105 protein-coding genes (2 of these 105 running past the window's edge) are annotated in these 111,541 nt (G+C 72.5%); 57 read left to right on the forward strand and 48 right to left on the reverse strand.

The genetic code is table 11. The annotated features are described in order from the left end of the window. The 4 genes from ABCQ75_RS07900 to ABCQ75_RS07915 form a co-directional block, all read left to right on the forward strand. Positions 1-667 carry the 3' portion of a LysR substrate-binding domain-containing protein gene (locus tag ABCQ75_RS07900; RefSeq protein WP_345884499.1) on the forward strand. 281 nt of this gene lie to the left of the window's left edge, so 667 of the gene's 948 nt are visible here — the last part of the coding sequence; the start codon falls outside the window, past its left edge; it ends in the stop codon at positions 665-667. Between the two features lie 86 nt (positions 668-753). After that, a complete protein-coding gene (locus ABCQ75_RS07905; protein WP_345884500.1) occupies positions 754-1,854 on the forward strand; it encodes a mandelate racemase/muconate lactonizing enzyme family protein in 1,101 nt (366 codons plus the stop codon). Between the two features lie 43 nt (positions 1,855-1,897). After that, positions 1,898-2,176, forward strand: a complete 279-nt coding sequence (catC, locus tag ABCQ75_RS07910) for a muconolactone Delta-isomerase (RefSeq protein WP_345884503.1) — start codon at positions 1,898-1,900, stop codon at positions 2,174-2,176. Between the two features lie 185 nt (positions 2,177-2,361). Continuing rightward, positions 2,362-2,526, forward strand: coding sequence for a hypothetical protein (locus ABCQ75_RS07915; protein WP_345884505.1), 165 nt, complete (start codon positions 2,362-2,364; stop codon positions 2,524-2,526). Between the two features lie 265 nt (positions 2,527-2,791). Here ABCQ75_RS07915 and ABCQ75_RS07920 read toward each other — a convergent pair whose 3' ends face one another. After that, on the reverse strand, positions 2,792-3,382 hold the full coding sequence (locus ABCQ75_RS07920; protein WP_345884507.1) for a hypothetical protein: 591 nt from the start codon (positions 3,380-3,382) through the stop codon (positions 2,792-2,794). 226 nt (positions 3,383-3,608) lie between these two features. Further along, positions 3,609-5,639, reverse strand: coding sequence for a restriction endonuclease (locus ABCQ75_RS07925; protein ID WP_345884509.1), 2,031 nt, complete (start codon positions 5,637-5,639; stop codon positions 3,609-3,611). A gap of 284 nt (positions 5,640-5,923) precedes the next feature. On the opposite strand from ABCQ75_RS07925, the gene ABCQ75_RS07930 reads away from it, so the two are divergent. The 3 genes from ABCQ75_RS07930 to ABCQ75_RS07940 are packed head-to-tail and all read left to right on the forward strand — an operon-like array spanning position 5,924 to position 6,442. Next, positions 5,924-6,088 (forward strand): 4-hydroxyphenylacetate 3-hydroxylase C-terminal domain-containing protein, encoded by a 165-nt coding sequence (locus ABCQ75_RS07930; RefSeq protein ID WP_345884511.1) that lies wholly within the window; start codon positions 5,924-5,926, stop codon positions 6,086-6,088. Positions 6,089-6,093: 5 nt separating this feature from the next. Further along, positions 6,094-6,192, forward strand: a complete 99-nt coding sequence (locus tag ABCQ75_RS07935) for a 4-hydroxyphenylacetate 3-hydroxylase C-terminal domain-containing protein (RefSeq protein ID WP_345884512.1) — start codon at positions 6,094-6,096, stop codon at positions 6,190-6,192. A gap of 46 nt (positions 6,193-6,238) precedes the next feature. Continuing rightward, positions 6,239-6,442, forward strand: coding sequence for a hypothetical protein (locus ABCQ75_RS07940; protein ID WP_345884513.1), 204 nt, complete (start codon positions 6,239-6,241; stop codon positions 6,440-6,442). 7 nt (positions 6,443-6,449) lie between these two features. On the opposite strand, the gene ABCQ75_RS07945 is transcribed toward ABCQ75_RS07940, so the two are convergent. After that, a complete protein-coding gene (locus ABCQ75_RS07945) occupies positions 6,450-6,890 on the reverse strand; it encodes a hypothetical protein (RefSeq protein ID WP_345884515.1) in 441 nt (146 codons plus the stop codon). Positions 6,891-7,090: 200 nt separating this feature from the next. On the opposite strand from ABCQ75_RS07945, the gene ABCQ75_RS07950 reads away from it, so the two are divergent. Then, entirely contained in the window at positions 7,091-8,038 is a 948-nt protein-coding gene (locus ABCQ75_RS07950) for a helix-turn-helix transcriptional regulator (protein ID WP_345884516.1), read from the forward strand. Between the two features lie 66 nt (positions 8,039-8,104). Here ABCQ75_RS07950 and ABCQ75_RS07955 read toward each other — a convergent pair whose 3' ends face one another. Further along, a complete protein-coding gene (locus ABCQ75_RS07955) occupies positions 8,105-8,242 on the reverse strand; it encodes a hypothetical protein (protein WP_345884518.1) in 138 nt (45 codons plus the stop codon). Positions 8,243-8,398: 156 nt separating this feature from the next. Further along, positions 8,399-8,890: a 2'-5' RNA ligase family protein gene (locus ABCQ75_RS07960; RefSeq protein ID WP_345884520.1), complete on the reverse strand. Its 492-nt coding sequence runs from the start codon at positions 8,888-8,890 to the stop codon at positions 8,399-8,401. A 75-nt stretch (positions 8,891-8,965) separates the two neighbouring features. Between ABCQ75_RS07960 and ABCQ75_RS07965 the strand changes: the two genes are divergently transcribed. The 3 genes from ABCQ75_RS07965 (at position 8,966) to ABCQ75_RS07975 (ending at position 11,519) form a co-directional block, all read left to right on the forward strand. Then, the gene (locus tag ABCQ75_RS07965) at positions 8,966-9,901 is read left to right on the forward strand and encodes an NAD(P)-dependent oxidoreductase (protein ID WP_345884522.1); all 936 of its coding nucleotides are present in this window, start codon (positions 8,966-8,968) and stop codon (positions 9,899-9,901) included. Between the two features lie 91 nt (positions 9,902-9,992). Continuing rightward, positions 9,993-10,550 (forward strand): DUF3817 domain-containing protein, encoded by a 558-nt coding sequence (locus tag ABCQ75_RS07970; RefSeq protein ID WP_345884523.1) that lies wholly within the window; start codon positions 9,993-9,995, stop codon positions 10,548-10,550. Positions 10,551-10,694: 144 nt separating this feature from the next. Then, on the forward strand, positions 10,695-11,519 hold the full coding sequence (locus ABCQ75_RS07975) for an NUDIX hydrolase (RefSeq protein WP_345884524.1): 825 nt from the start codon (positions 10,695-10,697) through the stop codon (positions 11,517-11,519). 84 nt (positions 11,520-11,603) lie between these two features. On the opposite strand, the gene ABCQ75_RS07980 is transcribed toward ABCQ75_RS07975, so the two are convergent. From ABCQ75_RS07980 to ABCQ75_RS07990, 3 genes are all read right to left on the reverse strand, one after another. After that, the gene (locus ABCQ75_RS07980) at positions 11,604-12,911 is read right to left on the reverse strand and encodes an aminotransferase-like domain-containing protein (protein WP_427916065.1); all 1,308 of its coding nucleotides are present in this window, start codon (positions 12,909-12,911) and stop codon (positions 11,604-11,606) included. Positions 12,912-13,121: 210 nt separating this feature from the next. Beyond that, entirely contained in the window at positions 13,122-13,388 is a 267-nt protein-coding gene (locus ABCQ75_RS07985) for a GlsB/YeaQ/YmgE family stress response membrane protein (RefSeq protein ID WP_345884527.1), read from the reverse strand. An 86-nt stretch (positions 13,389-13,474) separates the two neighbouring features. Next, the gene (locus ABCQ75_RS07990) at positions 13,475-13,660 is read right to left on the reverse strand and encodes a CsbD family protein (protein WP_345884528.1); all 186 of its coding nucleotides are present in this window, start codon (positions 13,658-13,660) and stop codon (positions 13,475-13,477) included. Positions 13,661-14,385: 725 nt separating this feature from the next. Between ABCQ75_RS07990 and ABCQ75_RS07995 the strand changes: the two genes are divergently transcribed. Then, on the forward strand, positions 14,386-14,625 hold the full coding sequence (locus ABCQ75_RS07995; protein WP_345884530.1) for a hypothetical protein: 240 nt from the start codon (positions 14,386-14,388) through the stop codon (positions 14,623-14,625). Positions 14,626-14,894: 269 nt separating this feature from the next. After that, a complete protein-coding gene (locus ABCQ75_RS08000; RefSeq protein WP_345884531.1) occupies positions 14,895-16,352 on the forward strand; it encodes an FAD-binding oxidoreductase in 1,458 nt (485 codons plus the stop codon). A 130-nt stretch (positions 16,353-16,482) separates the two neighbouring features. On the opposite strand, the gene ABCQ75_RS08005 is transcribed toward ABCQ75_RS08000, so the two are convergent. The 3 genes from ABCQ75_RS08005 to ABCQ75_RS08015 form a co-directional block, all read right to left on the reverse strand. Next, the gene (locus tag ABCQ75_RS08005) at positions 16,483-18,951 is read right to left on the reverse strand and encodes a glycoside hydrolase family 65 protein (RefSeq protein ID WP_345884533.1); all 2,469 of its coding nucleotides are present in this window, start codon (positions 18,949-18,951) and stop codon (positions 16,483-16,485) included. Between the two features lie 144 nt (positions 18,952-19,095). Beyond that, positions 19,096-19,887, reverse strand: a complete 792-nt coding sequence (locus ABCQ75_RS08010) for an HAD family hydrolase (protein ID WP_345884535.1) — start codon at positions 19,885-19,887, stop codon at positions 19,096-19,098. 16 nt (positions 19,888-19,903) lie between these two features. Beyond that, positions 19,904-20,935 carry a LacI family DNA-binding transcriptional regulator gene (locus ABCQ75_RS08015; RefSeq protein ID WP_345884537.1) on the reverse strand — a complete coding sequence of 344 codons (1,032 nt, stop codon included), beginning with the start codon at positions 20,933-20,935 and terminating at the stop codon, positions 19,904-19,906. A 256-nt stretch (positions 20,936-21,191) separates the two neighbouring features. Between ABCQ75_RS08015 and ABCQ75_RS08020 the strand changes: the two genes are divergently transcribed. The 7 genes from ABCQ75_RS08020 to ABCQ75_RS08050 all read left to right on the forward strand — a co-directional run bounded on the left by ABCQ75_RS08020 (position 21,192) and on the right by ABCQ75_RS08050 (position 25,085). Next, the gene (locus tag ABCQ75_RS08020; RefSeq protein ID WP_345884538.1) at positions 21,192-21,605 is read left to right on the forward strand and encodes a CBS domain-containing protein; all 414 of its coding nucleotides are present in this window, start codon (positions 21,192-21,194) and stop codon (positions 21,603-21,605) included. Positions 21,606-21,720: 115 nt separating this feature from the next. Then, entirely contained in the window at positions 21,721-22,152 is a 432-nt protein-coding gene (locus ABCQ75_RS08025) for a hypothetical protein (RefSeq protein ID WP_345884539.1), read from the forward strand. After that, positions 22,149-23,375, forward strand: a complete 1,227-nt coding sequence (locus tag ABCQ75_RS08030; protein ID WP_345884541.1) for an NRAMP family divalent metal transporter — start codon at positions 22,149-22,151, stop codon at positions 23,373-23,375. Before ABCQ75_RS08025 ends, ABCQ75_RS08030 begins: the two co-directional genes overlap by 4 nt. A gap of 28 nt (positions 23,376-23,403) precedes the next feature. Beyond that, positions 23,404-23,862, forward strand: coding sequence for a hypothetical protein (locus ABCQ75_RS08035; RefSeq protein ID WP_345884543.1), 459 nt, complete (start codon positions 23,404-23,406; stop codon positions 23,860-23,862). Continuing rightward, positions 23,849-24,232 (forward strand): PRC-barrel domain-containing protein, encoded by a 384-nt coding sequence (locus ABCQ75_RS08040; protein WP_345884544.1) that lies wholly within the window; start codon positions 23,849-23,851, stop codon positions 24,230-24,232. The genes ABCQ75_RS08035 and ABCQ75_RS08040 overlap by 14 nt, the downstream gene beginning before the upstream one ends. Before the next feature lie 75 nt (positions 24,233-24,307). Beyond that, the gene (locus ABCQ75_RS08045) at positions 24,308-24,466 is read left to right on the forward strand and encodes a hypothetical protein (RefSeq protein ID WP_345884545.1); all 159 of its coding nucleotides are present in this window, start codon (positions 24,308-24,310) and stop codon (positions 24,464-24,466) included. Positions 24,467-24,620: 154 nt separating this feature from the next. Then, entirely contained in the window at positions 24,621-25,085 is a 465-nt protein-coding gene (locus ABCQ75_RS08050; protein ID WP_345884546.1) for an SRPBCC family protein, read from the forward strand. Positions 25,086-25,108: 23 nt separating this feature from the next. Here ABCQ75_RS08050 and ABCQ75_RS08055 read toward each other — a convergent pair whose 3' ends face one another. Continuing rightward, positions 25,109-25,672, reverse strand: coding sequence for an MOSC domain-containing protein (locus ABCQ75_RS08055; protein WP_345884548.1), 564 nt, complete (start codon positions 25,670-25,672; stop codon positions 25,109-25,111). A gap of 105 nt (positions 25,673-25,777) precedes the next feature. Between ABCQ75_RS08055 and ABCQ75_RS08060 the strand changes: the two genes are divergently transcribed. Then, entirely contained in the window at positions 25,778-28,579 is a 2,802-nt protein-coding gene (locus ABCQ75_RS08060) for an AMP-binding protein (protein ID WP_345884550.1), read from the forward strand. 67 nt (positions 28,580-28,646) lie between these two features. Here the strand turns inward: ABCQ75_RS08060 and ABCQ75_RS08065 are convergent, their stop codons facing one another. The 6 genes from ABCQ75_RS08065 to ald form a co-directional block, all read right to left on the reverse strand. After that, positions 28,647-29,972, reverse strand: a complete 1,326-nt coding sequence (locus ABCQ75_RS08065; RefSeq protein ID WP_345884552.1) for a TrkH family potassium uptake protein — start codon at positions 29,970-29,972, stop codon at positions 28,647-28,649. Positions 29,973-30,134: 162 nt separating this feature from the next. After that, complete coding sequence (locus ABCQ75_RS08070; protein ID WP_345884554.1) at positions 30,135-30,266, reverse strand: hypothetical protein; 132 nt, start codon at positions 30,264-30,266, stop codon at positions 30,135-30,137. Between the two features lie 128 nt (positions 30,267-30,394). Beyond that, entirely contained in the window at positions 30,395-31,162 is a 768-nt protein-coding gene (locus ABCQ75_RS08075) for a hypothetical protein (protein ID WP_345884556.1), read from the reverse strand. Between the two features lie 235 nt (positions 31,163-31,397). Continuing rightward, the gene (locus ABCQ75_RS08080) at positions 31,398-32,798 is read right to left on the reverse strand and encodes an MBL fold metallo-hydrolase RNA specificity domain-containing protein (protein WP_345884558.1); all 1,401 of its coding nucleotides are present in this window, start codon (positions 32,796-32,798) and stop codon (positions 31,398-31,400) included. 182 nt (positions 32,799-32,980) lie between these two features. Further along, a complete protein-coding gene (locus ABCQ75_RS08085) occupies positions 32,981-33,550 on the reverse strand; it encodes an NAD(P)H-dependent oxidoreductase (protein WP_345884560.1) in 570 nt (189 codons plus the stop codon). 141 nt (positions 33,551-33,691) lie between these two features. Next, the gene (ald, locus tag ABCQ75_RS08090) at positions 33,692-34,810 is read right to left on the reverse strand and encodes an alanine dehydrogenase (protein ID WP_345884562.1); all 1,119 of its coding nucleotides are present in this window, start codon (positions 34,808-34,810) and stop codon (positions 33,692-33,694) included. Positions 34,811-35,043: 233 nt separating this feature from the next. Between ald and ABCQ75_RS08095 the strand changes: the two genes are divergently transcribed. Continuing rightward, positions 35,044-36,240, forward strand: coding sequence for a PucR family transcriptional regulator (locus tag ABCQ75_RS08095; protein ID WP_345884564.1), 1,197 nt, complete (start codon positions 35,044-35,046; stop codon positions 36,238-36,240). A gap of 32 nt (positions 36,241-36,272) precedes the next feature. Here ABCQ75_RS08095 and ABCQ75_RS08100 read toward each other — a convergent pair whose 3' ends face one another. After that, on the reverse strand, positions 36,273-36,653 hold the full coding sequence (locus ABCQ75_RS08100) for an excisionase family DNA-binding protein (RefSeq protein WP_345884565.1): 381 nt from the start codon (positions 36,651-36,653) through the stop codon (positions 36,273-36,275). Between the two features lie 133 nt (positions 36,654-36,786). Beyond that, complete coding sequence (locus ABCQ75_RS08105) at positions 36,787-38,265, reverse strand: amino acid permease (RefSeq protein WP_345884566.1); 1,479 nt, start codon at positions 38,263-38,265, stop codon at positions 36,787-36,789. A gap of 239 nt (positions 38,266-38,504) precedes the next feature. Between ABCQ75_RS08105 and ABCQ75_RS08110 the strand changes: the two genes are divergently transcribed. The 5 genes from ABCQ75_RS08110 (at position 38,505) to ABCQ75_RS08130 (ending at position 43,408) form a co-directional block, all read left to right on the forward strand. Then, positions 38,505-38,723, forward strand: coding sequence for a hypothetical protein (locus ABCQ75_RS08110; protein ID WP_345884568.1), 219 nt, complete (start codon positions 38,505-38,507; stop codon positions 38,721-38,723). Between the two features lie 405 nt (positions 38,724-39,128). After that, positions 39,129-41,288: a heavy metal translocating P-type ATPase gene (locus ABCQ75_RS08115; protein WP_427916068.1), complete on the forward strand. Its 2,160-nt coding sequence runs from the start codon at positions 39,129-39,131 to the stop codon at positions 41,286-41,288. Positions 41,289-41,298: 10 nt separating this feature from the next. Continuing rightward, positions 41,299-41,802 (forward strand): hypothetical protein, encoded by a 504-nt coding sequence (locus tag ABCQ75_RS08120; RefSeq protein WP_345884570.1) that lies wholly within the window; start codon positions 41,299-41,301, stop codon positions 41,800-41,802. A gap of 56 nt (positions 41,803-41,858) precedes the next feature. Then, positions 41,859-42,500 carry a DUF305 domain-containing protein gene (locus tag ABCQ75_RS08125; RefSeq protein ID WP_345884572.1) on the forward strand — a complete coding sequence of 214 codons (642 nt, stop codon included), beginning with the start codon at positions 41,859-41,861 and terminating at the stop codon, positions 42,498-42,500. Continuing rightward, on the forward strand, positions 42,497-43,408 hold the full coding sequence (locus ABCQ75_RS08130; RefSeq protein WP_345884573.1) for a F510_1955 family glycosylhydrolase: 912 nt from the start codon (positions 42,497-42,499) through the stop codon (positions 43,406-43,408). The genes ABCQ75_RS08125 and ABCQ75_RS08130 overlap by 4 nt, the downstream gene beginning before the upstream one ends. Positions 43,409-43,497: 89 nt before the next feature. On the opposite strand, the gene ABCQ75_RS08135 is transcribed toward ABCQ75_RS08130, so the two are convergent. The 4 genes from ABCQ75_RS08135 to ABCQ75_RS08150 all read right to left on the reverse strand — a co-directional run bounded on the left by ABCQ75_RS08135 (position 43,498) and on the right by ABCQ75_RS08150 (position 48,388). Then, a complete protein-coding gene (locus tag ABCQ75_RS08135; protein ID WP_345884575.1) occupies positions 43,498-44,166 on the reverse strand; it encodes a GntR family transcriptional regulator in 669 nt (222 codons plus the stop codon). 10 nt (positions 44,167-44,176) lie between these two features. Then, complete coding sequence (locus tag ABCQ75_RS08140; protein ID WP_345884577.1) at positions 44,177-45,607, reverse strand: MFS transporter; 1,431 nt, start codon at positions 45,605-45,607, stop codon at positions 44,177-44,179. Next, positions 45,579-46,910: an amidohydrolase family protein gene (locus ABCQ75_RS08145; protein ID WP_345884579.1), complete on the reverse strand. Its 1,332-nt coding sequence runs from the start codon at positions 46,908-46,910 to the stop codon at positions 45,579-45,581. Before ABCQ75_RS08145 ends, ABCQ75_RS08140 begins: the two co-directional genes overlap by 29 nt. Before the next feature lie 86 nt (positions 46,911-46,996). Next, positions 46,997-48,388 (reverse strand): DUF3100 domain-containing protein, encoded by a 1,392-nt coding sequence (locus ABCQ75_RS08150; RefSeq protein ID WP_345884581.1) that lies wholly within the window; start codon positions 48,386-48,388, stop codon positions 46,997-46,999. 213 nt (positions 48,389-48,601) lie between these two features. Here ABCQ75_RS08150 and ABCQ75_RS08155 point away from each other — a divergent pair, with 213 nt between their 5' ends. Beyond that, positions 48,602-50,062: a chlorohydrolase family protein gene (locus tag ABCQ75_RS08155; protein WP_345884583.1), complete on the forward strand. Its 1,461-nt coding sequence runs from the start codon at positions 48,602-48,604 to the stop codon at positions 50,060-50,062. A gap of 118 nt (positions 50,063-50,180) precedes the next feature. Continuing rightward, on the forward strand, positions 50,181-51,467 hold the full coding sequence (locus tag ABCQ75_RS08160) for an MFS transporter (protein WP_345884584.1): 1,287 nt from the start codon (positions 50,181-50,183) through the stop codon (positions 51,465-51,467). A gap of 63 nt (positions 51,468-51,530) precedes the next feature. On the opposite strand, the gene ABCQ75_RS08165 is transcribed toward ABCQ75_RS08160, so the two are convergent. Both ABCQ75_RS08165 and ABCQ75_RS08170 read right to left on the reverse strand, forming a co-directional pair. Continuing rightward, a complete protein-coding gene (locus tag ABCQ75_RS08165) occupies positions 51,531-52,139 on the reverse strand; it encodes a TetR/AcrR family transcriptional regulator (RefSeq protein WP_345884587.1) in 609 nt (202 codons plus the stop codon). Positions 52,140-52,305: 166 nt separating this feature from the next. Next, complete coding sequence (locus ABCQ75_RS08170; RefSeq protein WP_345884588.1) at positions 52,306-53,457, reverse strand: ROK family protein; 1,152 nt, start codon at positions 53,455-53,457, stop codon at positions 52,306-52,308. Between the two features lie 150 nt (positions 53,458-53,607). Here ABCQ75_RS08170 and ABCQ75_RS08175 point away from each other — a divergent pair, with 150 nt between their 5' ends. The 8 genes from ABCQ75_RS08175 to ABCQ75_RS08210 all read left to right on the forward strand — a co-directional run bounded on the left by ABCQ75_RS08175 (position 53,608) and on the right by ABCQ75_RS08210 (position 62,732). Continuing rightward, positions 53,608-54,978: an ABC transporter substrate-binding protein gene (locus ABCQ75_RS08175; RefSeq protein ID WP_345884590.1), complete on the forward strand. Its 1,371-nt coding sequence runs from the start codon at positions 53,608-53,610 to the stop codon at positions 54,976-54,978. Then, positions 54,978-55,913 carry a carbohydrate ABC transporter permease gene (locus tag ABCQ75_RS08180; RefSeq protein ID WP_345884592.1) on the forward strand — a complete coding sequence of 312 codons (936 nt, stop codon included), beginning with the start codon at positions 54,978-54,980 and terminating at the stop codon, positions 55,911-55,913. Before ABCQ75_RS08175 ends, ABCQ75_RS08180 begins: the two co-directional genes overlap by 1 nt. Then, positions 55,910-56,797 carry a carbohydrate ABC transporter permease gene (locus ABCQ75_RS08185; protein WP_345884595.1) on the forward strand — a complete coding sequence of 296 codons (888 nt, stop codon included), beginning with the start codon at positions 55,910-55,912 and terminating at the stop codon, positions 56,795-56,797. Before ABCQ75_RS08180 ends, ABCQ75_RS08185 begins: the two co-directional genes overlap by 4 nt. Positions 56,798-56,817: 20 nt before the next feature. Continuing rightward, complete coding sequence (locus ABCQ75_RS08190) at positions 56,818-57,915, forward strand: ABC transporter ATP-binding protein (RefSeq protein ID WP_345884597.1); 1,098 nt, start codon at positions 56,818-56,820, stop codon at positions 57,913-57,915. Further along, a complete protein-coding gene (gene ggh / locus ABCQ75_RS08195) occupies positions 57,912-59,273 on the forward strand; it encodes a glucosylglycerate hydrolase (RefSeq protein WP_345884598.1) in 1,362 nt (453 codons plus the stop codon). Before ABCQ75_RS08190 ends, ggh begins: the two co-directional genes overlap by 4 nt. Then, a complete protein-coding gene (locus tag ABCQ75_RS08200; RefSeq protein WP_345884600.1) occupies positions 59,270-60,604 on the forward strand; it encodes a Gfo/Idh/MocA family protein in 1,335 nt (444 codons plus the stop codon). The genes ggh and ABCQ75_RS08200 overlap by 4 nt, the downstream gene beginning before the upstream one ends. 277 nt (positions 60,605-60,881) lie before the next feature. Continuing rightward, positions 60,882-62,120 carry an NAD(P)-dependent malic enzyme gene (locus tag ABCQ75_RS08205; RefSeq protein ID WP_427916066.1) on the forward strand — a complete coding sequence of 413 codons (1,239 nt, stop codon included), beginning with the start codon at positions 60,882-60,884 and terminating at the stop codon, positions 62,118-62,120. Positions 62,121-62,228: 108 nt separating this feature from the next. Beyond that, a complete protein-coding gene (locus tag ABCQ75_RS08210) occupies positions 62,229-62,732 on the forward strand; it encodes a DUF456 domain-containing protein (protein WP_345884601.1) in 504 nt (167 codons plus the stop codon). Positions 62,733-62,735: 3 nt separating this feature from the next. Here the strand turns inward: ABCQ75_RS08210 and ABCQ75_RS08215 are convergent, their stop codons facing one another. Beyond that, the gene (locus ABCQ75_RS08215; protein WP_345884603.1) at positions 62,736-63,950 is read right to left on the reverse strand and encodes a cytochrome P450; all 1,215 of its coding nucleotides are present in this window, start codon (positions 63,948-63,950) and stop codon (positions 62,736-62,738) included. 114 nt (positions 63,951-64,064) lie between these two features. On the opposite strand from ABCQ75_RS08215, the gene ABCQ75_RS08220 reads away from it, so the two are divergent. From ABCQ75_RS08220 to ABCQ75_RS08235, 4 genes are read left to right on the forward strand one after another with little or no spacing between them, the layout of a single operon-like run. Beyond that, positions 64,065-64,856, forward strand: a complete 792-nt coding sequence (locus tag ABCQ75_RS08220) for an IclR family transcriptional regulator (RefSeq protein ID WP_345884605.1) — start codon at positions 64,065-64,067, stop codon at positions 64,854-64,856. After that, a complete protein-coding gene (locus ABCQ75_RS08225) occupies positions 64,853-66,682 on the forward strand; it encodes an HAL/PAL/TAL family ammonia-lyase (RefSeq protein WP_345884607.1) in 1,830 nt (609 codons plus the stop codon). The genes ABCQ75_RS08220 and ABCQ75_RS08225 overlap by 4 nt, the downstream gene beginning before the upstream one ends. Then, a complete protein-coding gene (locus tag ABCQ75_RS08230; RefSeq protein WP_345884609.1) occupies positions 66,679-67,662 on the forward strand; it encodes a PDR/VanB family oxidoreductase in 984 nt (327 codons plus the stop codon). Before ABCQ75_RS08225 ends, ABCQ75_RS08230 begins: the two co-directional genes overlap by 4 nt. A 21-nt stretch (positions 67,663-67,683) precedes the next feature. Further along, positions 67,684-68,631, forward strand: a complete 948-nt coding sequence (locus tag ABCQ75_RS08235) for a tetratricopeptide repeat protein (protein WP_345884610.1) — start codon at positions 67,684-67,686, stop codon at positions 68,629-68,631. A 15-nt stretch (positions 68,632-68,646) separates the two neighbouring features. Here the strand turns inward: ABCQ75_RS08235 and ABCQ75_RS08240 are convergent, their stop codons facing one another. The 3 genes from ABCQ75_RS08240 to ABCQ75_RS08250 form a co-directional block, all read right to left on the reverse strand. Continuing rightward, positions 68,647-69,117, reverse strand: a complete 471-nt coding sequence (locus ABCQ75_RS08240) for an Lrp/AsnC family transcriptional regulator (RefSeq protein ID WP_345884611.1) — start codon at positions 69,115-69,117, stop codon at positions 68,647-68,649. A 329-nt stretch (positions 69,118-69,446) separates the two neighbouring features. After that, the gene (locus ABCQ75_RS08245) at positions 69,447-69,731 is read right to left on the reverse strand and encodes a WXG100 family type VII secretion target (RefSeq protein ID WP_345884613.1); all 285 of its coding nucleotides are present in this window, start codon (positions 69,729-69,731) and stop codon (positions 69,447-69,449) included. Between the two features lie 122 nt (positions 69,732-69,853). Further along, positions 69,854-70,450, reverse strand: a complete 597-nt coding sequence (locus tag ABCQ75_RS08250; RefSeq protein ID WP_345884614.1) for a hypothetical protein — start codon at positions 70,448-70,450, stop codon at positions 69,854-69,856. Positions 70,451-70,700: 250 nt separating this feature from the next. Between ABCQ75_RS08250 and ABCQ75_RS08255 the strand changes: the two genes are divergently transcribed. Continuing rightward, positions 70,701-71,786, forward strand: a complete 1,086-nt coding sequence (locus ABCQ75_RS08255; protein ID WP_345884616.1) for an LLM class flavin-dependent oxidoreductase — start codon at positions 70,701-70,703, stop codon at positions 71,784-71,786. Between the two features lie 195 nt (positions 71,787-71,981). Here the strand turns inward: ABCQ75_RS08255 and ABCQ75_RS08260 are convergent, their stop codons facing one another. Genes ABCQ75_RS08260 through ABCQ75_RS08295 form a run of 8 tightly spaced genes read right to left on the reverse strand, consistent with a single transcriptional unit; the run spans position 71,982 to position 79,857 of the window. Beyond that, positions 71,982-72,968, reverse strand: a complete 987-nt coding sequence (locus ABCQ75_RS08260) for an HAD family hydrolase (RefSeq protein ID WP_345884618.1) — start codon at positions 72,966-72,968, stop codon at positions 71,982-71,984. Continuing rightward, positions 72,961-75,969, reverse strand: coding sequence for a phosphoribosyltransferase domain-containing protein (locus tag ABCQ75_RS08265; RefSeq protein ID WP_345884620.1), 3,009 nt, complete (start codon positions 75,967-75,969; stop codon positions 72,961-72,963). Before ABCQ75_RS08265 ends, ABCQ75_RS08260 begins: the two co-directional genes overlap by 8 nt. Further along, entirely contained in the window at positions 75,966-77,207 is a 1,242-nt protein-coding gene (locus ABCQ75_RS08270; RefSeq protein ID WP_345884621.1) for an HpcH/HpaI aldolase/citrate lyase family protein, read from the reverse strand. The genes ABCQ75_RS08265 and ABCQ75_RS08270 overlap by 4 nt, the downstream gene beginning before the upstream one ends. Before the next feature lie 55 nt (positions 77,208-77,262). Next, entirely contained in the window at positions 77,263-78,006 is a 744-nt protein-coding gene (locus ABCQ75_RS08275) for a hypothetical protein (protein ID WP_345884622.1), read from the reverse strand. 11 nt (positions 78,007-78,017) lie between these two features. Next, positions 78,018-78,581 (reverse strand): TerD family protein, encoded by a 564-nt coding sequence (locus ABCQ75_RS08280; RefSeq protein WP_345884624.1) that lies wholly within the window; start codon positions 78,579-78,581, stop codon positions 78,018-78,020. Further along, positions 78,581-79,171 carry a hypothetical protein gene (locus ABCQ75_RS08285; RefSeq protein ID WP_345884626.1) on the reverse strand — a complete coding sequence of 197 codons (591 nt, stop codon included), beginning with the start codon at positions 79,169-79,171 and terminating at the stop codon, positions 78,581-78,583. Before ABCQ75_RS08285 ends, ABCQ75_RS08280 begins: the two co-directional genes overlap by 1 nt. A gap of 9 nt (positions 79,172-79,180) precedes the next feature. Continuing rightward, positions 79,181-79,624 carry a type II toxin-antitoxin system VapC family toxin gene (locus tag ABCQ75_RS08290; RefSeq protein WP_345884628.1) on the reverse strand — a complete coding sequence of 148 codons (444 nt, stop codon included), beginning with the start codon at positions 79,622-79,624 and terminating at the stop codon, positions 79,181-79,183. Beyond that, positions 79,621-79,857: a FitA-like ribbon-helix-helix domain-containing protein gene (locus ABCQ75_RS08295; protein WP_345884630.1), complete on the reverse strand. Its 237-nt coding sequence runs from the start codon at positions 79,855-79,857 to the stop codon at positions 79,621-79,623. The genes ABCQ75_RS08290 and ABCQ75_RS08295 overlap by 4 nt, the downstream gene beginning before the upstream one ends. A 106-nt stretch (positions 79,858-79,963) precedes the next feature. Between ABCQ75_RS08295 and ABCQ75_RS08300 the strand changes: the two genes are divergently transcribed. After that, entirely contained in the window at positions 79,964-81,160 is a 1,197-nt protein-coding gene (locus tag ABCQ75_RS08300; RefSeq protein WP_345884631.1) for a hypothetical protein, read from the forward strand. A 4-nt stretch (positions 81,161-81,164) separates the two neighbouring features. Here ABCQ75_RS08300 and ABCQ75_RS08305 read toward each other — a convergent pair whose 3' ends face one another. The 8 genes from ABCQ75_RS08305 to ABCQ75_RS08340 form a co-directional block, all read right to left on the reverse strand. Further along, positions 81,165-82,364, reverse strand: a complete 1,200-nt coding sequence (locus ABCQ75_RS08305) for a toxic anion resistance protein (protein WP_345884633.1) — start codon at positions 82,362-82,364, stop codon at positions 81,165-81,167. A 39-nt stretch (positions 82,365-82,403) separates the two neighbouring features. Continuing rightward, positions 82,404-82,985 carry a TerD family protein gene (locus ABCQ75_RS08310; protein ID WP_345884635.1) on the reverse strand — a complete coding sequence of 194 codons (582 nt, stop codon included), beginning with the start codon at positions 82,983-82,985 and terminating at the stop codon, positions 82,404-82,406. A gap of 31 nt (positions 82,986-83,016) precedes the next feature. After that, complete coding sequence (locus ABCQ75_RS08315; RefSeq protein WP_345884636.1) at positions 83,017-83,598, reverse strand: TerD family protein; 582 nt, start codon at positions 83,596-83,598, stop codon at positions 83,017-83,019. A gap of 22 nt (positions 83,599-83,620) precedes the next feature. Beyond that, positions 83,621-84,223: a TerD family protein gene (locus ABCQ75_RS08320; RefSeq protein WP_345884638.1), complete on the reverse strand. Its 603-nt coding sequence runs from the start codon at positions 84,221-84,223 to the stop codon at positions 83,621-83,623. A gap of 59 nt (positions 84,224-84,282) precedes the next feature. Beyond that, positions 84,283-85,392 carry a DUF475 domain-containing protein gene (locus tag ABCQ75_RS08325; RefSeq protein WP_345884639.1) on the reverse strand — a complete coding sequence of 370 codons (1,110 nt, stop codon included), beginning with the start codon at positions 85,390-85,392 and terminating at the stop codon, positions 84,283-84,285. A gap of 272 nt (positions 85,393-85,664) precedes the next feature. After that, positions 85,665-86,543 (reverse strand): metal ABC transporter permease, encoded by an 879-nt coding sequence (locus ABCQ75_RS08330; protein WP_345884641.1) that lies wholly within the window; start codon positions 86,541-86,543, stop codon positions 85,665-85,667. After that, complete coding sequence (locus ABCQ75_RS08335; RefSeq protein ID WP_345884643.1) at positions 86,543-87,298, reverse strand: metal ABC transporter ATP-binding protein; 756 nt, start codon at positions 87,296-87,298, stop codon at positions 86,543-86,545. Before ABCQ75_RS08335 ends, ABCQ75_RS08330 begins: the two co-directional genes overlap by 1 nt. 10 nt (positions 87,299-87,308) lie before the next feature. Then, entirely contained in the window at positions 87,309-88,262 is a 954-nt protein-coding gene (locus tag ABCQ75_RS08340) for a metal ABC transporter substrate-binding protein (protein ID WP_345884644.1), read from the reverse strand. Between the two features lie 310 nt (positions 88,263-88,572). On the opposite strand from ABCQ75_RS08340, the gene ABCQ75_RS08345 reads away from it, so the two are divergent. From ABCQ75_RS08345 to ABCQ75_RS08360, 4 genes are all read left to right on the forward strand, one after another. After that, positions 88,573-89,691 carry a hypothetical protein gene (locus tag ABCQ75_RS08345; RefSeq protein WP_345884646.1) on the forward strand — a complete coding sequence of 373 codons (1,119 nt, stop codon included), beginning with the start codon at positions 88,573-88,575 and terminating at the stop codon, positions 89,689-89,691. Between the two features lie 594 nt (positions 89,692-90,285). Then, positions 90,286-91,782 (forward strand): DUF3375 family protein, encoded by a 1,497-nt coding sequence (locus ABCQ75_RS08350; RefSeq protein ID WP_345884688.1) that lies wholly within the window; start codon positions 90,286-90,288, stop codon positions 91,780-91,782. Positions 91,783-91,911: 129 nt separating this feature from the next. Then, positions 91,912-92,781, forward strand: coding sequence for a DUF4194 domain-containing protein (locus ABCQ75_RS08355; RefSeq protein ID WP_345884690.1), 870 nt, complete (start codon positions 91,912-91,914; stop codon positions 92,779-92,781). Then, positions 92,778-96,392, forward strand: coding sequence for an ATP-binding protein (locus ABCQ75_RS08360; RefSeq protein ID WP_345884647.1), 3,615 nt, complete (start codon positions 92,778-92,780; stop codon positions 96,390-96,392). Before ABCQ75_RS08355 ends, ABCQ75_RS08360 begins: the two co-directional genes overlap by 4 nt. Before the next feature lie 97 nt (positions 96,393-96,489). Here the strand turns inward: ABCQ75_RS08360 and ABCQ75_RS08365 are convergent, their stop codons facing one another. Beyond that, positions 96,490-98,694: an elongation factor G-like protein EF-G2 gene (locus tag ABCQ75_RS08365; protein WP_345884649.1), complete on the reverse strand. Its 2,205-nt coding sequence runs from the start codon at positions 98,692-98,694 to the stop codon at positions 96,490-96,492. 252 nt (positions 98,695-98,946) lie between these two features. Between ABCQ75_RS08365 and ABCQ75_RS08370 the strand changes: the two genes are divergently transcribed. The 9 genes from ABCQ75_RS08370 (at position 98,947) to ABCQ75_RS08410 (ending at position 109,450) form a co-directional block, all read left to right on the forward strand. Next, positions 98,947-100,008: an iron-siderophore ABC transporter substrate-binding protein gene (locus tag ABCQ75_RS08370; protein ID WP_345884650.1), complete on the forward strand. Its 1,062-nt coding sequence runs from the start codon at positions 98,947-98,949 to the stop codon at positions 100,006-100,008. Next, complete coding sequence (locus ABCQ75_RS08375) at positions 99,989-101,002, forward strand: FecCD family ABC transporter permease (protein WP_427916069.1); 1,014 nt, start codon at positions 99,989-99,991, stop codon at positions 101,000-101,002. The genes ABCQ75_RS08370 and ABCQ75_RS08375 overlap by 20 nt, the downstream gene beginning before the upstream one ends. Beyond that, positions 100,999-102,192, forward strand: coding sequence for a FecCD family ABC transporter permease (locus tag ABCQ75_RS08380; protein WP_345884653.1), 1,194 nt, complete (start codon positions 100,999-101,001; stop codon positions 102,190-102,192). The genes ABCQ75_RS08375 and ABCQ75_RS08380 overlap by 4 nt, the downstream gene beginning before the upstream one ends. A 2-nt stretch (positions 102,193-102,194) precedes the next feature. Then, positions 102,195-103,208: an ABC transporter ATP-binding protein gene (locus ABCQ75_RS08385; RefSeq protein WP_345884655.1), complete on the forward strand. Its 1,014-nt coding sequence runs from the start codon at positions 102,195-102,197 to the stop codon at positions 103,206-103,208. Between the two features lie 63 nt (positions 103,209-103,271). Next, positions 103,272-104,354, forward strand: a complete 1,083-nt coding sequence (locus tag ABCQ75_RS08390; protein ID WP_345884657.1) for a siderophore-interacting protein — start codon at positions 103,272-103,274, stop codon at positions 104,352-104,354. Positions 104,355-104,573: 219 nt separating this feature from the next. Continuing rightward, positions 104,574-105,428, forward strand: a complete 855-nt coding sequence (locus tag ABCQ75_RS08395; protein ID WP_345884659.1) for an SGNH/GDSL hydrolase family protein — start codon at positions 104,574-104,576, stop codon at positions 105,426-105,428. Positions 105,429-105,544: 116 nt separating this feature from the next. Then, complete coding sequence (locus tag ABCQ75_RS08400) at positions 105,545-106,738, forward strand: multidrug effflux MFS transporter (protein ID WP_345884661.1); 1,194 nt, start codon at positions 105,545-105,547, stop codon at positions 106,736-106,738. A 182-nt stretch (positions 106,739-106,920) separates the two neighbouring features. Continuing rightward, entirely contained in the window at positions 106,921-108,321 is a 1,401-nt protein-coding gene (locus ABCQ75_RS08405; RefSeq protein ID WP_345884663.1) for an ATP-binding protein, read from the forward strand. A 55-nt stretch (positions 108,322-108,376) separates the two neighbouring features. After that, positions 108,377-109,450, forward strand: coding sequence for an App1 family protein (locus ABCQ75_RS08410; protein ID WP_345884664.1), 1,074 nt, complete (start codon positions 108,377-108,379; stop codon positions 109,448-109,450). Positions 109,451-109,485: 35 nt separating this feature from the next. Here ABCQ75_RS08410 and ABCQ75_RS08415 read toward each other — a convergent pair whose 3' ends face one another. Further along, complete coding sequence (locus ABCQ75_RS08415) at positions 109,486-110,223, reverse strand: ANTAR domain-containing protein (RefSeq protein ID WP_345884666.1); 738 nt, start codon at positions 110,221-110,223, stop codon at positions 109,486-109,488. Between the two features lie 222 nt (positions 110,224-110,445). Here ABCQ75_RS08415 and ABCQ75_RS08420 point away from each other — a divergent pair, with 222 nt between their 5' ends. Continuing rightward, positions 110,446-111,541: the 5' portion of a type III polyketide synthase gene (locus ABCQ75_RS08420; protein ID WP_345884667.1), read on the forward strand. It continues 98 nt past the right edge of the window; the window shows 1,096 of its 1,194 coding nt (coding positions 1-1,096); its start codon is at positions 110,446-110,448; its stop codon lies beyond the right edge, outside the window.

A 111,541-nucleotide genomic window follows, 5' to 3' on the forward strand; every position in this document is an offset into this window, starting at 1 on the left:
CCTGGGGCTCTCCGGCACGGCCACGTACCGCCTGCTCCCGCAGCTCGTGCAGCGGGCGCGCCGCGAGCTGCCCGGCCTGCGCCTGACCGTGCGCGGTGAGCTGCTCACGCCCCGCATGGTCTCCGAGCTCGAGGAGGGCACGCTCGACGTCGCGATCCTCCGCCCGCCGGTGCACTCGCCGGAGATCGGGCTCGCCTACCTCGAGCAGGACCTCCTCGTCGCGGCGCTCCCCGAGGCGTCCCCGTGGGCCGGGCAGGACGAGCTCGACCTCGCCGACCTCGCGGGCGAGCCCTTCGTGGGGTTCCCTGCCCAGTCGGTCGTGACCAGGACGCTGCACGAGGCGTGCCGCCGGGCCGGCTTCATCCCGCGGGTGGTCCAGGAGGCCGCCGAGACCTCGACCCTGCTCTCGCTCGTCGCCGCCGGCACCGGGATAGCCCTCGTGCCCATGACCTCCCAGACCTTCACGTTCCAGGGGATCGTGTTCCGTCCCGTCCGCGATGCCCCGGCCGTGGACCTCGCCGTCGCGTGGCGGCTCGGGACCGAGACCCCGCTCGTCCGGCGCTTCCTGGGGCTCTTCGACACCGTGAGCACCCCGGCGCTGGGCGCGGGAGGCACTGGGCGGCCCACGCCGTCGTCCGTCCCGCCCGCCATCGCCAAGCCCGCCTGAGCCCCGCCGAGCCGACTCCCGCCGAGCCGGACCTGCCCGCTGCCCCGCCAGCCCTGCTGTGCATCCCGGCCGACCCCGAGGAACCCATGAAGATCGAGCGCATCGAAGCGATCCCCTACGCCATCCCGTACACGCACCCGCTCAGGTTCGCGAGCGGCGAGGTGCACACCGCGAGCCACGTGCTCATCAGGGTCCACACCGACGACGGTCTCGTGGGCACCGCGGACACGCCGCCCCGGCCGTACACGTACGGCGAGACGCAGAAGTCCATCATCACCGTGGTCGACGAGATCTTCGCGCCCCAGCTGGCCGGCCTCGACCCGTTCGACCGCGAGAAGGCGCAGCGCGTCATGGCGCGCACCGTGCACAACGACACTGCGAAGGGCGCGGTGGACATTGCGCTCTGGGACCTCATCGGGCAGGCCGTGGGCACACCGGTGCACAAGCTCCTCGGCGGGTACACGGACTCGATGCGCGTCTCCCACATGCTCGGCTTCCGCCCCGCGGCGGAGCTCCTCGAGGAGGCGCAGCGCTTCCGCGAGCAGTACGGGGTGACCACGTTCAAGCTCAAGACCGGCCGGCGGCCGCTCGACCTGGACGTCGAGGCCGTGCGGGTCCTCCGCGAGGGGCTGGGCGACGACGTGGAGATCTACCTCGACGCCAACCGGGGCTGGACCGCGAACGAGGCGATGGAGGTCCTCCGGCGCACCGACGGGCTCGGCCTGACCGCGCTCGAGGAGCCGTGCGACGCGTCCGAGGCCATGAGCCGGCGGCGCCTCGTGGAGCACTCGTCCATCCCGATCGTGGGCGACGAGTCCGTCCCGACGCCGGGCGACGTCTCCCGCGAGCTGCTCTCGGGCGGCTGCAACGCCGTCTGCATCAAGACCGCCCGCAGCGGCTTCACGCAGGCTACCGAGATCCTCGGGCTGTGCACGGGCCTGGGGGTCGACGTGACGATGGGCAACCAGATCGACACCCAGATCGGCTCCCTCGCGACCGTCACGTTCGGAGCAGCGCACGAGGCGAGCCAGCGCCGCGCCGGGGAGCTCTCGAACTTCCTCGACATGTCCGACGACCTCCTCGCCGAGCCCCTCGAGATCATCTCCGGGCGCATCCACGTCCGCGACGTCCCCGGTGTGGGGATCGCGATCGACGAGGAGAAGCTCGCCCGGTACCGCCAGGACTAGCCCGCAGCCCCGGACCCCCGAACCGAAGCCTGAGGAGGCCGCCATGATGTTCCTCGCCCGCATGGACGTCGAGTTCCCGCCCCACCTGACCCCCGAGCAGATCGCCGACTTCCAGGCCCGCGAGAAGGAGTACTCCGGCTCGCTCCAGCGCTCGGGGGAGATGGCCGGGATCTGGCGGATCGTCGGCGAGTACGCCAACCACTCGCTGTTCGACGTCGAGTCCAACGACGAGCTCCACGCGATCCTCAGCGGCTTCCCGATGTACCCGTACCTGAAGATCAGGATCACCCCGCTCGCGCGGCATCCGAACTCGATCCGGTGACGGCGCGCGCCCGCCCACGGCGCCGACCCTCCGCCCCGCTCTCCCTCCCGCTGGGCGGAAGGAGCATCTGTCCCCGCGGACCGCGCGGGGACTACGGTGGACGTATCCAGTGATCTGGACCACATTCTCTTCGAGCAGTCCCGAGAGGCGACGACGGCGTCGCCCTCGGCCGGAAAGGACTCGGCATGCTTCCCTTCCTTGCCTTCATGACCGTCTCGGCCGCTGACAGCGGTTCGGAGGTCCCCTCCGGCGGCGATGCGGACCGTCTCCACGCGGCGGTGGTCCGCCAGCACGAGCACGGACTCGAAGCCGCCGCCTGGGCGGGCTGGTGGTGCACGGGCTGCTCCTGACGCGGGGCCGGGCGCATCCGAGACAGCAATGGGCGAGACTGAATCGCCCGCGCCTTGAGGTTCTCGACCGACAGGATCGGTTACCGCGCGGGTTGAGCCCCTTGGCTTGTCCGAGACGGCGCGATGGACTCGGGAGGGGGCGTGGGGTCGCTTCGACGGGCGGGGCTCAAGCGGAAGAAGACACTGAGGCGCCCGGCCCGCAGCCTCCATGTCAGATAGCAGCCCTAGAATCCAAGCAACGGAGTGCACCCTGGCACCCGGTCGGCTAGCTACTGGGGAAATGGGTTTTCTCGTCGACGGCCGGGCAGCGGTCGACCTCGGTACCGTCCACGGCCAGAGTCCCTGACCACCCGAAGGTATCTCCAAGGCCTGCGAGCTTGGACAGCGGGTATCGAGTGCTGACCTGCTTGTCGGCGGCCACGGCTCCGTTGGTGATGTTTTCCTGTTTGGACGTCGTGAGGTTGTACACGAAGTTGGCGATTTCCCGGCCGTTCTGGAACTTAGCACCGATTTGGTAACCAATTTCTCCGCCCGGGCTCCAAGCGGTCACGGAGTACAGGACGGTCCCAGTAGTGGGAACGTTGGCCGTGGTGGTGAAAGTCATGAACATGAGGCTGCCGTCGCTCAGGAGCCGCACCTGGTCAAGGTCGACCGTCTTGGATTTTGAGTCCCCGGCGGCGTCCTTGCAGATTGATTCTCCGATATTGGCCTTGACCGTAGCCGTTGCTGACGTGGTGCCCGGTGCTGTAGCCGGTGCCGGGCTGGTTTGAGTCTGTCCCTGCTTTGTGTCCACGGAGTTCCCGCAACCCGTCAATGCCAATGCGGCAACGGCCAATATCCCCCAGATTTTCCCCATGGGCCTTATTTAACCATGAGCTATTGGACGGGGCGAAGCATTCGGCTTGAGCCGCGTGGCCGGTCGACATTATTGTGGGCACATTCATAGTGAGAGTGGAGCTGAACGATCGTGATTCAGCTAGAACCAGTCACGAGTATTGGCCTACCGACGCTGCGGCCAAGAAGGCCTCCCGGTCTTCCCTAGGCCTCGAGCGGCTCAACGGGAAGGGTGTTTCCGTCGGGTCTCAGCCACTGCTGGGGAGGACAGGACGATCTCCTACTGTACGCACCACAGCGCCAAGAGACTTCAGTCGCAGCCCGCTCGTCATCGGCAACTCCCGAAGGGAGTAGCGACTCTTGTCCTCAATCGCGATAGCCACGAAGGGCGATACCAGGAAGTCCAGCACTCCCTGAAGTTCCTCCGGGCTCGGCCTTGGATGGATCTGATCGCGAAGATCGCGGTAGATGCTTATCAAGTCCAGTGCCGAGCCGAGGAGCGGGTCGTTCTCTTCCGCTTCTCGGGCGAGAGACTGGACCACGAGCTTGATCAGCTGGTTCCGTCGGTCCAGTTCTGACCACCTTTGTTCGAGTGCATCCCAGCCGTCGGGCACCTCGAAGAGCCTTACGAGTTCCTGTGGTGAAAGCGGAGTAATCGCCTGCCTCTGCAGCAATGTTACGAGGCGTTCAACCGGCAGCAGGACGACTCGTTCCTCTATTGCCCACTGTTGGAGGCGACCATCTGGAAATGCGGGCCCTACCACCGCAGCGTACTTGGCCGCGTTCTTCGCACGGTGCTCGCGGAGCGCTTGGAAGCTGATCGACTTCTCGCCCACGCCCCCGGATGCGGACGACTTGGCATCGACGATGGCCTTGCCATGAAAGAACGACCCGTAACCGACCTCCACAAGGACATCGGTATCCCCCGATCCGCCAATGTGCTCGGCAGTGAGCCCGAGCTGGGAGAAGGCTTCCTTCACGGCTTGTTCGAAACGATGTGGGGCTGCCGAGTCGACTGAGGCAGTACGCAGCTCATCCGAGAGAGCGGCCAGCTGGTCGAGTTCGTTGCCCGCTGACGAGACTTCAAGGTCTTGCACCAGCAGGTCGTGCTCACGCTTCCTCTTCGGAGCTGCCAGTGGCAGCTCTCGCGTCAGCAGCTTCCCGGTGGGCGATGCGATGTATTGCGCGTACCCGGTCTCTTGAAGCAGGCCAGCACCACGAAGAATCTGCATCGTCCTGGCAGTGGACTGCGGATTCGACCCTTCAAGTGCGTACTCGGTCATGGCGAATTTGTGTAGATCCGCAGCCCGATTGAAATCGTCAACGTGCGCCAGCAGTTCGCCCACGAATCGGATGTTGGCGTGCAGGATTCGTACCAGATCCAGGTCTTCATTGCTCTCCAGCCACTCTCTGGCGGCATCTGAAGCCGTGAGCTTGTTTCGTCCTGCTGGCTGGTAGAGGCCTATGGCTCGAAGGGTGCTGAGAGCCGATCGTGAAGAGCTTGGCTTAAGGGCGAAGTGCTCTCGACAAGTCGCCTCAAAATCGTCGACTGTGACTTCGGGAACTGCTAGCGAGGTCAAGAATCGGAGAGTGTCCAGAAGCGAGTCTGACCCGCGGCTGGGCACGTACGAAACGCCCTGCTTGCGGGCCTGGTGCTGGGTCTCGTCCGCGGCCAGAGCATCCAGCAATCCTTGAACTACGGGGCCAGCGGCAGTTAGTTCAGCGGGTGCAGTGGCGCTGTCATCTGAGGGCCAAAGAGTGTTTGGATCCTGGACCGCGAGTTGTTCGAGGAGTCTCTGTCCCTCTGCGGTCAGGCTGAAGCTGTTGGTGCGGTCGTAGACTTCCTGAACCAATCTGAGGTTGCTGAGCCACTTCACCCGCCGACGTACCGGGTCGAGTCCCTGCCACCCCAGTCGGAAATGCTCATTGGCGGACGTGTGAAGTTCCCGGATTGTCCGCGGGCCCGCAGCGAGATCGTGCATGAGCTCACCTATGTACCTGACGTGCCTGTGAAAGACCATCGCCAGGATGGTGTCGGCATCCTCGGACCGGAGCCAAGCTAATGCGTACTGTGTTGGCTGAATGCCCAGTCCGCCAGCGCGCTCCAACAGCCCCGAGGGGGCGAGTTGGTTCGCATACCAGGCCAGACTCTGCGGCTTGCCTCCGCCTTCACCTGGGACAAGGGTCTGGGGGTCGTTGTAGGACCCGGGCTGGAGGACGTGAAGAGCTGAGCGGAGGGTTTCAACCCACCGTTCACCGGAGCCAGGCATTGTGGGCATCGCTCCCGCACGCAAGGCCCAGGCCAGAGGCTGCATTTCTGGCGTTTCCAAGGTCGTTTCGTCCGTGAGGGGCATTCCTGACTAATATCACGTGCCGCTCAGGGCACGCGGCCGCCGCCTGATGGCGGGCTGCACCGGAAACGGCCGTTACCGGCGCGTTCACCACAACGCGCCCGGCAACTGGCGCCAGATGTTCTACGCGCTCGCCGGCGCCATGGCGCTCAACCCCCGTCCGGGGCCCCACGGGACCGTGCTGCCCAAGCGACTACGCGATGGCGTACCGCATGTTCATGTCCGTCGGCTATCCGCGTGTCAAGGAGATCGTCGAGCAGGACGTCGCCTCCGGCGTCATCTACCTCAACTTAAGCGCACTGCGCTTCAACACCCCCGAGATCCGCCCGTACCTGGACACAAGTACATCCGCGGCTCGGAAAGCGCGCAGGCCGTAGACCGGGTGAAGCTCGTGATGCTCCTGTGGGACGCGATCGGCAGCCAGTTCGGCGGCGGGCACGAGCTCTACGAGGGCAACTACGCGGGCAACCACGAGGCGTGATGCTCGAGACCCTCGTGGTGGTCGAGGCCAAGGGAACGGTCGCTCGATGAATGTCATCGTCGAAGCGTTCATGGTCGAATACGATTTCGACGGCCGGACCGTGCCAGACCTCATCAACAACGGCGTGAGCGTCTTCCTCAAGAACCACGGCAGCTGGCGCGGTACATCGAAGGCACCCACGCCGCGACCGGGGCGCAGGCCACCGGGCCCCGGCGTCAGGGCGGAATCGCCAGGGCACGCTCAGGGCTAGAGCGCCGTCACCAGAGCCGGGGTCCCTGCAGGAGCAGCTCGCGCCGTACCTCCTCCCGCCGCCGTTCCAGCTCGGCGTCCCCCTCTGCGGTGCGGTGGGCGTCACCTCGGAGGGCGCGCACGACGCCGGCCCGTGCGTTCGCCAGGACGCTCCCGTTCCCCAGGATCCCGGCATCGCGGGCATACGCCTCGCCGGAGGCCTCTGCCGTCCCCGCCCCTGCCGCCGCGGCCAGCTGCGCCGCGACGACATCGTCGATGGTGCGGTCCACGGCCTCCTCGAGCTCATCCGCCTCCGCGGCGGTGAGGCGCAGCCCCGGCACGACGAGCACGGGGGCGGGTGACGGCGTCGTCCGCCCTGCCGCACCCGCCGTCAGCTCCGCCCCGACGCCGCGCTCGCCGGCGTCCCGGACCGCCTGCCCTGCCACCACTGCTGCCGATGATGCCGCCACTGCCGGCCCCTTCCTGGGATGGACCCCCCAACCCACGTCCCTCAACCTAGCCGCGGCGGCCGGGTGCCATCTCGCCGCGCCATTGCGCCTGTGGACAACTCCGTGGTCCATGCCGATCCCTCCTCGCTCGCCTGCCTTCCCTCCCACTGTCCCGCGCGATGCGGACAGGAACGGTCCGCATGGGCGGGCATCATGGACGCATGGGCGATACCACGCAGCGGGTGCTGAGCCTGCTCAGCCTCCTCCAGTCGCGCCCGGTCTGGACGGGGCCCGAGCTCGCGGAACGGCTCGGGGTCACGACGCGCAGCATCCGCCGCGACGTCGAGCGGCTCCGCGACCTCGGCTACCCGGTCCGCGCGGCCCACGGCGCCGGCGGCGGGTACCAGCTGGGCGCGGGCATGGCGCTGCCGCCGCTGCTGCTCGACGACGAGGAGGCGGTGGCGGTCGCGGTGAGCCTGCGCCTCGCGGCCGGCGGCTCGGTTGCGGGGCTCGGGGAGGCGGCGGTCCGGTCCCTCGCGAAGCTCGACCAGGTCCTGCCCGCCCGGCTTCGGGCCGAGGTGAAGGGCGTGATCGACGCGACCGTGAGCCTCGACGGCCCGGTCGCCCCCGTTGACGCGGACGTCCTCGTCGCCCTGGCCCGCGCGATCCGCACCCCCGAACGGGCCTCGTTCGACTACACGAAGCCGGACGGCGCGCGCTCGGAGCGCAGGGTCGAGCCGTACCGCCTCGTGGCGGCGGGCCAGCGTTGGTACCTCATGGCCTGGGACCTGGACCGCGAGGACTGGCGGACCTTCCGGCTGGACCGGATGGCCGCGGCGCGCGGCACGGGCTGGCGGTTCGCGCCGCGGGAGGCGCCCGACGCCGTCGCGTACGTCCACGCGTCCATCACCCAGGCGCCGTACCAGTTCACGGCGAGGGTGCGCGTGCACGCGGCGGCTCACGAGGTGGCCGCGCGCGTGCCCCCGTCGATGGCGGTCGTGGAGCCCGAGGGCGAGGCCACTCTCCTCACGGCCGGCGCCGACGATCTCGACTACATCGCCTACCATGTGGCGCGGCTCGGCTGGCCGTTCACGGTGGTCGACCCGCCCGAGCTCCGGGCGGCCGTGCAGGAGATGGGCGAGCGGCTCTCGGCGGCAGCGCGCGGATAGCGCACTGCCGGGGGGACTGCCCCGCCTCTGGGAAGGCGGTGTGCGGTGGACGCCGCGGACGGCGTGTCAGGTGCGGGCCGGCCTGCCGTCCCGGGCGTCCGCGCTGCCTGCGCGGGAGCGCCCCTCGTGGACGTGGAGGTCGTCTCCGGGATCCTCCTGGAGCCATTCGAGCATGTGCTCGTGGACCAGGTCTCGCCGCTTCACGGTCGCTGTCCTTCCGCCGGGCCGGCCGGGTGGCCGGCTGTGCATGGGTCTAACCTTTCCCCGCCGGGGAGGGTTCAACCCGGGACCGGGACCTGGCAGGGCACGCCACGGGGGGCCGGGTCCGAATGCCGAACCCCTGTGCGTCAGACCCGTGCCTCAGGCCAGCGCGAGGCCCGCGACTGCGACGACCTCTGGACGGCCCGGCCCGGGACCGGGCGCCATGTCGACGAGTGCGAGCTGTCCGAGCGCGAGCCCCTGTCCCGGCACGGCACGGCCGCGGTTGGTCGCGGTCACGTGCGGGCTGAACCCCGCCCCGGCGAAGTGCGGGTTCTCGTATCCGAACCGCCCGGCGAACTCGGCCGCGAGCCGCTTGGAGAGCCATGCGTGCAGCTCCCTGAGGCCCTGATGCGGCTCGATCAGCGTCACCGGGGTGTCGTGCCGCGCCCCGAACAGCGCCTCCGCCCCGGCAGTGCAGGCCAGCGCCGGATGGTCCCGGGCCGCATCGCCGAGCACGTGCGCGAGGACGGACGTGCCCGCCGTCGTGCGGAACACCGGCGCCACGGTGACGTGCAGCGGCCAGTCGCGCACGGAGTACCGCTCGCCCACGGCCATGGGCGCGAGCGGGAGGACGATGGCGAAGCGGCGCACCCTGCGATCCTAGCCAGCCCGCGGCCTCAGCCAGGCGCGGTCCCATCTGGACCCCGGTCTCAGTAGGCTGTGCCCATGACGAGCTCAGAGGCCCGGCAACTCCGCGTCGCGATCCACGGCGAACCCCTGCCCTACCTCACGGGCGCGGTCGAAGCGGGAGGAGGTCTCGTCGTCGGCCTCCACGAGGAGCCCGAGGCACTCGTCCTGGACCACGCCAACGACCGTGCCGAGCTGAGCGGCGTGCTCGACACGACGCCGTCCGTGCGCTGGGTGCAGCTGCCCGCAGCGGGCATCGAGGCGTATGCCGATGCGCTCGCGGGGCACCCGGACAAGGTATGGACGAGCGCGAAGGGCGCGTACGCGAAGCCCGTCGCCGAGCACGCGCTCGCCCTCACGCTCGCGCTCCTGCGCGAGCTGCCCACCCGCGTGCGCGCCCGCTCGTGGGCCCCCGGCACGGGGACATCGCTGCACGGGCTGCGCGCGGTCGTGGTCGGTGCGGGCGGGGTGGGCCTCGAGATCGTGCGGCTGCTGCGGGTGTTCGACGTCGAGGTCGACGTGGTGCGCAGGACCTCCGCGCCTGTCCCCGGCGCGCGGAGCACGACGACGGCCGCCGGGCTCGGCGCGCTCCTTCCCGAGGCGGATGTCGTGGTGCTCGCGGCCGCGCTCACGCCGGGGACGTCCAAACTCATCGGCACGGCCGAGCTGGCCGCGATGAAGCGGAGCGCGGTTCTCGTGAACATCGCCCGGGGCGGCCTCGTGGACACCGACGCAGTCACCGCGGCCCTCGCCGAGGGGCGCATCGCGGGCGCCGGGCTGGACGTGACCGACCCCGAGCCGCTGCCGGACGGCCACCCCCTGTGGGACGAGCCCCGCGTCATCATCACACCGCACGCCGCCGACACGATCGACATGATCCGGCCGCTCCTGGGCGACCGCGTCACCGCCAACGTGCGCCGGTTCGCACGGGGCGAGGAGCTCGAGGGGCTCGTGGACGCTGCTGCCGGATACTGAGCCCGGCTCAGGCGCGCCGGCGGGGCTTACCGGGTCCCGGATCAAGCGGACGGTTGACGCCGGCGGCCCGCAGGCTTGGGAGGATGGTGGGGTGACGAAGCACGAGAACCCGAGCCATACCGCAGATCCCACCCCCGGGGCGCCCGCCCAGACGGCATACGGGGCACCCACCCGGGGCATGACCCCGCGTTCCCTGTACCGGGCGCTCGCGCTCGCGGAGATGGCCACGTGGACCCTGCTCATCCTCGGGATGGTGCTCAAGTACGCCGTCAAGGTGGGCGACTGGCCTGTCCAGGCGGCCGGCATGGCCCACGGGACCGTGTTCGTCTCCTACGCCGTGACGGCCGCGCTCGTCGGGGTGAACCAGCACTGGCCCGTGGCGCGCATCGCCGCCGCGGTGGCCAGCGCCATCGTGCCCTACGCGACCTACCCGTTCGACCGGTGGCTCGAGCGGCGCGGCCACCTCGAGGGCGGCTGGCGGCGCGAGAAGACCGAGGACCCGCGCGACAACACCTGGGTCAGCGCCGTGCTGCGCGCGGTCCTCACCCACCCGGTGCTGCTCGGCCTCGGGCTGGCCGTGCTCGTCGCCGCCATCGTCTCCACGCTGCTCTTCCTCGGGCCGCCCACCCAGTGGGGTGAGCGGGCGTAGCGTGCCGCCTTTTAGGGTCCGCGGTCCCCAACTGCACAACTCAGGGCGGATTTCCCGACCGGACGCAGGCTTTGGCCGCTGAGTTGTGCAGTTGGGGACGCGCTCGGGCGAAGGGCGTGCGCCCCGCGGGCTAGATTGGGGCCTATGGCTGCTGAGGAGACACCCGAATCGCCGATCGTCGGGGAGGCCGCGACGGTCGTCGTGCTGCGGGACGGCCCGGGAGGCGTGGAGGTGCTCATGCTCAAGCGCCCGCACTCCGGCACGTTCGCGGGCGCGTGGGTCTTCCCGGGCGGGCGAGTGGACCCTGAGGACGCGCAGGCCCACCGGGGTGCGCAGCAGCCGGGGGAGGGGGCGGATGAGGCCGACTGGTCGGCCCGCGGGGACATCTCGCCCGGCGAGGCGGCGGGCATCGCGCGAGCCGCACTCCGTGAGACGGCCGAGGAGACGGGAATCCCGCTGGCCGCCGACGCCCTCGTGCCCATCTCGCGGTGGGTCCCGCCGCTCGGCGCGCCCAAGCGGCTCAGGACCTGGTTCTTCCTTGCCGCGCATCCCGGGGGAGAGGTGCGGCTCAACCCTGGCGAGCACGTCGGCTGGGAGTGGCTCGCCCCGACCGAGGTCCTCGAACGGCACGCCGCCGGCGCGGTCATCCTCGCCCCGCCCACCTGGGTGACCCTCCATGCCCTCCGCGACGCGCCCAGTGTCACCGCGGCCCTCGAGACCGCACGGGCCCAGCCGTTCGAACGGTTCTTCAGCCGTGCGCTGCGCGGCGAGGACGGTGTGGAGGCCGTGGTCTGGGCCGGCGACGCAGAGTACGGGGGCGCAGTGCACGGCGATCCCAACCCCGCCGGCGCCGCGGAGCATCGGGCCCAGGGGGCAAGGGCCGATGAGCACGGGCCCGCCCGCCATCGCCTCTGGATCGCGAGCCTGCCCTGGCGCTACGAGCGCACCTCCCCGGAATTGTTGGACTGAGCTGGGTCCGAGGCGCATCGACCCTGCTCAATCCAACAATTCCCGGAAGGGGGCGAGGGGGGCGAGGGGTGCGAGGGCGTCAGGCTACGCGCCCGCGTGCTGCTCGACCGCCCTGCGCACCACCGGGGCGAGCCGCTTCACGCCCTCGCGGATCTGCTCGGGCGCCACGCCGGAGAAGGCGAGGCGCAGGCGGTTGCTCGGCTCGTCGGAGGAGGTGAACGCGGCGCCCGGGATGAACACGACCCCGGCGTCGATCGCCTCGTGCAGCAGCGGGTAGGTGTCGATGCCCTCCGGGAGGGTCACCCACACGAAGAAGCCGCCGTCCGGCGTCGTCCAGGTCGCCTCGGCCGGGAACTCCGCGGCGAGCGCTGAGAGCATGGCCTCGCACCGCTGGGCGTAGACGGCGCGGGACTCGGCGAGGTACGCGCGCCAGTCGAAGCGGCGGAAGAACTCGGTGACGATCAGCTGGGTGAGCGTCGACGGGCACAGCACCACGGCCTCGGCCGCAAGGTAGAACCGGCGGTAGAGGTGGCGCGGCACGAGGGCCCATCCGAGCCGGACGCCGGGGGAGAAGATCTTGGAGAACGAGCCGCAGTAGATGACGTCGTCCGGGTTGTCCGCGCGCAGCGGCGCGAGCGGCTTCCCGTCGAACCGGAGCATGCCGTACGGGTTGTCCTCGAGCACGAGGATGTTGTGCTCGCGCGCGATGTCCACGACCCGCTGCCGGCGCTCCGCGGCCATCGTGATGCCGGAGGGATTGTTGAAGCTCGGGATCGTGTAGAGGAGCTTGATGGTCTTGCCCGCTGCCTCGAGTTCGGCGATGCGAGCCTCGAGATCCTCGGGGATCAGCCCGTTCCCGTCCATGCGGACGGCCTCGACCTGGACCTGGTACGCCTCGAACGTGTTGAGGGCACCGACGTAGGTGGGGTCTTCGACGAGGACCACGTCGCCGGGGTTGCAGAAGACTTTGGCGGCGATGTCCTGGGCGGACTGGGAGCCCGTGGTCACCACGACGTCCTCCGGGGAGGCGCCGAGGATGCCCTCCTCGGCCATGATCTCGCAGATGAGGGCGCGCAGTTCCTCGGTGCCCTTGCCCCCTCCATAGTGCAGGGCCTCCATGCCGTGCTCGGTGATGACCTTCGAGGCGGTCTGCGCCACGAGGTCCAGGGGGAGCCCGGTGAGGCTCGGCGAGCCGCCCGCGAGGGAGACGAGCCCGGGGCGGATGGAGATGTCGAAGACGTCTCGCACCGCGGACTGCTTGATGTTGTGCGCGCGCTCCGAGAAGAGGGCCTCGTGGCGGTGGCTCGCGACCGCGCGCTCGAGCGCGGTCTCGGTCTCAGCGGAGAGCTCGGTTCCGGTGATGATGCCTGCGGCGATGTCCTGTGAAGTCACTCACACAGGGTACCGTAGAGGTTGCCTTGTGTGCACCCTTTGTTGCTCTGTATGCTCGTTTTGTTGCTCTGGATGCTTGTTGTCGCCCAGCCCTCGAAAGGATGCCGACCCACGCACGACGGCGGCGACGCACCATGGGGAAGTGCGTCGCCGCCGTCGTGGGTCACCTGTCCGGGCACAGTGCCGGACGGTCACCCTGGGGAGTGGCCCTTAGGCATGGTGGCTGCGGCGGGTGACGGCGCCGTAGATGCCAAGGACCACGAGCGAGCCGAGGATCGCGACGATCCACGTCTGAATGCTCCAGAACTCCTCCAGGCCAACACCGAAGATCGCGCTGCCGATCCATCCGCCCAAGAGGGCACCGACGACGCCGAGCAGCAGGGTGATGATCCACCCGCCGCCCTGGCGGCCCGGCAGGATGGCCTTCGCGATAGCGCCGGCAATGAGACCGAGGATGAGGAATGCGAGGATGCTCATGGCTCAACTCCTTCTCTTCTGGCGCCCCGATCCTGCGGGGCCCAGTGGCTGGTCAGTGGTGATGAGTCGTGCTGGGGGTGCTGGCCTCAGCGGTCCGTGACGTCCCTGGCGGCGTCCTTGAGGTGCTCGCCGGCCTGCTTGAAGCCGGCCTTCGCCTGGTCCTCGCGGCCTTCGGCCTCGAGGCGCTCGTTGTCCGTGGCGTCGCCGAGGTTCTCCTTGGCCTTGCCGGCCATCTCCTCGGCCTTGTTCTGGAACTTGTCATCCAGACCCATAGCGTCTGTCCTCCCTTCGCGGGAGAGCCTGTGTGCCCTCCCTGGGTGTCCGTCTCCGGCGCGCAGCCCCGGCTTGCGGGGCTGTCCGTCATGGACGCACGCCGGAATGATTCCCCAGTTGCGTCCGCGGCAAACATCGCCGGTGCGGATTCCGCTGGATCCTTGCGCGGGCATGATGGCCCGCGGGATTGTGTGGTCCAGGAGAAGGCGGGAAATTCTCTGGGGTACACGACGAGGAGCACACCATGTCTGCCACAGCACTCTCTGACCTGCTCGCCGAGCAGGGATCCATCCCGCCGGAACCGGCTCGGCCGGGACTGCGTGAGGGGGCCGGTCCTCCTCTTGATGCGGTTCCTCTCCATACGGTTCCTCTCCATGCGGCTCCGCGGAGCACCATTCCGCCTGCGCCCGACCGGCCCAGTGTCCCGCCTGCTCCCGCGCCGGAGCCGGGCGGGCCGGAACCCGGACCGAGCACCTTCCCTCCGATCGACCCGGACGTCCAGCCGGTCCCCGAGCCTGGGCAGCCCTCGCCGGGCGGTCCGGTGCCGGGCGAGCCGCCGGCGCCCGGGCCCTTCCCGGGCGAGCCTCCGGGACCGGGCGAGCCGCCGGTGCCGACCGAGCCCCCGGACGGTCCGATGCCCGGCCAGCCGCCCGTCCCCGGGGAGCCGCCGGCCCCCGGCCAGCCCCCGGCGCCCGACCCCTTCCCAGGGGAGCAGGGGCATTCGATGCAGGACCATGGACCGGTTCCTGAGGGGCGCCTGCCCGAGCCGGAGAATCCGAGGACTGCGCCGGACGATCCGCGGATCGAACCGGACCGCCCCGTCACCGATCCGGACGACCCACGGGAAGAGCCGCCCATCCACAGCGAGCCGGAACGGGAGCGGGACCCCGAACAGGTACGGCCGGGCCCGCCCGAGGACCCCTACTACCCCGTGGCCCTCCCGCCCGAGGCCCTCGAGGAGTAGCTGCCGGGAGGCTCACGCCTCCGTGCCGGTGCAGGTCTCCCCAGAAGCGGCGCCCACCTCGTCCGACACGCCGGAGGATCCGGGGGACACGCGGGCGTTCGAGCAGGTTGCTGGGAAGACCTGCTCAGCCCGGCTCGAGGGGAGAGGCCGAGGAGAGGAGCCAGAGGTCTTCGGGATGTGACCCCGCAACGGGAGAGGATAGGGGCCCGGCGCCGCGGGGCCAGATTCCTCTCGAGCCGGCAGATGCGCGCGCGGCTACCCTTGGTGCCATGACCGCCGGCCGCCCAGCATCCTCCGTCCCAGCCGCGTCGCGGGCAGCGGCTCCTGCGCCGCCCGCGGCGCCGCCCGCGCCCACGCGAGCAGCTGAGCTCGTCGAGGGCCTCGTCGCGCACCTGGGCCCGGCGAAGGTCGCGACGGACCAGGCCACCATCACCGTGCAGTCCCGGGACCAGAGCCCGCACCGGGAGGGGATCGAGGCCGTGGCGGTCGTCTTCGCGGAGTGCGTCGAGGACGTCCAGTCCACCGTGCGCGCGTGCGCGGCGGCCAAGGTCCCCGTGGTGGCCCGCGGGGCCGGTTCCGGCCTCTCGGGCGGGGCGGCGGCGGTGCCCGGCTGCGTGGTGCTGAACCTCGAGCGGATGGACCGCATCGTCGAGATCCGCCCCGAGGACGAGGTGGCCGTGGTCGAGCCGGGCGTGGTCAACGCGGACCTCAACGCCGCCGCGGCGCCCTACGGCCTCATGTACGCCCCGGACCCGGCGAGCTACACGTTCGCCACGATCGGCGGGAACATTGCCACCAACGCCGGCGGCCTGCGCTGCGCCAAGTACGGCGTGACCCGGGAGTCGGTGCTGGGCCTGGACGTGGTGCTCGCGGACGGGACGCTCGTCCGCACGGGCCGGAGCACCTTCAAGGGCGTGGCCGGCTACGACCTCACGGGCCTCATGGTCGGCTCCGAGGGGACGCTCGGGATCGTCGTCGGCGCCACGGTCCGCCTGCGCTACCTGCCCGTGGACGTGCAGACGATCGCCGCCTTCTACCCGGACTTCCCCTCGGCGGCCGCGGGCGTCCTCGCGGTGGGCCGTGCGCGGGTGCAGCCGTCCATCATGGAGCTCATGGACGCGGGCTCGATCGCCGACGTCGACTCCCTCCAGGGCTCCGACCTCGCCTCGCGCGGCAGTGCGCTGCTGCTCGTCCAGACGGACGGCTACGGGGCCGCAGCCGAGGCCGAGGTGGTCCGCGCGGTCCTCGCCGAGTCCGGCGCCGTGGTCTCCGCGGAGGACCCCGAGGAGGCGGAGCGGCTCGTGTTCCTGCGCCGCACCTCCCGCGGGATCGGGGCCGACGACGCGTTCCGGGTGGGCGAGGACGTGGCCGTCCCGCGCTCGCGGCTCGTGGAATACGCGCGCGAGGTGGAACGCATCGCCGCCGCCCAGGGCGTGAACCTCAAGATCGTGGCCCACGCCGGGGACGGCAACCTCCACCCCTCGTTCTGGGTGGATCCGGCCGCCCCGGGCGCCGAGGAGGCAGTGGCCCGGCTCGACGCCGCCCTCGACGAGTCCATCGAGGTGGCCCTGACCATGGGCGGCACCATCACCGGCGAGCACGGGATCGGCTCGTTCAAGCTCCGCTGGCTCCCGCTCGAGCAGTCGGCCCGGGTCCGCGCGCTCCAGCAGGGCATCAAGGACGCCTTCGACCCGGCCGGCATCCTCAACCCCGGCAAGGCCTTCTGAGGCGCACGACGCCGGCCAGTCGCCCCGCGCGGGCCCGTCGCCTGTGCGGCGCTCTGGGGAGGGCGCCCCCCGTTCGCGGCGGCGGCCCCCGGAAGCCGGGTGCCGCCGTCGTGCCCGTGACGCGGCGGCCCTACCGCAGCGCGGCGACCGCGGCGAGGCCCGCCGTGGGGGTCGGGTCCGGGAAGACGCTGCGCTCGGGGGCGGGGAGCGGCTCGAGGGCAATGCGCACCGGCTCCGGGCCGACCTGGACGAGCTGCCCGCGAACGTCCACGGAGAACGGCTCGGTGCCGGTGGCCGTGAGCGTGATGGCGCCGTGCTCGAGGCCCACCGTGAGCGTGCCGCCGCGCAGCGCGAGGCAGAACTCGAGGCTGTCCCAGCCCTCGGGCAGGCGCGGGTCGAAGCGGGGGACCTCGCCCTGGTCGCGGAACCCGGCGAACCCGTTGGCCAGGGCCGCCCAGACTCCGCCGGCGGAGGCGGTGTGCACGCCGTCCACGGTGTTGCGGTGGAGGTCGTCGAGGTCGATGAACGCGGCCGTGGTGAAGTGCGCCAGGGCCGTGTCCATGTACCCGACCTCGGCGGCCATGATCCCCTGGACACAGGCCGAGAGGGTCGAGTCGCCCGTGGTCAGCGGATCGTAGAAGTCGAACGCGCGCTGCTTCTCCTCCGCCGTGAAGTCCTGCCACTGCAGGAACATCGCCAGGACGGTGTCCGCCTGCTTGAGCACCTGGTGGCGGTAGATCACGAGCGGGTGGAAGTGCAGCAGCAGCGGGTACTTCTCGCGCGGGGTGCTCCAGTCCCACGGCTGAAGGGTCATGAAGTCCGCGTCCTGCGCGTGCACCTGCTGCTCGGAGTCGTACGGCAGGGCCATGCGCTTGGCGGCCTCGGTCCACAGGAGCCGCTCGGTCTCGGTGGCCGCGGTGCCCTCGGCCCCGGTCCCCTCTGGCTGCCTGCTCTCCGACTGTGCCGCCGCGCGCAGGTTGAAGCGCGCCATGACGTTCGTGTACAGGTTGTCGTTCACCACGGCCGTGTACTCGTCCGGGCCGGTCACCCCGTGCAGGTGGAACCTGCCGTCCTTGCCGAAGAACCCGAGCGAGGCCCACATGCGCGCGGTCTCTACGAGCAGCTCGGCGCACTCGCCGGTGCGGAACGCCTCATCCCCCGTTGCCCAGGCGAAGCGGGCCGCCGCGAACGCCACGGCCGCGTTGATGTGGAACTGCGCCGTGCCGGCGGCGTAGTACGCGCTGGCCTCCTGGCCGTTGATGGTCCGCCATGGGAAGAGGGCCCCGTCCACGTTGAGCTCGGCGGCGCGGGCCTTCGCGGCCGGCAGCATGCCGTGCCGGAACTCGAGCACCTTACGGGCCGCGTGCGGCGCCGTGTAGGTCAGGTAGGGCATGAGGTACACCTCCTGGTCCCAGAAGTAGTGCCCCTCGTAGCCCGAGCCGCTCACCCCCTTCGCCGGGATGCCCGAGACGCCAGCCTGCGCCGTGGCCTGGCCCAGCTGGAACAGGTTCCACCGCACGGCCTGCTGCAGCTCGGGCTGGCCGCCGATCCGCACGTCCGCCGCCGCCCAGTACGCGCGCCAGTGCTCGGCGCTCTCGGCCGCGAGCTCCTCGATGCCACGCAGGTCGCGCTCTGCCGCGCCGAGCAGTGCGGCGAGGGGCCCGCCGGAGGGGGCGGCAGCGGCGCCGTCGTGCGCGCCGGGCCAGATGCCCTGCCCTGATCCCTCATGGGCCTCCGCCTCCGCAGCTGCCCACTCCGGCTCGGGGGCCGGGTCCATGGCGTACGCGAGGCGCTTCTCGAGCCGGAACTCCTCGCCCGGGTCCAGGGGCAGCACGTACCGCACGGTGCTGCGGTCCCCGTCCGCCTCCGTGGTGAAGGGCGGAAGGGACGCGTTGGTGACGTGCTCCACCGCGAGGGCGAGCCGCTGCCGGGACGTCCCGGTGGCCCACGCGAGCCGGAGCGAGCCGTGCGCGCCCTCGGCGCGGAGGGGCTCGAGGACGCGGCCCGCGTGCCGGCCGGAGCGGCGCGGGTCGTGCTCGGAGTGGTCCTCGGAGGGCTGGTCCTGCCGGTTCACGATCGCCGAGGCGACGTCCGCCACGACGCGCCGGTCCGCGGTCACGGTGAGCTCGAACGCGAGGCTCGCCCGCAGGCCGGCGCCGATCGCGCGGCGCTCACGGGTCGTGACGACCGCGCCGGAGGAGGTCTTCCACACGGTCGTGCACTCGTAGGCGCCCGTGGCGAAGTCCAGGGTGCGGCGGTAGTCGAGCACCTCGGTGGTGCCCAGGGAGAGCTCCTCGCCGTTGACCCGGACGGACGTCTCCTGCCCGTCCGGGACGTAGAGGATGCGCTGGCCCTGCTTCGCGAAGCCGTAGGCGTTCTCGGCGTGGCGGATGTCGAAGGTCTCGTGGAACCCGTTGATGAAGGTCCCGGGCAGGTGCGCGTCCGCGGCCCATGGGTGGGCGCCGCGCACGCCGAGGTGGCCGTTGCCGAGCGTGAAGACGGTCTCGAGGGCGCCTTCGGAGCCGGGGGCGTGGGAGGTCTCGACAAGGCGCCAGGGGTCCACGGGGAAGCGGGCGCGGTCAGCGGAGACGAGGGACATGGCTTTCCTTGGGGGGGGAAGGGGCGTAGGTGGCCCGGTGGGAGGGTGCGCCGCGCAGGGGATCGCCCTGGGGCGGGGTGGCCGCGGGGGACGGCCGGAGATCAGGGGAGGGGGATCAGGGGAGGGGGATCAGGGGGGAAGAGATCAGGGGTGGGTGCCGGTGCGGTCCGGGAGGAGGTCGTCCAGATCACGCACGACGACGTCGGCCCCTGCCGCTTTCAAGGTCGCCTCGCCGGCACCCCGATCTATCGCGACGACCGCCCGGAAGCCGCCTGCGGCGCCGGCCTGGACGCCCGAGACGGCGTCCTCGACCACGACGCACTCGGCCGGCGGGACGCCCAGGAGCTCGGCGGCGCGGCGGAACGTGGCCGGGTCCGGCTTGCCGGGCAGGCCCTCGGCCTTTGCCACCGCGCCGTCCACCACCACGGGGAAGTGCCCGGCGAGCCCGGCCGCGCGCAGAACGGCGGGGGCGTTGCGGGACGAGGAGACCACAGCGAGCTTGAGCCCGCGGGCCTCTGCGGCCGCGATGAACCGGACCGAGCCCGGGTAGGGCGCCACGCCCTCTTCCTCGATGATCCCGGTGAACACCGCGTTCTTGCGGTTGCCGAGCCCGTGCACGGTCTCGTGCTCCGGGGAGTCGTCTTCGGGGCCCTCTGGCAGCACGATCCCGCGGGAGGCGAGGAAGTCCCGCACTCCATCGAAGCGCGGCTTGCCGTCGATGTGGTCGAAGTAGTCCGAGTCCGCGTACGCGGGGCCGCGGCCGGCCTGCGCGAGGTAGCCCTCGAAGAGGCGCCGCCACGCGAGCTCGTGCACGTCCGCGGTCGGCGTGAGCACGCCGTCCAGGTCGAAGAGGAGGGCGCTCGTTCCGGCCCACACGTCGAGGGGGAGGGTCTTCTGCTGTGCGGTGGCCTGCTGTGTCGTCTTCTGCTGGGTCATGGTCACCTCCGGGGAGTCAGCGCCGCGGGCGGCGGGTGGTCTTGCGTTCGATCAGTGTTGTGGGGAGCCGGTGGTCCTGGGGCGGGCCGGCCCCGTCCGGGTCGGCGAGCCGTTCGGCCAGGAGCGCGGCGGCGAAGGCGCCCTGGTCCGCCACGGGCTGGGCCACCGTGCTGAGCCCGAGGAAGGAGCTCATGGGGTGGTCGTCCAGTCCAATGAGGGAGACGTCCTCCGGCGCGGAGAGCCCGTGCTCGTGCAGGGCCTTGAGCGCCCCGAAGGCCGTCTCGTCGCATCCGGCGAACACGGCCTGCGGCAGGCCGCGGTTCGATATCAGCTCAGTCATGGCCCAGTACCCGCCGTCGATGCTCGAGGCCGCGGGGACCACCATGTCCGGGTGCACGTCGAGGTCGTTACCCGCGAGGGCCCGCATGAACCCGGACCGGCGCGCGGACGCGGTTACAACAGTCCCGGCGTCCGGCTCGCTGCCGGCGAGGAGCGCGAGCTCCCAGTGGCCCAGTTCCACGAGCCGGTGGGCGGCGCGCCACGCGGCCTGCTCGTCGTCGATCCCGACGTTGTCCCACGGTACGCCGGTGAGCCCCACACTCGCCACCGGCAGCCCGGACTCCGCGACCGCACCGGCCTGCTCCGGGGAGAGGTCGACGCCGAGGAGGAGCACGCCGTCGACCCTCTGCAGGAGCGAGGCAGGATCCGCGAAGAGGCTCTCGCGAGCCTGCGCGTTCCCCCGCAGGCTCATGAGAACGGTGTCAAGGCCCGAGTCGGCGAGGACCTCCTCCGCGGCCTCCACGGCCTGCGCGAAGAACCACGCTGTGATGGTGGGGGCGATGATCGCCACGGCGCCCGTGCGCCCTCCCGCGAGGCGGGACGCCGCCGAGGAGGCGCGGTAGCCGAGCTTCCCGGCCGCCTCGCGCACGCGCGCGTGCGCCTCGTCCGAGACATTCGGCAGGCCCCTCAGCGCACGGGACACGGTGCAGATGGAGAGCCCCGAGAGGGTGGCGACATCGCGGATGGTCGCCCGCGCGGTGTCAGTCACGGAACACGGTCTCAGCCCTTTCGCCGGGCACGTTCGGACAAAGAAGGAGGCGCCTCCGCCGAAGTCCGCCCCCGGGGATGCGCCAGATTCGAGTGTAAACGCTTACAGGGGGTGCGACAACCACCCTACCCGCAGGTAGCGAACGCACTGGTTGACCCCGGCGCCGCCGGGTAGCACCGTGGAGGAAGGGACGGCGCGCGAGTCGGCCAGGCACCCGGACCAGGCCGGCGCGCCGGACCCCGTCGAAGGAGGAACCATGCCCAAGGTCAAGGACCTCATGACACCGGACGCGGAGTGCATCGGCGAGCGGGACACGCTGCGCCACGCCGCGGAACGCCTGCGCACCCTCGATGTGGGATCGCTGCCGATCTGCGGCGAGAACCGCAAGATCATCGGCATGCTCACCGACCGCGACATCGTGGTCAAGTGCATCGCCGAAGGCGGGGACCCGGACACGGTGTTCGCCGGCGACCTCGCCCAGCAGCGCCTCTACTACATCGACTCCGAAGCGACCGTGGAGGACGCCATCTCGGTCATGAGCGAGCACCAGGTGCGGCGCCTGCCGGTGATCCACGACCATCGCCTCGTGGGGATCATCAGCCAGGCGGACATCGCACGCCACTACGCCGAAGAGCGCGTCGGCCACCTCGTGGAGGGCATCTCTGAGTAGCGCCGCGCGCACGCCGCCGGAAGGCAGGCGGCCACGGGAAGGCAGGCACCCACGCGGTGCCTGCCTTCCCGCGCGGGCGGGCCTTCCCGCGCGGGCGCGAGCCTTCGCGCGGGCCATGGCCTTCTCCCTCACGGTCCTCGTCTCCGCCGCCGGCACTGCCGGCTGCGCGCAGGAGCCCAGCGCCGAGGCCCTCGCCAAGCCCGCCGAGGCCGCAGCCGCGGCGGTCGCCTCGGCCGAGATCGCCGTCGTGCAGCGCTCCGAGGGCCGCACCACGGCGGCCGCGGCCGGGACGCTCGCCACGGACATGCTCCGCGAGCTCGAGTCCGCCGCGAAGGACCTCCACGCGCTCGAGTCGCGCACCGAGTCCCAGCGCCGCTCGCTGGACGCGGCGCTCGCGGCGGTCTCCGTAGGGACGCTCGCCGTGGCGGGGGCGCGGGATGCGCTCGCGCACGACGACGGCGGGCCGGCCCTCGAGCGTGCGCTCGCCCGGCTGCGGCAGGCGGCACAGGCGCTCGAGGCCGCCGTGCGCGGGGAGGCTGCGCAGTGAAGCGGTTGCTCGGCGTCGCGCTCGGGATCCTCACCGCGATCGGCGGGTTCGTGGACATCGGCGACCTCGTCACCAACGCCGTGGTCGGGAGCCGGTTCGGGCTTTCCCTCGTGTGGGTCGTCGCGGTCGGCGTGATCGGGATCTGCCTCTTCGCGAACATGTCCGGCAGGGTCGCCGCAGTCTCGGGGCGCGCCACGTTCGAGGTGATCCGCGAGCGTCTCGGCGCGCGGGCGGGCCTGGCCAACCTCTCGGCGTCATTCCTCATCAACCTGCTCACGGTGACGGCGGAGATCGGCGGCATAGCGCTCGCGCTGCAGCTCGCGAGCGGCGTGCACTACCTCGCGTGGGTGCCGCTCGCGATCGGGGCGGTGTGGTTCGTGATCTGGCGCGTGCGGTTCAAGGCCATGGAGAACGTCACGGGGCTCGTCGGGCTGTGCCTCATCGTGTTCGCGGTGTCGCTGTTCCTCCTCGGCCCGGACTGGGGCGATCTGGCGCGGCAGGCCACCGGCGCCGTGCCAGGGGACGAGGCTGCTGCGACGTACTGGTTCTACGCCGTGGCGCTGTTCGGCGCCGCGATGACCCCGTACGAGGTGTTCTTCTTCTCCTCGGGAGCCGTCGAGGAGAAGTGGCGGGCCAAGGACATCATCCAGTCCCGCATCAACGTGCTCGTGGGCTTCCCGCTCGGCGGGCTCCTCTCCGTGGCCATCGCCGCGTGCGCTGCGGTGGTGCTCCTGCCTGCGGGAATCGGGGTGACCACCCTGTCCCAGGTGGCGCTGCCCGTGGCCGAGGCCGGCGGGCAGCTCGCCCTCGCAGTGCTCATCCTGGGGCTCGTGGCGGCCACGATGGGCGCCGCGCTCGAGACGACCCTCTCGAGCGGGTACACGCTCGCCCAGTACTTCGGCTGGTCCTGGGGCAAGTTCCGGGCGCCCGCGCAGGCCTCGCGGTTCCACGTCGCGATGATCGTATGCCTCCTCGTGGGCGGGGGCATCCTCGCCACGGGCGTGGACCCGATCCTCGTCACCGAGTACTCCGTGGTGTTCTCCGCGGTGGCCCTGCCGCTCACGTACCTGCCGATCCTCATCGTGGCCAACGACCCGGCCTACATGGGCCGGCACGTCAACGGACGGCTCGTGAACGGGCTCGCGCTTGTGTACCTCGTGGTGATCCTCGCCGCCTCGCTCGCGGCGATCCCGCTCCTCGTGATCACGGGGGCGGGGCAGTGAGAGGCGGGCCGATGGGAAAGGCGATGCCATGAGTCCGCTGCGGCGGAGGGCCGAGGCGGAGCCCGAGAGGATCCTCCCCGCTCCGCAGATCGCGGGGCGGGTGCTGGACGCCCAGCTGCACCTCCTGGACCGGCAGATCCTGGACGCCGGGGGAGTGCCCGTCACGACGGTCGACGACGTCGAGATCGCAGGGCTCGACCCGGACGGCGGCGGCTCCGCCCCTGCCCAGGCCGGCCCGGCGGCCACTGGGCCTCCGGCGCCCAGGGTGGGGGCGCTCCTCACGGGTCCCGTGCTGGGCACGCGGATCTTCGGCGGCCGCCCGCCTGCGGACCGGTTCGTGCGGATCCCGTGGCGGGACGTGGCCGAGGTCGGGACCGTCATCCGCCTCGGCGTCCGTGGGGACTCGCTCGAGGCCTCGTGGGTGGAGCGCTGGCTGCGCAACCATGTGATCGCGAGGATCCCGGGAGGCCGCCATGCTCCTGACTGACCTGCTCGGCTCCCAGGTGCGGGACCCGGAGGCGCGGCTCCTCGGCGTCGTCTCCGATGTCCGCTTCGCCCTCGACACGGCTCCGGGCAGCACCGTGGCGCCGCTCCTCGCGGACGCGCGCCTCGTGGGGATCATCGTGAGCCCTCGCACCTCCGCGTCCTTCCTGGGATTCGAACGGCAGGGCCTCACCCAGCCGTGGCCCATCGCGCAGCTTCTGCGGCGCTGGCACCGCGGCTCGTTCCTCGTCCTCTGGGGGGACTTCTCGCTCGTGGACGGCGGGGAGGGGAAGGCCGGAGTCGCCCTGCGGCCGGGCTACACGGCGTACGAGGCGACGCTCATGGGCCCCTCGGAGGCCAACGAGCTGGACTGAGTGGTCTCGCCGCCTCCAGGGCGTCCAGCACGCACAGGTGTGTTTGGAATCGCGATCTGCGGGAACTGGGAGTGCATGAACACTCTGCTGATCATCGCCGGAATCATCGCCATCCTCCTGCTCCTGGTGGGCGGGTTCAACTCGGCCCTGAACTTCCTGATCTGGGTCGGCGTCATCCTCCTGATCCTCGCCGTGATCGGCTGGGTCATGGGGCGCGCTCGCAGCGGCGCCTGACCAGCGCGCTCCCGGGCCTGACGCCGGGCCCGCGCGTTCGCGGGCCCGGCTGCAGCTGGCCTGGTCCGCGAGCGGGCGCGCGGTGCAGGCCGGGGGCCCGCGCGCTGGCGCGCCATGCCTCCCGCCTTCGGGCGGGGGCGCCTAGCATGGGGCCATGGCCCCGTACACGATCACGCGCAGCGCCTTCATCCCCGCGCCCCCCGAGGCCGTGTTCCCCCTCGTGAACAGCTTCCGCGAGTGGGCCAAGTGGTCCCCGTGGGAGGGGATGGACGCGTCCATGGAGCGGTCCTACTCCGGCCCCGAAGCCGGTGTGGGCGCGGTGTACTCCTGGAAGGGCAACCGGAAGGTGGGCGCCGGGAGCATGCAGATCCTCGAATCCGAGGCCCCGAACAGCGTGCGGATCCGCCTCGTGTTCGTGCGGCCCTTCCGCGCCGTGAATCCCACCGGCTTCACCTTCGAGCCGGACCACGGCGGCACCCGCGTCACGTGGGCCATGAAGGGCGAGAACAAGGGCCTTGCGCGGCTCTTCGCGAAGGTCGTGGACATGGACAGGCTCGTGGGGCGCGACTTCGAGAAGGGGCTCGCGAGCCTCGCCCGGGCAGTCGGACAGGACGGCTAGCCCGCAGGTCTGCAAGAGCCTGTCTACGGCAGCCGCGAGGGGCGCAGGACGGCGACATCGGCCGCCTTGGCCGGGTCCAGCGGCACTGGGCTGGCGAGCACAGCCGGCCCGAGGCCCAGCGCTCCTGAGGTGAGCGGGCGGCACCGGATCCCACCGCGCCCCCGCATCGCGGCATGCGCGCCGGGGGCGAGCACGCGGTCCATCCAGGCGCACGGGTGCGCCGGGCGCCCGCCGTGGAAGCGCACGACGGCGCCGCGCGACTCGAGCGCGAAGTCCTGCCCCACGAGCGGGGCGAGCTCCGCGCCGCGCAGCACGATGTTGCGGCGGGCGAGGAGCGGGTCGAAGCGCGCCACACCGAGCGATTCCGCCATCGCCTCGAGGCCCTCGACGGCGATGAACGTGACTGCGGCGTCCATGTGCGCGGCCTTGCCGAAGAACCGGTCGCCCACGATCCCCTTCCCCGCCACGACGTCCACGCTCTCGGGGGCGAGCGTCCCGACCTCTGCCGGGCCGTCCTTCGCGCGCCCGAAATAGGCGTGCCCGGGGGACACGAGCAGGTGGAGGACCTCGACCCCATACCGGAACATGCCTCAACGCTACGTCTCCGGCCCCCGCGCGGCACCCCGCGATTACGCAACACAAAGGTTACTCAATTTGGGTGAGGTAACCCTTACCTCCTAGACTTGCCAGCTGTGACTGCACAGCCCGATCTCGCGGGCGTCTCCTTCGCCACTGGGCTCGCCCGGCACGGCCAGAGTCCCGCCATCATCACTGCCGGCCACACGATCACGTACGCGGACCTCGCGAGCCGCGTTGACGCCGTCGTGCGCGCCCTCGGCACCACCCGCCGCCTCGTCGCGCTCGAGGCCGCCAACGACGTGCCCTCGCTGGTCGCCTACCTCGCCGCGCTCGCTGCCGGCCACCCCCTGCTCATCCTCCCGGCGGGCAAGCCGGACGCCGCCGAGGCGATCATCGCCGCGTGGGACCCGGACGTCGTCGTCCGCACCGTGCCGGGCCCTGGCCCGCACAGCACCATTGCAGCCCCCGTGCTCGAGGAGCGCCGCCCCGGCACCCGCCACGATCTCCACCCGGACGTCGCGCTGCTCGTGAGCACGTCCGGCTCAACGGGCTCGCCCAAGCTCGTGCGGCTCTCGGCCCACAGCGTCGAGGCGAACGCCGCCGCGATCGCGGAGTACCTCTGCCTGCGCCCGGAGGACCGTGCCGCCACGACCCTCCCGCTCTCCTACTGCTACGGCCTGTCCGTGGTGAACTCGCACCTCACCGTGGGGGCGGCCCTCGTGCTGACCGACCTCTCCGTGGTGGACCCGTGCTTCTGGGAGCTCATGCGCGCACAGCGGGCCACGTCCTTCGCCGCCGTGCCCTACACGTTCGACCTCCTCGAGCGCGTGGGCTTCGCGGACATGGACCTCCCGCACCTGCGCTACATCACCCAGGCCGGCGGCCGCCTCGACCCCGAGCGCGTGCGCGGGTACGCCGAGCTTGGCCGGACGCGCGGCTGGGACCTCTTCGTCATGTACGGGGCCACGGAGGCCACGGCCCGCATGGCCTACCTCCCGCCGGACCTCGCCGCCGAGCACCCCACCGCGATCGGCGTGCCCATCCCCGGCGGGTCGTTCCGGCTCGAGGCCGTGGAGGGACTCGAGGGGCCGGACGGCGAGCCCGTCCGCGAGCTCGTGTACTCCGGCCCGAACGTCATGCTCGGCTACGCCGAGACCCCCGCGGACCTCGCCCTCCCCCGGACCGTGCACGAGCTGCGCACCGGCGACCTCGCGCGGCGCACCGGCCCCGGCCTCTACGAGATCGTGGGCCGGCGCTCGCGGTTCGTGAAGATCGTGGGCCTGCGCGTGGACCTCGGCCAGGTGGAGCGGCTCCTCGCCGAGGACGGCCTCGTCGCCGCCGCGGCCGGCACCGACGGCGCGGGCACCGGCGCGGGCCGGCTCGTGGTGGCGGTGGAGGCAGGGAGCATGGCGCACGACGCCGACTGGGGCCTAGCCGCGAAGGACCTCGCCGTGCGCCTCGGCCTCCCGCGCTCGGCGGTGGCGCTTGTCGCGGTCGGCGAGATCCCGCGCCTGCCCAACGGCAAGACCGACTACCAGGGCGTCCTCGCGGTCGCGGCCGAGCCCCGTGCGGGCGCCGCGGCCACGGGGCCGCGTGCTGCGGCTTCCGGCCATGACGGCGGACCGGAGGACCCGGAGTCCCACGGCGGGGCCACCACCGAGGACGTCGCCCGGATCTTCGCCGGCGCGCTCGAGATCGACGTGGTCCGCCCCGAGGACACGTTCGTCTCCCTCGGCGGCGACTCCCTCTCCTATGTCGCGGCGTCCCTCCACCTCGAGGCGGCGCTGGGAGCCCTCCCTGCCGGGTGGCACGTCATGCCCGTGGCCGAGCTCGCAGCCGCTTCGAGCGTGGCCTCCGCGGGAGCAGCTGCCGGGCGGGCCCCAGAGGGCCGGTCCGCCCCCGGCGAGGCGGGCCCCGCGGACGGCGCGCTGCCCGCACGCGGTGCGCTGCGGCGTCGTGCGCGGACGTGGTGGAGGCGGGCCGCGGCGCCCATGGAGACCGGGATCGTGCTGCGCGCGGTCGCGATCGTGTTCATCATCGCGACCCACATCGAGCTGTTCGTCTGGCCCGGGACGGCGCACGTGCTGTTCGCGCTCGCGGGGTTCAACTTCGCGCGGTTCCAGCTCGCCGGCGAGCGCATGGCGCGGCTGCGCGGCCAGGCGCGGGCGCTCATGCGGATCGTGGTGCCGAGCTTCGCGCTCATCGCCCTCGCGTTCGCGCTCACGGGCGAGTACAGCTGGCACAACCTCCTGTTCCTCAATGCTGTCCTGGGCCCCGAGGGCTGGAACGCGACCTCCCGGTTCTGGTTCGTGGAGCTGCTCCTGTACATCCTCGTGGGGGTCATGGCGCTCCTGGCCCTCCCGTGGGCGGACCGTGCCCAGCGGCGCTGGCCGTGGGCATTCCCGGCGGCGCTGTTCGGGGTCTCGCTGCTCGAGCGGTACGAGGTGGTCCCGCTGGTCGCGCACCAGGGGCCGGTGCTGTGGCTCTTCGCGCTCGGCTGGGCCATCGCCGCGACCCGCACGCACGTCCAGCGGCTCGCGGTGTCCCTCGCGGCCGTGCTGACCGTGCCGGAGTTCTTCGACAACGACTACCGCAACGCCACGATCCTCGTGGGCGTGCTCCTGCTCGCCTGGCTCTCCACGCTTCCCGTGCCGCGGGGCCTGCACCGCGTGGTGGCCCTGCTCGCGAGCGCGTCCCTGTACATCTACCTCTCGCACTGGCTCGTCTACCCGGTGGTGGTGGACGTGGGCATGTCCCTCGGCCTGCCCGCGGGGCAGGGGAGCGCGGTGGCCGGTGCGGCGGTCGTGGTCTCGCTCGCGGCCGGGCTCGGCTACTGGGCCGTGGCGACCCGCGCCATGGCGTCCCTCGAGCGGGCCGGCGCACGACGCCGAAGGGCACGCGCGCAGGCACGGTGACCTTCGGCGTCGTGCGGCCGGGAGGCCCCGGCGCGCCGGCCGGCGCCCGCGTCAGCCGATGGCCGGCTCAGCCGATGACCGGGCGCTCCTCGGGGAGGGCGTAGAGTCGCGGTCGGGCGGTGAGCGCGAGCGCCGACGCGACCGTGATGGTGCCGACGCGGCCCAGGAACATGAGCAGGATGACCACGAGCTGGGCCGGGTCCGCGAGGCTCGGCGTGATGCCGGTGCTCAGGCCTACCGTGGCGAACGCCGAGACGGCCTCGAACAGGACCTTGTCCAGGCTGTGCTCGGTGAGCCTCAGGAGGGCGAGCGTTGCGAGCACCACCATCGCGACGCCGAGCAGGGCCACCGAGAGCGCCTGGCGCTGCACCGAGGAGCTGATGGTGCGGTGCCCGATCGTCACGTGGTCGTGGCCGCGGACCTCGTTCCAGATCGCGAAGGCGAGGACCAGGAACGTGGTGATCTTGATGCCGCCGGCGGTTCCGGCGCTTCCGCCGCCGATGAACATGAGGATGTCCGTGACCAGCAGGGTGTCCGGGGAGGCGGCGCTGTAGTCGAGCGTGTTGAAGCCGGCCGTGCGCGGGAAGACCGTGGCGGCGAAGGCCATGAGGAGCTTGTCCGCCACGGAGAGGGGGCCCATGGTCGCGTCCCGGCCCCACTCGAAGGCGCTGATGATGAGCCCGCCCGCCGCCAGGAAAAACAGCGTCCCGTAGAGCGTGAGGCGCGTGTGGACGGTCCAGAGCCGGGGGTGCAGGCCCGTGCGGCGCAGCTCCATGAGCACGGGGAAGCCGATCGCCCCCAGGAGCACGGCGATGCACACGGGGACCACGATCCACGGGTCCTGGCCGAACTCCATGAGGCTCGAGCTGTAGAGGGCGAACCCGGCGTTGTTGAAGGCCGAGACCGCGTGGAACACCCCGTGCCAGAGGGCGTCGAAGGGGTTGTAGGCGTAGGAGAACCAGAAGCGTGCCGTGAGGATGACCGCGACGATCGCCTCGGTGATGCCCATGATCATCGCGACCCGGATCAGGACCCCGCGGACGTCGCCCAGATTGAGGGAGTGGGTCTCGGACTGGGCCACGAGGCTGCCGCGCAGGCCGAGGTTCTTGCGGACGAGGAGGACGAGGAGGCTCGCGAGGGTCATGATCCCGAAGCCGCCCACCTGGATGAGCGCGAGGATCACCGCATGCCCGAACGGGGTCCAGAAGCTCGGGACGTCCACCGTGGAGAGCCCGGTCACGCACGTCGCGGAGACGGCCGTGAACAGCGCCGGCATGAGCAGCGGGGCGGAGTCGTCCGTGCGCGCGATCGGCAGCATCAGCAGGAGCGTGCCCACCGTGATGACGGCGAGGAACCCGAGGGGGACGAGCCTCAGCGGGTGGGCCTTGAACACCTGCGAATCCTTCCGGCGGGCCTGCTGGGGGGCAGCGGGCAGTCTGCTGGGCACGACGCTACCCGCCCCGCGGAGGTGTTCCGGGACGCGGGGCGTTAAGGAATCGTCAAGAAACCCGCTCTCGTGCCTGCGGGGGGCTCGGGAGGCCCCGGTCCTCGCCGCTCAGTCCTCGTCGGGGCCCTCGGCGGGGTCCTCGGAATGGGCCCGGATCTCGGTGATGTCCATGTCCGGGTCGCCCTCGGCCGGCGCTTCGCTGTGCGCGCGGTCGTCGCCGTCGGGTTCGAAGCCAGTCATTGCAGTCCGCCTCTCTCGCTCGTGCGTTCCCGTCACCCAGCCTAGACCCGGGCCCGCCGACCGGCCATGGCCCGGAACGCGCCGTGGTCAGTCTGGGCCGCGCCGGGCCAGTCCGCGCCGTGGCCCGGCTACCGCAGGCTCAGCTCCTCCTCGAGCGGCCTGCCGTTGACGAGCACCTCGGCCCGCGCCGCGCCGGACGCCGCGATGGCGGTGTACTCGAGCTGTGCCCGGATCCGGGGGATGTCGCACACGCCCCCCACCGAGAACGCGCCCTCGAGCCACACCGTGATGGTGGTCCCGTCGAAGGACCCGCTCGCGTAGACGAGCTCGGACTGGTACAGGGCGTTGTAGAGCCCGGACTGCCCCACCGTGGCGCGGTGGTCGGCCAGCAGCCTCTCGAACGTGGGCTGGACCTGGTCCCGGAACCTCTCGGGCGGCGTCTTCACGGCGACCACGCTGTCACCGCAGCCCACCTCGGGGCCGGAGCTGCCGGCGTCGTCCAGCGCGATGTAGAAGACGGTGAGCGGGGAGACGCGCTCGGGCAGTTCAGCGGGGCCCGCCGCCGCGCCGGGTGTGGCAGGCGCGGCGGACGACGGCGAGGCCCCCGGCGGCGCGCTTCCCGCCCCCGGGCCCTGGCCGCCTGCCGTGGCCTTGGACCCGGGGCCGGCGCTCCCCGGGGCGCCCGGTGTCTCTGCGGACGTGCCCGTGATCGGAGCGCTGTGCGGGGCGTCGGAGGCCGGCGCTGAGGGGGTGCGGCCCGATGCGGTGGGGGAGGCACCCGTGCCCGTAGCGCCGTCCGGGGCGCTGGCGCGGGGGCCGACGCAGGAGACGAGCGCGAGGGCCAGCACCGCGGCGGCGCCCATGCGGAAGCCCCGCGCTCTGATGCGGACGGCCATCTCAGCCCCTTTGCTCGGCAGGACCCCCGGTGCGTCCACCGTAGGGCAGGGGAGGCTCCGCCGGAACCGGGCCGGGGCTCACGCTTGTGCTGCGCTTGGGACACGGCGCGGACACGGGCCGCCGCCGCGTGCGCCGCGCCGGTCACGCAACGGCCACAGAGGATCCCCCGGCGGTCCGTCCTGCCCGGTCACGGCGCCCGCCATGCGGGGGCCGTGATGCGGGGGCCGCGAGGGCCTACCGGGGCCTGCGCACGTCCACGCGCTCGAGGTGCTCGGGGACACGGGCACGCCAGCCGAGCTCGTTCTGGATCCGCCGCCGCAGGGTGTCCGAGGCCCCGCTCTCGCCGTGGACCACGTAGACCATTGCCGGACGCTCGGGGCACGCCCCCATCCACCGCAGGATCTCGTCCCCGTCGGCGTGGGCGGAGAGATTGTCCAGGCTCACCACCTCGGCCCGGATGGGCACGTCCGCGCCGTAGATGCGCAGGCTTGTGGCGCCGTCGAGGAGCGAGGCCCCGCGCGTTCCCCCGGCCTGGTAGCCGCTGAGCACAATCGCGTTGCGGCGGTCGCTGCCATAGGCCTCGATGTGGTGCAGCACGCGGCCCCCCGTGAGCATGCCCGAGGCGGAGATGATCACCATGGGCCCGCCGCGCAGGTTCAGGAGGCGGGACTCGTCCGGGTCCCGGACCAGGGTGGGCAGCGCGTACATCTCGTGGAATTCGCGCTCGCCGATCCGGTGCTCGCCCTGGTGGGACCGGTAGATGCCCGTGGCGTCCACAGCCATGGGGCTGTTGAGGTAGATGGGGATGTCCGGGATCTGGTTGCGGCGGCGCAGCCGCGCGAGGTGCAGGAGCAGGGTCTCGGCCCGGCCCACCGCGAAGGAGGCGATCACCACCACGCCGTTGCGCCTGGCCACACGCCGCACCACCTCCCCGAGCGCCTCGCCCGGATCCTCCTTGGGGTGCGCGCGGTCGCCGTACGTGGACTCGGTGACGAGGACGTCCGAGGGCATGAGCGGATCGGGCGGGTTCATGAGCGGATCGTCCTGGCGGCCCAGGTCCCCGGTGAAGTGCAGGGACCGCGTCCCGGGCGTGCCGGCGTCCACCGTGATGTGCACCTGGGCGGCGCCGAGGATGTGGCCGGCTGGGATGAACTGGGCCTCGATCCCGCCCCCGAGCGGGAAAGGCACCCGGAACGGCGCGGGCCGGAACCTCTCGAGCGAGTCCACCGCGTCCTTGGCCGTATAGAGCGCCTGGGGGCTCGCGTGGCGGGACGAGCCGCGCACCCGCGCCGTCTCCGCCTCCTCCTCCTGGAGGTGGCCGCTGTCCGGCAGGAGCAGGCTGCACAGCTCCGCCGTGCCCGCGGTCGCGTGCACCGGTCCGTGGAACCCCTGCTTGACCAGCGCCGGCACGTACCCGCTGTGGTCGAGGTGGGCGTGGGTGAGCACGACGGCGTCGATGGACGCCGGCGGTACCGGCAGCGGCGCGCGGTTGCGCTCGCGCAGCTTCTTGTACCCCTGGAACAGGCCGCAGTCCACGAGGATCCGGCGGCCGCCGTGCTCGAGGAGGAAGCGCGAGCCGGTCACCGAGTCCGTGGCGCCGAAGAAGCCCAGGTGAGTCCCGCCGTCGTGCGTCATGGCCACAGCGTAGGGGCGGGTCCCCGCCCAGCCCACGGTCCAAAGACCCCCGCAACAGGACGGCAGGGACCCCGCAACAGGACGGCAGGGACCCCGCAACAGGACGGCAGGGACCCCACAACCCATGGGAGGGGTTGTGGGGTCCCTGCCGGAGGGTTGTGGGGTCCCTAGCGGGCGTGCTGCTAGTTCGCGGAGGCGTCCACGAGCACGGGGGCGGCAAGCGCGGAGAGGACGTTCTTGATGCCGTCCACAACCTCGGCGTCGTCCTTCGGCTCCACCTCGGCGAAGCGCTGGTACGAGCCGCCGATCGCGAGCTTGGCGTCCTCGAGCACTGCGGCGCCGGCGACCTTGAGGGACTTGCGGGCGTCGTCGTGGGCCCACACGCCGCCGTACTGGCCGGCGGAGGTTCCGATCACGGCGGCCTTCGTGCCGGTGGCCGCGCCCTGGCCGAACGGGCGGGAGATCCAGTCGATCGCGTTGTTGATCACGGCCGGCGTGGTGCCGTTGTACTCCGGGGTGATGAAGAGGATGCCGTCCGCGGCGGCGACGGCGGCGCGGAGCTCGGCGGCCTTGGCCGGGACCTTGCCCTCGACGTCGAGGTCCTCGTTGTAGAACGGGATCTCCTCGAGGCCGGAGAACGTCGTCACGGCGGTGCCCTCGGGCGCGGCCTCGGCGGCCAGCTCGGCGAACTTGCTGTTGACGGACTCGGCGCGGAGGCTGCCGACGAGGGTCAGGATGGTGGTCTCGGCCACGGGGTCTCCTCTGGTCAGGGGCCCGGGCGTCCCCCGGGCTTCTGTGATGCGTCAACCATTCTAGGCCGTCTGGTGATTCCCGGACGCGGCTGTGGCCTTCGTCACGGGGTGACGAAGGCCACAGGCAGTGGACCGCGGGGGTCAGGCGCTGACGAGCCCGTGCCAGTCCTGCGCGAGCGGAAGCCCGTGCGCCTCCGAGACGGAGCGGTGGGCAACCTGGCCGGCCGCGATGTTGAGGCCGGCGGCGAGGGCTGGGGCCTTCTCGAACGCGGCCTTGACACCCAGGTCCGCGAGGAGCACGCCGTAGCGCAGCGTGACGTTGGTCAGCGCGTAGGTGGACGTGTTCGGCACGGCGCCGGGCATGTTGGCCACGCAGTAGAAGATCGTGTCGTGGACGCGGAAGGTCGGGTCCTGGTGCGTGGTGGGGTGGGAGTCCTCGAAGCAGCCGCCCTGGTCCACCGCGATGTCCACGAGCACGCTGCCGGGCTTCATCCGGGCCACCAGCTCATTGGTCACGAGCTTGGGCGCCTTCGCGCCGGGGATCAGGACCGAGCCGATCACGAGGTCCGCCTCGACCACCGACTTCTCGATCTCGTACTTGTTGGACGCGACCGTCTTGAGGCGGCCGCCGTAGAGCGCGTCCAGCTCCGTGAGCCGGGCGATGTTGATGTCGAGGATGGTCACGTCCGCGCCGAGGCCCATCGCCACGACTGCGGCGTTCGTGCCCGCGACGCCAGCGCCCAGCACCACGACCTTGGCCGGGCGGACGCCCGGGACGCCGCCGAGCAGGACGCCCTTGCCGCCGGCCGGGGCCGTGAGCGCCTGCGCGCCCACCTGGACGGAGAGGCGGCCGGCCACCTCGGACATCGGGGCGAGCAGCGGGAGGCTGCGGCCCTCCTGGACCGTCTCGTAGGCGATCGCGGTGACGCCGGAGTCGATCAGGGCGCGGGTGAGCTCCGGCTCGGCGGCGAGGTGGAGGTAGGTGAAGAGGATGAGGCCCTTGCGGAAGTGGCCGTACTCGGAGGCGATGGGCTCCTTGACCTTCATGACCATGTCCGCCCGGGCCCACACGTCCGCGGCGTCCGTGACGAGCTCGGCGCCCGCGATGGCGTACTCCTCGTCGGTGATGCCCGAGCCGACGCCCGCGCCGCGCTCGATCAGCACGGTGTGGCCGTGGGCCGCGAACTCGTGCACCCCGGCGGCCGTGATGGCCACGCGGTACTCGTTGTTCTTGATCTCCTTGGGGACTCCGATGATCACTTTCGACTCCGTCGACTCGGGGCGGCGGCCGGGGCTCGGCCGCGCTGGGCTCACGCTGACTGGTGCTTCAAGCGTAGGTCCGCTGTGAGGCATGCAACACGGCCCTCTGGCCCCCGCGCCAAGCCAGACCCGCGGAATTCCGGGGATCCCGGTGTCGGGCTTACGACATATGTCGCGGCTCCGCCCGTCAAGTGTCGGCGCATGTGCTCGCGCAGCCCCGTATGCTGGGGGGCATGCGGCACGGCGTGGAGGACCTGGTGGAAGCGGCGGCGGCCAAGCTGGGCCACGGCCTGAGCGTCGAGGACCTCGACGGCGTGCTGATCGCCTACTCGGCCAACCAGCCCGAGGCGGATCCCGCCCGCGTGAAGTTCCTCCTCGCCAAGCGCCTCCCGCCGGACGTGCAGGAGTGGCAGCTCTCGCACGGCATCGCGACCGCGGTGCGCCCAGTCGCCGTCCCGGCCAACCCCGGCCTCGGCATGTACGGGAGGGTGTGCGTGCCGCTGCTCGTGCGCGGGTTCCGGGTCGGCTACCTCTGGGTCCAGCAGGGGGCGGAGGAGGAGAGCAGCGGCGCGATCCTCGCCGCGCTCCCGAGCGTGCGCCTCGAGCTCGACCTCCTCGCGGGGCTCCTGCTCGAGTCCACCACCGCGGACTCCGCGCACCGCCGCGGCCGCGAGTCCGAGTTCCTCGCCGCCGCCGCGGGGGACCGCACCGCGCAGGCCGCCGTGGGCGGCTGGCGGGAGGTGCACGGCCACGCGCCGTGGCACATCGCGGTGCTCCTCGAGCCCGACGCCGTTGCCCCCGAGGACCCTCACGCGGCGGTCCTCGCCACCAGCACCGCCGCCATCCAGGCCACAGCGGGGATCGACAGGGCCCTGTTCACCGCCGGCACGGCGACCCACGCCGTGGCGCTCTTCGAGGACACGAGCGGGCGCGCTGGCCACGCCGCCGTCCTCACCCACTACGAGCGCGAGCTGGCCAAGCGCACCGGGCGCGCCGCGGGCCGCGTGCTCGTGGGCATCAGCGAGCCGTTTTCCTCGCTGCGCGAGCTGCCGGACGCGTACGCGCAGGCATGCCTCGCCGCGCAGGCGGCCGCCGTGGACCCCGAGCTGGGCGAGCTCGTGGACGTCCGCACCGTGGGCGCGTACCAGCTCATGGGTTCCCTCGCCGTGGAGCCCACGAGCGTGAACTTCGCCCTCCTCGAGGCCGAGGACCGCAACGGCGAGCTCCTGCCCGTCCTCGAGATGCTCTACGACGCGGACGGGGCCGTGCAGGCGGTGGCGGACCGGCTCCACGTCCACCGCTCCACCGTGTACCACCGGCTCGCGAGAGTCCGGAAGATCATCCGCGCCGAGCCGCTCTCCGGCCGCGTGCGGCAGGAGCTGCACCTTGCGCTCAAGGCCCGGCGCTGGGCGGGGCGGCCGCGGCTCTGACGCGCGGCTCGGCGCGGGCGCGGAGCCGCTGCCTACTCCTCCTCTGGCCGGCGGCGCTTCTGCGCAGCCACCCAGGCGAGGACGTCCTCGCGGCGGATCCGCCGGTGCGAGCCGCGGTACTCGACCGGCCACGTGCCCGCGTCGGTGAGCTTGCGCACGTAGGTGTGGCTCACGCCGGCGAGCTCGGCGGCCTGCGCCACGGTGAGGATCTCCTCGGCGCTGCTCACGCTGACGGACTCGCCGCGTGCGAGCCGGGCGAGCAGGTCCTGGACCGCCTCGGCGGCCGCGCGCCCGAGCCGGTGCGCGGTGCCGTCCACGAACAGGGTGAGGTCATGGGCGCCGAGCGCCTGGGCGAGCCGGGCGGCGTCGTCCGGTGCGAGGGCAGGCGTGGTCCGGGGCGCGAAGCGGCTCATGGGCACCAGCGTAGCGGCGCGCCGGCACGGGAAGCCCGACGGCGGGGTCCCGGCTCGCATGAGCCGGGACCCCGCCGTCGTGGGTGCGTACCCGGAAGGGTGGGATGGTCGCTTGTGGTGTACCCGAGAGGGGTCAGACGGTGGCATCCTCGCCCAAACGGGCCTCCTCGGCGAGGGTCTCGCGGTGGTTCGCGATGCGCGCCTGGTGCACGGGGGACTTCTTGACGAACTGCCACGCGACCGCGAGCACAATGAACCAGGCCGGCGTCGCGAGCAGGGCGATGAGCGTGTCCGGCTGCGTCGTGAGGGCCCACACGAGGAACGCGAAGAACCCGAAGACCACCCACACCATGGCCGGACCGCCGGGCATCCTGTACTTCGAGGCCGCGTGCAGCTCGGGGCGACGCCTGCGGTAGGCCAGGTAGCTCAGGAGGATGATCGACCAGACGAACATGAAGCACACCGCGGAGACTGTGGTGACCATGTCGAAGGCCGCGCCGATGCTCTTGCCCGAGTACAGCAGGACGATGCCCGAGAGCAGGAGCACGCATGAGAGGAACAGCGCGTTCTGCGGGACCTTGCGCGAGGACAGCTTGCCGAACATGGCTGGGGCGTCGCCCTCCATGGCGAGGCCGAACACCATGCGCGAGGTCGAGTAGATGCCCGAGTTGGCACTGGACATGGCCGAGGTCAGGACCACGAGGTTGACGATCGTGGCCGCAGCGCCGAGGCCAGCGAGCGAGAACATGCCGATGAACGGCGAGTGCCCGGCCATGAACTCGGTCCAGGGCGTGACCGACATGAGGATGATGAGGGCGCCCACGTAGAACAGGCCCACGCGGACCGGGATCGCGTTGATGGCCTTGGGCAGGTTGCGCTCGGGGTTCTTGGTCTCGGCCGCGGCGGTGCCGACGAGCTCGATGCCCACGAACGCGAAGACTGCGATCTGGAAGCCGGCGACGAAGCCCATGAACTCCTTGGGGAAGAAGCCGCCGTGCTGCCACAGGTTGCTGAAGGAGGCCGTGCCCGCGGAGGACGTGAAGCCCGTGGAGATCATGTAGAGGCCCGTGACGATGAGCGCCACGATCGCCACGATCTTGATGAGCGCGAACCAGAACTCGACCTCGCCGAATGCCTTGACGGTGGGCAGGTTGAGGGCCAGGAGGATGACGATGGTCACGAGCCCGGGGATCCACAGGGGGATGCCGGGCCACAGCTCGTTGGCGTAGCCGGCGATCGCGACGACGTCCGCCACGCCCGTGACCACCCAGCAGAACCAGTAGGTCCAGCCGGTGAAGAAGCTCGCCCACGGTCCGAGGAGATCCCCGGCGAAGTCGGAGAACGACTTGTAGTTGAGGTTGCTGAGCAGCAGCTCGCCCATGGCCCGCATGACGAAGAAGAGCATGAAGCCGATCACCATGTAGACGAAGATCACGGAAGGCCCGGCCACGGAGATGGTCTTGCCGGAGCCCATGAAGAGGCCCGTTCCGATCGCGCCGCCGATGGCGAGCAGCTGGATGTGCCGGTTGGACAGGCCTCGGGAGAGGTGGGGCTCCTCGACGTGGCTCGACGCTGAGCTGGCCGGGGACCCCGGAGGTGTGGGCGTAGTCATAGTGCAAAGACCTTTGCAGAGTTATCGGGAAATGTGATGCCTCTTACAGGCGCCCCTCCAGAGTACCGGCCTGAAAGTGTGGTTCTGGCCATACAGACTGTCTTTAGGATCACACTCAAAGTCCGACAGCTGTCGCATGGTCTGAATGGGCGGTCCTGTGGTTGATGGGTCAAGTTGTTGGACAATCACGCTGCGCCTAGAATCGTCAGGCAGTTCAGCCACAGGTCCACAGGAGCGTCATGTCCCACGTCCGCCACGATCACGCAGCCCTCTCCGTCGTCGTCGACTCCGCGGCCGAGGTCGACTCCGCCCTCGGCGCCGCCGTCGGCACACTCCAGAAGCGCGCGGCCACGAGCCCCTGCTGCGGCATCCTCGTCACCCGCGAGGGTGCGGGGCGCTACACCGTGGCCCTGGACGAGAGCGTCCCGTTCGGCCTCACCCAGCAGCGCTGCGCCTGACGCGCGCTGTTTCCGTCCGCCCAGGCTGCGCCTGACGCGCGCTGTTTCCGTCCGGGCCGGCTCGGGCCCCGATGCCCCTGACGTGCGCCTCCGTCTGAGGCGCGCCTCGCCGCCCCCGCCTCCCGCCTCCGTCTGCTGCCCCCGCCTCCCGCGCCCCGTCGCCGCCCCCGTGCCCGGGGCCTTCCGGCCCTTGTGCTTCATACCCCCTAGGGGTATGTTCGGAGGTGCTGGCAGCGATGCACGCGGTCCGGGACCCCACAACCGCCGATCGACCCACAGCCCGAAACGAATCGTCTGACACGAGCAGGAACGGGTAGCACGGTGAACGAGCACAGCACGCACCACAACGATCACGGCAGCCACGAGCACGAGGGCCATGGGCACGGCACGTACGAGCACGGCGCCATGAAGACCCAGCACGCCGCCATGACCGGGCACGGCGCCACGAAGACAGCACAGGGCGCGGAAGCCGCGCCGGACCTCTCCGCCCACCTCCACGCAGACCACGATGCCCACGCGGTGCACACCCAGGGCGAGCACGCGGGCCACTCGGTGGCGATGTTCCGCGACAGGTTCTGGCTCACCCTCGGGCTCTCCGCCGTAGTGGTCCTCTTCAGCCACATGTTCTGGAACCTCTTCGGCGCCATGCCGCCCATGTTCCCGGGGAGCGAGTGGATCGGGCCCGTGCTCGGCACGGTCATCTTCCTCTACGGCGGTGCGCCATTCCTCAAGGGAGGCCTGGCCGAGGTCCGGAACCGCCAGCCGGGCATGATGCTGCTCATCTCGATGGCTATCACGGTCGCGTTCCTCGCCTCGTGGGCCACGAGCCTCGGGATCGGCGGATTCCAGCTCGACTTCTGGTGGGAGCTCGCCCTCCTCGTGACCATCATGCTGCTGGGCCACTGGCTCGAGATGCGCGCCCTCGGCGCCTCGCGCGGCGCCCTCGAGGCCCTCGCGGCGCTCCTGCCCGACGAGGCCGAACGCGTCCTCGACGGCGGGGCCGGAGCGGGCGGCGGGACCGAGACCGTGCCCGTCGCCGAACTCCGCGAAGGCGACCTCGTCCTGGTCCGCGCCGGTGGCCGCCTCCCTGCGGACGGCCGGATCGAGGCCGGCACCGCCGAGCTGGACGAGTCCATGATCACCGGCGAGTCCAAGACCGTCACGCGCGGCCCCGGGGCCCAGGTCGTGGCCGGTACCGTAGCCACGGACACGAGCCTTCGCGTCCGCGTGGACGCCGTGGGGGAGTCGACGGCGCTCGCCGGGATCCAGCGCATGGTCGCCGAGGCGCAGGCGTCCTCCTCGCGCGCCCAGGCCCTCGCCGACCGGGCTGCCGCGTTCCTCTTCTGGTTCGCGACGGTGGCCGGGGCCATCACGTTCACCGCGTGGACCCTCCTCGGCAGCCCGGCCGACGCCGTCATCCGCACCGTCACCGTCCTGGTCATCGCGTGCCCCCACGCGCTCGGCCTCGCGATCCCGCTCGTCATCGCCATCTCGACCGAGCGGGCGGCGCGCGGCGGGGTGCTCGTCAAGGACCGCCTCTCCCTCGAGCGCATGCGCACGGTCGGCGCCGTCCTCTTCGACAAGACGGGGACCCTGACCAAGGGTGCGCCCGAGCTGGTCGGCCTCGCCCCGCGCTCCGGGATGGACGACGACGGCCTGCTCGCCCTCGCCGCAGCCGTCGAGTCCGACAGCGAGCACCCCGTGGCCCGCGCGATCGTGCGCGCCGCGAAGGAGCGCGGCCTCCGCATGCCGGCGGCGAGCGGCTTCAGGGCCAGCTCTGGCCGCGGCGTCGAGGCCGAGGTCGCCGTCGGCGGGGCGCCCACCTCCCCAGAGGTCAGCTCGCGCGTCCACGTGGGCGGGCCCGCCCTCCTGGCCGATCTGGGACTCGACACCCCCGCTGAGCTGGCCGACGCCGTCGACCGCTGGAAGGCGCGCGGCGCCTCGGTGCTGCACGTGGTGCGCGAGGGCGCGGTGGTCGGCGCGCTGGCCCTTGAGGACTCCGTGCGCGAGGAGTCCCGCGCCGCGGTCGCTGCACTCCAGCGCCGGGGCATCCGGGTCGCGATGATCACCGGCGACGCGCAGCAGGTGGCGGACGCCGTGGCGAAGGACCTCGGGATCGACGAGGTGTTCGCCCAGGTCCTCCCGCAGGACAAGGACCGCAAGGTCGCCGAGCTCCAGGGCCGCGGCCTCACGGTGGCGATGGTCGGCGACGGCGTCAACGACGCCCCCGCCCTGGCGCGCGCCGACGTGGGAATCGCGATCGGTGCCGGGACGGACGTGGCGATCGAGTCCGCGGGCGTGGTTCTGGCCGGGGACGACCCGCGCTCGGTGGCCTCGGTCGTGGAGCTCTCGCGGGCGAGCTACCGGAAGATGTGGGAGAACCTCGCCTGGGCCACCGGGTACAACATCCTGGCCGTGCCGCTGGCCGCGGGCGTCCTCGCGTTCGCGGGGATCGTGCTGTCGCCCGCCGCGGGCGCGGTGCTCATGTCCCTCTCCACGATCGTGGTGGCGCTCAATGCCCAGCTGCTCCGGCGTCTCTCGCTGGACCCGCGGGACGTTCGGTAGCGTGGTAGCCGTGAAGATCGACACACGTCGGACGCCGGAGCGGAGCCTCAGGGCCCCGGAACGGCCTGTGCTGTGTCGATTCCCGCGCCTCCTCGCGGTCCTCGGGCTCATGCTGGGCCTCTTGGGCATGCACGGCATGGCAGCCCACGCGGCGGGCCCAGTCCATGCGGTGGGGCCAGTCCATGCGGCGGGCCCGGCCCACGCCGCCGCCCATGGCAGTGTGGCCAGCGTGGTGGCCGTTGAGGGACACGCCTCGGACCATGGCGGGTTCCTGGCGCACGAGAAGCGCCCCCGCGTCCCGGCGGACGTGTGCGTCCCAGGCGAGGACGGCTCTCCGGAGCACTCCGTGGACTGCTTGCCCGCGCCTCCTGCGGCTCCCCCCGCCGTCGTGGCGGCCACCCCCTTGGGCCGTTCCGATGCCATCGAGCACACCGCCCCGGTGAGGATTCCGACCGCCGTGAAGGCGCGCGCCCCGGCGCCCGACCTCCTCGGGCTCTCTGTCAGCAGGACGTGATTGGCGCCCGCGCCCGCCCCTGCACTGATTCACCCAAGACAGAGAGAGACACCACCATGAATGCCAAGACCCTTGCCCTGCCCGCCGCGCTCGCCGCGGCAGTCCTCGCCCTCGCCGGATGCTCCGGAGGGGACACCTCCGGCGCCGGCACCGGCGCGGCCCAGAGCCCGGCCGCGGGCGGCCACGGCGGCCACTCCATGCCGATGGGATCGCCCACTGGCTCCTCGAGCCAGGGTGTGTTCAACGCTGAGGACGTCATGTTCGCGCAGATGATGATCCCGCACCACGAGCAGGCGGTCGAGATGAGCGAGACCGTCCTCGCCAAGGGCGGCCTCGACGAGCGCGTGGCGAAGCTCGCCGAGCAGATCAAGGCGGCCCAGGCACCCGAGATCGAGACGCTGCGCGGATGGCTGTCCGCATGGGGCCACCCGAGCATGATGCCCAGCGAGTCCGCCGGCCACGGCATGGACGGCATGATGGGCGAGGCCGACATGGAGCAGCTCGAGGCCGCAGGCGGCGCCGAGGCGTCCAAGCTGTTCCTCACCCAGATGATCGAGCACCACGAGGGCGCCGTGGCGATGGCCGAGACCGAGCTGGACACCGGGGCGAACCCGGGGGCCGTGAAGCTCGCGCAGTCCATCATCGACTCCCAGACCAAGGAGATCGAGACCATGCGCTCGCTCCTGGGACAGCTGTGAGCCGCCGGCGCGCGGCAGGAGCCGCCCTCGCCCTCGCGGCTGCCCTCGCCGTGACGGGGTGCTCCGCCGGTGGCAACGGCGCTGGCGGCAACAGCGCCGACGGGGCCAGCACTGGCGGACACAGCGCGGGGACGGGCGGGCCCGCCGCCCCGGGGAACGCGGCGTCGGCCATCCCGGGCGGCCACGTGCACGGGCTCGCAGCGAGCGCGGACGGCGAGCGGCTGCTGGTCGCGACCCACGAGGGCGTGTTCGACGCGAGCTCCGGGGCGCCGGAGCTCATCAGCGACCCGGACGACTTCATGGGGTTCGTTGGCGATCCCGACGGCACCCTCTGGGCCTCCGGGCACCCGGGCCACGGCTCGGACCGGCCCAACCCCGTGGGGCTCGTCCGGTCCGAGGACGGCGGCCGCACGTGGACCACGGCCTCCAGCGAGGGCGTCTCCGACTTCCACTCGCTCGCGGTGACGGAGGCCGGCCTGGTGGGGTTCGACGGGCGGCTCCTGCGGACGCCGACCGGGGAGTCCTGGACGGAGGTGGATGCGGACGTCCGCCCCGCGATGCTCGGCGGGCACCCGTCCACGAAGACCGTCCTCGCGACCACCGAGAAGGGTCTCTTCACCTCGCCGGACGGGGGCGCCAGATGGTTCGCCGTGCCGTCCGCGCCGCTCCTGCAGTTCGCAGCCCTCGCGGACGCCGAGCGCGCTGTCGGCGTGACGCCCGACGGCGTGGTCTACTCGAGCGCGGACGCGGGCGTCTCGTGGACGCGGGTCGGGGAGCTGGGCAGCCGGGCCACCGCCTTGACGGCGGCGGCCGAGCCTGGCGGGCCGGTGCGCGTGTGGGCGGCGACCCTCGACGGGCTCGTGGAGTCCGCCGACGGCGGGGCGACGTTCGCCCCCCTCGGGGGCTAGCAGGGCTGCTCGAGGACTGCGCTGGCAGGGGCTGCTCCGGTCCGGGATGACCGGGTTGGGCTGCTCCGGCCGGCGCTGCTCGGGCCGCGCTACTCGGGCAGGAGTCCGGCCAGGCCCTCCGTGACGGGCTTCCGCCCGGCCTCGATGTGCGCGGCAGCGAGGGATTCGGCGAGCCGCACCTGGCCGGTCAGGATCGCCTTGGCGAGGTCGTCGTGCTCTCGGGCGTTCACCTGGAGGGGACGGTTCACCGACAGGCCGAACACCCATCTGCTGAGCCCGCGCAGGGGGTGCAGCGCCCGCGCGAGGAGCGCGTTGCCGCTCAGGGCGACGATCTCGTCGTGGAACCTCGTGTTGAAGTCGGAGGTCAGCTCGACGTCTCCCGAGGACAGCGCGAGCCGCGCCCCCTCGAGGGCGTCCATGAGCGCCGAGCCGTCCGCGCCCGCGGCCGCCTTCTCGGCTGCGAGGGCGGCCGCGTACGGCTCGAGGAGGACGCGCAGGTCGAACAGCTCCTCGACATCGCGCAGGGTCAGCCTGCGGACCACCGCGCCGCGCCGCGGGGCGGTCACGACGAACCCGTCCTGCTCGAGGCGCTGGATCGCCTCCCGCACAGGCATGCGGGACACGCCGTACTGGTCCGAGAGCTCGCGTTCGCGCAGGCGCTCGCCGGGTGGGACCCGCCCGGACACGATCGAGTCGATGATCTGCCGGTACACATGGTCCGCCATCGCCGCGTCGCGGGGGCCTGCTGCTGCATTCACAACCCTGAGACTACTGGCGAGCGCCCGTGTCCGGTGTCCATGCCGGGACGGCCGGGGGTGTGCCCGTCGGCACGCCCGGCTGCCCGCCGGTGCCTGGCTGCCCGCCCGGCTGCACGCCCACGGCGGGCCCCCGCGCCGCGGCCGCACCGAGCACGGTGAGTGCGACGGCCAGCGCGGCCATCACCAGGAACGGGGCGTCCCATCCGCCTGTGGCCTGGACGAGGGCTCCGGCCGCGAAGGGCCCGGCTGCCGCGAGCGTGTAACCGGCGCCTTGGCTCAGCGCGGAGAGGCGCCCCGCGGTCCGGGCGTCTGCTGTGCGGACCACGAGCATCGCGAGCGAGTAGCTGAACGCGCCGCTCTGCGCGATCCCCAGCGCGGCGACCGGCCACGCCATGGCGGACAGCGGCGCCGCGGGCAGCCAGAGGAACGTGAGGGCCAGGACCGCGCCCAGGGCCGGGCCCATCGCTGCACGCCACCGTGACCGTGCCAGGAGGAGCGGGACCGCGAGGCCCACGGGCAGCCCTGCGAGGTTGAACCAGGCGAGGAGCCCTGCCGCTGCCGCCGCGTCCGCTCCCCGGTCGGTGAGGAACGTGGGCAGCCACGAGGTCACGGTGAAGAAGAGCATCGCCTGCACGCCGAAGTAGCCCGCGATGGCGAGGGCCGTCCGGCTGCGGAGCAGGCTCCCGCCTTCCGTAGGACCCCCTCCGGCCCCTCCGGCACCAGCGCTGGCACTTCTGGCCCAGGCGCCGGCCCCTCCCGCACCAGCGCCGCGCGCGGGCGCCGCTGCACCGGACCGGGTCCGTTCCGCCGGTGCGCCCTGCCTGAGGGCGAGGTGCACGACGACGGCCGCGGCGGCGGCGGGGACGGCCCAGGACGCGAGGGCACCGGGGAGGCCCACGGCCGAGGCGAGGGGGGAGAGGAGCCCGGCGCCGAGGGCCGCGCCGCCTCCGATGCACATGGCGGTGACGCCCGAGAACCACGTGGCGCCGCCGTGCTCCTTGACGAGCTGGGGCACGAGGACGCTGCCCACCATGATCATGACACCGGCCAGGACGGTCCCGGGGAGCATGAGCGCCGGGGAGGCGACGCGGAGGACGAGGGCCGCGGCCAGGACGAGCATCGCGAGGGAGAGCGTCCTGCCCAGCCCCCACCGCCTCGCGAGCCACGGTCCGAGGAGCGCAGAGAGGCCGAACGCCACGAGCGGCGCCGAGCCGAGGGCGAAGAGGAGAGGAGAGCCCCCGGCCAGCGACGGCCCGAAGGCGTCCCCGAGCGCCGGGAACGCCGCCGCCATGCTCGTCACGGCCGGGCGGAGGTTCACGGCGATGAGGATCCCTGCGAGGACCGCCGCGAGGGGCACGCGGACGCCGCCGGGACGCCTCCCGAGAAGGGCCTGCGGGCTCGCCGGCACGGTGTCAGCGGAGGGTCGAGGGCTGTGGGCCACGGCGTTCCCCTTCTGCGCCGGGCGCGCCGGGTACCGGCCCGGAGTCCCTGAGCGCCCCGGGCCGGAGCACCTCGAGGCCGTCCGCCACGACCCGCCCGTCGTGGAGCACGGTACGGTCCCGCCCGCGGTCCATGACGGCGCTCGTGACGGTCTCGCCGTCCACGAGGACGAGGTCGGCGCGGTCTCCGGGGCGCAGGCCCGGGCGGTCCGCCGAACCGGTCAGGCGGGGCACGCTGCGGTCCAGGATGGAGGCGCCGCCCATCGTCGCGATCGCGGCGCAGTGTTCTATCAGCTGGTCCCTGCGGAGCCGGTGCGTGAAGGCGAGCTGCCACGTGCGGTCCAGCATGTCGCAGTTGCCGTAGGGGCTCCAGTAGTCCCGCTGGCCGTCCTCGCCGAGGCCCACGCGGATCCCGGCCTCGGACATGCGGGCCAGGTCGAACTGGACCCCCGGCACGGCCGGGGCGACCGTGGCCCACGCGACGTCGAGCTCCGCCATCTCCTCGACGAGCCGCGCGGTCGCGTCCGGGTGGACGTTCGCGAGGTCGTAGGCGTGCGAGAGCGTCACGCGGCCCTGCATCCCGAGGGCTCGGGTGCGCTCGAAGACGAGCTCGGCGCTGAAGATGCCGAGGTGCCCGGGCTCGTGGAGGTGGATGTCCACGTCCGCCCCGTGCTTCTCGGCGAGGCCGAACACGATGTCCAGATGCCGTGCCGGGTCCCTGTCGAGCTGGCACGGGTCGATCCCGCCCACGGTGGTCGCGCCCTGGCGCAGCGCCTCTTCGATGAGCGGCACCGTGCCCTCCTCGCGCAGGAGTCCCGCCTGGGGGAACGCCATGATCTCGACGTCCGCGGCATGGGCGAAGCGCTCCTTCGCGGCGAGGACCGATCCGAAGCGCTCGAGCCGGCAGTCCACGTCCACCTGCGCGTAGCTCCGCACCCGGGTCGTTCCGCGGGCGACCATCCGCTCGAGCGTCCCGGCCACGATCTCGGCATGCGGCACGGGGGTGTCGCGCCAGTTCTCGCGGTCGTTGCACATCATGTTCCACACGCCGGGCTCGGCGGTGTGCGGACGGAAGGGCAGGCCGATCCTCGTCGAGTCGAGGTGGACGTGCACGTCGCTGAAGGCGGGCAGTGCCAGCCGGCCGCGACCTTCGACGACGGTGCCTCCTGGCGCCTGCGGCGACCCTTCGTCGTCGTGCGCCCCCGTGCGGCCAGGCCCCGCGGGGTGGAGTGCGGCGATGCGGCCGTCCCGCACCTCGATGTCCACGGTCGGCCCGCCCCACGGGCGGACGTCGGTGATGAGCACGGGGCTCTCCTTCTCTCTCGGACGGTGGGAAGCGGGCGGGACGCGCCAGTGCGCGGTCCCGCCCGCTGGGTTCGCGATATGCGGATTCAGAGGTGCAGCGCCGCCTCGGCAATGGCTGCCGCGGCGACGAAGCTCGCCGTGAGGGTCATGAGCCCCACCACGACCACCTTCCAGCTCAGGGAGCGCAGGGCCTTGATGTCGCGCCCGAGGGACATGCCGATGAGCGCGATCATCGGAAGGCCGGCGTAGAGCACGTTGATGTTCTGCGCCGCGGAGGCCACGAAGGCGCCGGTCGGCATGAACGAGGCCGAGGCGATCGTGGCCAGCGCGAGGACCCAGATGCTCGAGGGCACAGCGGGCACGAGCTTCGCGAGGACGAGCGAGACGGCCGCGAGCGCGAGCAGCACGAGCACGCCCACGACGTCGAGCGCGCGGAACGAGCCCGTTCCGAGGGCATTGAGCAGGAGCCCACCGCCGCCGGCGGCCGCGAACGCGATGATCCATGTGGTCGGCGTGCGCACCACGGCCGGGTCCGTCTCGATGCCGTGGATGTCCACCGACTGCACCCCAGCGCCGTCGCCGCCCTCGGCGCGTACCTTCCCGACGCGGCGGCCGAGGTCGTCCCGGCCGAAGAGGCGGGACCACATCCGGTAGAGCCGCTGGCACAGGGGCAGGGCGATGAACACCCCGGCGTAGAAGCCCACGATGTTGGTCACGAGGTTGGAGAGCGCTGCGAGCGCCATGATCTCCCCGGCTGCCTCCGGGTACAGGATCGAGAGGGCGCCGACGCCGCCGAGCATCATCGAGGCTGAGCCGAGGCCCAGGCCCATGGCGAGCGCGCGGGGGTCGAAGAAGTCCAGGCCGCCGAGCAGGCCGGCGAGGATCGAGATGAACACGGCGCCGAAGACGCTGCCGAGGACCCACACGGAGAACACGCCGCGGTACTCGGGGGAGCGGACGCCGAAGCGCTGGATCGCGAAGGCGAGGTAGGACTCGCGGTCGATCGACCACGTGGCCCCGACTGCGGCCCGCCCCATTCCGAGCGCCACCGCGACCGGGAGGGCGAGGATGACCGTGCCGACCACGTGGCCGACCTCCTGGAGCAGGATGGCCGGGCCGATGTCCGCGAACTTGGTCAGGGACGGGCCGATCCCGGTTCCGAGGCCGGCGAGGAAGAACACGATGCTGACGTCCATGAGGTGCGCCGAGACTGCACGGGCCCGGCCGCCGACGGGCTTCCACTTCTGGATGCCGATCGCGCTGCCGATGAGCACGGCCCACAGGATCGGCAGGAGCACGATCGCGGCCGGGCCCATCTGGAACTTGTGGGTGCCGATGAGGATGGCGGCCGCCGAGACGGCGGTGGAGACGGCGATGACGCCGATCCAGAGGCGGGTGCCGGCGCGGAAGGGCGCCGGGCGGGTGGCCGCGGAGACGGGGGGCTGACTGCCTTGTGCTGTCGTCGCTTCGTTGCGCATGACACTGGGCCTTTCGGGGGGAGGGGCGAGAGCGGGTGGGCTCGTTTGGTATCCCAAAATGACTGTATACTCGAGAAGTAGTGAGACGCAAGTCACTGTTTGTCCCGACAGAATCACGCCATGACGCAGCATCTCCGATCAAGCCGAGACGGCTAAGTCCAATCCGGTATCCCAGCCATTCCGCTTGGGAAGCCCCCGCCAAGGAGTCCAGAAGTGTTCAGGAAGATCACCGCCCAGTACGTGCTGGGCTTCGCCGAAGGCCGCCACACGCTCATCGAAGGAGGCGAGGTGGTATGGGACGGGGACTCCATCGTGTTCGTGGGGCGAGGCTACGACGGCCCGGTCCACGAGGAGCTCGATTGCGGCCAGAGCCTGGTCACCCCCGGCCTCGTGGACCTCGACGCCCTCGCGGACATCGACCATCTCATCCTGGACTCCTGGGCCGCGCCGGAGGTGGCCCTCGGCCACGTGTGGTCAGAGGACTACTTCGCCCGCGGCCGCCGGGACGTCTTCACCCGTCAGGAGCGCGCCGTCGTGCGCGAGTTCGCCCTCGCCCAGCTCGCGCTGCACGGCATCACCACCTACATGCCCATTGCCTCGGAGGTCCACAGCGCGTGGGCGGAGGGCTTCGACGAGCTCGTGGACATGGCCGAGACGAGCCGCCGCATCGGCCTGCGCGGCTACCTCGGCCCCGCCTACCGCTCCGGCGTCCACGTGGCCACGGCATCCGGGGGGCGGGACGTGCACTTCGAGCCCGCGCTCGGCGAGGAGGGACTGCGGGACGCCGAGCGGTTCCTCGACTTCGCGGCCGGGCTCGGCGACCCGCTCGTGACCGGCGTCCTCCTGCCCTGCCGGATCGAGACGCTCTCCGAGGACCTCATGCGGCAGACCGCGAAGACCGCCCGCGAGCGCGGGGTGCTCGTGCGCCTCCACTGCCTCCAGTCCCCGCTCGAGGAAGGGCTCCTGCAGCGCGCGGCCGGCCAGGGCGTCCTCGGGCTGCTCGAGTCCACGGGGCTCCTCGGCGCCCGCCTCCTCATCCCGCATGGGGTGGAGATCGACGCGCGGGACCCGGCGGCCGCCGCGCCGGGTGGCCCGCTCGAGACGCTCGCGCGCCACGGGGTGAGCATCGTCCACTGCCCGCTCACCTCGTTCCGGTACGGCAAGCAGCTCGTGTCCTTCGACCGCTTCAGGGAGGCCGGCGTGAACCTGTGCCTCGGCACGGACTCGTTCCCGCCGGACCTCGTGCGGGGGATCGATGTCGGCTCGCACCTGGCCCGGATGGCCGAGGGCAGGCCCGACGCCGGCCGGCTCGCCGACTACTTCGACGCCGCGACCCTCGGCGGCGCCGCGGCACTGGGCCGGCCCGACCTGGGGCGGCTCGCGCCGGGGGCCCAGGCCGACATCGCCGTGTGGTCCCTCGCCAGCTTCGGGGACGGCGTGGTCGAGGACCCGCTGCGGACGCTCGTCCTCAACGGGACCGCGCGGCAGGCGACCCACACCTTCGTGGCCGGCCGCCCCGTGGTGGTGGACAGTGGCCTCCCGGGCGTGGACCTCGCCGCGCTGCGGGCCGAGGGGCAGCGGCTCTTCGGCCGGATGCGGGAGGCCTACTCCGAGCGGGACATCCTGCTGCGGGACCCGGACGAGCTCTTCCCGCCCGTCTACCCGCGCGCCTGACGCGGGCATTCTGCGCGGAACGGCGCGCCCGGAGCGTCCACTTCAGGCTCATCTGGGCGTAATCTGAGAGCCACCGTCGCACTCTGGGTGCGGCGGCCCCAGAGCACCCGGAGCCCGCATGACCCACGAGACCCCGGCGGCGCCCCGCGGCCCCGCACCGGCCCTGGCCCACGCCGAACCCGAGCAGCCGGTCCGTGCGCGGTGGGTGACCGGCGTCGTGCTGGTGAACCTGGGCATCAACGCCGCGTTCTTCGGACCGCTCCAGGTGCTCCTCGCTCAGCAGGCCGCGCACTTCGACGAAGGGCAGAAGGAGGCGATCTTCGCGCTCGTCACCGGCGTGGGCGCCGCCGTCTCGATGGTCGCGAACCCCCTCTCGGGCGCGCTCTCGGACCGTACCGCCGGCCGGTTCGGACGACGCCGGCCCTGGGTCCTCGGCGGGGCGGCCCTGGGCGCGCTCGGCCTCGTCGCACTCGCGGGCGCCCCCGACGTCGCCGTCATGACGGCGCTGTGGTGCCTGGTCCAGGCGGGCTGCAATGCCGCCTACGCGGGCATCACGGCCGCGGTCCCGGACCGGGTGCCGGTGCTCCAGCGCGGCACGGTGGGCGGCCTGGCCGCGACGGGGCAGACCGTGGGCATCCTCCTGGGCGCCGTGATCGCTGCCGCGGTGGCCGGCAACTTCGCGCTCGGCTTCGCCGTGTGCGCGGCCGTGCTCGCCGTGAGCGTGGTGCGGTACCTCATGGCGGCCGACGACGTCCCGCTCCCGCGCTCGGCCCTCGCGGCGTTCTCGCTGGGCCGGTTCGCGGCCTCGTTCTGGGTCAGTCCCCGTCGGTTCCCCGACTTCGCCTGGGCGTGGCTCACGCGCCTGCTCGTGAACATCGGCAACCACATGGTGACCCTCTACCTGCTCTACTTCCTCGCGGACGCCGTGCGGCTCGAGGAGGGAACCGGGATCCCCGCAGAGACCGGCGTGCTCGTGCTGACCGGCCTCTACGCCGTCATGGTCATCGTCACGAGCGTGCTCGGGGGAAAGCTCAGCGACCGCATGGGCCGGCGCAAGCCGCTCGTGATCGGGTCCTCGTGCGTGATCGCGCTCGCCTCCCTCATCCTCGCCTTCTCGCCCACCTGGCCGGGGGCGATCACGGGGGCGGTCGTGCTCGGCATCGGGTTCGGGGCGTACCTCGCCGTGGACTTCGCGCTCATCACGCAGGTGCTGCCGGCCGCCGCGGACCGCGGCAAGGACCTCGGGGTCATCAACATCGCCAACTCGCTGCCACAGGTGATCGCACCGGTCATCGCGTACCCCTTTGTGGCGTTCCTCGGGGGGTACGTCTCGCTCTACGTCGCGGCGGCGGTGATCGGCCTGCTGGGAGCGGCCTTCGTGACCCGGATCCGCTCCGTCGACTAGCGGCGCCTTCGGCCCGGTGCTCCCTCGGCGGGCCCGCCGGCGGCGCACGTCGGCCGGCTCCGGTCAGCGCAGGGGGAGGGAAGGGGTCTTCGCGACGAGCTCGCACGAGGCCTTGAGCTGCTGCTCCGCCTCGAGGGGGAGCAGGCGACCGGTCCGGACGGCCGTGACGAGGCCGGAGATCACGAGCACGACGTTGCGCCCCCGTTCTGCGCCGCCCGCGAGGCGCCCGAGCACGGACCAGGAGAGCTCGTCCACTTCGCCGATGAGGGCCGCGAGGTCATGGTCCGCGGGGACGATCAGCTCGTCGAGGCACGAGTTCACGGCGGGCTGGGCGAGGCGCATGTGGAAGAGCTCGATCGCCGCCCCGACGAGGTGCCGCACGCGCTGGGTCCGGTCCTGGGCGCGGCCGGCCCGCTGGTCCACGCGCTCGCGCAGCTCCAAGAGCTGCCTGCGGTGGAGGGCCAGGAGCAGGTGGGCGGCGGAGGGGAAGAAGCGGTAGGCAGTGCTCGAGGAGACGTTCGCCTCGCTGGCGATCAGCGTGACGTCCACCTCTGGGTAGTCCAGGGTTGCGAATCGCGCTGCCGTGTCGAGGAGCTGGTTGTAGCGCGCCGCAAGGCGCGGGGTCGCCGGCGGGGGTGCCGCAGCGAGCAGGTCGTGTGGCAGTTCGAGCACAGCAGGAGCCACCTCTTTCCGGACGGTTCTGCACCCCGTGAGGCGCGCCGGGGGGTGGGGCACGCGGGGACTGTCCAACTATACGCCAGCGGCATCGGCGCGGGCGGGCCGGGGACAGTGGGAGCGGGTGTGCAGGCGTGACGCCCCGCGGACCCGCCGCCCTCACTCAGGTAGCGGGCGTCCTGCCCCTGCCGGCCATCAGCGAGTCCACCCGGCCGGGATCGTACAGGGTGCGTTCCACGAGCCGCGACAGGCCCACTGCGATTGCGTCCGGGTGCCGCAGCGGCTCGACCGCGAGGCCCGTGAGCACGTCCTCGAGCACCCAGTCGACCACCGTTTCCCGGACGCCCTCCACGAACGAGGGCAGGGAGCCGATGGTCCCGCCCATCGCGAGGCGGGACGGGTTGAGCGTGGCGACCACGGCGGCGAGGACCGAGCCCGTGAGGCGACCCGCCTCGGCGACCGCTTCGCGCGTGCCGGAGTGCCCGGCGTCGTACGCCGCTGCGATGTCCGCCGCCGTCCTGCACGGGGGGAGCCGCGGGTCGTCCAGGAGTGCGCGGCCCGAGGCGATCGCAGCCAGGCAGCCAGTCCGTCCGCACCGGCAGACGCGGTGGGCCGCCTCCGGGATGCGGACGTGGCCGATGTCCCCGGCCACCCCGTGGACGCCGCGCACGAGTGCGCCGTCCACGATGATGCCGCAGCCGATGCCCGTGCTGACCTTGACGGCCACGAGGGACTCGGAGGAATGGTCGGCCTCCCCGACCGCCATGGCACGGGCGTCGTTCTCGAGCACGATCGGGCATCCGAGGGTCCCCTCGAAGGCTTCGGCGAGCCACGCCATGTCCCAGTGGCCGAGGACCGCGCGCCAGTACCCCTTGACGCCCGTCGCGTCCACGGGCGCGGAGAGCCCGATCCCGGCCCCCACCGGTTCCCGGCCGCCGGTGATCTTGAGCGCCGCGTCGAGGAGCGGCCCCACAGCCTCCTCCACAGGGCGGGTCGAGTCGAACGGGAAGCGTATGGAGTCCAGGATCCGGTGGCGGAGCGTGAGCAGATGGACGCCCGCCTGTGTCTGTCCGATGTCGAACGCGACGACGACCTTGTCCCGGTCATCGAACCGGATCCTGCGTGCGGGCCGTCCCCCGGTGGAGGCCAGGGGCTCCGCCTCGTAGGCCAGTCCGGCGGCGAAGAGCGAGTCGAGCCGCTCGTAGAGGGTCGAGCGCGCCATGCCGGTGTGGGCCAGCAGGGATGCGCGGCTGAAGCCCTCCGGGCGCGCCCGGAGCAGGGACAGGAGCTGGCCGGGACTCGCGGCGAGTTCCACTCCGCCTCCTTGACGTGATTCGGATCACTTACTTATGATCGACCATCGTACAGAAGTGGCAGCCGAACGAGAAGCCCATGGAAGGGCTGCCGGACGGCCCTACTCAGCCAACAGCACGGATCACCGCAGACCCGGTCACAGGAGGCCCTCATGCGCCACAATCAACTCGCTTCCCCCCTCGCCGAGGCTGCAGCGCAGCGCCTCGGAACCCCTGATCGACGGACGTTCCTCCGTGGGACCCTGGCCGCGGCCGTGGCCATCCCCTTCCTCTCTGCCTGCAGCGTCAACACGAGCGGCGGCGGAGGTGAGGGAACGGTCAACTTCCTCTCCACGCAGTTCACGCCGGTCGAGGAACGGCAGAAGTACGAGGCCACCCTCAAGAAGGCCGTGGGAGAGGACCTCGGCGTGGCCTACAACCCCGTGGACACGGGCGTCTTCAACACCACCATCAAGTCCCAGCTGTCTGCCGGCAAGGTCGAGGTGGGGCTCATCGGCGGGCTCCACGGCGACCTTGTCCCGTTCGCCGACCAGCTCGAGGACCTCTCCTCGCTCACCGAAGAGCTCCGCTCCCGCGGCTACTCCGAGGACCTCCTCGAACTGGCCAAGCTCGGCACGGACAAGCCCCGCTACATCCCGTGGATCCAGGCCACGTACGTGCTCGCGGTGAACAAGAAGGCCCTCGAATGGCTCCCGAGCGGCGCCGACGTGAATGCCCTGACCTACGAGCAGTACCTCGCCTGGGCCAAGGCGGCCAAGGCCGCGAACGGCGGCAAGGCCGTGTTCGGCATCCCGGCCGGGCCCAAGGGCCTCCACCACCGCTTCTACCAGGGCTTCCTCCTGCCCAGCTTCACCGGCGGGCAGATCACCACCTTCCGCAACGAGGACGCCGTGGCGGCCTGGACGTACATGAAGGAGCTGTGGGCCAACACCAACCCCGCCTCCACGAACTACGACTTCATGCAGGAACCGCTCGCGAACGGCGAGGTTCTCGTCGCGTGGGACCACGTGGCCCGCCTCATCAACGCCGTGACGGCGAAGCCGGACGACTTCGTCCTCGTCCCCGCCCCCTCGGGGCCCAAGGGCCTCGGCTACCTCCTCGTGGTCGGCGGCCTCGCCGTCCCGCAGGGCTCGAAGGACAAGGACAAGGCGTTCGAGGTCATCAAGGCCCTCTCCGCCCCGGAGGCGCAGATCGAGACCCTCAAGTCCAACGCGTTCTTCCCCGTGGTCAAGGCAGAGATCGGGTCCGACCTCCCGGCCGGGATCGCCCTCGAGGCGAAGGCCGTGACGGCGCAGCAGGAGGCCCCCAAGGCCATCCTCGCCCTCCCGCCCGTGGGCCTCGGCGACAAGGACCCCCAGGTCTCGCAGCTGTTCAAGAACTGCTTCCAGGAGATCTGCCTCAACGGCGCGGACGTCAAGTCCACCCTCGCCAAGCAGGGCGCCGCCCTCGACCAGATCATGAGCAGCCTCAAGGTCCCGTGCTGGGCGCCGGACCCTGAGGCCGACGTGTGCACGGTGGCGTGATGGCCCGCACCTCCTCAACGAGCCCGCCCCCGGCCGCGGCGCCCCCCGGCGCCCGGCCGGGCGGCCGGCGCCCCACGGCCGAGCGGCCCCCGCGGCAGCGGCGCCGCACCTCCGCCGCGATGCTCCTCATCGCTCCCTCGATCGTGTTCATGACCCTCCTCTTCGGGTGGCCCATGGTCACGGGCATCCTCCAGGCCTTCGGCGGGCCCGAGGGCCTCACTGGGGACAACTTCGCGAGGATGGCTGCGGACCCCTACTTCTGGCCCGCGGTGCGCAACACCCTCCTGCTGATCGTCGTCATGATCCCGCTGCAGTTCGTCCTCGCCCTGGCGATGGCGCTGCTCATCCGCGCCAAGCCCAAGTTCTCCTCGGTGTACTTCTACATCTGGGCCATCCCCCTGGCCGTCAGCGACCTCGCCGCCGGCCTCGTCTGGCTTGTGGTGTTCACCGACCGCGGCTACCTCAACTCCCTGCTCGCGAACCTCGGTCTCGAGCCGGTCTCGTGGCTCGCATACGACAACTACCCGTCGATGTTCATGGCGGTCCTCGTCGCCGAGGTGTGGCGCGCCACGAGCCTCGTCTTCGTGATCGTCGTCGCCGGCCTGCAGTCCATCCCCAAGGACTACGAGGAGGCGGCCGGCGTGTTCGGCGCAGGCTTCTGGCGGCGGCTCTGGACCGTGACCCTGCCGCTGCTTCGGCCCAGTCTGCAGACCGCGCTCATCCTGCGCACCATCCTCGCGTTCCAGACATTCGCCGTGGCGCTCGCGCTCACCGGCCAGAACTTCCCGCTCATCGTCGGCGAGACGTACCGCTGGTACACGGGCCTCCAGGACGCCAACGTCGCCTCGGCCCTCGCGCTCGTCGTCATGGTCGTCTCGATGATCACCGCCGTGGGCTACCTGCGGCTCCTGCGGGACCAGACGGAGGCATCATGACCAGCAAGGCCCCTGCGGCACCTCCCGCGCGCGGCACCGGGGCGGGGCACGACGGCGTCGACCGCCGCCCGCTCGCAGCGCGCCGGCGCCAGCGTGCCCTCCTCCAGCTCGCGTGCGTGCTCATCACGCTCTTCATGGCGACACCGATCTACCTCATCGCGCTCGCCGCGACCTCGAGCAGGGAGTCGCTCACGCAGTTCCCGCTGAGCTTCATCCCGGACAGCTTCTCGCTCGAGACGATGGAGTCCTTCCTGCAGTCCACCGGCATCCTGGGCGCGCTCATCAACTCGGTGCAGGTGGGCGTGTTCACGCTCATCCTCTCGCTCCTCGTGGGAGTGCCGGCCGGGTATGCGGTGGCGCGGTACGCCTTCCCGGGCAGGGAGCCGTACCAGCTGTTCCTCCTGTTCACCCGGGCGCTGCCGATCGTGGTCCTCTCGGTGCCGCTCGCGCAGCTGTTCCTCCAGACCGGGCTCTACGACAGCGCGCTCGCGGTGGTCCTGCTGCACACGGCGCTTGCCCTCCCCACCACGATCCTCATCACCGCCTCGGTGTTCCTCGGCGTGCCCAGGGACGTGGAGGAGGCCGCGAGGATCTTCGGGTGCACGCCTGTCCAGGCGTTCCTGAAGGTGGTCATGCCGATGGCCGTGCCCGGCATCGCGGCGGCCTCCATCTTCACGTTCGTCATGAGCTGGAACGAGGTCCTCGGCGCCTCGATCCTCACCCTGAACCAGCGGACCCTCCCCGCACAGGTGCTCACCTCCCTGGCCGAGTCCCCGCTCGCCTACCGGTTCGCCGGCGGCTTCATCCTCGTCATCCCGGCGCTGATCTTCATCTTCTTCATGCGCCGCTACCTCACCAACATGTGGGGCTCCACCATCCGCTGAGAGAGGCTCACAGCACAGCCATGGCAGACATCGAGATCCGCAATCTGCACAAGACCTACCCCGGCGGCACCGAGCTCGCCACCAACGACGTCTCGCTCCACGTGGACCAGGGCGAGTTCATGGTCCTGCTCGGCCCGTCCGGCTGCGGCAAGACCACACTCCTGCGCATGGTTGCCGGACTGGACCTCCCGGACCAGGGGAGCATCCGCATCGGCGGCCGTGACGTCACCTACCTGCCCCCGCAGGAGCGCAACCTCTCCATGGTCTTCCAGTCCTACGCGGTGTTCCCGCACCGGAAGGTGCGCGCCAACATCGCCTTCGGCCTGGCCATGAAGAAGGTCCCCAAGGACGAGCTCGAGAGGAAGGTCGCCTGGGCGGCGGACCTGCTCCAGCTCACGCCGTACCTGGACCGCTACCCCGCGCAGCTCTCGGGCGGCCAGCGACAGCGCGTCGCCGTGGCGCGCGCGATCGTCATGGACGCGGACGTCCTGCTCATGGACGAGCCGCTCTCCAACCTCGACGCGCTCCTGCGCCTGGACTTCCGCGCCGAGCTGAAGAAGATCGTCCAGCACCTCGGCACGACCACCCTGTACGTGACCCACGACCAGGTGGAGGCCATGAGCCTCTCCGACCGCGTCGCCGTCATGCGCAAGGGCCGGATCGTGCAGCTCGGCCACCCCATCACGGTCTACGAGGAGCCGGCTGAGAAGTTCGTGGGGGGCTTCATCGGCTCCCCGCCGATGAACTTCCTCGACGCCGCCGTCTCGGGTGGGGAGCTGCGGATCGGGGACCAGCGCATGGCCGCCCCGGCCTTCCTGACGGAGAGCGCCCACACCGCCGGGGCGGCGAACGGCGGGATGCCCGTGACCATGGGCATCCGCGCCGAGCACATCTCGCTCGTGGGCGAGGGGACGGGCGCGGGCCTCGAGGCGCGGGTCGAGGTGGTCGAGCCGCTCGGGCACGCCACCCTGCTCACCGTGGACCTCGAGGGCCAGCGGCTCAAGGTCCAGGTTCCCTCCACCGTGCGCCTCGATCCCGACCAGTCCGTGGCGCTCCGACCCGACCCCGAGGCGCTGCGCTTCTTCGACCCCGAGACCCAGATGGGACTTTCCGCATGAACCGCACACTCTGGCAGAACCCTGACCGGCCCGTCGCCGACCTGGGCGAGCTCGGCGACCGCGCCCGGGCGGTGCTCGCCGGGAACGACCTCGGCACCATGGTCACGGCCGCGCCGGACCTGTACCCGCACATGTGGAGCTGGGACGCGGCGTTCGTCGCCTCCGGCCTCTCCACGGTGGACGTGCCCCGCGCCCTCGCCGAGATGTCCAGCCTCCTCGCCGCGCAGTGGCACTCCGGCATGATCCCGCACATCGTCTTCTCGGACGCCCCGGGCTACTTCCCCGGCGTGGACCGCTGGCGCACCGCTGGGGTCTCGCCCGAGGGCGTGTCCTCGAGCGGGATCTGCCAGCCGCCCGTGCACGCGACCCTCGTGCGGCGGATCGTGGAGCGGGCCGCAGCGCGCGGCGGCCAGGACGCCCAGGCCGCCGAGGACTTCGCCCGCAGCACCGTGCCCCAGTGGATCCGCTGGCACGAGTGGCTCCGGAGCGCGCGGGCTGCCGACGGCTCGGGGCTCGTCACCGTCTACCACGGCTGGGAGTCCGGCATGGACAACTCCCCGCGCTTCGACGGCCCCTACTCGCGCGTGCACCCGGGAGAGCTCGAGCCGTTCCAGCGCACCGACACCAGGATCGTGGAGGACGCGAGCCAGCGGCCCAGCGACGAGGAATACGCGCGCTACCTCTGGCTCGTGCAGCAGATGGCGGACGTCCGGTTCGACGACGCCCGCCTCCCCGGCGCCGTGGACTTCCAGGTCAAGGACGTCTTCATGTCCGCCGTCCTCGCGGCGGCGAACGAGGACCTCGCGGTCCTCGCCGAGGACTACGGCCACGGCGGGGAGGCTGCACAACTGCGCGAATGGGCCGCCGAGTTCCGCGAGGGCGTCGACTCCACCGTGGACCCGGAGACGGGCCTGGCGCGGGACCGTGACGTGCTCACAGGGGAGTGGATCGGCCTGCCGACCATCGCCGGCTTCGCCCCGCTGGTCTCCAGCACCGACCCCCTCCTCCGGGCCCGCCAGTCGGAGCTCATCGACGGGCCGGACTGGACCGGGGATCCGCGCCTGGCCTTCCCCCTCCCGGCCTCCACCTCTACCCGGTACCCGGAGCTGCGCCCGCGGCAGTACTGGCGGGGGCCCGTGTGGCCGGTCATGAACTGGTACCTCGCCTCGGCCCTGCGCCGGCACGGGGACGAGGAGCGGTACGGGCGGTGGCGCGAGGCCTCCCTCGACCAGCTCATGGAAGGCCACTTCGGCGAGTACTACGAGCCCTTCACGGGCGAGCCGCTCGGCAGCTGGGACCAGTCCTGGACCGCCGCGGTGGCCCTCGAGTGGCTCGACGACCCGGCGCCTGGGCGGTGAGCGCCCCCGCGGGCCCGGTCCGCGTCCTCATCGCGGGGGCCGGGGCCCGCGGCAGCGCCTACGCGCGGCTCGTCCAGGCCACCGGACGGGCGGCCGTCGTCGGGATCGCCGAGCCCTCCGCCGTCCGGCGGGAGGCGCTCGCGGACGAGCTCGGCGTCCCGGCCCACGCGCGGTTCGCGGGCTGGGAGGAGATGCTTGCGCGCGAGAGGTTCGCCGACGCCGTCGTCATCGCCACGCAGGACCGCGACCACTACCGCCCGTTCGCCGCCGCTGCGCGCCGCGGCTACTCGATCCTCCTCGAGAAGCCCATCGCGGTCACGCTCGGGGAGTGCCGCGATCTCGCCGCAGTGGCACAGGAGCACTCCGTGACCGCCGCCGTGTGCCACGTGCTGCGGTACACGCCGCTCACGGCCGCGGTGCGGGCGCTCCTCGATGCCGGGGAGATCGGCCGGATCGTCTCGGTGCAGCATCTTGAGCCGGTGGGCTACTGGCACTTCGCGCACTCGTACGTCCGCGGGAACTGGCGGCGCGAGGACCTCGCGAGCCCGTTCCTGCTCGCCAAGTGCACGCACGACGTCGACTGGCTCACCTGCATCATCGGCAGCGAGCCAGTGCGGGTGGGCTCCTTCGGCTCGCTCGCCCATTTCCGTCCCGAGGAGGCGCCCGACGGGGCGGGCGAGCGGTGCACAGCGTGCCCGGTCGAGGCGTCCTGCCCGTACTCCGCGCTCAAGGTGTACGGGGCCGGCCGCCCCGCGCCCGGCGGGGGCGCCCCCGACCCGCGGCGCGCCTACTTCGCCGAGGTGGTCGATCCCGGCGGCACGCGGGAGTCCCTCCTCGACGCTCTCGGGACCGGGCCCTATGGCCGGTGCGTCTACCGCTGCGACAACGACGTGGTGGACCACCAGGTGGTCTCGATCGAGTACGCCAACGGCGTCACCGCGTCACTCACGGCCACGGCGTTCACCGAGGCCACCGCCCGCAGGACCCGGATCTTCGGCACACGCGGCGAGCTGTCCGTCTCCGACGCCGGCCTCACCGTCCACGACTTCGTCTCGGGCACTACTCGGACTGTTCCCGTCCCGGTGGCGGGAGCCCTCAGCACCGCTCCTGAGGGCGCCACCGCGCCGGAGGGGGCCACCGCGGCCGAAGGCCACGGCGGCGGGGACCGGGGTCTGATCGAGGCATGGGTCGCCTCGCTCGCCGAGGGCGGAGGCGGGAGGATCGAGTCCTCGCTCGCGGCGTCCCTGACGAGCCACGAAGTGGTCTTCGCGGCCGAGGAGGCGCGGCATTCGCACCGGATCGTCGAGCTGCGGGGGGCCGGACTGAGGTAGCGGGGAAACGTCGGGCTCGGGCGGGGCGCACCGTTTTGCGGCAGCGGGGAGGCCGTCGCGTATCATGGCCGTACCTCTTCCCCGAGGCCGGCACGAGCGGACATCCCTGCTCCAGATGCCGGCCCCCGGACGCCGAACCCGGCAGGAACCCCGGATCCCGTACATGGCTGTGCCTGGAGTGCGCCCTGCCCGACGAAGCGTTCGGCGCCCCTCCAGCCCACGGCCGCCCCGCCGTCGTGCGCCTTCCGCCGGCGGCACCGACCCAGGAGACAGTGCCGTGTCCATTGCAGCAGCCCGCCCCACGACCGAGCCCGCCGCGAAGCCGGGGGGCGCCGAGCAGCCCGCCCCCGCCGAGCAGCCCATCACCGACGCCGAGATCTTCGCCGCGCACGAGGGCGGCAAGCTCTCGGTCGCCGTCGACCGCCCGCTCGCGACCAAGCGCGACCTCTCGATCGCGTACACGCCCGGCGTCGCGCAGGTGAGCCGTGCGATCGCCGCCGAGCCCGCGCTCGCCGCGACGCACACGTGGGCCTCGCGCCTCGTCGCCGTCGTCTCGGACGGCACGGCCGTCCTCGGCCTCGGCGACATCGGGCCGAGCGCCTCGCTGCCCGTCATGGAGGGCAAGAGCGCCCTGTTCAAGACGTTCGCGGGCCTCGACTCGATCCCGATCGTGCTCGACACTACCGACGTGGACGAGATCATCGAGACGCTCGTCCGGATCGCCCCGAGCTTCGGCGCGGTGAACCTCGAGGACATCTCCGCGCCGCGCTGCTTCGAGCTCGAGCGGCGCCTCATCGAGGCCCTCGACATGCCGGTCATGCACGATGACCAGCACGGCACCGCCGTCGTCGCCCTCGCGGCGCTGACCAACGCGGCCAAGGTCGTGGGCAAGGAGCTGGGCTCGCTCAAGGTCGTCATCGCCGGGGCGGGCGCGGCGGGCATCGCCGTGGCCGAGATCCTGTTGACGGCGGGCGTGACCGACGTCGTCCTGATCGACTCCAAGGGCACCCTGCACACCGGCCGCGAGGACCTCGCGGGGATGAAGGCGGAGTTCGCCGAGCGCACCAACCCGCGCGCCGTCGCGGGCGGGGTCTCGCACGCGCTCGAGGGCGCGGACGTGTTCATCGGCGTCTCGTCCTCGAAGGTCCCGGAGGAGGACATCGCGGCCATGGCGGAGGGCTCGATCGTGTTCGCCCTCTCGAACCCGGACCCCGAGGTGGCGCCGGAGACCGCGCGCCGGCACGCGGCTGTCGTCGCCACCGGGCGCAGTGACTTCCCGAACCAGATCAACAACGTCCTCGCGTTCCCGGGCATCTTCCGCGGCGCGCTCGACGCCGGGGCCCGCCGCATCACCCCGGCGATGAAGCTCGCCGCGGCGCGCGCCATCGCGGACCTCGTGGGCGAGGACATCTCAGCCGAGTACATCGTCCCGAGCCCCCTCGACCCGCGCGTGGCGCCGGCTGTGACCGAGGCTGTCATGCGTGCCGCAGCCTCCGCCGTCGTCCCGGGGGAGTAGCAGCCCGCCCGCCGCGCCCGGCTGCGGGGTCATGGCCCTCTGGGTGATATGACCCCGCGATGGGTGTGGACCCCGGGAGCGCGGCCGGGCCGCGCCTAGGATGGCCGGATGGACACTACTGCGCTCACCGCCGTCCTGGTCGGCCTCGCCCTCGCCGTCTCAGTCGCCGGCACGATCGTCCCGATCCTGCCCGGCAGCATCCTCGGTCTCCTCGCCCTGCTCGCGTGGGCCCTGTTCGGCGGCGCCGGGTGGGGAGGGTGGCTCGTCTTCGCGGTGGGCGGCGCGCTCCTCGCGAGCGGGATGGCGGCCTCGGCAGTGCTCGCCGGCCGACGGCTCAGAGAGCGGTCCATTCCCAACCGTTCCGTCCTCATCGGGGCGGTCGGCGCGATCGTGGGCATGTTCGCGATCCCCGTGGTGGGGCTCTTCGTCGGCTTCGCGCTGGGCCTGCTGCTGAGCGAGTGGCAGCGTACCCGGCACCTGCGCGGCGCCGCGTCGTCGTCCTGGGCCGCGCTCAAGGCGACCGGGCTGGGCATCCTCGTGGAGTTCGGCTTCGCGTGCGCTGCCGCGACGGTGTGGGTCGTCGGCCTTTGGGTGCACCTCGCCACCCGCTGACCCTCAGGCGGGGACGAGCCTCACCGGCAGCGAGGACCAGCCGCGCAGCGTCGTGTGGAGGTAGCGCTCGGGCTCGGCCACCGGCTCGATCCGCGCCACCCCCCGCGCGAGCTCGCCCAGGAGGACGTCCATCTCCATCCGCGAGACCGGCTGTCCCACGCACTGGTGGATTCCCATGCCGAAGGCGAGGTGCCCGCTCGCGTTCCGGCCGACGTCGAACGTGTCCGCGTCCGGCCCCCACCGGCGCGGGTCGCGGTTCGCGGCACCCACGAACACGGCGACCTTCGCGTCCGGGGGAAGCACGACGCCGTTGATCGCCGCCGGGGCTGCCGCGCGCGGCGCCGTGGTGCGGTAGAAGGACTGGAACGGCGACTCCCAGCGGAAGGCCTCGTCGACCGCGAAGCGCACGAGCCTCGGATCCGCGTGGACCGCGGCCCACTGGTCAGGGTGGCCCGCGAGGGCTGCGAGGACCGCGCCGAGGGAGAGGATGGTCGTGTCCAGTCCCGCGGACAGGAGCGCGCGCACGAGCAGCGTGGCCTGGTCGGCCGTGATCCCGCCGGCGTCGGCGTGCGCCCAGATCTGGGCTCCGAGCCCCCCGGGCGCGAGCCGTCCGCGGGCGCAGTTCGCCATCGCCCACTCGTTGGTGCCCTCTCCCGCCGCGAAGTGGTGCCGTGCGAGCGGGGTGTCCGGGCCGAACGTCGAGAAGTTCTTCGCCCCGAGCGCGAGGAGGTTCTCGGCCCGGCCCTCGCGGGGGATCCCGACCGCGTCGCCGAAGACCCGCAGCGGGAAGGGCTCGGCAACGTCGCGGACCAGGTCCACCTCGCCGCGCTCCAGGAGCGTCTCCACGAGCGCTGCCGCCTCGGCCTCGAAGCCTGCCCTGAGCCCGCGGAGGCTTCGGGGGGACACGACGGCGGCGAGGGCCCCGCGCATCGCCGTGTGGACCGGCGGGTCGGACTCCATGATCCCCTGGAGGCGCCAGGACTCCTCGCGGTGGAGGTTCTTCGGGCCCGCGCCGGCGCCCGAGATGAACGTCCGCCAGTCCTCGAGCACCGCCCGGCACTCGTCGAACCCCGTCACCGCGTAGACGCCGTGCTCGGCGAGGAAGGCGACCGGGCCGGCGTCGCGCATGCGGGCGAACAGGGGGTACGGGTCCGCGAGGTGCTCGGGGGCGTAGGGGTCCTCGGCGACGACGGGCACGGAGGGCTCTGAGGTCGGCATGGCGCCCACGCTAGGCAGCGGCGGCGAGGCGTGAGAACAGTTGGTCCCACCCTGTGAGAATGCCGGTTGAGCGCCCCGGCCGGCCCGGGGGAGCATCCAGGACAAGGAGGGCCCATGCAGCTTGCGTCGTTCGAACGTGGACTCGACATCCTCGCGCGCATCGCGGAGGCCGGTGAGGCGTCGGTCGAGTCCGTCGCCGCGGACCTCGGCATCCCGCCCAGCAGCGCCTACCGCTACGTGCGGATCCTGCGGGAGCGTGGGCTCGTGGCCGAGGACGCCGGGCTCTACGGGGCCGGTCCGGCCCTGCTCGAGCTCGCGGGCCGGCATCAGCGTCAGGCGCGCCTCGCCGAGGTCGGCGGTGCCCTGGCACGGGAGCTCGCGGACGAGATCGGCGAGACGGCCGTCCTCGTGATCCGCGTGGGCACACGGGCCCTGTGCCTGCGCCGGGCAGAGCCGGACAAGGCGCTCAAGTACACCTTCGCGGTCAACCAGCTCCTGCCCCTGCACGCCGGCGCCGGGCAGCGGGTCCTCCTCGCATGGGCGCCGGACGCCGTGGTCGAGCAGGTCCTCGCGGGACCCCTCGAGAGGTACACCGCCCAGACGCCCACCGGCCCGCAGCTGCGGGCGACGCTCGGGCAGGTCCGCCAGGCCGGATGGGTCCTCTCCCGCGGCGAGCTCGAACAGGGGGCCGTGTCCATGGCAGTCCCGGTGGTCTGCGAGGGCGAGGTCATCGCCTCGCTCGACGTCGCCGGGCCCGAGTTCCGCTGCGGGACCAGGCGCTGGGCCGACTCGACGCGGGCCCGGCTCCTGGCCGCCGCCCGGCAGCTCGGGGCCGCGCTCGAAGCCCACGGCGACCGCGCGCCGTCGGCCACCACCCAACCGTTCCCCGCAGAGGAGACACCATGACGACAGCCCCCACGCTCGCCCACAGCCGCTCCGGCGCCGGCCAGGACCTGCCGCCGCTCGTCGTCGGGCGCGCCCCGGTCACGGTCCCCGACGTCGTCGACGTGGCCCGCCGCGGCCGCCGCATCGAGCTCGACGCGGGCCTCGCCGAGCGCCTGAAGCCCGCCCAGGAGTGGCTCGAGGAGGTGGTGGCGGGGATGGGCGACGGCGCCGAGGCCCGCCCGATCTACAGCGTCAACACGGGCTTCGGCTCGCTCGCGGGACGCCGCGCGTTCCCCGACCCCGCCGACGCCGCCGAGCTGTCCCGCCGGCTCGTGCTCTCCAACGCGTGCGGGGTGGGCCGCAATGTCGACGAGGAGGTGGTGCGCGCAACGATGCTCATCCGCCTCGTGAGCCTCGCGCAGGGGCACTCGGGCGTGCGGCCCGAGATCATCGTGACCCTCGCGGACATGCTCAACGCAGGCGTGTGCCCCGCGATCCCCGAGTACGGCTCCCTCGGCGCGTCCGGCGACCTCATCCCGCTCGCGCACATCGCGATCGTCATGACGCGACCCAAAGCCGGGACCGCCAGCCCCGCGGGCGACGGCCTTGACGACGAGCGCGACTCCGGCGAGGCCCTGCTCGACGGCAGGGTCGTCTCGGGCATGGAGGCGATGGCCGCAGCCGGGGTCGAGCGCATCCCGCTGGGTGCGAAGGACGGCCTCGCGCTGCTCAACGGCACGTCCTTCTCGTGCGCCCAGGCGCTCCTGGCGCTGCACGACGCCGAGAACCTCCTCGAGACGGCCCAGGTCACCGCCGCGATGAGCATCGAGGCGCTGCGCGGGTTCGGCGACGCGTTCATCGCCGAGCTGCACGAGGCCCGCGGGCAGGCCGGCCAGACCGCGGTCGCGGCGCGCCTCCGCGAGCTGATCGCCGGCAGCGCCCTCGTGGACGGATCAGCGGATGCGGACCCGGTCCGGCAGCCCCCTCAGGACGCATACTCGCTGCGCTGCGTCCCCCAGGTGTTCGGGCCCGTCAAGGACACGCTCGCGTTCGTCCACGGGATCCTCGAGCGCGAGGCGAACGCCGCGACGGACAACCCGCTCATCTTCCCGTCGCTGCCCGCCGCGCGCACCCTCAAGGCCGTCTCGGGCGGGAACTTCCACGCCGAGTACGTCGCGTTCGCGGCCGACTTCCTCTCGATTGCCGCCACCGAGATCGGGTCCATCACGGAGCGCAGGCTCTTCCGGCTCGACGACGGCTCGCTCTCCCGGGGCCTGCCGGACATGCTCGTGGCCAGCGAGCAGGTCGGCATGGACTGCGGCTACATGCTCCCGCAGTACCTGGCCGCGGCCCTCGTCTCCGACTGCAAGACGCTCGCCCACCCGGACTCCGTGGACTCCATCCCGACGTGCGCCAACCAGGAGGACCACGTCTCGATGGCGAACAACGCCGGCCGCCACGCGCGGCAGATCGTGGCCAACGTCGAGGCCGTCGTGGCCACAGAGCTGCTCATGGCCGCCCAGGCCCTCGACCTGCGCGCCGCGGACCCCGAGACCGCCGGGCTCAAGGCATCCCCGGCCGCGCGTGCCGCGGTGGCCCTCGTGCGTGCCACGGCCGCTGCGGACGGGCGTCCCGTGGACGTCATCACCCGGGACGTCGTGATGTACCCGCGCCTTCGCGCCGCGATCGGGCTCGTGCACTCCGGCGCCGTCGTGGACGCCGTCGGGGCGGCGCTCGCGGGGGCGCGTGCGCAGGCGCCCGCCCAGGCACCGGTGCAGGCGCCCGCGCCGGCATCCGGAGGGGCGCACGACGCCGGTGCGCGCCGCCCGGGAGGGACGACCGCATGAGCACCGGGCCGGCGTCTTACGCCGAGCTCGAGGTGACCCGTGTGCGTGAGGAGGCCGACGGCGTCGTGGGCCTCACACTCACCGACCCGCTGGGCGGGGAGCTGCCCGCGTGGGAGCCGGGCGCGCACGCCGAGGTGGTGCTGCCCAACGGGCTCGTGCGGCACTACTCGCTGTGCTCCGACCCGACCGACCGCAGGCGGTGGCGCGTGGCCGTGCTGCGGGAGGCAGCGGGGCGGGGCGGGAGCGCGTTCGTGCACGATGAGCTGCGCCCCGGGACGAAGGTCAGGGCACGGCTGCCCCGGCAGGGCTTCGCGTTCGGGGCGGACGGCCCGGTGCTGTTCATCGCGGGCGGGATCGGGATCACGCCGCTGCTGCCCATGATGCGCGCTGCCGAGGGCGCGGGGATCGCCTGGCGGCTCGTGTACCTCGGGCGCTCGCGGGCCCGGATGGCTTTCCTGGGCGAGATCGCCGCGCTGCACAGCGCCGCCGGCGGCGGGGGCCGCGTGACCGTGCACGCGTCGGGCGAGTCCGGGCCGTTCGACCTCGTCGGGCTCATCGACGGGCTCGCGGCGGGGGAGACGGTGTACGCGTGCGGGCCGGAGCGCCTGCTGGCCGCGCTCGAGGAGCATCCCGTGCTCGCCGCCGAGCCGGGCCGCCTGCGCACCGAGCGGTTCGCTCCCGGGAACGGCGCGCCGCCGGGCCCCGGGCCGCAGGACCGCGCCTTCATGGTCGAGACCTCCGACGGCACCGAGGTGCTCGTGCCGCCCGGGGTCAGCATCCTCGACGCGCTCGACGCCGCGGGGTTCCGCACCCTGAGCTCGTGCCGCTCCGGGACCTGCGGGACGTGCGAGACCCCCGTCCTCGCCGGCGTGCCCGACCACCGGGACTCGCTGCTCACGGACGATGAGCGCGCGGCAGGCGAGACCATGATGCTGTGCGTCTCGCGGTGTTCGGGGGAGCGGCTCGTCCTCGACCTCTGAGGCATCGCTAGCATGGTGGGCATGGCTTCCGGCGAGCTGCACCGCCAGCCCTCGTACCACGATCCCCGCGACCTCACGCCGTTCCGGCGCGTTCTCGTGTACGCACCCGTGCGCGGGCTGGGCCGGCGGGTCTCCGACCGGCTCGCCCGGCGGGCTCGGGTGCCGCGCCTGCGCCGCTTCCCGTCCAAGCCGGAACGGCTCGTCCACGCGGCCGTGTTCGGCGCCGGGGAGCCGGAGAGGCTTGTCCTCCTGGCCCGCGCACACCCCTCGTGGGCCGGGCTCGCCTACGTTGTGGCTGGCCTCCACGCCTACCGCGCGCACCAGCACGCGCAGGCCGCCGAGCTCCTCGGCCGCGGCCTCACGGGCCCGAGCGGGGTCGAGGCGGCTGCCTTCGCCGCACAGTACCTGGAGGAGTTCCGGGTGTGGGTCGAGGTGGCCGAGGGCGTGGAGGTCGAGGCCGCGTTCGGCGAGGAGGCCGTGTGCCTCGCCCTCGCGCACAGCCTCCGCGAGGTGGGCCGCCCCCGCGACGCCCTCGCGGCTCTCGAGACGCTCCCGCCCTCCCTGCCCGCCGCCCTCGCCGCGTGCCGCCTGGCCGAGGTGCTCGGCCGGCCCGCCGACGTCGTCGACCGCACCCGCGGCCTCACCAACAGCGGCGACCTCGCCGCCGTCCTCCTCGTGCTCCGCGCGCGGGCGCTGCGGACGCTCGGTCGCCGCGCCGAGGCGCATGCCGCGCTCCGGGAGGTCCTGCGCCGGCGCCGCACGGCGCTCCCGGTCAAGAACGCCGCCGCGACCGAGCGGGCCCTCCTCATGCTCGGCGCGGTGCGGCTCCCGCGCGGCGCCGGGCTCGGGCGCGTGACGCCGAATGGCGGCTCCGCGGGCCCCGGCCAGTTGCGCCGTGCCGAGGATGCGGACGCGGCAGATGCGTGGCTGCGGGACTTCGAGCGGCTGACGGGGGAACGGGAGGGCTAGGGCAAGCCGGCAGTGCTACCCGCCCTCCGCGAGCAGCGCTGTGGTGCGGTACGGGATGACGGTGCGCAGGATCATCCGGGTCGAGGTGCGGCGGATGCCGGGGCAGAGGCGGATCTCCTCGGAGACCCGGTAGAGGTCGTCCGGGCTCGTCGCGACGACCCGGATGAGGAGGTCCGTGTCCCCGGCGGGTGCGAGGCACTCGAGGACCTCGGGGATGCTGCGCAGGGCGGCGACCGCGGCGTCGATCTGGCTCTGGTCGAGCTCGGCACTGACCTCCGCGGTCACTCCCCGGCCGAGCGCCTCGGCCTCGACCCTCGTGCTGTTCGCCCGGAGGACCCCGCCCGCGGCCATCCGCTCGAGCCGCGACTGGACCGTGCCGCGCGCAAGCCCGAGCCGCTGCGCGAGCACCATGATCGGCGCGCGGGGATCCTCGTCGAGGGCCAGGAGGATCCTGCGGTCGGTCGGGTCAAGCTGCGATCTGATCATGGACGGCCGCCTTTGTCCGAGGATGTTGGTCAGATTGACCAGTCTACGCAGCGTTCGTTGTCATCGGCGATCGGGTGGTGCTCAAATGGTGGCAATCAGCCGCAGGGCCCACCGGCCGGCGCGGCGCGGCAGCGGCCCGCGGCGGAACACCCACCGCCCGGGACCCGATCGGGCGCACGAGCCCTGCCGGCACGGCTCCGCCACCGAACGTGGCAGCACAGCAGGCCCTGGCCCCCATGACGGCGCGCACGCGCGTCGGTGATGGAGGCCAGGGCCTGCTGTATGCTCGGCGCCGCCGCCCACCGGGCGCGGGCAGCGGCAGACCGCGCTCAGCTGAGCGAGTTGGAGGTCTGCTCCTGGGCGGTGGCGTTCTGGTTCATGGTCCGGGACGCCTCGCGCAGCTGTTCGATGAGCTTGGCGAGGGACTTCATGCCCGTGGACTGCCACTCGTTGCGGAACTGCTCGGCGTCGCGGCCGGCCCAGTTCGCCGGGATGTTGTTGCTGATCAGCGCGTTGAGCGTGTTCTTGATGTTCTCGACCTCGCCGGCCTTGGCGTTGAACTGCTTCGCCACGCCGCGGAGCTCGGTTACGTTCGCACCCTGCTGAATCGCCATGATGTTCCTTCCATCGGTTCCCCCGGGCCATCCCCGTTGGGACCACCGTAGCTGGGCTGCCCTCGGCGGCGCGATGGGGAGATCTCCACCGGCTGGTCGGGGCGGCAGGAAGAGGTGAGGCTTCAGCCCGCGCGGTCCAGCGCCACGGTGGTGGTCCCGGCCACCGTGGTGGCTCCCGTGCGGGAGCGGACGACGACGGAGATCGGCACCGTGCGCGGGCCCGCCGGTGCGGGGGCCGGCTCGTCGGAAGGAGCCGGAGCGGAGGGAACGGGGCCCGAGGGACTGGGGCCCGAGGGGACAGGGCCGGAAGGAACCGGAGAAGCGGCTGGCGCCACGGCATCCCCGCCCGCAGGTGCAGGGTCGTCCGCCGCGGGCTCATCGGAGGCGGACTGCACCGAGGCGCCCTCGAGCTCGCGGGCTGAGGCGGCTGCTGCGGCCATCGAGGCCGAAGCGGCGGCCGCGGCCTTCTGGGCGGCGAGGATCGAGTCTGCCTTGGCGACCACGGCGGCACGGTCGCGGTCCGCGGAAGCGGGGCCCGCCGTCGTGCGCTCTGCGGAAGCCCCGGAGGGGGAGAGGAACGGACGCAGTGCGAGGCCGAGCAGCGAGGCGATGCCCTGCCCCACCCCAGCCAGTGCCAGGACGATCGTGAAGGCGAAGGCGAAGAAGGCCAGCAGGAGGCCCCCGATCACCACGGTCCCGAGGAACACGAGATTCGTCACCAGCAAAGCGTCGTCCACAGCAGCTCCTCCCCGCATCCGGAACGGTGGTCCGTCGGCTCCCGCAGCCCGGCCCGCGGAGCGCAACGCCCCCATTCTTTCCCGACAGGACGGGGGCGGGACAACCTGATCCGCGGCGTGTGGCCGAAAAGCAATGGAGACGTTATGCGGTGTGACAGTTGCAGCGGAATGTGTCTCGGGCCGGTCTCGGCGCGGCGGGAACATCCGGCCGCCTGAGCCGGTTGCCGCCTACGTGACCACGCCTGTGCCTTCCGCCGCGCCCGCCTCCCAGCCTTCCTCCCATCCCGCCGACCAGCCCGCCCTCTCGGTCCTGGACCTCGCCCCCGTCGTGGAGGGCTCGAGCGTCGCCGACGCCCTCGCCGACGCGACCCGCCTGGCCCGCCTCGCCGAGGATGCGGGCTACCGGCGGCTCTGGTACGCAGAGCACCACAACACGGACGCCCTAGCCTCGAACGCGACCGCCCTGCTCATCGCCAACGCGGCCGCGAACACCTCCACGCTGCGCGTGGGCTCGGGCGGGATCATGCTGCCCAACCACGCCCCGCTCGCCGTCGCCGAGGCCTTCGGCACGCTCGCGAACCTCTACGGCCCGCGCATCGACCTCGGCCTGGGCCGCGCGCCGGGCACCGACCCGCGCACCGCCGCGGTCCTGCGGCGCGGCTCGCGCGACGACGGCGAGGCCGCCTTCGCCGCGAACATCCGGCTCCTCGCGTGGTACTTCGGAGAGCAGGTCGAGGACGCCGAGAGCGTGCAGCTCTCCGGCGGGGTCCACGCCGGCGTCGCCCGGGGGACCAACGTGCCGCTGTGGATCCTCGGGAGCTCGACGGCGGGCGCGGCCATCGCGGGCCGGCTCGGCCTGCCGTACGCGGCCGCGAGCCACTTCGCCCCCTTCCAGCTCTCCGAGGCGATCTGGACGTACCGGCAGATGTTCGACCCCTCGGCACCCACCGCCCAGATCGCCCAGCCGTACGTCATGGCCGGGGCGAACCTCATGGTGGCACCCACCCGCGAGGAGGCCGAGTTCCTCTTCACGACCCACCAGCAGATGTTCGTCGCCATCCGCCGCGGCACGCGGGGACCGCTCAGGCCGCCCGTGCGGGAGATGGACTGGGCACCGCACGAGGAGCAGATGGCGTCCTCGGCCCTGCGCGTCTCGGCCGTGGGCACGCCCCCGGAGGCCGCCGACTTCCTGCGCACCTTCTCGGCCTCCCACGGGATCGACGAGCTCATCCTCACCGGCTACGCCCACGACCCGGCGATGCGCGAGCGCTCGTTCCGCCTCCTGGCCGAGGAGTGGGACCGAGTGCCGGCCGCCTGACGCGCGCCCGCCCACCCAACCCGCCCACCCAACCCGTCCACCCCTCTCGGAATTGTTGGGTTGAGCAGGGTGCGGGGCGTGCGCACCCTGCTCAACCCAACATTTTCGCGGATGGGGACGGGAGAGGGGTGGGGACGGGCGGGCGATGGGGACGGGAGAGGGATGGGGACGGGAGGGGTGGGGCGGCTCGGGCGGTCAGAGGACGGCGGTGTGCGCCCGGGCGGCGGAGCGGACCGCCGCGAGGGCGGCCTCGACGATCTCCTGCCCCGCCCGGACCCCCGGCGTGGCCGTCACCGTGAGGCCCTCGCGCACGTAGCCCGCGGCCTCGAGCTCGCCGTGGCACGGCCGCAGAGCGATGTCCGCCATCTCGAGCAGCCCCTGGTCCAGGAGCGAGTCCCCGGCCGCGACGAGCGTCGTCGCGCCCACGCGGTCCATGACCTCGGCGATCGCAGCCTCCTTCGTCACGGCTGCCGGGACGCAGTAGAGCTTGCGTCCCTGGAGAGAGACGACCCACCCCCGTTCGGCGCACCACGCCGCGAGGCGCGGCACGTAGTCCTCGGGCAGCTCGGCCCGCTCCACGATCGCGTACGCGAACAGGTCCTCCGCCGTTCGTATGCGCTGAACGCCCGGCGCGGGCTTCTCGCCGAGGTGGGCGAGGACCTCGCCCAGGGGCGCTGATCCGCGCTCGACGGCGCCGCGCACGTGGGCGGCCCAGTCGCCGTCCGGTTCGCCGTGGTGGAGCAGCACGCCGCCGTTGGTCGTGACGGCGAAGCGTGTGGGCGGGAGCTGGACCCGGTTGAACTGGGCGCGCGTGCGCGTCGTGACGGGGACGAGGAACGCGTGGTCGAGGAGCTCGAGGAGGAGGGATTCGGCGTCGCGCGTCATGAAGCTCAGGGGCAGGCCCTCGTAGAGCTCGCTCACCACGAGGCGCGGTGACGCAGCGCCGCCGGCGGCGTCCGGGCCGGCGACGCCCGGGCTGTCGAGGTACAGGGCCTTGGCCGAGTAGATGAGGGTGCGGTCGAGGTCGAAGGCCGCGACCGGCAGCCCGTTGGCCGGCCCGGCGCCGTCACGGCGTGCCCCGGCGCGCTGCGGGGGAGTGCCGGCGGGCTCGGCGCGCCCCGGCGTCGGCTCGGGGCTCTCCCGCGGCTCGGGGACGAGGGCGAGCGTTCCTGGTTCAGACATCGAGCACCGTCTTCCCGTCGGCCCCGGTCGCGCCGGGGGTGTACTTCGGATGGATGAGCCCCACGCAGCTGTACGGCAGGCCTTCGACCGGCTCCACCGGCACCCCGCGCTGCTCGGCGAGCAGGAGCACGTGGGCGAGCTCGCCGCGCAGGAGGCGCCCGGCGTCGTCCCGCTCGAGGAGCTCCGGGCGGGCCAGGACCTTCCACGGCACGCGGCGCAGGAGCACGCGCGTCGTCTCGCCGACCCCCGGCTTGACGAGGTTCACGGCGCTTGGACCGGGCCCCATGCCCTGCTCTGCCGCGATGCGCTCGACCGCCGCCCATCCCGCCCAGGTGGGCTCGGCGTCGTGCGCGGTGCCGGTGCCCCAAGGACCGCTGGCGGGGGCGGCCGCGCCAGTGTCCGCTGTGCCCTCAGCGCGCGCGGTGCCCACGGCCGTGAAGCAGGCCTCGACGGCGTCCACGAACTCGCGCGAGACGTCCCGCCCCGCGAGCTCGCGGTAGAACTTGGCGCCATGGAAGTCGTGCGGGCCGATGAGCTCCCGGTTGAACACCGTGCGGGAGACGAGGCCGGAGACGGTCGAGTTCAGGCACGCGGAGGGGATGAGGAAGTCGTCCCGCGTGCCGAAGACGCGCACGCAGTGGCCGGGGTCGGCGAGGACCGCGAGCTCGGGGGAGAGCCGCCCCTGCCCGCTGTGGGCGCCTGCGGGCAGCTCCGCTGCATTGAACTCCGCTGCATTGAACTCCGCCACGGCGGAGGCGAGCTCGCGCGCGATCGCGCCCTTGCCGGTCCAGCCGTCCACGAACATGATCTGGTCGGGCCGGTGCCGCGTGAGGAGCCAGCGCAGCGCGTTCCTGTCGATCCCGAGCCCGCGCACGATGCTCATCGTGTAGTGCGGCACGTCCAGCCCGTGCGCGTGCCGGGCCCAGCGCCGCATGAGGATGCCCACGGGCGTCCCGGCGCGGGCCAGCGAGACGAGCACCGGCTCCCGGTCCCTCAGCGCGAGGACCTGCTCGGTCACGTCCGCGACCGCGGCCGCGATCCGGTGCGCGGACTCGGCGAGGGCATCGTGGAACAGGGCCTGGTACTGCTCGCTCGGCTCGTACTCCTGGGGGAGGGACTCGGCGTAGCTCGCGCGGCCGGACTGGATGGCGGCCTCGCGTTCGTGCGCCGGCGCCTCGAGCTGGGCGCCGGAGAGGTCCGTGAGCAGCCAGGAGACGTCCTCCGGAGCGTAGGAGCCGAACGCCGCCGGGTCCGCGGGGCCGTGGGCGCTCCCGCGCAGCGGCTCGGGGTACGGGGCCGCGGCGTCGAGGTGGAGCACGACGACGTTCCGCGCCGCCCGCGCGAGCGCCTCGGTGGCGCTGGGCTCGCCGTCCGCGGGGGTCCCGGGCAGGCCGGGGGTGTCGAGCAGCCCGCGGCCTGTGCCGGGCTCGGGGAGGTACACGACCGCGTCGAAGCGATCGCCGCCGGTCCCGGCTGCGACGTTGTAGGCCGCCCGGCGGCCCGTCGCAGGGGCGCCGTCCACGGCGTGGTCGTGGGACGCGAACGTGAGGGCGGAGCGGACGGCGTAGCCCGGATGGTCGTGGACGTGCACGGGGGAGCGGGTCGTGGACGAGAAGTGCACGCGCGGGGGCCGGGCGTGGCCGGCGTCGAGCCGGAAGGCGAGCTCGTCCGCGACGGCGAGGGGCAGCGCGAGGTGCTCCTCGGACCCGAGCACGAGGATGCGCGCGTCTCTGCCGACTCCCGCGTCCACGAGCGCCCGCAGAGCGGCCGCGGCGGGCCCGAGGGCCAGCTCCGCGAGCCGGGGGCCGTGCGGGCCGGACGTGTCCACGCCGAAGCGCGCACTCCGGACGGGCCCCAGCCCGTCCGAGCCATCGGCCTCGCCCGGCCCGCCCGCGGGAACGCGGACGTGCACCACCCCGCCGAGGTGGGGGTCTTGGCCGCCGAGGTGGGGGTCCTGACCGCCGAGGTGGGGGTCCTGACCGTCGAAATGGGGGTCTTGGCCGTCGAGATGGGGGTCTTGACCGTCGAGATGGGAGCCGGGAGCCTCCGCGAGCCACTCGGCGGCCCGCTCGAGCACATCGTCCGGAAGCCCGACCGACCCCCGCCCAAGCGCCACCACGGCGAGCTCGCACCCGAGCTCGTCGGCCAGTCCGTCGAACAGGCGCCGATCCTCGTCCGAACGCAGGTCCACGAGCGTGGCGACCACATACCGCCGCCGTGCCTGCGGGGCGCCGGGGGCATCGCCGTCGTGCGTCCCCGCCTCCGGACCCCCAGCCCGACTGGCCGCACGCGCCCAGGCAGCGTGCAGCTCCCGGACGGTGTTGAGCACGGTGCGGCCAGTGGAGAGCTCGTCGTCGACGAGGACAACCGTGCCCGCCCGTGCGAGCCGCTCCGGGTCGGTGGGGACGATCGCGTGGCTCGTCGCGTGCGAATGCTCCTCCTCGAACCCGCCGAACGGCGGCACCGGGGTCGCGATCCGGGTCGAGTGGACGTAGTACGAGCCCAGGAACTCCGCGACGAGGTGCCCCAGCCCGGTCGCGGTCTCGGCATAGCCGAGGGTCGCGAGGGCCTCGCCGGCCGCGGGCGGGGCAGCAGGCAGGGGCAGCACCTCGAGGCACGACGGCGGGGTCCCCTCGAGCCAGGCGAGCAGCGCCTTCGCGGCGGCCTCCAGAGCATCGCGGCCGGCGTCCCACGGGAGCCCCAGCCGCAGCGCGACCGCTGCGCCGAGCACGCGGCCCGCGCCGATCGCGAGGCCCGGCGGGGTCGGGACGTGCTTCGCGAGGACCCGGGAGACGAGCAGCTGTGCGCGCTTCGGGTTGCGTCTCACGGCGAGGCCCACGAGGGCGTCGACGGGCAGCAGGCTGCCGGGCGCCGTCGTGAGCGTGATGCCGAGGCGGTCACGGACCACGGTGCCGCTCCACACCGGCGCTCCGCTGTCCCCCATCTCGGCGGCCAGGTCCCCCATCTCGGCGGCCAGGTCCCCCATGTCGGCGGTGCTCATTTCATGCTCGCTTCCAGGAAGTCCACAAAGGTCACGGACGGCTGCGCCACCCCGAACGCCTCCGCGCGCTGGAGCGTGCGCACGGCCCACGCGCGGTGGGGCTTCGACTCGTTCATGCGCGTACCGGACCGGGACGCGGACGCGCCCCCGCCCTGGGATCCGAGGATGTCCAGAGCGTCCTGGTACTCGTCGTGGGCCACGACATGGAGGGCGTGGACCACGGGCACGTGGGTCGGGTGGATCACCGTCTTGCCGAGCAGCCCGTTGGCCTGGTCCAGCTCGATCTCGCGGATGAGCCCGTCCAGGTTGGCGCCGAGGAGGTGCTGGCGGAGCATCGCCGAGTTCGCCACCTCGAACGGCGTGGCCCGCAGGAGCGGGCGGAGGATCCGCTCGGTGTTCGAGTAGTGCTCCCACACCGTCCCGGAGATGACCCAGCCCTCGTCGGCGCGGCCGAGGATGCTCACCACGTCCCCGATCACCCCCGCCACCACGCCCACGTGGTAGATCGTGAGGTCCCGCGAACGGCGCAGCCCGTACTCGGAGGCCATATCCGTCCCGCCGAGCCGGACGGACAGGACCTGGCTGCGGTGGGCGCGCAGCAGCTCGCGGACCTCGAGGAGCGCGTCGACGCGCGTCTCGAGATGGGTGGTGACCGGGTGCTCGATGATCGGCATGGCCCGCAGCGGGACCTTCGGCGAGAGCTCGGAATTGAGCCGCTCGAGGGCCGCGAGGAAGCGCTCGCCGCGGCCCGTGGCGTTCTCGAACTTGGGCAGCACGAACCCCGTGAGCAGCTCGGCGGCCGTCCCGAGCCGGCGGCCCACGTCCAAAAGCTGCTCGGGGGTGCGGGGCCGCACGAACAGGAGCGGCAGCGGCTCGGCCGCCTCGGGCGAGTCCGTCCAGACGCCGGCCGGGCCGTTGCCGTGGTGGGCGGGCACGGAGCCCTCTGCGGAGGCGCGGCGCCGCTCGAGCTCCGTGAGGGCCGCGACCACGTTGCCCTCGGCGCTCTCGACCGCGGAGTCCGCCACGGAGTCCTCGAGGCACAGGACCGTGCTCGTGCACCCCGAGCGCGCGCGCTTGAGGAGCCCGTCGGCCAGCCCCGGCCGAGTGCCCGGCGTGTAGAGCGTGGCGCCGAGGCCTATCGCGAGCGTGTCCGGGTCCGTGTCCGGAGTGAGCTCCTGCGGCCGGCGGAAGAAGAGCCGCTCGCGGGTGCTCTCGTTGAGGAATGAGAAGTGCAGCACGGGCCCCCCAGAATCGTCAGTGCCTGCCTCGACGAATGTACAGGCCCGGTGCCGCTCAGCGCAGCGGTGTGCCCACACCCACCGTCATGGTGAAGCCGAACTCGCGCCAGATCTGCCCGTCGTCCCAGTCCTCGGGCACGGACTCGGCGCGGAGCTCGAGGACCGCCCCGATCCGTGTCGCCGTGATGACGGTGCGTTCACCGGCTCCGAGGCTCCCGTGCACGCCGAATCCGGCCCCGGCGAAGCCCTGGACGGTGAGCGGCCCGCCGGCGGCGATGAAGAGCGCGCGCCTCAGCTCGCGCACATGCCGCAGCACCACCACGGCGTCACGGCTCACGAACCCCACGAGCGGCCGGTTCCCGTCCGTCATGATGGGCGTCCCGATCTCCTCGCGGTGCACGCTCTGCGCGCCCGTGGTGCGGTCGGCGCCTTCCCACGCCGCCCCCCGCGTGCCGGTCACCACGAGCGAGCCGACCCCCGCCTGCCTCGGGTTCAGGCGCACGACGGCGTTGATCGCCGTGAGCTGGCGGAGCTCGCCGAACGCCGGGGCAGGGTAGAGGCGGTCCTCCGGCCCCGACGCCGCGTGGCGCGGTGGGGCTGCGGACGCAGGGTGCGACGACGGACCGTGTCCGGCAGCGGCGGCGCGGCCCGGCGCCGAGAGGTCGAGCGGGTTCCGGCCCGGCTGGGCGGCCACAGCGGGCGGGGACGGTGCCGGGCCAGCGGGGGCCCCGACGGCGGGGGCCGTTGCGCGCACGCGGCGCGTGAGGAAGGGGACGTCAGCCCCGCCCAGCCCCTTCACCCGGCCCGGGCTCACAGCGCCAGCCCGAAGTCCTGGGCCACCCCGGCGAGCCCGTTCTCGTACCCCTGGCCCAGGGCGCGGAACTTCCAGTCGTCCCGGTGCCGGTACAGCTCGCCGAACATCATGGCCTTGATCCGGTCGCCGTGCATGGGCGGGATGTCGAACCGCAGCAGCTCGCGCCCATCCGGGCGCGCGAGCCTGATGTACGCGCTGCGCACCGCGCCGAACGTCCCCGGCCCGCGCAGCTCGGGGTCCACGTAGGCCAGGAAGGCGATCTTCGCGACCTCGGCGGGCACGAGCCCGAAGTCCACATCGACCTGCTCGACGTCCGCCGGCGCCCCCGGCGACTCTGCGAACGCCACGGAACCGCCCGCCGTCGTGAGCTGGTTGAAGAAGACGAGGTGCTCCGGCGTGAGGGCGCGGCCGTCGGCGCCGCACACGATCGCCATCGAGGTGATCTCGGACTGCGGCCCGTTGCTCGGGACCGTCTGCCAGCCCATGCCCACGAGGACGCCGCCCAGTCCGGGGTTCTCTGCCGTGAGCGGGGCATTGCTCCCCGCAACCATCGAGGCCATCAGAGTCGCTCTCCTTCGTGCGGTCCGTGCTGCGCGTGCGGGTCGTGCTGTCCGTGGGGGGGCAGCGCCTGCCCGGCGCCGCCCCCGGGAGTGAGGCGGATCCCGCCCACGTCGAACTTGTCCTGCAGGAACCGGCCGTGGACGCTGAGCTCCGCCACGGCGCCGGTGCGGACCTGGTGGTCGAGGTCCAGGGCGGTCGAGTGCAGGATGTCGAGCTGCTCGAGGAGCTTCTCGGTCTCCGGGCTCTCCTCCGCGTGCGCCCTGGCGGGCAGGGCCCGGTAGACGCGCAGCGAGGTGGGCAGGTAGTCGGTGACCATGGCGTGGAGCAGGACCCGCTGCTCGGTCGAGGCGCCGTGCTCGGCGATGTAGGCGATGAGGGCCCGCAGGAGGTCGTCCGTCTGGCGCAGACGCGAGGACGCGAGGGTGGGCAGCAGGGCACCGGCGCGCCGGATGGCGCTGCGCAGGTCGGCGAGGGCCGCCCGGGTCTGCTCGAGTTCCTGCTCCTGCGTGAGGGGGAGCTGGTCGTCGAGGATGCGCCGGGGGTCGCGCTCGCGGTCCCCGAACAGCGATCCGAAGAACTTGGCCACCATGCCCTCAGCCTAGCCGCTGGAGCCCGCGGGCTCGGGCCCGTCCTGGGGGAGCACCATCACGCCGCAGCGCAGTCCCGGCGCTGACGCCAGACGGGCGTCGACGGTGAGCAGCGGGCATCGGAGCTCTTCGGCGAGCGCCACGTACGCGGCGCCGTACGCGCCCACTGTTCCGCGGAGCTCCCATACGCGGCCGGAGACGGCGGCGAAGGGCCAGTACGTCACCGGCGCGCGGCAGAGGTCGCCGAAGGCGCGGGCCGCGGACGACGCCGGGATGGTCCCAGCGCGCTCGAGCCGCCTGAGCACGTTGGCCGCCTCATAGGGGAGGAGATCCGGCGCGGCGGCGTCGTGCAGGGCGAGCGCGGCCCTGATGGCATCGGCCCGTGCCCCGGCGCCGACCAGGGCTTCGACCATGGCGCCCGCGTCGACGACGATGCCCTCTGCATCCGAGGTCACCGGCGGTCGGCCTCCACCGCGGCGGTGAGGTCCGCGCTGTGGAGGCGAACGCCGTCGAGCCTCGCGGCCACCCCCACCTCGAAGTAGAAGTCCACGGGCCGAGGGGCGGAGGCAAGCCTCGCGAGCTCCGCGCTGAGGTACTCCTGGAGCGATCTGCCCTCGCGCCGGGCGCGCTCCGCGAGCACGTCCCGGACATCGTCCGGCACGTTGCGGATCGTGATGTTCACCGTCATGCACACAGGCTAGCACCAGTGCATGCATAATGCATGCACTGGCCGGGGGTCCCCCGGATTCCTCCGCGCCGCCCACGGGGGCCCGCGACGGGCGTACGCTCGTGTCATGCCGAAGAGCCGCACGCGCAAGCCCAAGAACACCCGCCCCAAGACTTCCGCGCAGCCGGGCGTCTACGAGCGCACCCGGACCACCATCGGCCTGCTCGTGGACCGGGTCACTCCGGAGTACATCGCGTGGGCCTCGCAGGGCGAGGAGGACGTCGCGGCCTTCGCTGCCGGGCAGCTCGGGATCGTCAAGGCCTTCGCCACGATCGTCCAGGCGGTCTCGGACGGCGCCCCCGGCTACCGCTTCGAGCCGGGTCCGACGCGCGCCTTCCTCGGGCCGTTCCTCGACGACGTCGCGGCCGCCTCCGAGGACGACTCGGCGGCCGTGGACGACCAGCGCTACGTGGTGGGCACCCTCATCGACTGGCTCACCTTCCTCGAGGAGACGGGCCGGTGGGACGGGACGGCGGAGGACCTCGTGCAGGTGTCCGAGGTCCTCGACGAGGCCGCGGAGGCCCTCGGCGGGATCGTGGACGCGAGCCCGCGCGACCAGCTGCCCCTTCCGACCGAGGAGGAGGCGGCCGACTTCGCCGCCAACGCCCCGTTCGTCCGCCACGCCAAGGCCCTGCTCGAGTGGGCCGGCGCCGGCCGCGAGGTCGACGCCGACGGCGGGCTCACGCCGTCGGGCCTCACCGACGCTGCGGCGCTCGTGGGTTCCAAGGAGCGAGCGGCCCGCCTCTGGGAGGCGATGCTGGCCGCGGAGCTGGTCACCCTCGACTCCGGCACGGCGCGCCCGGGGGAGGGCGCCGCGGACCTGGGCGGCACCGACGGCCTGGCCCGCCTCGAGGCGCAGTTCCTCGGCACCGAGATCGTCGTGGCAGCGTGCACCGCTGGCGCGCCCGGCAGTGACGAGGGCACGGCGGCGAGCATCCTCACGACCGTGCTGGACCGAGCCCTGGACCAGGAGCCGTTCCCGCTCGAGGACATCGCGAGCCTCGGCGCGGGGCAGGGCGAGGACCTCGGGATCGAGGAGGAGCTCGGGGCCGGCGCCACGGCACAGCTCAAGGACCTCGGCGAGGCGCTCCTGGGCGAGGTCCGCGAGCTCGAGGCCCTCGGGCTCGTCGACACGTCCGATGGCATGGTGGCCATCCCGGTCGCGGCCCTCGATGCCGTGTACGACGCGCTGGTCGATGAGGAGGCGGACCAGGGCGACTACCTGGACCCCGGCTTCGAGGACCGCGAGCTCGACGAGGTCTGAGCGGCTAGTTGCCCTCCTGCCGGCGGACCCGCTCGATGTAGGGTCGGGACTTCTCGAGCCCGGACTCGAGGGCGTGGACGGTGCCCTCCATGCTCTTGGCCGCCTGGGAGCGGAAGGTGTCGATCGCATCCATCGTCGCGTAGATGTTCGCGAACGCCTTCTCGAGGGTCTGGACCGAGACGCCGGAGCTCGCCGCCTGCTGGTGGATGCGGCCGGTCTGGTCCTTCAGCATCTCCGAGGTGCGCAGGATCATGTTGTTCGTCGTCGTGTTGATCGCATCGATCTGGTCGAGGACGAGCTTCTGGTTCGCGAGGGCCTGCGCCACGATCACGGCGGTGCGGAGCGCGCTGATCGTGGTGGTGCGGGCACGGTCCACGCCCTTGATGAGCTCGTTGTTGTTCTTCCGGATCATGTCGATCGCGAGGTAGCCCTGCACCGAGACGGCGAGCTGCGTGAGGATGTCCTGGCGGCGCTGGCGCACCGGGAACAGGACGTCCGACTCGAGCTGCTGGGCGTGCTCGATCTGCCCGCGCGAGCGCACCTCGTCGATCTTCTCGACCGTGGCCTTGTCCAGCTCCTGGGCGAAGGTCGCGTACTCGGAGAGCTGCTGCATGGTCTCCCACAGGTTGGTCTTCTCCTGCGCGAGCGCCGCGTTGTCCTTCATGAGCTCGTCCTGGCCGGACATGAGGGACTTGATGATCTTGTCCAACTGCGTCTGCGCGGACTCGTACCGCTGGAAGTACTTCGCGAGCCTGTTCCCGCCCGGGATCACGCCGAGGATCTTGCGGCCCACGCTCAGGTCGGCCTGGTTCGGAGTGAGGTCCTCGACCGTCGAGCGGAGCTCGCCGAGCGTGGATGCGACGTGCATCTGGGCGCTGTTGCCGGACTTCTTGGCGCTCGCGAGGGAGGTGCTCGAACGCTCGAGCATCCGGCTCGAGGCCTCGGAGGATGCCACCATCTCCCGTCCCGCGAAGCGGTTGAGCCCCTCCACCTTCTGCTGGAACTCAGGGCTGCGCGAGTCCATCGCCGCGATCTCGGCGACGAACGCACGCGCCTGCGTGCTGATCTCGTTCTGGCGCTCGGCGGGCACCGGGACCATGCCCGGGGCTTCCTCCTCCTTGATCACCGGCGCGGGATCGGGCGCCTGCAGGACCAGGGCCTGCTGAGTGTCGGTGGGATCCGGAGGGGTCAGGGAGATGGACATCGCGTGCTCCTTGTCTGGGGACTTCTCAGGGCGGAGGGGTCAGCCGAGGTTGACGCCGAAGTCGGTCGCGACGCCGGCCAGGCCGCTCGCGTACCCCTGGCCGATCGCCTTGAACTTCCACTCTCCCGAGTGGCGGTACAGCTCGGCGAAGATCATGCAGGTCTCGGCCGCGGCGTCCTCGGAGAGGTCATAGCGCACCACCTCGGCGTCCGTGGAGGCGTTGACGATCCGGCAGTAGGCGCCGCGGACCATGCCGAAGTTCTGCCGGCGCGCCTCGGCCTGGTCGATGCTCACGACGACGACGATCCGCTCGACGTCGGCCGGCACGTTGGCGAGGTGGACCTGGATCTGCTCGTCGTCGCCGCCGCCCTCGCCGGTGCGGTTGTCGCCGAGGTGCGCCACGGAGCCGTCCGCCGACTGCTTCTGGTTGTAGAAGATGAAGTCGGCGTCCGAGCGGACTTTGCCGTCGGCGCCGAGCATGAGGGCCGAGGCGTCGAGGTCGAAGGCGTCGCCCGTCGTGGTGCGGGGGTCCCAGCCGAGGCCGATGATCGCGTTCGTCAGGCCCGGGTCGGTCTTGGTGAGGGAGAGGTTGCCGCCCTTGGAGAGGGAGAGTCCAGCCATGGGTGTTGCTCCTTTGCTCTGGTTCAGGGGATCAGTCGAGGACGATGCCGAAGTCGGTGGCCACGCCGCGCAGGCCCGAGGCGTAGCCCTGGCCCACCGCCCGGAACTTCCACTCGCCGCCGTACCGGTAGATCTCGGCGAAGATCATGCACGTCTCGCTCGCGGCGTCCTCGGTGAGGTCATAGCGGACCACTTCCTGGTCGGTGTCGTCATTGACCACCCGGCAGAAGGCGCCCCGGACCATGCCGAAGTTCTGGCGGCGCGTCTCCGCCTGGTCGATCGAGACGACGATGACCACCTTCTCGACATCCGCCGCGACCTTGGAGAGGTCGATGAGGATCTGCTCGTCATCGCCCTCGCCCATGCCAGTGCGGTTGTCGCCCTGGTGGACCACCGAGCCGTCGGCAGCCGCGAGCTGGTTGTAGAAGATGAAGTCGTCATTGCTGCGCACCCGGCCGCTCGCAGTGACGAGCAGAGCGGAGGCGTCGAGGTCGAACGCCTCGCCGGCCGTGGTGCGTGGGTCCCAGCCCAGGCCCACCATGGCGCGCGTGAGGCCCGGGTCGGCCTTGGTGAGGGACAGGTTGCTTCCCTTGCTCAGGGACAGGCTTGCCATGGCGGTCCTTCCTGCCCTGCGCTCAGAGGGCGGCAGCGGCGGGGCCGACAAGGTCGCCCACTGTCCGGCCGTTCGCGGGCTGGCCGATCGCCGTGAACTTCCAGCCAGCGCCCTCGCGGGAGAGCTTGGCCATGATCATGCCGGTCGAGGGGCCCTGCTCCGTGAGCGTGTAGCGGGCAACCTCGGGGCTGCCTGGCGCGGAGTCGTCCACCACCCGGCAGAACGCGTTCTGCACGCGGTCGAACGTCTGCTGCGAGTAGCTCGTGATGACGAAGACGATGTGCTCCACCGCGGCGTTCACGCCCGGGAGGTTCACCGTGATGACCTCGTCGTCGCCGTCGCCCGCACCCGTGAGGTTGTCTCCGGTGTGGCGGACGGAGCCGTCCTTGCTGGCCAGCTGGTTGAAGAACACGGTGTCCAGCGCCTGCCGGCCGGCGTTGTAGAGGATCGCCGAGGCGTCCAGGTCGATCTCCGCTTCGCCGCCGCCCAGCAGCTTCCCGAACAGTCCGCCCTTCTTGGGCTGCTGCACGGCGTCCCAGCCGAGGCCCAGTCGGACCTGGGCCATGCTCGTGCCGTCCTGCTTGGTCAGCGACAGCCCCTGGCCCTTCTGCAAGCTCAGTCCCACAATGCGCTCCTTCTCTCTCGTGCTCTACGTGCCTTGGCGGAAAGTGTGCTGCCGCGTTATCAGGCGGTCTCGGCGGGTTCGGGCTCGCGCGCCGTGCGCCTGTTGCGGCGGAGGGACGCGATGAAGGCGGTGAGGATGAAGAACACCCCGATCAGGCCGGTGATGACCTCGTTGACCTCGATCCCGATGGTCAGCAGCAGGATCACCGCCAGCGCGCCGATCGCCCAGTGCGCGCCGTGGTCGAGGTAGACGTACTCGTCCAGCGTGCCCTGGCGCACGAGGTACACGGTCAGGGAGCGGACGAACATGGCGCCGATGAGGCCGAGGCCGAGGGCGATGATGATCGGGTCCGAGGTGATGGCGAAGGCGCCGATGACGCCGTCGAACGAGAACGAGGCGTCGATCATCTCGAGGTAGAGGAAGAGCATGAACGCGGCCTTGCCCGAGGCCTGGACGGCCTTGTTCGGCCCCTTGCCATGGGTTCCGCCCGCTGCCGTGGGGATGTCCCCGGCGTCGATCTCGCCGCTCTCGTCCACGTCGAAGAGCTCGCCGAGCCCCTTGACGAGGAAGTACGTGACCATGCCGAAGATCCCGGACATGAGCACCGTGCCCTGCGTCTCGGGGGCGGTGAGCTGGCCGATCACCGCGAGGGCGAAGAGGCCCACCACGAGCGAGGCGCCGTTCATCCTGCCGACCTTCGCGAGAGGCATCTCGAGCCAGTGCAGCCACTTGATGTGCCGCTCCTCGAAGAAGAAGTCGAGGAAGATCATGAGCAGGAAGATCCCGCCGAACGCCGCGATCTGCGGATGGGCGTGGTGCAGGATGTACGCGTAGGTGCCCGGCTCCTCGATGGGGCCCTTCTCGAGCGCGAGCTGGACCGCCTCCACCGGGCTGAGCTTGGCCGTGAGCCCCACGATGAGCAGCGGGAACAGCACGCGCATGCCGAACACGGCGATCACGATGCCCACAGTGAGGAACATCTTCTGCCAGAACGGGTTCATCCGCTCGAGGATGCGCGCGTTGACCACGGCGTTGTCGAAGCTCAGGCTGACCTCGAGGACGCCCAGGACCAGGCAGAGGAAGAGGGCCTGGGGGCCGCCGTACAGGAAGGCCACGACGAGCGCGGCAATGCTCACGCCAAAGGACCAGCCGAAGGTTCTCAGAAACACGTGGGGCGCAGAGCTCCTCGTCCAGGGCCCGGGGTGCCGGGCGGCAATCACGATCAGCTGCGGAAGAGCCGGGGCCCGTTCCGGCGGCCCCCTTCATCAGCCACGGCCATTATGTCGTGGGCCACTGACGGTTCTCGACATTCCGGTCCGATCAGCCTCTCAGGGAGACAACGGGGAAGGATGCGGCCGGGTTCCCCGCGGTGAGATCCCGCCGTCGGGCGCGTGCCGCCGCCGGTGAGATCCCGCCGTCGTGCGCGTGCCGCCGCCGGCGCCTACACCCGCACGGGCCGCTTGCGCCGCGCGGCCGCGAGCTGCTTCCCGAGGAGCCCCTGCCGGGGCGCGAGCAGGTACACGAACGCGAACACCACGCCCTGGACGAGGACGATCATGGGCCCGGACGCCGTGTCGAGGTAGTAGCTGATGTAGATCCCGACCACAGCCGCCGTGCCCGAGATGCCCGGCGCGATCACGAGCATGCGGCTGAAGCGGTCCGTCAGCAGATAGGCCGTGGCCCCCGGGATGATGAGCATCGCCACCACCAGCACCACCCCCACGGACTGCAGCGCCACCACCGCGGTCAGGGCCAGGAGCCCCAGGAGCGTGGCGCCGATGAGCCGCGGGTTGAGGCCGATCGCGTGCGCATGGGTCGGGTCGAACGCGTAGAGCGTGAAGTCGCGGCGCTTGAGCACGAGCACCGCGAACGTCACGGCGCCGAGGATGAGCACCTGGAGCAGGTCCGCCCAGCCCACGCCGAGGAGGTTGCCGAAGATGATGTGGTTCAGGTCTGTCTGGCTCGGCGTGACCGAGACGAGGACGAGGCCCAGCGCGAAGAGGGTCGTGAACACGATCCCGATCGCGGCGTCCTCCTTGACCCGGCTCGTCCCGCGGACCGCGCCGATGAGCGCCACGGCGAGGAAGCCGAACACGACGGCCCCCAGGGCAAAGGGTGCCCCCACCACGTACGCGAGCACGACGCCGGGCAGCACCGCATGGCTCACGGCGTCGCCCATGAGGGACCAGCCGATGAGGACGAGCCAGCACGAGAGCACCGCGCACACGATCGCCGCGACCACCGCGCTCGCCACAGCGCGCACCATGAACTCGTACGAGAGCGGCTCCGCCAGGAGGTCCAGGAGCGTGATCGGGTCCATCAGGGCTTCCTTCCGAGGACGTCAAGGCCGAACGCGAGGGCGATGTTCTCCGCCTTGAGCACCTCGCCCGGCGCGCCGTGCATGAGGACCCGGTGCAGGAGCAGCACTGCCTCGTCCGCGAGGTCCGGGAGGGCATGGAGGTCATGGGTCGAGATCAGGATCGCGGCGCCGTCGTCCGCGAGCTCCCGCAGCAGCCGCGTGATCGTGGCCTCCGAGCGCTTGTCCACCCCGGCGAACGGCTCGTCCAGCAGCAGCACCGAGGCGCCCTGCGCGATCCCGCGGGCCACGAACGCGCGCTTCCTCTGCCCGCCCGAAAGCTGGCCGATCTGCCGGTCCGCGAGATGGGCGAGCTCCACACGGTCGAGGGCGGCAGCAACGGCGTCGTGGTCCTCGGCGCGCGGGCGGCGCGTGAAGCCCAGCCCCCCATAGCGGCCCATCATCACCACGTCCCGCACCGAGACCGGGAACGCCCAGTCCACGCCCTCGCTCTGCGGGACGTACCCCACCGTGCCGGCACGGCGGGCCTCGGCGGGGCTGCCCCCGAAGACGCGCACCGTGCCCGAGTCCGGCTTCACGATTCCCATGACCGCCTTGAACAGGGTGGACTTGCCGGAGCCGTTCATGCCGATCAGCCCGCAGATGCGGCCGGGGTCGAGGGAGAGCGTGGCCTTGTCCAGGGCGAGGACATCCCCGTAGTGGACGGTCACGTCCCGGACGTCCACGGCGGAGGATCCGGGGATGGGATGGAACGTCACGGCTCCTCCTCTACTTGGCCCCGGGCGAGTTCCCCGCGAGGCCCGCGAGGATCGTCTCCGTGTCGTGGCGGATGAGGTCGAGGTAGGTCGGGACGGGGCCGTCGGCCTCGGACAGGGAGTCCACGTACAGGACGCCCGCGAGCTCGGCACCGCTCGCCGCCGCGACCTGCTCCATGGGCGCGTGGCTCACCGTGGACTCGCAGAACACGGCCGGGACCCTGTTGGCGCGGACGAACTCGATGGCGCTCGTGATCTGCTGCGGCGTGGCCTGCTGCTCGGCGTTGACGGGCCAGATGTACTTCTCCGTCAGGCCCGCGTCCCGCGTGAGGTAGGAGAACGCGCCCTCGCACGTCACGAGCGCGCGGTGGTTCCGGGGGAGCTTGGCCAGGCCCGTGGTCAGCTCGTCCTGGACCTTCTGCAGCTCGGTCTTGTAGGCGGCGGCATTGGCACGGTAGGCGTCTGCGTTCTGCGGGTCCAGCTCGGCGAAGGCATTGGCCATGTTGTCCGCGTACTTCTGGACGTTGGCCGGGCTCATCCACGCGTGCGGGTTGGGCTTTCCGGCGTAGGCGTCCGCGGCGATGTCGATGGGCTCGACGCCGGCGCTCACCTCGACGTGCTTCGCGTCCAGGCCCTGGACGAACTTGGCGAACCACGCCTCGAGGTTGAGGCCGTTGTCCAGGATGAGGTCCGCCTTGGCGGCGTTCTTGATGTCCCCGGGGGTGGGCTCGTAGCCGTGGATCTCTGCGCCGGCCTTGGTGATCGACTCGACCGTGAGGTGCTCGCCGGCCACGTTCTGGGCGATGTCCTGCAGGACCGTGAAGGTGGTGAGGACAACGGGGCGGTCGCTTCCGCCGTCTGCGCCCGCGCCGGCTCCTCCGCACGCCGTCAGGGCAAGGGCCGAGGCAGCGAGCATGGCAGTGAGGAGACGGGGGCGCCGCGGGATGCGGAACGACGTTGTGCGCATGGACCCAGCATAGGTTTCGGGGTGCCGCGAAACAAATTTAGGCATACCGAAACTCTACCGTCTGCGGGGGCCGACGCACGGGCACGCCGCAGATTCCCCGTGTAGGTCCCCCGCGCTCTTCCTCCGCGGAGGTCCCCCCGCAGATTCCCCGCGCAGGTCCCCCGCGCTCTTTCCCCCGCGGAGGTCCGCCCCGCAGATTCCCCGCGCAGGTCCCCTGCGCTCTTCCTCCACAGGCGCGCACGACGGCGTGTCCTCCACATACGGGTCCGGCCGCCTTCCGTGGGCGTTGCCCGGGCGGGACCGTGGGCGCATGCCCTCGACAACCTCGCCGCAGCCACCGGCGACGCCGGTGGCGCCGGTGGCGCCGCTCCGGTCCCTGCTGCCGGTCCAGCCCGAGTTCCCGCTCCCGCCTTCGCCCGGGTTCCCGCTGCCGCTCCAGCCAGCGCCCGCGCCCCCGCGCCCGCCAGGGTTCCCGCTGCCTCACACGGGCCCCTGGCTCGCCGCCGATCTCGCGGCCCGGCTCGGCAGCTCCCGCGCCCCCGCGCGGCTCGTGGCCCAAGGGCTGCTGGTCCGGATCTCGTGGGGCGTCTACTACTCGGCCCCGCACTGGGAGGTCCTCCCGGCCCGTGAACGGCATCTGGCCCTCATGGCCGCGCACCACGCGATGCACGCACGTCACGGCCAGCCCCGTTTCGTCTACTCGCATCTGAGCGCGGCGCGGCTGCACGGCCTCGAACTGTGGGAACCGGACGAACTGGTCCACGTGACCGGCTGCGAGCCGGTGGCGGCCAAGCGCCGGCGCGGTGATGCGCGGATCCACGGCAGTGAGGTGCCCCCTGAACAGCGCACGGTCGTGGAGGGCCTGCCCGCCACCTCGCTCGAGCGGACGGTGCTGGACTCGGCGCGGATCCTGCGGCCGGGGCAGGCACAGATCGTGGTGGACCACGGCCTGCGTCTCGGGGCCAGGAAGCGGCTGCTCGAGAGGATGGTGGACGAGGCGCCGGGCGGCCGCGGGATCGTCACGGCCCGGCGGGCCGTGGAGCTCGGCTCCGCGTTGAGCGAATCGGCCGGGGAGAGCCTGCTGAACATGGTGGTGGCCGGGATGCCGGTACCGCGGCCGCAGCAGCAGATCGAGGTCGTGACGCGGTACGGGGTCCACCGGATCGACTCCGGCTGGCCTTCGATCAGACGTGGGCTCGAGCTGGACGGGAAGAAGAAGTACTTCGAGTATGCGCCCACAGAGGAGGTGGTCTTCAAGGAGAGGCAGAGGGAGAAGCTCCTCATGGAGGACGAGTGGAGGTTCCTCCGCCTCGAGTGGAAGGACGTGTTTCGGCCCGACGAGCTCCAGCGCCGGATCGAGCGCCTCATCGCCTCGGCCGGGCCCGCGGGCATCGCCATGCTCGAGGAGGCCAGGTGCGCGGGACGCTGAGAAGACCGGGTGCGCGGACGGTGGGACAGACCGGACCGTGGGAATGGACGATAGGACGGGCCGGACCGTTGGACAGACGGCGGGACGGGCCGGACGTGGGAATGGACGGCGGGACGGGCCGGACGCCGCGGCGTCCGCATCCTGAGATGGCCGTTCTCCTGCGAGATGGTCCGTCCGGACGCGGCGAAAGGGACCATCTCGCAGGAAAGGGACCATTTCGGGTTTGCGGGCACGGGGGCCGGCACGGGCGGCCGGAACGGCGGGAACAGGGGCCGGAACGGCGGGAACAGGGGCCGGAACGGCGGGAACAGGGGCCGGAACGGGGCGCGGGCGGCCGAGGACCGTCTGGGACGAGGGGCACCGCTAGACTGGTCTGCCGTGCCAGATCCCACGCCCGCGACGTCCCGAGAGGGCTCTCGCGCCCCCGGCGCCGTCGGGGCCGGCGACTCCGTCGATGCGGTCGAGGCGAGCCCGCTCCCTGTCCTGCCAGGCGAGGGGACCAGGCCTGGTCCGCGCGGGATTCGCCCGCCCGAGGTATCAGCAGCCCGGACCCGGGGCGGGAGGCCCGCCGCGGCGGGGACGCCGTCGTCGTCCATCCTGGGGCGCCTCGGCGAGCTCGAAGCGCTCCACCGCGGCCCCGCGTGGGCGCTAACCCGGTCCGCACCGTGGACCATCGCCGCCCTCGAGACCGCGTTCAGCCGCAACCGCCCGCAGGTGGAGCTCGAGGAGTTCCACGAGGAGCTCGACGCGTTCCTCGAAGACCTCCGCGCGCGGGACGCTGCCGCCGGGGCGGCGCCGACCGCCGGCACCGCGACCGGCCGCGCCGTGGCCGACGACTGGACCCGCCGGCGTTTCCTCACCCGCAGGGCGCAGGGCGGCCGGATCGTCTACGAGCTCACCGAGGCCACGGCGCGCGTGCTCGCGTTCCTCGAGTCGCTGTCCTCGGACCGCTCGACCCTCACCGGCTCGCGCCTGGGAACCCTGCTCGGCGATGTGGAGAAGCTCGCCCGCGAGACCAACCCGGACACGTCCGCCAGGATCGAGGCGCTCGAGGCCGAGATCGAGGAGCGCCGCGAGCTCGTGCGCGCACTCCGCTCCGGCGAGCAGACCGGCGGGCTCGACGACGAGAACGCCCTCGAGGCGGCCGAGAACATCCTGGACCTCGCCGGCGGCCTGCCCGCGGACTTCAAGCGCATGCGGGACCGGATCGAGGACTCCGTAGGCCAGCTGCGCAACCAGATCATCGAGGAGTCCCTCACCAAGGGCGCCACCATGGCCCAGGTCCTCGAGGCGGACCGGCGGCTGCGCGCTTCGAGCGAGGGCCGCACGTTCCGCTCCTTCACGGCATTCCTCGAGGACCCCGAGCAGCAGCTGCGCTTCCGCGCCGCGATCACCGAGGTCCTCTCGCGGGACTTCGCGGACGGGCTAGAGCACGAGGACCGTGAGACGCTGCGCCACCTCGTGACCGAGCTGCGCGAGGCCCACGTCCAGATCCAGCGGATCTACGGCAAGCTCTCCGAGAGCCTCAACACGTACGTCCAGAGCGACGACTACCGCCAGTCCGTCCGCCTCCGCGAGGCCATCCGCCGCGCCGAGCAGGCCGTGCGGCGCCTGCCGTACACGCGGGAGGAGTCCGGGTTCGGGCCCGCGCCGGAGCTGTTCGCGGCCGAGTTCGAGTCCCTGTCCATGGTCAAGCTCTTCGACCCCGACGAGTTCGCCCCGCCGCCCCGGCTCGCGGACCCCATCAGCTTCGGATCCGAGGACCGGGCGCGGTCCGCGCGCACCGGCAAGGCCCGGGCGGCGGCGCTGCGCGAGGCGGTGGCGCTCGCGGTCGAGGCCGGGGGCGGGCAGGCGGGGATCGCCGACGTGTGGGCGCACCTGCCGGACGGCGAGCAGCACATCAACTCGATCCGCGCGCTCCTCGGGCAGCTGCTGCACGAGGGCGTGCCGTTCGACCGGGGCGCGTGGGCGCCGCTCGAGTTCGGCCAGGTGGACGGCACCCGCCGCACCGCCTTCGTCCCCAACGCGACCGTGCCCCGCGAAACGCGCGGTACCCCTGAGACCCGCGCGCGCCGCGAAGAGGAGGACTAGATGGACACCGCGCCTTCCGCCGAGATGGGGGACCTGACCACCGAGATGGGGGACCTGACCGCCGAGATGGGGGACCTGACCGCCGAGATGGGGGACCTGACCACCGAGATGGGGGACTCGTCCGCCGAGATGGGGGACCTGACCACCGAAAGGGGGGCCACCGCCGCCGACATGACGCCCGAGGCCGCCTTCATCCCCGGCGCGGCCCTCTACGACGGCGACACCGGCGTCCTCCCGCTCAAGGTCCGCTACGTCCTGGTCCGCCTCCTCAAGGGCCCGTACCTGGACGGCGGCCGGGACGAGAAGGCCTGGACCACCCTCCTGGACCATGAGGACGTCCTCCGCTCCCGCCTCTCGGAGCTCTTCCTGCACCTCGCGATCGACCACGAGCGCAAGGTCGCCGTCCTCCGTCCCATCGACCCCGAGCTGCTCGGCACCGCCTCCCGCGCCACGGTCCTGCGCCAGCAGCGCGCCCTCAGCCGCGTCGAGACGATCCTCCTGCTCCGCCTCCGGCTCCTCCTCGACCGCCACACCACGGCCCAGACCGAGCCGACGGTCACGCTCGAGGAGCTGGCCGACGTCGTCGCCCACTACCAGCCCGCGGAGGAGCAGGACGCCCTGCGGGACGCGGACACCGTGAACCGCGCGGTGGCGAAGCTGCAGGCGCGCCGACTCCTCATCCCGACCGCTCTGGAGGACGTCTTCCTCATCTCCAACGCCCTCCCGCTCGCCCTCCCCTTCGAGAACATCGGGGATGTGACGCGGCACCTCGAGGCGGTGGCCGCTGCGGGTCCCGTCGGCCCGGATGGAGGGGACACGGCGCACGACGCCGGCCAGCTCCCCTTGGGTGCCGCGGGCGCCGACGAGCTCCGCGCGGGAGAGGAAGAAGGCCGCGACTTCGCTGGTCAGGGCCCCCATCTGAGCGGTCAGGACCCCCATTTCGACGGCCAGGACCCCCATGTGGGCGGGGACGCTGAGGGACAGGAGGGCCTTCTGTGAGCATCGCGACCATGCTTCCGCTCGGCACGGAGGCCAACCCCGGCCAGTACCGGCTGAGCCTCGTGCAGATCGTCAACTGGGGCACGTTCCACGGCGCGCACACGATGCACGTCGACCGGGCGGGCACCATGCTCACGGGCAACTCGGGCGTGGGCAAGTCCACGCTCTTCGACGCGATCGCGCGCGTCTTCGACGCCCGCCCTCGGTCCAACGAGGCCGCCGCGGCGCGCACGGGCAGCAGCGAGGACCGCCGCACCACGTACACGTACATGCGCGGCAAGGTCGGCGACGTGGCGGTCGGCGAGGGCCAGGCGAGCGCCTTCCAGCGCCCCGGCGCCACGTGGAGCGCCGTGGCCCTCACCTTCGACAACGCCGCGGGCACCCGCCACACTCTCACCGCGCTGTTCGACCTGCCCCAGAACGGCACCGAGTCGAGCCTCGGCCGCTTCTACCTCATCGGCTCGGAGCCGCTGGACATCGCAGCGGTGGAGGGCATCGCGGGGCAGGGCCAAGGTCGGCGCTTCACCAGGTCCGCGCTCGAGGCGCTCTTCCCGGACGCCCAGGTGTTCGACGTCCACAAGAACTTCGCCGAGCGGTTCCGCCGACTCCTGGGCATCAGCTCGGACCAGGCCCTCCCGCTCCTGCGCGTCATCCAGGCCGGCAAGGGCCTGGGCGGCAGCGTCAACAGCTTCTTCCGCGACCAGGTCCTCGACCCGCCGGCCACGCTCGCCGCGGCGGACGAGGTCGTGGAGGAGTTCGGCAACCTCATGTCCATCCGAGGCCGGCTCGAGGACGTGCGCCAGCAGCGCGACCAGCTCGCCCCCGTCCCGGCGCTGAACCAGGAGCACGCGGCTGCGCTCGCGGAGGCGGCGCGGCTGCGGGAGCTCGCCGCGGAGCCGTTCGACGCCGTCCGGCTGGCCCACGCCGTCCGCGTCCACGAGCGCACGCTGGCCGCGGTAAAGGCCCGCGCCCAGGCGAAGGCGAACGAGCTCTCCGCGGAGCGCCACCGCCGCGACGGGCTCGCGACGGAGCTGCGCTCGCTCGAGGCCGAGTACAACAACGCCGGCGGCAACCAGATCTCCACGCTCGAGCAGGCCCGCGACAACGCGACCGTGGGGCTGCGCCTGCGCCGCGAGGTGGAGGCTGCGGCGAAGGCGGGCCTGCACGACGCCGGCCTCGACCTCCCGTTCTCGGCGGAGGGCTGGGCGCGGGCCCACGAACAGGCTGCGGCCGCGCTCGGGGCGCTCGAGGGCGACTCGGCCGCGCTCCAGGAGGCCCGCTTCGAGGCGTTCGAGGAGCACGCGACCGCCAAGCGCGAGCTCGCCGAGGCCCGCGCCGAGCTCGCGGCGACCTCCGCGCGCACGAGCCTCCTGCCGACGTCGGCCGTCGAGAACCGCGCCCGCATCGCGGAAGCGCTCGGGATCGGCGAGGAGGAGCTGCCGTTCGGCGGCGAGCTGATCGACCTGGCCGAGGGGGAGGAGCGCTGGCGGCCGGCGGCGGAGCGCGCGCTGCGCTCGCTCGCGACCACGCTGCTCGTCCCGGGCCGGCACTTCGCGGCGGTGACGCGGTGGCTCGACTCGAACCCGGTCCGCGGGGCCCTGCGCGCCGTGGACCTCTCGGCGCGCGTCCCCGGCGCGGAGCTCGCCCTCGAGGAGGTCCGCGAGGGGGACCTGCTCACCAGGCTCCAGTTCCGCGACCAGGCGCCCGTCCCCGGCGCTGCGGGGACCAATGTTTCGGGTACGGCCGGCGTTTCGGGTACGGCCGGCGTTTCGGGTACAGCCTCCGTTTCGGGTACAGGCGCGCCCGACGACGCCGCCCAGTACGTGCGCGAGCGCGTCGCCGTGGACTTCGCGTACCCGTGCGTCGAGGACCCGGACGAGCTCGCCGGCCTCGAGCGCGGCCTGAGCCTGGGCGGCGTGGTCAAGCGCGGCCGGGGCACGGTGGAGAAGGACGACCGCTTCGCGGCCCGCGCCGACTTCGTGCTCGGCTTCGACAACGCGGCGAAGGTCGAGCTGCTCGCCGCCCGCGTGCTCGACCTCGAGTCCGCCCTCGCCCGGGCCGCCGAGGCCGCGCAGACGAGCGAGGACTCGCACCAGGGCATGGCCCGCCGCGTGGAGGCCCTGCGCCGCGTGGCCCGGGACGCCCGGCCGTGGGAGGAGGTCTCCTCCGCGGTGGCCGGGGAGGAGCTGGCCCGGATCGAGGCCCGACTCCAGGACGCCCTTGCCGCCCAGAGCGACCTCGAGCCGCTCAGGGCCAAGGTCGAGTCCGCCCGCGCCGAGCACCAGGCCTCGACCGAGGCTGCGGCCGTCCTCGCGAGCGAGTACCGCCAGCTCGACGCCCAGCTCACCTCCGCCGCGAACCTCCTGGACGCCGCGCGGGGAAGGCTTGCGGCAGCACCGCCGTCGGACGCCGCGACCGAGGCCCTTGCACCCCTCTTCGCCGACTTCGGCGAGGCCGAGGACCAGCACGATCTGGACCGGATCGCCGCCGAGGTCCACGCGGGCCTCGCCGCCCGCGTGCACGCGGCGGAGAGCCGCGCCCAGGCCGCGGCGGAGCGGCTCACACGGATCTTCGAGCAGTTCCAGCGCGACTGGGGCTCGGTGGTCTCGGCGGACAACGGGCTCTCCGCCGCCGCGGCGGACGCGTTCGAGGCGCGCTACCACCAGATCGTCTCGGAAGGGCTGCCGGCCCAGGAGGCGCAGTTCCGGGAGTTCTTCGCCCAGCGCACGCACGAGTCCTTCTCGACGCTCCTTCACCTGCTCGACGAGGAGCGCCGCGGCATCTCGGCGCGCATCCTCCCGCTCAACTCGATCCTGGCCGGCGTGGACTTCCACGAGGGCTCGTACCTCGAGCTGGACATCCGGCAGACGGTCCCGGCTGCGGCGAAGCAGTTCAAGGACGCGATCGTCTCGGCGCTCAAGGCGCGGCACGCGCCGGCTGCGGCCGGTGCAGGGGCCGGTGCGGCTGGTTCAGCGGGTGCGGCGCACGACGGCGGCGCCTCGCCCGGGGTGCCCGGCGAGGACGACCGCCTCACCATCCAGTACCGGACGCTCGAGGCACTCGTGAAGCGGCTCGCCTCCCACACGCCCGAGGACCGGCGGTGGCGGGCCGAGGTCCTCGACACGCGCACGCACGTGTTCATCTCGTGCAAGGAGCACCGCGTTTCGCGCGATCCCGGCACCGGCGAGGCCCGCGACGAGGTATTCGTGCACGCCGACACCGGCTCGATGTCCGGCGGCGAGCGGCAGCGATTCACGGCGTTCATCATGGCCGCGGCGCTGAGCTACCAGCTCGGGATCGCCGAGCAGGGGTTCACGAGCTACGGCACCGTGATGATGGACGAGGCGTTCGTGCTCGCGTCCGAGGAGTTCGCCGGCGCGGGCATCTCGGCGCTGCACGAGTTCGGCTTCCAGCTGGTGCTCGCGGCGCCGGAGAACGTCATCGACCTCTCGCGGTACCTCGGCTCCGTCACCGAGATCCTGCGGGACAAGCGGACGAACCGGTCAGGGCTCATCGAGGCGGGGCCGTCGTTCGGGTCCGGCACGGGCGGGGCGGACAGCGCCGCCGGGCCGCGCTCCCAGGCCAATCCGGTGGACATCGTCCTGCGGTGACCTCGCGTCGCTGGGAGGTGACCTCGCGTCGCTGGGAGGTGACCTCGCGTCGCTGGGAGGTGACCTCGCGTCGCTGGGAGGTGGACACGCGTGGGGTTCAGCCGTGGTGCGGGACCGGCTCGTGGCGGAGGTACTCGCGGCGGAACTGGCCCGCTCCGCCGGTGAGGGATCGAAGGTCGACGGCGTAGCGCACCAGCTCGGCGTCCGGCACCTCGGCGGTGACCACCCCGCTGACGGGGGAGTCGGCGCCCTGGCCGCCGGTCGTCGTCGTGCCTGTGAGCCGTCCGCGGCGCGCGGAGAGGTCGCTCATCACAGCGCCCACCTGCGCCTCCGGCACGGTGATCGTGACGAGCGAGACGGGCTCGAGGAGCTGGATGCGGCCGGCGGCGGCCGCCTCGCGCAGGGCAAGGGCGCCGGCGGCCTGGAAAGCGGCGTCCGAGGAGTCCACGCTGTGCGTCTTCCCGCCCACGACCGTGACCCGGAGGTCCACCACGGGGAACCCCTCGGCGAGGCCTTTGGCCATCTGCGCGCGCACGCCCTTCTCGACGGACTCGATGTACGCCTTCGGGATGGCCCCGCCCACGACCCGGTCGGTGAACTCGAAGCCGCCCCCGCGCGGCAGGGGTTCCACCTCGATGTCGCAGATGGCGAACTGGCCGTGCCCGCCAGACTGCTTGACGTGCCGCCCGTGCCCGGCCGCTGGGGCGGCGAACGTCTCGCGCAGGGGAGTCACGACGTCGACCGTCCGCACCCCGACCCCCTGGCCGCGGAGGCGGTCCAGGACCACCTCGGCGTGCGCCTCGCCCATGCACCAGAGCACGAGCTGGTGCGTCTCGGCGTTACGCTCGAGGCGCAGGGTCGGGTCCCCGGCGGCGACCTTGGCGAGGCTGCGCGCGAGGGCGTCCTCGTCCCCGTGCGTCGCGGCCTCCACGGCCACGGGCAGGAGCGGCTCGGGCATGTCCCACGGGGCGATGAGCAGCGGCGCCTCCCGCGCGGAGACGGTGTCCCCGGTCTCGGCGGCAGCGAGCTTCGCGAGCACGCACAGGTCCCCGGCCACGGCGGAGGGGACCGCGCGCAGGGCCGAGCCGAGGGGTGAGTAGAGGCGGCCCACGCGCTCGTCGCTGTCATGGTCTGCGTGCCCGCGGTCCGCGAGGCCGTGCCGCCCCACGTGCACGGCCGTGTCCTCCCGCAGCGTCCCCGAGAACATCCGCACGAGGCACACGCGGCCCAGGAAGGGGTCCACCGTGGTCCGCACCACCTCGCCGGCGAGCGGCCCCGCCGGGTCGCAGGCCAGAGGCTTCACGGGCCGGCCCTCGAGGTCGGTCGCCGGGACGGCGGGCCGCTCCGGGGGCGAGGGGAACCCGCGCGAGAGGACCTCGAGGATCTCGGCCGTGCCGAGGCCCGTCACCGCGGAGGCCGGCACCACAGGATGGAACGAGCCGCGCGCCACGGCGGTCTCGAGGTCCGCGATGACCGTGTCCAGGCCGATCTCCTCGCCGCCCAGGTACCGCTCCATGAGGGTCTCGTCCTCGCTCTCGGCGATGATCCCCTCGAGCAGCTCCCCGCGTGCGGCCTCCCATGCCGCCGCCTCCGCCGGCGAGGCGGGACGCGAGCCGGGGACCCCGGCATCGGCCGCCCCCGCGCCGGCGGCCTCCGCGGTGCCCGGGTACTCCGCCACGGTGCCGGTGAGCAGGCTCAGGAGCCCGACGGCGCTGCCGTCCCGGGGCGCGCCGCCCGCCTGGGGCGCGCGGCCTCCGTCCAAGGGGACGTGCAGGGGGAGCACGGACTCGCCGAACGCCGTGCGGCACGCGGCGAGGGTACCCGCGTAGTCCGCCCGCGGGTGGTCCAGGCGCGTGATGACGACGGCGCGCGGCATGCCCAGGTGCTCGCACTCGGCCCACAGGGCGGTGCTGGCGGGGTCGACGCCGTCCACCGCCGAGACGACGAAGAGGGCGCCGTCCGCTGCGCGCAGCCCCGCGCGGACCTCCCCGATGAAGTCCGCATAGCCGGGGGTGTCCACGAGGTTCACCTTGACCTCGCCCACCATGACGGGCGCGACGGCGAGGCCCACGGAGCGGCCCTGCTTGACGGAGGAGGGGTCCGAGTCGCCCACCGTGGTGCCGTCCTCGATGGTGCCCTTGCGCGTGATGGCCCCGGCCGCGGCGAGGAGCGCCTCGAGCAGGAGGGTCTTGCCGGCTCCCGAGGGCCCCACAAGGGCCACGTTGCGCAGGAGCTCCGGGCGCACGACGACGGGCGCGGCGGCCGTGGACGGCGCCGGTCCATTGGATGGCTTCCCTGACACGAGCGCCTCCTGGAGGTAGGTCTGAACCGTGCCTTCATACTGTCCCCTCGAGCGCCATCGCGCGAGAGGGAAATGCGGCGGCGCAGGAGGACGACCAATTACGCAATGCCCGCTTTGCGTAATGCGAGCTCCTTAGCCTAGCCTTACTGAGGTCCGCCTCACCGGCGGCCTGGCGGCGGCCCCTGACGCCGCCCTGACCAACGCCCACGGCGCCCGGAGACCTGCCGGGCTCTGGCCCCGAGGAGAACCACCGTGCCGTCCCCCATCCTGTCCCGCAGCCTCTCCCGCCGCGGGCTCCTGGGCCTCTCCGGCCTCGCCGCGATCGCCGTCACCGCCACCGCCTGCTCCACGGGAGCCGCCGGGACCGCGGGAGGCGCGAGCACGGGGTCCACCGCGTCCTTCCCTGTGACCGTCAAGCACATCTACGGCGAGACCGTGATCGAGAAGCAGCCCACGCGCGTCGCGACGGTCTCGTGGGTCAACGACGACGTGGCCCTCGCCCTCGGCGTGGTCCCTGTCGCGGTCCCGAAGAACGAGTGGGGCGGCAACGAGGCCGGCTCCACGCCGTGGAAGGACGCGAAGCTCGCCGAGCTCGGCGCCTCGTGGGGCAGCGAGAAGGCCCCCGTCCAGTACTCCGAGGCGGACGGCATCAACGCCGCCGAGATCGCCAAGGCCGCCCCGGACCTGATCCTCGCCGCCTACTCCGGCCTCAAGCAGGAGGACTACGACAAGCTCTCCAAGATCGCCCCCGTCGTCGCGTTCCCCGAGGTCGCCTACGGCACGCCGTGGCAGGAGAGCACGCGCCTCATCGGCAAGGCCCTGGGCAAGGACGCCGAGGCCGAGAAGGTCATCGCGGACCTCGAGGCCCGCATCTCGGAGGAGGCCGCGAAGTACCCGGTCGCCGGCAAGACCTTCATCTACGGCAACCTCGAGCCGGCCAAGGGCGACGGCGTGAACGTCTACACCGCGAGCGACAACCGCCCCCGCTTCCTGTCCCAGCTCGGCATGGAGCTCGCCCCGATCGTGGTGGAGAAGACCGGGGACTCCAAGGAGTTCTACCTTCCCTGGAGCGCGGAGAAGGCCGACGAGCTCGCCTCCGACGTCTTCGTCACGTGGGTCCCGGACGCCAAGACCGCAAAGCAGATCACCGCTGACCCGCTCCTGTCCCAGATCCCGGCCCTCAAGAAGGGCGCGCTCGTCGCGGACAGCGACAACACCCTGACCCTGTCCGTCTCCGCCGCCTCGCCCCTGAGCCTGCCGTACGCGCTCGAGAAGTTCCTCCCGCTCCTCGGCGCTGCGGCAGAGAAGGCCTAGCACGCACGTGCGCGGGGCGTGGATCGCCGCCTCGGCCGCCCTCTTGGCCGGGGCGCTCGTCCTCTCCCTCGGGGTGGGGGCGCGCGGCCTCGACCCCTCCACGGTGTGGGCCGCGCTCACCGCGGCCGACCCCGCGAACGGGGACCACGCCGTCGTCCTCTCCCGCGTGCCGCGCACTGCGGCCGGACTGCTCGTGGGGCTGTGCCTCGGGCTCGCGGGCGCGGTCATGCAGGGCGTGACCCGGAACCCGCTCGCGGATCCCGGCGTGCTCGGCATCAACGCCGGCGCGGCGCTCGCGGTGGTGGCCGGGATCGGGGCGTTCGGGATCGCCTCGATCGCCGGCTTCATCTGGTTCGCGTTCGCGGGCGCCCTCGCGGCCGGGCTCGCCGTCTACGCGGTGGCGAGCCTGGGCCGGGACGGCGCCACGCCCGTCAAGCTCTCCATCGCCGGGGCCGCGCTCACCGCGGGCCTGACGAGCCTGCTGAGCGTCGTGCTGCTCTCGAGCTCCGAGACGCTCGAGCGGTTCAGGTTCTGGCAGGTCGGCGGGATCGCCGGGCGGGGCCTGGACCAGGTCGGGGCCGCGGCGCCGTTCGCGCTCGTGGGCGTGCTCGCGGCTCTCGCGTGCGCGCGGACCCTCAACGGCCTCGCCCTCGGCGACGACGTCGCGCGCGGGCTCGGCATCCGCGTCGGCGCGGCCCGCGCCCTCGGCGGCGCCTCCGCAGTCCTCCTCTGCGGGACGGCCACCGCCGTGGCCGGGCCGGTCGGGTTCGTGGGGCTCGTGGTCCCGCACCTGGCCAGGCTGCTCGTGGGCGGCGACTACCGCTGGCTCGCGCCCGCCACCGCGCTCCTCGCGCCGGCCCTCGTGCTCGCCGCGGACGTGGTGGGGAGGGTGGTGCTCCTGCCCGGCGAGGTGCCCGCGGGGATCATGACCGCCCTCGTCGGCGCGCCCGTGTTCGTGTGGCTCGTCCGGGCGAGGAAGGGGGCGGCGCTGTGAGCGGCCCGACGACGCCGAGCGCCCGGGTGCCCGGCGCCCCCGCGCGAAGTGTCTCCCGCACGCCCCGGCCCGGCACGCCCCGGCCCGGCGCCCCCGGGCCCGGCACCCCTGTGCCCGGTGCCTCCCGCACGCCCAGCGCACGGCGCGCGCCGCTCGCGTGGCTCGCCGCCGTCGTCGTGCTCCTCACCGCCGCGAACCTGCTCCTGGGCTCCTACACCGTCACCGTCCCGGACCTCATCCGGATCGCCGCCGCGGAGATCGCCGGAGACGCCGCCGCCCGGATCCCGGGCGCGAGCTTCATCGTGTGGGAGGTCAAGGTCCCGCAGGCGCTCACCGCGCTCGGGGCGGGGGCGGCGTTCGGCATGGCCGGCTGGCTGTTCCAGACACTCCTGCGCAACCCGCTCGCGAGCCCGGACGTCATCGGGATCTCCTACGGCGCGTCCGCCGCGGCCGTGGCCCTGATCGTGCTCGCCGGCGCTGCCGGATGGGCCGTGCCGCACGCGGCCGTCTCCGCGGCCGCCTTCGCGGGCGCGCTCGCGGTCGCGGGGCTCATCTGGTTCCTCGCCGAGGGATCCGCCTCGTCCGCATCGCGGGGCGGGAGGGCCGACGCGCGGCTCGTCCTCGTCGGGATAGGCCTCGCCGCCGGGCTCCAGGCGCTCGTGGGCTTCCTGCTGACCCGCACGGACGTCCGCTATGCCCACGAGGCCCTCGCGTGGCTCAACGGATCGCTGGCCTCCGCGGACTGGGGCCGGCTCGGCGTCCTGTACGCGGCGCTCGCGGTCCTCGTGCCGGCTGCGCTCGCGGCCGCCTCGCCCCTGTCCGTCCTGGCCCTGGGGGACGACGCCGCCCGCGGGCTCGGCCTGCACGCCGCCAGGGCGCGGGGCTGGGTCGTTCTCGCCGGGGTTGCGCTCGCCGCGGCCGGCACCGCCGCGACGGGGCCCATCGCCTTCGTCGCGTTCCTCGCCGCCCCGATCGCGCGGCGGCTCGGCGCCCGGGGCTCCTCCGCGCGGGACCTCGCCGCGGCCGGCCTGACCGGCTGCGGGATCGTCCTCGCGGCCGCGTTCGCCGCGGACGCGTTCCTGCCCGCCCTCCTCGGCGGCACCACCCTGCCCGTCGGAGTCGTCACGGGCGCGATCGGCGCGCCCGTGCTCCTCTGGCTCCTCACCGCCGTCCACCGGAAGGAGGGCTAGCCATGGCTGGTTCCCCGAACGGGCCCGCGCCCGCACCCGTCCCGGCCGCGCAGTCCGGTCAGCCAGCGCAGGCCGGCCAGCCAGCGCAGACCGCCCAGCGAGCGCCGGCCGACCAGCCAGCCCAGACCGCGCCCGTGCTGCGCGCTTCCGGCCTGAGCCTGCGCTACGACTCCCGGCTCGTCGTCGAGGGCCTGGACCTCGAGCTCCCGCCCGGCGCCGTGACCGCGGTGGTCGGGGCGAACGCGTGCGGCAAGTCCACGCTCCTGCGCGGTCTCGCGCGCCTGCTCGGCCCTGCGGCCGGCACCGTGACGCTCGACGGCGATCCGCTCGCCTCGATCGGCGACCGTGCCCTCGCCCGGCGCCTCGGCGTGCTCCCGCAGCAGCCCACCGCGCCGGACGGCATCAGCGTGCGCGAGCTCGTGATGCGTGGCCGCTACCCGCACCGTCCCGAGGGGATCGTGGGCCGCTGGTTCGGCGGGTCCTCGGCCGCGGACGAGACGGCAGTGGACGCTGCGCTTGCGGCGACGGGGACCGCGGACCTCGCGGGCCGGGGCATCGAGGAGCTCTCGGGCGGCCAGCGCCAGCGCGTCTGGATCGCGATGGCCCTCGCGCAGGAGACCGAGGTGCTGCTCCTCGACGAGCCCACCACGTTCCTCGACCTCGCCCACCAGGTGGAGGTGCTGGACCTCATCCGCGAGCTCAATGCCGCCCGCGGCGTCACGGTGGCGGCAGTGCTGCACGACCTCAACCTCGCGGCCCGCTATGCAGACCACGTGGTGGCCATGAAGGCCGGCGCGATCGTCGCCCAGGGCCGGCCTGCGGACGTCTTCACCGAGGGGCTCGTGGCCGAGGTGTTCGGCCTCGAGGCCCGTGTGGTCCCTGACCCTGTGGCAGGGACGCCGCTCATCGTCCCCCTAGGGAGGCACATGCCCCAGGCTGGGTCCGGGCACTCGGCCGGCGAGGGCGATGTCAAATACGAAACCACCCCTTTGCGTAATGCCGGTACGCCCGCCTAGGCTAGGGAAGGCTTGCCTTACCCCCCGCTTCGCCACCCACTCACCGATCGACGAGGAGCCGCAGTGAAGACCACCGCAACGGGCCTTGCCAAGGCCCGCGGCGCCGTCGTGCGCCCCTTCGAGCTCACGGTGACCGCGGTCGCGGACCTCAGCCCGAGCCTGCGCCGCGTGACCCTCGGAGGGCTGGCGCTGCGCGACTTCGCCACGGATGCGGACGGCGCCACATGGGACCTGCGGATCAAGGTGATCGTGCCCTCGCCGGGCAGGCCGCTGCCCCGGGTCGAGGACCTGCTCGGGGGCTCGGACGGCCGCGACGATGCGTCCTGGTACCAGTCCTGGCTCGCCATGCCCGCCGAGCTCCGCGGCGAGATCCGCACCTACACGGTGCGCGAGGCGCGGCTCGAGGAGGCGTACCCCGAGATCGACATCGACTTCGTCCTGCACGTGGACACCGCACCGGACGGTACCGTGCACACCGGCCCCGCCGCACGCTGGGCGCTCGGGGCACGCCCCGGTGACCCTGCCCTCGTCTTCGGGCCGAACGCGGCCTCGGGGGAGTGCTCGGGGATCGAGTTTGCGCCCGGCCTCGCGGGGCACGTGCTGCTCGCCGGCGACGAGACCGCGCTGCCCGCCATCGGCGGGATCCTCCGGGACCTGCCCTCCGGCATGAGCGCCCAGGTGCTCATCGAGGTGCCCTGTGCCGAGGACTTCCAGGACCTGTCCACGCGCGCTGACGCCGAGGTGACGTGGCTCGCCCGCGGCGGGCGTGCCCACGGCGAGCTCCTCGCCGAGGCGGTGCACGGCGTCGTGCTCGAGCCGTTCTGCGCCCCCGGGCCGAACGTCGTGGCGCGGGCTGTCGCGGCCGGCGAGCCGCTCGACGTCGGCCCCGAGCGCGAGCTCATGTGGGACACACCGCAGTACCGCGAGCTCTTCGGCGCGGGCGCGGACACAGCGGGCTTGGACGCAGCTGGCACGGACGGTGCAGACGCGCTGCCGCTCCGGGGAGTCCTGCCGTTCTACGCGTGGATCGCGGGCGAGTCCAGCATGGTCAAGGGCCTGCGCCGCTACCTCGTGCGCGACTGCGGGATCAACCGGGACCAGGTCGCGTTCATGGGCTACTGGAAGCAGGGCACGCCCCAGCACTGACCCTCGCGCGGCCGCCTCCCGCCCAATGCGGGGTCCCGTCCCCACCAATGCGGGGTCGCGTCCCCACGAATGCGGGGTCGCGTCCCCACGAATGCGGGGTCGCGTCCCCACGAATGCGGGGTCGCGTCCCCGTTCTGGGTCATGTCCCAGGGGCCCCGGTCACCTCGCGTTAACCGTCCAGACTCCCCCAAGTGCCCTCGGCCGCCTAGGCTCCGGGACGTGTCTGGAATCGAGCGACGGCGTTTCGTTGCCCTCGGTGACTCCTTCACCGAGGGGGTGGGGGACTGGAATGACGGGCTGCCCAACGGCGTCCGCGGATGGGCCGACCGGGTTGCCGAGAAGCTCGCAAAGGCCGAGAAGGGCTGGGAGTACGCGAATCTCGCGATCCGGTCCAAGCGGCTGCACCAGATCGTCGACGGGCAGCTCGAGCACGCTCTGGACCTCCGGCCGAGCCTCGTGAGCGTGTACGCAGGGGGCAACGACATCCTCGACCTCGGCACGGACGTCTCCGATCTCCTCGGGCAGTATGAGGACTTCGTCCGCCGCCTCGCCGCCACCGGGGCCACGCTCGTCCTGTTCACGGGCTATGACGTGAAGGTGAACCCGCTCCTCGAGCCCCTCAAGCGCCGCAACTGGCTCTACAACTCGCGGGTGCGGCAGCTGGCCGAGGAGCTCGACGCCGTCCTCGTGGACTACTGGTGCTTCGACGCCTACGCCGACAAGCGCATGTGGGACGCCGACAGGCTCCACATGTCCAAGGCCGGGCACAAGTTCCTCGCCCGGCAGGTCCTCGACCACCTCGGTGTCCCGCACCGCATGAAGCCGAAGGAGTGGGAGCCGCCCGTGCGCCGCACATCACGCGAGTGGGCGGCGGCCCAGCGGACGTGGGTGCGCGACTGGGTCGTTCCGCTGATCGGCCGCAAGCTGCGGGGCGTCACCCTGGGTGACCACCTCTCGCCCCGCTGGCCCGAGCCCGTGAGGGTTCCCCGCAAGGGCGGCCTCCGCAGGTACGCCGAGGAGCACCCGGAGGTCATGGCCAACACCCCTGGCTGGATCCCGTACAGCCCGAGGTGATCCCGGGTTCCCCCGGGGCGACCACCGCGCGGCCGTGCGGTGGACGCCGGTCCCGCCGCGCGCCGTCGTCCGACTAGGCTGGCACGGTACCTGACACTTCAACCACCGGAGCGCGCATGCCTGCCCCCGCCCTGAACCGCAATGGCGGCCTGAGCACCCCGTGGCTCCTCGTCCTGGTCTTCCTCGCGACGACGGCCCCGCTCTCCACCGACCTCTACCTGCCCGGCTTCCCCCGGATCCAGCAGGAGTTCGCCGCCGCGGCATCGGGCGTCCAGCTCACCCTCACGGGCTTCCTCCTCGGGATGGCGTTCGGGCAGCTCGCGTTCGGCTCGCTCTCGGACAGGTTCGGGCGGCTGCGGCCCCTGCTCGTGGGGAACATGGGCGTGCTCACGGCCTCCGCCGTCGCGGCCCTCGCCCCGAACCTCGAGGTCCTCGTCGCGGCGCGCTTCTTCCAGGGGCTGTTCGGCGCGGCGGGCATCGTGATCGCGCGCGCCGTCATCGTCGACCTCACGAAGGGCCCCGAGACCGCCCGGACCATGAGCCTCATGATGACCGTGGCGGGGGTGGCGCCCGCGGTAGCGCCGTCCATCGGCGCGCTCATCGAGGGCCCCATCGGCTGGCGCGGCGTCATGTGGACGCTCGCGGTGCTCTTCCTCCTCATGCTCGTGAGCGTCTCGACGGTGCTGCGCGAGACCCGCCCGCCCGAGGCCCGCGGAGGCCACAGCCTGCTCGGCGGCCTGGCCCAGCTGGTCCGCGTCCCGCGGTACATCGGCTTCGCCGCGGTGTTCGCCACGACATTCGCGGTGATGATGGCCTACATCTCCGCGTCTCCGTTCGTGTACCAGAACGTCATGGGGTTCTCCGCGCTCGGCTACGGTGTGCTGTTCGGGACCAACGCGGTGGGCCTCATCAGCGCCGGGTACCTCTCGTCCCGGATCGTCCGGAGGGTGGGGCCCGAGCGGATCATTGCCATCGCCGTCCCGTTCCTCCTCGCCTTCACGGTGCTCGTGCTCGTGGTGGCGGTCCTGCCGGTGCCCCGCTGGCTGCTCGCCGTCCCCATCTGGTGCGCGGTCACCACCGTGGGCTTCGTCATGGGCAACTCCACCGCGTTGGCGCTCGACGCCGTCCGTCACGTCTCCGGGAGCGGCTCGGCGATGCTGGGGTTCAGCCAGTTCATCTTCGGTGCAGCAGTCTCCCCGCTGTCCGGCATCGCGGGGGAGGACACGGCGCTCCCGATGGCCGTCATCATGCTCGTCGCGGCGTCGGGCTCGATGGTGCTCGTCTCGCTGCTGCGGCGCGCGCCGGCATAGCGGGGCGCCCATCGGCGCGGAGTCCGCGGATGCGGCAGAAGTCCGCGTTCGGCGGACTTCTCGCGCACACGTGGACTTCCGTTACGACCGGCTCGCCCGCCGTGGCTAGACTCGGCCCCAGACGGGCAGCGGAGCCGCGCCCGGCCGCAGGACCGAACGGCCCCGAGCGAAGGAGCACGCCGATGACCACGTGGCGCATCAGGGACTTCCACCCCTCAGACCTTGACGGCATCCTCCAGCTCTGGGGCGCCATGACGGCGTCCGGGATCGAGCCCGTCTACTCCCTCTCGGAGGTCCTCGCATCCTGCCAGAAGGACCACGCCGTCGTTGCCCTCCACGGCGACGAGGTGGTCGGCGCGGCCGTGGGCCGGGCGGCGCACGAACAGGGCTGGATCGTCTTCCTCGCCACGGTGCCCGAGTGGCGGTCCCGGGGGATCGGCACCGCGCTCCTGGCCGCGCTCGAGAGCCGCATGGCCCCGCTCGGCCTCACCAAGCTCTCGGCCCTCATGCCGGACACCGAGACCCGCCTCGAGGCGTTCCTCTCCCGCGGGTTCAAGGACGTGAAGAACCTGCGCTTCTTCGAGCGCCAGATCCCGGTCCAGCGCACCGAGCTCGAACCCCTGGCCCAGCTTGGCGGCCGCGTCCTCCCGCGGGACCTGTGGGAGAACGTCGCAGGCATGAAGCGGGAGAAGCAGCTCCTCGAGCGCCGGCTCGTCCTCCCGCTCGCCCAGGCCGAGCTCGCGGACGAGTTCGGCGTCGTGCCGCCGCGCGCCGTCGTGCTCTTCGGACCGCCGGGGACGGGCAAGACGACGTTCGCCAAGGCCATCGCGTCCCGGCTCGAGTGGCCGTTCGTCGAGGTGTTCCCGTCCCGCCTCGCCGGCGACCCGGAGGGCCTCGCGGGGGCGCTGCGCAAGACCTTCACTGAGATCGCCGAGCTCGAGCACGCCGTCGTCTTCCTCGACGAGGTCGAGGAGATCGCCTCACACCGCGCCGGGGACCCGCCGAGCCCCAACCAGGGCGTCACGAACGAGCTGCTCAAGATCATCCCGGCCTTCCGCGAGCAGCCCGGCCGCCTCCTGGTCTGTGCGACGAACTTCATCCGCGCGCTCGACTCGGCCTTCCTGCGCCACGGCCGCTTCGACTACGTCATCCCGATCGGCCTGCCGGACGCGGAGGCCCGCCGCGCGATGTGGCAGCGCTTCATCCCGGAGGCCGTGCTCGCGGACGTGGACGTCGAGGCGCTCGTGGCCCGCACCGAGGGCTTCTCCCCGGCGGACATCGAGTTCGCGGCCCGCTCGGCGTCCCAGCGCGCCCTCGAGAAGGCGGTGTACGCCGCCGATCCCGAGGCCGAGCCGGTGCCCGTGCTCGGGGCTGCCGGGTCACCTGCGGCTGGCGGCGCGCTGCACCGCGGCGGCGCGGACGGGGCGCACGACGCCGCACCCTCGGGCGGCGTGCCCGCGGCGGGGCGGCGCGGGCCGTCCACGGAGGACTACCTCGAGGCGGTCAGCGAGACGAAGACCACCGTGGGCGAGGAGGTCGCCGCCGCCTTCCTCGAGGACATCGAGGAGCTTGCGCGCGTCTAGGGGTGCCCGGCGCGCACGTTCGGCCATCGGGGCTGGGGCATGGCACAGTAATCCCATGCCTGTTGCACCGTTCAGCGCATCGACCACCGGCACCGGCGGGGTCTCAGTGCCGCCCCTCGTCCCGCTCTTCCGTGTCGCGCAGCGGCTCGGTCAGGCCTGGAACGACATGCGCACGAGGATGGTGCGCAACGGCGACTACGACGCCCAGGTCGTGGCCTACCGGGGCTACGGATCCACGGAGCGCGTGCGGGTCCTCGCCCGGGTGATGTACGCCCGCCGCGGGCTCCACGGCGCCGAGGACACGTTCAACAACGTGCGCGGCTGGGTGTCCTTCACGTCCGTCCCGATCCAGCACGCCGCGGTGACGGTCGAGATCGGGGGGACGACCGCCGTCGTGCATGCGGACTCCGGGGGCGTGGTGGACGCCATGGTGGACGTCGAGCTGACTCCCGGCTGGCACGAGGTGCGCCTGAGCGCCGACGGTGCCGAGCCGGGAGTGGGCGAGGTGTTCGTCGTCGCGCCGGACACGCGCTTCGGCATCGTCTCGGACATCGACGACACGGTCATGGTCACCGCCCTCCCGCGACCGTTCCTGGCCCTGTGGAACACGTTCGTGCTGAGCGAGCGCGCCCGCACGCCCACCCCGGGCATGGCGGTCCTCCTCGACCGGCTCGCCACGGAGCACCCCAGCGCCCCGGTCATCTACCTTTCCACCGGGCCGTGGAATGCCGCCCCGACGCTCGCCCGGTTCCTGGGCCGCAACATGTACCCGGCCGGGCCGCTGCTGCTCACCGACTGGGGCATGACGCCGGACCGCTGGTTCCGCTCGGGCCGCGAGCACAAGCACCACAACCTCGAGCGCCTCGCGGCGGAGTTCCCGGACATGCGCTGGCTCCTCGTGGGGGACAACGGGCAGCACGACGAGTCGATCTACGCCGAGTTCGCGGCCGCGCACCCCGAGTCGGTCGCCGCGGTGGCCATCCGGCAGCTCTCGCCCGGCCAGGCGGTCTTCTCGGGCGGCACGACGCACGACGGGCGTGAGGTCGCCGCCCGTCCGGACATCGCCTGGGCCTCGGCGCCGGATGGCGCGGGACTGGCCGAGCAGCTCCAGGACGCCGGGGTGCACTGACCCGGCAGCCCACCACACGGGCGTGCGGCAGGGGCTCACCTGAAGTTCGTCACCGGCTCGTTCTCGTCGAAGCGCGCGATCATCTGCAGGGCAATGTCCCGGACCTTGATGTTGCGGTTCATCGACGCGGTCTTGAGGATCTCCATGGCGCGTGCCTGGCTGCAGCTGGTCTGAGCCATGATGATCCCGCAGGCCAGATCGATCGCCGTGCGGGATTCGAGGGCGGCCTCGAGGTCCTTGACGCGGTCCCGCTCGTCGGCGAACTGAACCGCCAGGAGGATGGCCCGCGAGGTCAGGGCCGCGAGGCCCTCGGCACGCGCCTGCTCGCGGGGCGGGAACGCGTCCGCAGCGGTGCTGTAGCAGTTGAGGGCGGCCGAGATGCTCTTCTCGGGAGGCAGCGGGATGGGGGTGGCGAACACGGACCGCACCGGAGTGGAGGCCATGGCCCGCCTGTACCGGGGATAGCGGGGCTCGGTGGCGATGTCCGGCACATAGACGGTCTGCGCGGTCTCGGCGGACTCCTGGCAGGGGCCCTCGCCGGAGGAGTACTGCAGCTCGTCCATGGCGGCCGCGACCGCGTCGCTGGTCGCCACGGTGGTCCTGCTCGGCTCACGCGTCACCGTCACGCTGCAGTGCACCTCGCCTGCTACCGAGAGGTCCCGGCAGGCTATTTCGGCGAGCCTCTGGAGGAAGCTCGCGAGGTCCGCGCTCTCGAGGAGCAGCTCCAGATGCTCGCTGGACTCCGCGCCCGTCATGCCGGTCATGCTGACCATGCCTGTCACCTCTTCCGCTTCGTGCTGTGGCGATGGCCCCCTCCAGATCGCCGTCCATGGATCGAGTGTTCCCCTCGCGGGTACCCGTGGTCTATACCCGTCGTCCGCGCAGCCAACCCCGCGCCCGGCAGCCGCGCGCCGTCCGGGCCCAGACGGCCCAATAGCGTGCCTCTGCCGCGAGGCCCCTTGCCCTCGCACCCCGGTCCGTAGTGAGAATGGCCCATGCCGGTGCTGATGAGGTCCCTCGAAACCGCCGTCCCTTCTACTGTCCTCAAGCAGGCCGAGGCGCGGGACGTCTTCGCCGCGCAGGAGGGCCTGACCCGCCTGGGCCAGCGCCTCGTGACCACGTGCTTCGACGCGGCCGCGATCGAGACCCGGTACTCCGCCGTCGAGGAGTTCTCGTGGGACCGCCCGGACCACGCCCCGGACTTCTTCGACGCCTCCACCCGCACCATCCTGAGCCCGAGCACCAAGACCCGCAACGACATCTTCGTGCGCGAGGCCACGCCGCTGTTCACCGAGACGGCGCGGCGGGCGCTCGCGAACGCGGACGGGATCGGGCCCGAGGACGTCACGCACGTCGTGACCGTCTCGTGCACGGGCTTCTTCAACCCCGGCCCCGACTACCGCGTGGTCCGCGACCTCGGCCTGAGCCCGTCCGTGCAGCGCTTCCACCTCGGCTTCATGGGCTGCTACGCGGCCTTCCCGGCGTTGCGCATGGCCAAGGCCTTCTGCGACGCGGACCCGAGGGCCGTGGTGCTCGTCGCGATCGTCGAGCTGTGCACCCTGCACGTGCGCAGCTCGAACGATCCGGACACCATCCTCGGCGCCTCGCTGTTCGCGGACGGTGCCGCCGCCGCGGTCGTGACCGCCCGCGACCTCCCGCTCACCCGCCCGGCGCTGAGCCTTGACCTGTTCGAGACCACCCTCACTCCGGTCGGGGAGGAGACGATGGCGTGGAACATCGGGGACCGCGGCTTCGAGATGGTGCTGGGCTCCTATGTCCCGCACATCATCGACGACCACATCGCCGGCGCCCTCGAGCCCCTCCTCGCCCGGGACGCGGAGCTCGCGGGCATCGCGGAGGCCGGCGGCGGCCATGCGGGCATCGAGCACTGGGCCATCCACCCGGGCGGCCGCAGCATCGTGGACAAGGTCGTCGCGCGGCTCGGCCTCTCGGAGGGGCAGGCAGGGCCGGCGCGGGACACGCTGCGGGAGTTCGGCAACATGTCCAGCGCCACGGTCATGTTCGTCCTCGAGAAGATCCTGGCGCACGACGCCGGGCCCTCGCCTGACGCTTCCAGCGCACCCCGGGCGT

The organism is Sinomonas halotolerans, from assembly GCF_039615075.1.
In the GTDB taxonomy this organism is placed as follows: Bacteria; Actinomycetota; Actinomycetes; order Actinomycetales; family Micrococcaceae; genus Sinomonas; species Sinomonas halotolerans.

Excerpts from the sequence above, each read along its gene's own strand:
- ABCQ75_RS08340 (WP_345884644.1), bottom strand. The coding sequence starts at position 88,262 with ATGCGCACAACGTCGTTCCGCATCCCGCGGCGCCCCCGTCTCCTCACT.
- ABCQ75_RS08055 (WP_345884548.1), bottom strand. The coding sequence starts at position 25,672 with ATGTTCCGGTATGGGGTCGAGGTCCTCCACCTGCTCGTGTCCCCCGGG.
- ABCQ75_RS08355 (WP_345884690.1), top strand. The coding sequence starts at position 91,912 with ATGGGGGACCTGACCACCGAAAGGGGGGCCACCGCCGCCGACATGACG.
- ABCQ75_RS07950 (WP_345884516.1), top strand. The coding sequence starts at position 7,091 with ATGGGCGATACCACGCAGCGGGTGCTGAGCCTGCTCAGCCTCCTCCAG.
- ABCQ75_RS08190 (WP_345884597.1), top strand. The coding sequence starts at position 56,818 with ATGGCAGACATCGAGATCCGCAATCTGCACAAGACCTACCCCGGCGGC.
- ABCQ75_RS07905 (WP_345884500.1), top strand. The coding sequence starts at position 754 with ATGAAGATCGAGCGCATCGAAGCGATCCCCTACGCCATCCCGTACACG.
- ABCQ75_RS08405 (WP_345884663.1), top strand. The coding sequence starts at position 106,921 with ATGACCACGTGGCGCATCAGGGACTTCCACCCCTCAGACCTTGACGGC.
- ABCQ75_RS08210 (WP_345884601.1), top strand. The coding sequence starts at position 62,229 with ATGGACACTACTGCGCTCACCGCCGTCCTGGTCGGCCTCGCCCTCGCC.
- ABCQ75_RS08225 (WP_345884607.1), top strand. The coding sequence starts at position 64,853 with ATGACGACAGCCCCCACGCTCGCCCACAGCCGCTCCGGCGCCGGCCAG.
- ABCQ75_RS08115 (WP_427916068.1), top strand. The coding sequence starts at position 39,129 with ATGAAGACCCAGCACGCCGCCATGACCGGGCACGGCGCCACGAAGACA.
- ABCQ75_RS07965 (WP_345884522.1), top strand. The coding sequence starts at position 8,966 with ATGACGAGCTCAGAGGCCCGGCAACTCCGCGTCGCGATCCACGGCGAA.
- ABCQ75_RS08150 (WP_345884581.1), bottom strand. The coding sequence starts at position 48,388 with ATGCGCAACGAAGCGACGACAGCACAAGGCAGTCAGCCCCCCGTCTCC.
- ABCQ75_RS08070 (WP_345884554.1), bottom strand. The coding sequence starts at position 30,266 with ATGACTGGCTTCGAACCCGACGGCGACGACCGCGCGCACAGCGAAGCG.
- ABCQ75_RS07915 (WP_345884505.1), top strand. The coding sequence starts at position 2,362 with ATGCTTCCCTTCCTTGCCTTCATGACCGTCTCGGCCGCTGACAGCGGT.
- ABCQ75_RS08005 (WP_345884533.1), bottom strand. The coding sequence starts at position 18,951 with ATGTCCCTCGTCTCCGCTGACCGCGCCCGCTTCCCCGTGGACCCCTGG.
- ABCQ75_RS08105 (WP_345884566.1), bottom strand. The coding sequence starts at position 38,265 with ATGACTACGCCCACACCTCCGGGGTCCCCGGCCAGCTCAGCGTCGAGC.
- ABCQ75_RS08160 (WP_345884584.1), top strand. The coding sequence starts at position 50,181 with ATGACCCACGAGACCCCGGCGGCGCCCCGCGGCCCCGCACCGGCCCTG.
- ABCQ75_RS07995 (WP_345884530.1), top strand. The coding sequence starts at position 14,386 with ATGCAGGACCATGGACCGGTTCCTGAGGGGCGCCTGCCCGAGCCGGAG.
- ABCQ75_RS08185 (WP_345884595.1), top strand. The coding sequence starts at position 55,910 with ATGACCAGCAAGGCCCCTGCGGCACCTCCCGCGCGCGGCACCGGGGCG.
- ABCQ75_RS08310 (WP_345884635.1), bottom strand. The coding sequence starts at position 82,985 with ATGGCTGGACTCTCCCTCTCCAAGGGCGGCAACCTCTCCCTCACCAAG.
- ABCQ75_RS08100 (WP_345884565.1), bottom strand. The coding sequence starts at position 36,653 with ATGAGCCGCTTCGCGCCCCGGACCACGCCTGCCCTCGCACCGGACGAC.
- ABCQ75_RS08295 (WP_345884630.1), bottom strand. The coding sequence starts at position 79,857 with ATGACGGTGAACATCACGATCCGCAACGTGCCGGACGATGTCCGGGAC.
- ABCQ75_RS08180 (WP_345884592.1), top strand. The coding sequence starts at position 54,978 with ATGGCCCGCACCTCCTCAACGAGCCCGCCCCCGGCCGCGGCGCCCCCC.
- ABCQ75_RS08010 (WP_345884535.1), bottom strand. The coding sequence starts at position 19,887 with ATGACCCAGCAGAAGACGACACAGCAGGCCACCGCACAGCAGAAGACC.
- ABCQ75_RS08410 (WP_345884664.1), top strand. The coding sequence starts at position 108,377 with ATGCCTGTTGCACCGTTCAGCGCATCGACCACCGGCACCGGCGGGGTC.
- ABCQ75_RS08245 (WP_345884613.1), bottom strand. The coding sequence starts at position 69,731 with ATGGCGATTCAGCAGGGTGCGAACGTAACCGAGCTCCGCGGCGTGGCG.
- ABCQ75_RS08075 (WP_345884556.1), bottom strand. The coding sequence starts at position 31,162 with ATGGCCGTCCGCATCAGAGCGCGGGGCTTCCGCATGGGCGCCGCCGCG.
- ABCQ75_RS08285 (WP_345884626.1), bottom strand. The coding sequence starts at position 79,171 with ATGGTGGCCAAGTTCTTCGGATCGCTGTTCGGGGACCGCGAGCGCGAC.
- ABCQ75_RS08025 (WP_345884539.1), top strand. The coding sequence starts at position 21,721 with ATGGCCTTCTCCCTCACGGTCCTCGTCTCCGCCGCCGGCACTGCCGGC.
- ggh (WP_345884598.1), top strand. The coding sequence starts at position 57,912 with ATGAACCGCACACTCTGGCAGAACCCTGACCGGCCCGTCGCCGACCTG.
- ABCQ75_RS07975 (WP_345884524.1), top strand. The coding sequence starts at position 10,695 with ATGGCTGCTGAGGAGACACCCGAATCGCCGATCGTCGGGGAGGCCGCG.
- ABCQ75_RS07990 (WP_345884528.1), bottom strand. The coding sequence starts at position 13,660 with ATGGGTCTGGATGACAAGTTCCAGAACAAGGCCGAGGAGATGGCCGGC.
- ABCQ75_RS07930 (WP_345884511.1), top strand. The coding sequence starts at position 5,924 with ATGTTCATGTCCGTCGGCTATCCGCGTGTCAAGGAGATCGTCGAGCAG.
- ABCQ75_RS08385 (WP_345884655.1), top strand. The coding sequence starts at position 102,195 with ATGGCTGGTTCCCCGAACGGGCCCGCGCCCGCACCCGTCCCGGCCGCG.
- ABCQ75_RS08040 (WP_345884544.1), top strand. The coding sequence starts at position 23,849 with ATGCTCCTGACTGACCTGCTCGGCTCCCAGGTGCGGGACCCGGAGGCG.
- ABCQ75_RS08415 (WP_345884666.1), bottom strand. The coding sequence starts at position 110,223 with ATGGTCAGCATGACCGGCATGACGGGCGCGGAGTCCAGCGAGCATCTG.
- ABCQ75_RS08260 (WP_345884618.1), bottom strand. The coding sequence starts at position 72,968 with ATGTCTGAACCAGGAACGCTCGCCCTCGTCCCCGAGCCGCGGGAGAGC.
- ABCQ75_RS08230 (WP_345884609.1), top strand. The coding sequence starts at position 66,679 with ATGAGCACCGGGCCGGCGTCTTACGCCGAGCTCGAGGTGACCCGTGTG.
- ABCQ75_RS08400 (WP_345884661.1), top strand. The coding sequence starts at position 105,545 with ATGCCTGCCCCCGCCCTGAACCGCAATGGCGGCCTGAGCACCCCGTGG.
- ABCQ75_RS08045 (WP_345884545.1), top strand. The coding sequence starts at position 24,308 with ATGAACACTCTGCTGATCATCGCCGGAATCATCGCCATCCTCCTGCTC.
- ABCQ75_RS08095 (WP_345884564.1), top strand. The coding sequence starts at position 35,044 with ATGCGGCACGGCGTGGAGGACCTGGTGGAAGCGGCGGCGGCCAAGCTG.
- ABCQ75_RS08080 (WP_345884558.1), bottom strand. The coding sequence starts at position 32,798 with ATGACGCACGACGGCGGGACTCACCTGGGCTTCTTCGGCGCCACGGAC.
- ABCQ75_RS08125 (WP_345884572.1), top strand. The coding sequence starts at position 41,859 with ATGAATGCCAAGACCCTTGCCCTGCCCGCCGCGCTCGCCGCGGCAGTC.
- ABCQ75_RS07925 (WP_345884509.1), bottom strand. The coding sequence starts at position 5,639 with ATGCCCACAATGCCTGGCTCCGGTGAACGGTGGGTTGAAACCCTCCGC.
- ABCQ75_RS08020 (WP_345884538.1), top strand. The coding sequence starts at position 21,192 with ATGCCCAAGGTCAAGGACCTCATGACACCGGACGCGGAGTGCATCGGC.
- catC (WP_345884503.1), top strand. The coding sequence starts at position 1,898 with ATGATGTTCCTCGCCCGCATGGACGTCGAGTTCCCGCCCCACCTGACC.
- ABCQ75_RS07920 (WP_345884507.1), bottom strand. The coding sequence starts at position 3,382 with ATGGGGAAAATCTGGGGGATATTGGCCGTTGCCGCATTGGCATTGACG.
- ABCQ75_RS08305 (WP_345884633.1), bottom strand. The coding sequence starts at position 82,364 with ATGTCCATCTCCCTGACCCCTCCGGATCCCACCGACACTCAGCAGGCC.
- ABCQ75_RS08265 (WP_345884620.1), bottom strand. The coding sequence starts at position 75,969 with ATGAGCACCGCCGACATGGGGGACCTGGCCGCCGAGATGGGGGACCTG.
- ABCQ75_RS08330 (WP_345884641.1), bottom strand. The coding sequence starts at position 86,543 with ATGGACCCGATCACGCTCCTGGACCTCCTGGCGGAGCCGCTCTCGTAC.
- ABCQ75_RS08000 (WP_345884531.1), top strand. The coding sequence starts at position 14,895 with ATGACCGCCGGCCGCCCAGCATCCTCCGTCCCAGCCGCGTCGCGGGCA.
- ABCQ75_RS08175 (WP_345884590.1), top strand. The coding sequence starts at position 53,608 with ATGCGCCACAATCAACTCGCTTCCCCCCTCGCCGAGGCTGCAGCGCAG.
- ABCQ75_RS08300 (WP_345884631.1), top strand. The coding sequence starts at position 79,964 with ATGCCGAAGAGCCGCACGCGCAAGCCCAAGAACACCCGCCCCAAGACT.
- ABCQ75_RS08280 (WP_345884624.1), bottom strand. The coding sequence starts at position 78,581 with ATGGCCTCGATGGTTGCGGGGAGCAATGCCCCGCTCACGGCAGAGAAC.
- ABCQ75_RS08110 (WP_345884568.1), top strand. The coding sequence starts at position 38,505 with ATGTCCCACGTCCGCCACGATCACGCAGCCCTCTCCGTCGTCGTCGAC.
- ABCQ75_RS08220 (WP_345884605.1), top strand. The coding sequence starts at position 64,065 with ATGCAGCTTGCGTCGTTCGAACGTGGACTCGACATCCTCGCGCGCATC.
- ABCQ75_RS08035 (WP_345884543.1), top strand. The coding sequence starts at position 23,404 with ATGAGTCCGCTGCGGCGGAGGGCCGAGGCGGAGCCCGAGAGGATCCTC.
- ABCQ75_RS08050 (WP_345884546.1), top strand. The coding sequence starts at position 24,621 with ATGGCCCCGTACACGATCACGCGCAGCGCCTTCATCCCCGCGCCCCCC.
- ABCQ75_RS08215 (WP_345884603.1), bottom strand. The coding sequence starts at position 63,950 with ATGCCGACCTCAGAGCCCTCCGTGCCCGTCGTCGCCGAGGACCCCTAC.
- ABCQ75_RS08235 (WP_345884610.1), top strand. The coding sequence starts at position 67,684 with ATGGCTTCCGGCGAGCTGCACCGCCAGCCCTCGTACCACGATCCCCGC.
- ABCQ75_RS08240 (WP_345884611.1), bottom strand. The coding sequence starts at position 69,117 with ATGATCAGATCGCAGCTTGACCCGACCGACCGCAGGATCCTCCTGGCC.
- ABCQ75_RS08345 (WP_345884646.1), top strand. The coding sequence starts at position 88,573 with ATGCCCTCGACAACCTCGCCGCAGCCACCGGCGACGCCGGTGGCGCCG.
- ABCQ75_RS08315 (WP_345884636.1), bottom strand. The coding sequence starts at position 83,598 with ATGGCAAGCCTGTCCCTGAGCAAGGGAAGCAACCTGTCCCTCACCAAG.
- ABCQ75_RS07940 (WP_345884513.1), top strand. The coding sequence starts at position 6,239 with ATGAATGTCATCGTCGAAGCGTTCATGGTCGAATACGATTTCGACGGC.
- ABCQ75_RS07985 (WP_345884527.1), bottom strand. The coding sequence starts at position 13,388 with ATGAGCATCCTCGCATTCCTCATCCTCGGTCTCATTGCCGGCGCTATC.